The sequence below is a fragment of the Nocardia sp. NPDC004168 genome (assembly GCF_040610355.1).
Classification (GTDB): Bacteria; Actinomycetota; Actinomycetes; order Mycobacteriales; family Mycobacteriaceae; genus Nocardia; species Nocardia sichangensis.
The window spans coordinates 547,602-662,944 of sequence record NZ_JBEXME010000001.1 but is presented as its reverse complement, the minus strand read 5'-3'; the positions used below and the strand labels follow the sequence as shown (position 1 = coordinate 662,944).

Here is a 115,343-nt window from a genome sequence, read left to right as displayed (position 1 = left end):
CACCTACTGTTATTTCTCGGTGGTCGGCAGCGTCTCGTAGGCATGACGGAGCACAACAGCACCAGCTTCAAGGTCGTGGTCATCGGCGGCGGCTATGCCGGCGCCGTGGCAGCCAATCGACTGCGACAGCGCGACGACGTCGAGATCACCGTGGTCAACTCTCGTCCGAAGTTCGTCCAACGACTGCGGCTGCATCAATTCGTGGCCGGTACCGGAGAGGCCGAGGCGGACTACGGCCCGCTGCTCGGCGACGGTGTGCGCCTGGTCGTCGATGACGCCACCCGCATCGATACCGCCTCGCGGACCGTAGAGCTGGCATCGGGCCGCGCACTGGACTACGACTATGTCGTCTACGCGGTCGGCAGCACCGCGGCCCCGCCCACCACAGTGCCGGGAGCGGTCGAATTCGCCTACCCCATAGCGGAACTGGAGCACGCTCACCGCCTGCGGGCCGCCATCGAAGAGCTGCCGACGCAGGCCCCGATCACCGTGGTCGGTGGCGGGCTCACCGGGATCGAAACAGCGGCCGAGCTGGCCGAACAGGGGCGCGCCGTCACACTGATATGCGGCGATCGATTGGCTCCGAGTTTCTCGGAGCGGGCGCGACGGGTGGTGGCCCGGTGGATGGCCCGCAACAGCGTCGATGTGCTCGAGAATGTGCGGGTGGCCGAGGTCCTGCGGGAGTCGATCGTCTTGTCCGACGGCTGCGTGGTGCCGAGCGCGGTCACCATCTGGACCGCCGGGTTCGGTGTGCCGGAGCTGGCCACACGCAGCGGCCTGCGCACCGACGCTCTCGGGCGGCTCCTCACCGACGAGACCCTGACCAGCGTCGACGACAACCGTATCGTCGCGGCCGGGGACGCCGCCGCCCCGTCGAACCAGCCGCTGCGCATGAGCTGCCAAGCCGCCGGGCCGCTCGGCGCTCACGCCGCCGACACGGTGCTGGCCCGCATCGCAGGCACTGCGCCCGCGGCACTGGACATGGCGTTCCTCGGATCCAACGTCAGCCTCGGCCGCCGCGCGGGCATCGTGCAGCTCGCGCACAAGGACGACACACCCATGAACGCCCATATCTCCGGCCGCGTCGGCGCGCCGATCAAGGAGACGGCTACCAAGTGGACGCTGTGGGGAATTCGATGGGAAGCCCGCAAGCCCGGCTCGCTGTTCTGGCTCAAGGGCGGCAGGCGGCTCCCGCTGTCCGATTCGGAGATGGCGGCCAACTCGTGAGCACTACCGATGAGCATGCCGAGCGGTTCACCCTGTTGCGGCCGTTGCTGTTCACGATCGCCTACGAAATCCTCGGCTCGGCGACCGAATCCGACGACGTGCTGCAGGACAGCTACCTGCGGTGGGCCCAGGTGGACCTTGCGACGGTGCGGGACACCAAATCGTATCTCGCGCAGGTGGTGACCCGGCAGGCGCTCAGCGCGCTGCGGCTCAGCGCTCGCCGCCGCGAGGAATACATCGGACCATGGTTGCCCGAGCCGCTGCTGCTCACCGAGCACGATGCCGCGAGTGATCTGGTTCTCGCCGAGTCGGTTTCGATGGGGATGCTCGTGCTGCTGGAATCCCTCACCCCGGATGAACGCGCGGTGTTCGTGCTGCGCGAAGTATTCGCCTTCGGTTACGACGATATCGCCGCATCGGTCGGCAAATCCGCGGCGGCGGTGCGTCAAATGGCCTACCGCGCCCGCGAATACGTCCGGTCGCGACGCAACCGGTTCGGGCCGTACGACAGCGCCCGCATCGCCGAACTCACCGAGAAATTCATGACGGCGGCGACCACTGGTGACCTGGCGGGCCTGCTGTCGATGCTCGCGCCGAATGTCACTTGGACCACCGACAGCGGCGGCAAGATCACCGCGGTACGCCAGTTGGTGATGACCGGCGCCGAGCAAGTTGCCACGATTCTGCTGAACCTGCTGCAAGCAGTGCACCGCAGGCCCGGCATGCGGATCGAGCCGGTGAACTGCAACAGCGAGCCCGCGGTCGCCATCTACACCGGCGACCATCTGGAGGCCGTTCTCGTGCTGGACATCGTCGACGACGTGATCGTCAACGGCTACGGCATCCGTAACCCCGACAAACTCGCCGCCCTCGCCATCGCGCGCACCATCACCCGCGATCCCGGCCGGGCGTGAGACCCGCGTTACCGCACCACGCTTCGAGCGGCCGGCTCGCCCGACCCATCCGACCTCGCCAGGAGTGACCGACCATGTCAACCACCATCGAACTCGCCGACTTGACCGGCGACTTCGTCATCGATACCGCCCGCACACGAATCGGCTTCATCGCCCGGCACACCATGGCCACCCGGGTGCGCGGGAGTTTCGGGGAATTCGACGGCAGCGCGCATCTGCACTTCGGCGACCCCTCGAAGTCCAGCGGCGGGCTGCGGATCCAGGCCGCGAGCATCGACACACGCAACCGGCGGCGCGACGACCTGCTGGGCAGAAAGTTCCTCGGCGCCGATGACCATCCGACCATCACCTTCGCCCTGACCGGGGTTGCGCGGGTCGACGAGACCACAGTCCAGGTCACCGGCGACCTGACCATCCGCGGTGTCACCAAGCCGGTGACCGTCGACTTCGAACCGGCCGGCGTGCGGAACGACCCGAACGGCGCCCTCCGAGTCGGCTTCACCGGCGCAACCACGATCAACCGCAAGGACTGGGGGGTGCACTGGAAGGCGGCCGCGGGCATGGTCGCTCCGAAGGTGACGCTGGAGTTCGACCTCGCGGTGATCCGGCAGTCCTGATATCGGCAATATTCTGAAAGCCGAGCCCGTCGCTCTTGGGTGATTCGACGCCCGAGGGCAACGGGCTCGAGCCACCTGCGAGAACGGCAAGGACATCATGACCGATTACACGCTGCGCCCGATCGGGCATGTCGAATCCGTACTGACCGACCCCGCCACCGCTCCCCGCCAACCCGATGAAGGAGCCCCGCCGGCCTGGCTGGTCATCGATGACCGATATGCCCCCGCCCTCGACGGACTCGCCGCCGGCATGGACATCTTGGTATTGACCTGGCTCGATCGTGCCGACCGCGAAACACTCACCATCCACCCGCGTGGTGACGCGACTCGCGCGACCACCGGCGTCTTCGTCACCCGCGCCCCACATCGGCCCAATCCGATCGGTCTGCACAGCGTCCATGTCCTGGCCGTCACCGGAACCCGCATCCACGTCCGCAACCTCGAAGCTGTGCACGGCACACCGATCCTCGATCTCAAACCTGTTCTCACCGAGGACCGTTGACCGCTGTGGACGAGCCGTGCCGGGCCGCCACCGGCCCGGCACGGGTGTGAGCTAGCGCGGTGCGAGGAATCCGGTCAGTTCGAGCGCGACCGCGGCGGGATCGTCCTCATGGACATTGTGTCCGGCGCCCGGAATGATCCGCAGTGTCGAGTGGGGGATCAGCTGAGCGAGCGGCCGAGCCTGTGACGGGTCGACGACATGGTCGTTCTCGCCCCACAGGATCAGCGTGTCGGCTTCGATCGCGCTCGATTCTCGCTGTACTACGGCCAGATCGAGAGTGCGCGGCTGCTTCCACATCGCGGTCCGGTTCTCCGTGCGGCTGAGCGGAGTCCAATACGTGTCCGCCAGCTCATCGGTGAGAATCTCCGGGTGCGCGTAGGCCCCGCGCAGGCCCGCCACGTAGATCTCCTCGGTCATGACGGAGGCGGCGAGCTCGCCCGCACCGGGTTGGCGCATCAGCCGCATGTTCATGTTGAGGTCGGTGTCCAACACGAGCGGCGCGATGAGGACCAGACGATCGACCTGTTCGGGATGCCGTGCGGCCGAATCCACTGCGACCGAACCGTTCAGTGAGTGCGCGACGATGGACGCGCGGGTAATCCCGACCGCGGACATGAACTGCCGTAACGCGTCCGACATGGCCCCCACGTCGTACCCGAAGTCGGCATCGTGCGGCACGGTGTACCCGCTGCCGGGCAGGTCGACGGCATACACGGTGTGCGCGGTGGCGAGAGCCGGAATGATGTCGCGATAGGTATAGGACCACAGCGAGCCGCCTGGCAGGAGAATGAGCGGCGGTCCTTCGCCCGCTTTCCGGTAGTGGAAACGTGCCGTCGCGGTCTCGACGTACTGCCCCTCTACGAGAAACGTCGAATCAAGCGTTCGGGCTCCGCTCGGTTCGGCCCCGGCCGGCGCCGCCATGTTCACCACCAGCAGAGCCGGCACTATTACGAGCACCTGCCACCATCGAAACCGCTGACGCGGAGACCTGACGACCGACATTCGCACTCCTTCGCTTCGATGCTCACGCCGCTTCGCGAGCCGTACCGGAATGGGGTCGAGTGGACCCCGCTGTTCCACCCACTAGACGCGGGTGCCCGCCGTTTTGTGACGCCGCGGGTGCACCTCCCCCACCCGGAACACGTGTCCAGGTGGGGTTCTGCAGGCCGGTCGCGTCGCACCGAGTCAGGCTGCGGGCGTGTGGCCTTGAGCCGCCGCCGAAAGCTCCTTCCACTCGGCCCAGGTCTCGAGCCGGTCGGCGTAGACCTGCGGAAGGATTTGATTTCCCCGGAACCGAAGAACACCCGCAAAGGCGGGTTGGCGGAGTCCGCGATCTCGAGCAACGCCCGGCCCGCGGCGGACGGGTCGCCGGAATCGAGGCTCTGCGCGTAGGCGGCGAACGCCGCGCGGAGTCCCTCGTAGCGCGGGTCGGCCTGGGCGTGGACCGCTCCGGCGGCGCCGTCGGTCGCGTAGGAGCCGGGTTCGACCAAGGTCACCTTGACACCGAAGCCGGCGACCTCCTGGGCGAGGGAGTCACTCAGGCCTTCCAGCGCCCATTTGGAAGCGTGGTACGCACCACCGAGCGGCCAGGCGGCGAGACCACCCACCGACGAGATCTGGATGATGTGCCCTCTCCCTTGCTCCCGCAGATATCGCAGCGCGGCCTGGACGACCCATACCGTGCCGAAGAAGTTGGTTTCCAACTGATCTCGCAGTTGCTGCTCGGTCAGTTCCTCGACCGCGCCGAGTAGCCCGTAACCCGCGTTGTTCACGATGACGTCCAAGCGGCCGAAATGCGCGTGGGCATGCTTCACGCTCTCGAAGACTCCTGCCCTGTCGGTCACATCCAGCTCGAGCGGGAGCACCGCGTCGCCGTAGGCGGTGACCAATTCCGCGAGATGTTCGGTACTGCGAGCGGTCGCGGCCACCTTGTCGCCGCGAGACAACGCGGCCGCGACGAAGTTTCGGCCCAGACCGCGAGAGGAGCCGGTGACGAACCAGACCTTGCTCATGATGTCCTTCCGTTCTTTCTGCAGTGGCGAGCGCAGCGAGGAGGACCCCTCACTGCCGATGTCCCGTGCTGCCGCACCGGACGAACACAAGATGTCGCCGACCCGCTCTTCGTAACGAAACCGCGGGGTGACGTGCGTCACCGCCGCCATGTCCGGAGCCGGGCCGACCTGCCGAACACCAGCGGCGGGGCGTGCATCATCCGGCCGGGTCCGATCACGATTCCGACCTACCCTGGCCCGGCAGCGCCCGCTTGCCGAACACCAGATCACCTGGTCGCTCGGCGGTAGTGTGGTCGACCGTGTCCACGCCCGAGCAGCAATCCGATGCGCCGCAGCCTTTTCCCGATATAGAGCCGTATGCCCGCGGGCTTCTGGACGTCGGGGACGGACAGCGCGTCTACTGGGAGACCAGCGGTAACCCGCACGGTAAACCGGCGTTGGTCGTGCACGGCGGACCGGGCGGCGGCGGGCGGCGCGGCTCGCGGAAGAGTTTCGACCCGGCCGCCTACCGAATCGTCCTGTTCGATCAACGTGGCTGCGGCGAGAGTCTGCCGCATGCCTCCGACCCGTCGGTCGACCTCACGCACAACACCACGCATCACTTGATCGCGGACATGGAACGTCTGCGCGAACACCTCGGAATCGACCGGTGGTTGCTCTTCGGCGGTTCCTGGGGATCGACGCTGATCCTCGCCTACGCCCAGCGCTACCCCGAGCGGGTCAGCGAGATCGTGCTGGTGGGGGTGACCATGACCCGGCAAGAGGAGATCGACTGGCTCTACCGCGATGTCGCGAAACTCCTGCCCGCACAGTGGGAGACCTTCCGCACCGGCGTTCCCCTCGCCGACCGCCACGGCGACCTCGTCGACGCTTATCACCGACTGATCGAGAGCCCCGACGCGCCGACCCGCGAATCGGCGGCGCGTGGGAGGACGCGGTGATCGCGCACGAGAACCTCGGCAGCCCAGGGCAATACAGCGCGAAGCCGGACGCGGCGCGAATGGCCTTCGTGCGAATCTGCACGCATTACTTCGCCAACGCGGCCTGGCTGGAGGACGGGCAGTTGCTACGTGACGTGCACCGGCTCACGGGCATTCCCGGCGTGCTGATCCACGGCCGACTCGACCTGAGCGCCCCGCTGTATACCGCCTGGCAGCTGGCCCAGGCGTGGCCCGACGCGGAACTACAGGTCATCGACGATTCCGGGCACACGGGCAGCACGGCCATGAGCGCCGCCGTCCTGCGGGCGATCGCCCGATTCGCTCGGTAGCTCGCTCCGGCCTCGGCCGGGAATTCCGCCCTGTGAGGGTCTTAAGTCCCGACCATCAGGGGCCACCGCCCCCGGTGCGGACCGGGTCCCCGCTGCGAATGTGGAAGACGATCCTGTCGCAGCCGCAAACGGAGACGAAATGAGCACACCAGCCGACCGTCAGTCGATCGTCGTCGGAATCGACGGCAGCCCGACCGCTGTGGGTGCAGCGCGCTGGGCCGGAGCCGTCGCGAATCGGCAGCGCGCCACGCTGGTGCTGCTGGGCGTGGTTCCCGCCCTCGATCACCCCATGACCTCCTCCGCTCTGGCCGAGGTCAATCTGCTACCCGAACTCCGAGCGGCGGCGAAGCAGAAGGTCGAGGAGGCATTCGACGCCGTGCGCGCCGATCAGCCGGACATCGAGATCCACCGGACCGTCGAGGACGGCTCGCCCGCGCGCGAGTTGATCAAGCACAGCGCGGAAGCGCGCATGGTCGTCGTCGCGGCGAAACACCAGGACCGGCTCTCCACGCTGTTGCTGGGATCGACCGCGCTCACGGTCGCGAACAAGGCGGCCTGTCCGGTGACCGTGTGGCGAGGCAGGCTCGACCGGCCACAGCCGGACGAGCGGCCCGTGCTCGTCGGCGTCGACGGGAGCCCGGGTAGTTCCGCGGCGCTCGGCGAGGCGTTCGAGCTGGCGTCCACACTCGGCGTCGAAGTGACCGCCTTGCACGCGTGGAACGACCCGGACCTGCTGCAGTGGACCCCGGTGCCCGACGCGTGGGATGTGCTGGCTCAGCAGGAGGAGGCACTACTGTCCGAATGCTTGGCCGGATGGTGCGAGAAATACCCGGACGTCACGGTCACCAAAGTGGTCGAGAAGAACACGCCCGCGCAGGCGCTGCTCGCCCACGCCGAGAAAGCCCAACTGCTGGTGACCGGCAGTCGTGGGCACAACCGCCTCACCGGACTCGTCCTCGGATCGACGAGCCAGAACTTGCTGCATCACGCAGCGAGCCCGGTGGTGATCTGCCGTGAGCGGTAGGACAGCGGTCGTGGGCGTGCGCGCGGATCAGTCCACGTCCGCCGCTGACGCCTGGACCACCCGCTGGAGCGCGCGCAAGTCCGCGTCCAGCGTGCGGAACAGCCAGTACACGGCGACGAACGCGAGCCCGCCGACCGCGCACAACCCGAGGACCGAATCGCGCACCAACGGAAGTTCCTCGGGTTCGAGCAGGCTGAATCCGGCCAGCACCCCGACCAGTGGCACGGACGCCGTGACCGCGAGATAGATCGTGGTTCTGCGGCGCAGCGTGCGGATGACGCCGAAGTCGTGCGCCGTCGTGCGGCTGTAACGCAAATAGATCGGATAGACACAGCGGACGATGTAGAACGTCGACAGGAAGAACGTGTAGGCGACGGAGATGACAGCCGCCATGAAAACGGTCATCGCCGCGTGGATCACCAGTCGCGCCGGAAGATCGGTGAGCCATAGGCAGAGGAACACCCCCGTCACCGTTGCCGTAATCCCGGTCTGAAAGGTGTTCAGCGCACACATGTCCCCCCAGAACAATGTTCGCGACCGCACTCGCGCGAGCAGTGCCTCGTCGTAGCGTCTGCCCTCGCGCAAGCCGCGCGGAATCGCGAGCAGATCACGCGACATATACGCGTAGATCACGATGGACAGCGGGCAGGCGATGAGGACGAAGACGTACACACCCATGTTGAGCTGCGAGTTTGTCGTATCGGGCAGGCGCTCTCTGATCAGGTCCTGGACGTGCACGGCCATGTAGATCGTCGCCAGGCCGACACCGACCAGCGAGGACAACCACAGAACCGGAGTGGGCCTGCTCGCGAGCCGTGCGCGCCAGCTGTCCGGGGGCGGATAGACGAGATCGCGGGCCCGCTGCTCCAGGCACAGGTCGAGTTGTTGCGCCAATTCCGAGCCGGACGAGTAGCGGTCCGCACGGTCGGGCGACAAACACTTCAGCAGCACGCGCCGCAGCGCCATCGGGCAGTCCGGGGGCAGCTCCGACAGGAACGCCGGACCGATGGGCCTGCGCCGCAGTGCGATCATGCGGGCCAGCGACGTCTGCGAATCGCCCGCCGACGTCTCGTCCGCGAAGGGGCGGCGCCCGGTGAGCAACTCCCACAGCATGACGCCGAGCGCGAAGATGTCGCTTCGCGTATCCAGTTCCACGGCGGTCGCGGGCAGGTCGGGGTGGCAGGCCTCGAGTTGCTCCGGCGACATGTATGCCAGCGACCCGCCGAAGTACGCCAACGGGCTGGTGCCCCGGACACGTTTGCTGAAGCTGACATTGAAGTCGGCCAGCTTCGGAATCCCCTCGGCGCTCAGCAGCACGTTCGCTGGTTTGATGTCGCGATGCAGCACCCCACGTTCGGACGCGTGCTCCAGCGCGTCCGCGAGCCGGCGCCCCAGCCACACCACGGTCTCCGGCCAGGTCAGTCCGGCGATCCTGGTCCGGACAGCCGACTCGGTCGGCCGCACCTCGCCCTTGTCGGCGAGCACCTTGTCGATGGCGTCCAGCAGCAGTTGCCCACTGCGACGTTCGGGCGGCGTCGTACGCGACAAGCGCAGCACGTCGAGCAGCGTTCCGCCGGGCAGATACTGCATGTAGAGCAGTTTCAGCTCGCCGTCGGCGATGAGTCGCTGGTCGAAGATGCGCACGATGTACTCGTGGTCGAGCTGGGCGAGCGTCTGCGGCTCGTTGCCGTGGTTGTGCGAGATCTTGACCGCGACCAGCCGCTGCATCGACTGCTGCCGCGCGAGGTACACCTGGGCGAAGGCGCCGACCCCGATGCGCATCAGGAGGTCGAAATCGTCGACTCGATCGCCGACGTCGATGGCGTCGAGCGCGACCTGGGCGCTGGGACGAGCGATCATCGTGCTGCGGTAGTCGCTGGTGATCCGGTCGAGCTCCGGATCGGCCGCCGTCGCGGTGGCGGTGCCGTCCGAATCGGCGGCGTCGCGGCGGCCACTGCGGCGCATGGCGTGGAATTCCTCGTAGACCAGATCGGCCGGGAACGGAGCGCTGCGCAGCTCGGGGAATTCCGCGCGGTAGTCGATCAGCCGTTTGGGGAAGTAGTAGCGAAGCCAGCGGAACTCGAGGTCCACCTTGATCAATTCGATCAGCATCGTGTGCCGATCGGCCGGTTCGCGGGGCAGGTAGGAGGACAGATCGGGCGGGAATCCCGACGCCCAAGCCTCGGAGAATCGCGCCACGGCGGCGGCGAGCGCCGCACGGGTCCGTTCCGCCGAATCGGCGAGATCGATCGGTTCGCGCATCGGTAGCTCGGAGTCAGCCGTTGCGGGTCAGACGGCGGCTACACACGATGCGCCCTTGCCTCGCAGGTGTTCCACATCAGCTCCTTGACGTCGAATTACCCCGCTCAAGGGTATCGCTCCGCGCGCGGGTGTCGCGGCATCCGCGCAAACGCCGCCGAGTGATTGCTCAGCGGGCACTCGCGCCCCGCTCGACTCGGGTTCGGTCGCCGTCCGATCGTCCGAACTGCCGGGAATGGCATCGCCGGGATGGTGCTCGAGACCACTGGTATCTGCTCATCCGGCGGGAACGGGCGGCGAAAACCTCCCACGAGTAGAACGCGCGCCGCGACACCTAGGACACCGCCCCGCACATCTGCACGGCGGCCGATATGCCCGGCAAACCTCGACTTCCTAGGTGCGGCGGGGCCAGCGCTCGACCTGGACACCACGATCCGTCTCCGAGTACACCGGGGCGGTCGACGGAAGACCGGCCGATAGATCGGACGCCGGGCAGCGCCGAGAACACCGGAAGCGCGGTGAGCATGTCCGCCGCGCGCCCGTCGGCCCGGTGAACGTAGCGCTGAGGAAAAGCGCAACCGGGACCGCCCATAAGCGGACAGGGTGACGCGACGAGTTGGGCCAGGACGGGAACCGGACGCGGACCGCCGGACCTGCGTCAGCGCCTTCACATCCTGACCCAGCCGAGTGGGCACGATGATGCGGCCGGGTCCCGATTGCACGGGCAGCGCGTCACCCCGCCGAGTCCGGCTCGGCGCTCGGACGCCGCCGCGTGCGCTGCCAGGCCGAGCGCTGCTCACGGGTCGAGGAACAACCGCTCGTTCGGCAGACGGGGCAGGCCCGTCGGATCGCCCGGGAGCACCGTGGCCGCGTCCGCGTAGTGGCGGGCGCGCCACTCCTGGACGAACAGCGCGGCAGCGCTCGCACAGGCCACGAAGTTCAGACGCACGTCGTGGAATTGGACCGACACATGGACATCGGGCTCTTCCGGGCGCGGCGACCGCTGCTGCGGCCCGGTCACCACCGGCGTCCCGCGCGTACCCGGATCGCCGCGACGACGACCGAACCCGACGGCCGGAACGTATCGCGCGGCGGTTCGACCCAGACCCGGAAGCACGGCGACCGGTCCGCGGGCGACGGCAGGGCGATCTGCGCACCGCGGCGTGCGACCGACACGTCCAGCCGGAACAGCTCGGCGAACAAGCCGACTTCGTCGGGCAGGTCCGGCCGCACCAGATAGGTCCAGCGCTTCGAGCGTGGATGCGAGATGATCGGCCCGAGCGCGGACCGCCGGACCTGCAACAGCGCCTTCACCTCCTGGCCGAGCCGAGCGGGCATGGTGATCGCGCCGACTCCGCCCGCGGGCACGACGATGCGGCCGAGTTCCGGTTGCACGGCCGCCGGAAGCCCGCACTGCCGGTAGAAACGGCACCGGCTGGCCGGGGTGTCGGCCGCCGGATCGTACAGGTCGCTCACCGCGTGCCCTCCCGCCCCGCCGCGCCGGGATCACCGACGCGGTGCGAAGCCGTCGCGCGCCGATCGTGTCCGCGCAGCGGTCGCGACGGCATCACGTCGAGGCGCGGTCGGTTGCTATCGGTGCGTCGCGGGCGGCGACGGTGGAGTCGATGTGCGTGGCACTGGACGGCTCGCGCCCGGAAACCGTTGCGACCCAGGTGATCCGCTAGGGATAGCGTGGAGCCGGGCGCGGACGACGACACCGCGCGAATCGCACCGAATTCGTTTCGATCACCGGTCGCCACCGTCGCGATCGCGTCACCATGCCGCTTCACGAACGTGTCGTTCCACGCGAAATCGACTGCCACTCCCCGCATCACGTTTGCCTTCCCCTGCTCATCGCGTTGTGAGCACCCGCGCCCTGGAGCGCAACCCGTTGTCGCGCGCACCGACGTGCCCGTCCCGGGGGCGAGTGCTCGCGACAGCTTGGCGGGCTGCCGGATCGGCGTTGTCCCGGTGCGGGACACCTGGCGGCGCGTCTAGCATGAGGTTTCGATCAGCATCCGGCGAGGGAGAGCCGATGAGCGAGGGTCAGGGGAACGACGAGGGCCGGTACATCGGCCGACAGGTGCGTGCCATTCGCGCGCGCCGTGGGATCTCGCAGCAAGTGCTGGCCGATCGGGTCGGCGTCAGCCGGGGCGCGATCGCCAAATACGAGAACGGCGAGCGCCCCATCGACTCGCGGCGGACCCTGCACGCCCTCGCCCAAGCACTCGGCGTCGCGGTCGGTGATCTGACCGGCGATCAGAACGATCGGTTCGACCCGTCGTCGGCCGGGTTCCACGCCGCGGTGCCCGCCATCGAAACCGCGCTCTGGACGCACGGGAACACCACGGTGGACGGCCCACCACGAAGCCTGGACGAACTCACGGCCGCGACGAAGTACGCGGCCGAACTGCGGCGCGCATGCGACTACGCGAAGCTCGGGCCAATGCTCGCGCCTCTACTGACGGACTGCTACCGCCATGCTCGGGACGCGACCGGCATCGACCGGGACCGCGCCTGGGACGCCCTCGCGGCGGCCGCCTATCTCACGGCACAATCGGCGTCGCGGCGCGGGTATCCAGCACTGGCGTGGACAGCCGCGCAGGAAATCGAGCGCGCTACCGAGAAGATCGGTGGCACATCTGGGCCGGCGACAGCCGCCTACACCCGGAGCCAGACGCTCCTGGGGCGCCCCAGCACCCTGCCCACCGCACTTCAGGACGCCGAGACCACCGCCGAGCGGCTCGCGCCGGAGGTGCGCTCGGTCGAGGAAATCGAGACCTACGGCATGCTGCATCTCCAAGCCGCGCTCGTCACCGCTGCGCTGGGCGGCGACCCGGCCGACCACTTGAACGAGGCGGACGAGCAGGTCGCTCGACTCGAGCACGCCGACGCGAACAACACCCTCCTGCGCAACCCCACCTTCGACGCGACGAACGTGATCCTCTGGCGCATGTCAGCGGCAATGGAGAAACGCGAACCAGGCCAAGTCCTCGAACTCGCCCCCACCCTCGACCCGCAAGCCATCCCCGCCGAAGGCCGCAGAGTCCAATACTTCGTCGAGATCGGCCGAGCCCACGCCCTGCGCCGCGACTACCACAACTCCCTGCACGCCCTCCTGCGCGCCGAACACATCGCCCCCCAGCAAGTGCGCGGCATGACCCACGTCCGCGAACTCGTCGGCCACATGATGCGCACCGCCCACCGCAACCTCACCACCGGCGACCTCGGCCGCCTCGCCAAACGCATCGGCGCGGTCCCCCCCTGACCCATACCCCGGGCAACATATGCAGCGGCCACAACAGGTTTCAGGTACCACGCGTCCGGCCTCGGCGGACCGGAGATGGGCGACATCCGAACGCAGGTCCGGCGGCATCCGATGCCGCACCCGTTGGCTGGCGGACGTCTAGGTCTCGAGTCCTGCCAGGATTATGCGCATCCCGGCCCGGAATTCGGCTGTCGGGTCGCTCGAGGCGGCGGCGTACGCGATCTCGATGAGCTTGGGGAACTGCTCGGGCGGCAATGCCGCGATCCGGTCGGTGATCGTCGTGAGGTCCTCGTCGCGCGCCACGGATAGCGGGCCGACGAGTTCGGCTTGCGCGTATCCGGTGATGAAGCCGGACACTGCGCGGAACGCCACCAGCAACGCGGTTCCTGATCTGCCGCTACGCGCGAGCGCCTGCAACAGGGCTTCGGTTGGCCGCAGGGTCGCCAGGTCGAGGCTGCGCCGAGTGAGAATCAGTGGGATCGCATGGGGATGTGCGCGCACGGCGCGCCACATTCCCTCGGCGACGGCAAGTACCTCGTCATCCCAGTCCATGGACGGCGTGGCGTCCCAGTGCGCTTCGGCCATGACGGCCTCGGTGACGAGCTGCTCCAAACCTTCCCGTCCATCGACGTAGTTGTAGATCGTCATCGCACCGGTGCCCAGCGCCGACGCGAGACTGCGCATGGTCAACCCGGCCAGGCCATGGTCGTCGACCAAGGCCAGTGCCGCGGCTTGCAGCTGCTCGCGCGCGAATTTCCTGGGGGCGGGCATACTTCTCCTTGTTTAAGTACAACGTACGTGTTTAACTGAGCATGTTCACGTACAACGTACCTATATCGAGGTGTCATGACCATTCGCACCACCTTCCCTTCCGGCCGCGACGAATGCGCGGTGTGGCTGACGCTTCCGGACGGCCCAGGTCCGCATCCGGCCGTGGTGCTCGTCCACGGCGGTGGCGCAACGCACGACATGATGCTGGCCCAGTACGAGAAGTGGTTCTCCGACGCGGGTCTTGCCGTGGTGGCCTTCGACTTCCGCCACCTCGGAGAATCAGGCGGCATGCCGCGCCAGCTGGTGAGTCAGCGCCGTTACGCCGAGGATGTCGACGCCGCCGTGGCTTTCGCCCGCTCCCGCCCCGAACTGGACGCTCACCGGATCGCGTTGTGGGGCACGTCGTTCGGCGCCAGCCACGTGCTGGCCGCAGCCGCACGCCACGACGACCTTCGTGCGGCGGTGGTTCAGTGTCCGGTCTTCAGTGGGCGAGCCGTGGTGTCACGGGCGGGGGTGCGGCATCTGTTGCGGTTCACGGTTCCGATCGCGTCCGACCTGGTGCGTGCCGCACTCGGTCGGTCGCGCCGTTACGTCCCCTTGGTCGGAAAGCCAGGGGACCTGGCGTTCGTGAACCAGCCCGGCGCTCTCGAGGGGTGGCAGTCGGTGACGCCACCAGGTTACGGCTTCGACAACCGGATCACGGCGGCCTCGGGACTGGGCATGTTGTTCTACAACGCCGCGTCCGCCGCGCCGCGCGTGCGCTGCCCGCTGCTGGTGTGCGCCTGCGATCGAGAAAATCTCATCGACCCCGCCATCGCGGGGCGGGTGGCCGCCACCGCACCACGGGCAACCCTGAAGCATTACGACGCCGACCACTTCACCGTCTACCATCCGCCGGCTGTCGATCGGATCGTTGCCGATCAGATCGAGTTTCTCACCACGCATCTCGCGTCGAACGCGTAACGAGAGGAGTACACCGGTGCAGCGTATTCACGACGTCCTCCATGGGGCGGCCACTACTGCAGCAGATGCTGTCGGCTGGATCGCGGACGACCGGAAGATCCGGTTCGCTGAGATGGACGCATGGTCGGACCGGGTCGCCAGCGGATTGCTGCGGCTGGGCATCCGGCGGGGTGATCGCGTCGCCGTCAACGGGCCCAACACACCCGAGTGGCTAGCGGTGTACTTCGCAGCGGCCAAAATCGGTGCGGTGGTGGTCGGGCTCAGCGTCCGATACCGAGAGACCGAGTTCGCGCGCATCCTCGGCGATTCCGGGTCCCGAGCGGTGGTCACCGTGCCGTCCAGTGAGGGAATCGACTTTCTGCAGATGCTGGCCGGCCTGCGAAATCGTCTTCCGCAGCTGGAAGCCGTAGTGACCTTCGGCGCCGACGGCGACCACCCGCTCGATGAGCTCTGGTCGACATCGGCGGACACCGTGGCGCTCGCTGAAGCCAAGGACGCGGTCCGCGAGGACGATCCGGTCATGATCATCTATACGTCCGGGACAACCGGCCGGCCCAAAGGTGCGGTGCAGACGCATCGCGGCCAACTCGCAGCCGCTACCGCACAAGCGGAGCACATGCGGCTCGGACCCGGCGACACGCTACCGGTCGCCGTGCCGCTCAACCATGTCAGCGGCATCACCTGTTGCGTACTCGCCGCGCTGGTCACCTGCGCCCGCACCGTGCTGCTGCCGACGTTCCAGCCCGCGGCCGTCGCCGACCTGTTCCACTCAGCGGACCTCACGATCTGGGTCGGAGTACCGACCATGCACATTCTGCTACTCGACCGGTCTCGGTTCACCACGGTGGACACAGCCGCGGTTCGGCTCGTGGTCACCGGCGGCGCCAACGCCGAACCAGCCTTGCTGGAACGTTTGACCAGATTCTTTCCGAACGCCACCGTGATGAACCTCTACGGGCTCAGTGAGTCCTCGGGTGCAGTTGTGATGACCCCGTGGGGCAGTGACATGGAGTCGACCGTGCGCGCGATCGGCCGACCGCTTCCGAACGTGCAGATCAAGATCGCCGATGCCGACGGGACCGAAGTCGCCATCGGCGAAGCCGGCGAACTCCTGCTCCGAACCCCTTCGGTCATGGCGGGCTACCACAACATGCCCGCGGAAACGGCCGACGCCATCGGTAGCGACGGCTGGCTGCGCACGGGCGACATAGCCTGGACCGACAACGACGGCTTGATCACCCTGCACGGCCGGGCCAAGGACATGTTCGTCCAAGGCGGATACAACATCTACCCGATCGAAGTCGAGAACATACTGGCGGAGCACCCGCAGGTCCTCATGGCGGCCGGTATCGGTGTACCCGATCCGGTGCTCGGCGAGATCGGCCGCTACTACGTTGTCCTCACGCCGGACGCTCGGCTCGCCGAAGGCGACCTCGAACGATTCTGCGCGGACAGAATCGCGGATTACAAGGTCCCCAAGGAAATCATCATCATGCCCAACCTTCCCTTGACTCCATCCGGCAAGGTGCACAAGGCCATACTTCGCAACGAATCAGCGCAACCGGGCGCCGCGAGCTGACCGGTCCACTGGCGGTGGAGTGATGCTTCCCGTGCCATCCAACCGCTCCCGTCGGCATGGCACCATGAAAGTCGTGGACGCCAACGGAAATCCCGTGCTGTACGCCCTCGTGACCGGTTCGCCCCCCGCCCGCGATGTCGGCAAGTTGATCGCCCTGGCCCAGGCCGGCGGCTGGGAGGTGTGCGTCATCGCCTCGCCGTCGGGCACCGGGTTCATCGACGTCGACGCGCTGCGCGCACAGACCGGTTATCCCGTGCGCAGCCAGTACAAGGAACCGGGCACGCCGGATGTGCTGCCACCCGCCGACGGCATCATCGCCGCACCGCTCACCGGCAATTCGATCGCGAAATGGGCTGCGGGGATCTCGGATACGCTCCTGCTCGGTCTGCTGGTCGAAGGGCTCGGCAAGGGCCTACCCATCGTCGGCGTGCCGTACTCGAACCGAGCGCAGATCAGCTTTCCCGCGATCCAGGAGGGGATGCGCAAACTGTCCGAGTGGGGCGTCACCATCGTGATCGGCGAGGGCGAGCCGCACGAGCGGGGCACCGGAGAGGCGCGCCTGCCCCTCTTCCCCTGGCAGGCGGCCTGGAAAGCGCTCCTCGAGCATCCACGCCGGGACGGGGCCGCACCGAACCGACCGTAGACAGCGACCCTACTCAGCCCACCGGGGCATTCGGTCCGATCCACTGGTCGAACAAGCGATCCACCGCGCCCGTCGCGAGCTGGGTGGTCAAGTACGCGTCCAGTAACGCCGCCAGAACGGGATCGTCCTTGCGAACCAACAGCACTTTCCCGAACGAGTCGAACGGCGCTTCGGGATGCAGCACTTGCAGATCCGGATGCTGACGAACGCGGTAGCGGCCCTCGACCGAATCGGTGACGAACACGTCGGCGCGGCCCTGCTCGATCTCACCGAAGATCGTCAGATTGTCCGGCCACAAGGCGAGTTGCGCGGCGGGGAAGTTCTTGCGCGCGAAATCCTCGTTCGTCCCGCCCCGATTGGCGATCACGCGAACACCGGGACGGTTGATCTCCGCGACGGTCGAATACGCCGCGCCGTTCGCGCGGTGGGTGATCGGGGCCTTGCCGTCGGTGCCGTAGGTGATCGAGAAGTCCGCGAACGCGCGCCGCGACGGCAGGTCGGAGATACCTCCGACCGCGAGGTCGCAGTTCCTTTCGGCGAAGTCGGTTTTCAGCGTCGCCCAGGTGACGGGCACGAACTCGATCGGACGGCCGAGCAGCGCGGCGAAACCCCGCGCGAGATCGACGTCCACCCCGCGGTGCTCGCCCGCGTCGTCCCTGATCGAGTACGGCGGATAGTCGCCGGGCGTACAGGCGCGCAACGCGTTCGGGGCCTGCGCGGCCGCCGGAGCCGCCACGGCGGCGAGCACCGTCCACCCGGCGATCAGCACCGCGCCGATCCGGCCGAGCAGCGTCAGACTACGCAACGATCACTTCTCGTTGCGCGCCTTGGGGAAACGGGCCTGCTTGGCGACCCAGCCCGCCATCTTGGCCCAGTGCCCCTTGCGCGGGGTGACGATCGAGGTGAGCTCACGATCCCATTCGTCGGCCTCGGTGAGACCGTCGATCGTGGCGACCAGTTCCTTGGCCGTCTCCAGGTCCGGGACCACGCGGTCACCGAGCACACCGTCGGAACCGACCAGGGTGACCCGCACACCAGCGCGACCGATCGGCTGGAGCACGGCCGTGGCGGAACGTCCGTGATCGGCGACGAACCCCTTGACGGACTCGACGAGGGCGCCCGACAGCTTCTGCGGCGCCGTGGCGGTTTCAGAACTCATGGCACGCAGTTTACCGACCGGTAGGCAGCGTGCCCGCCGCTCGGGTGTAGAACTGGATCTCATGCACGCCATTCAGGTTTCCGAACACGGTGGTCCCGAGGTCCTGAAGTACGTGGAGGTGCCCGATCCGCGGATCGGACCGGACCAGCTCCTGGTCGACACACAGGCGATCGGCGTCAACTTCATCGATACCTACATCCGTACCGGGCGCTATCCGCAGGACGTCCCCTACGTTCCCGGCGCGGAGGGCACCGGCGTCGTCGCCGAGGTCGGCTCGGATGTCACGGAGTTCGCGGTCGGCGACCGGGTGGCCTGGGCCGCCGCCCCGGGCAGCTACGCCCCGAAGGTCGCGGTGCCCGCCGCCGTCGCCATCCGGGTACCGGACGGCGTCGATCCGCCCGTGGCCGCGTCGGCGCTGTTGCAGGGCATGACGGCGCACTATCTCATCGAGTCCATCTACCGGCCCGAGCCAGGGGAGGCGGTGCTCGTGCACGCGGGCGCGGGCGGGGTCGGGCTGATCCTGACCCAGCTCCTCAACGCGCGCGGCGTCCGGGTGATCACGACGGTGTCCTCCGACGAGAAGGAGACACTGTCGCGCGCGGCGGGAGCCGACGAGGTGCTGCGTTACGGCCACGGACTGGCCGGTCGCGTGCGCGAGCTCACCGACGGCGTCGGCGTGGCGGCGGTCTACGACGGCGTCGGCGCGGCGACCTTCGAGTCGAGCCTGGCCGCGCTGCGCGTGCGGGGCACGCTCGCCCTCTTCGGGGGCGCGAGCGGCCCGGTGCCGCCGTTCGACCTGCAACGGCTGGGCGGGGCCGGTTCGCTGTTCGTCACTCGTCCCACGTTGATGCACTACATCCGGGACCGCGCCGAACTCACCTGGCGCGCTGGCGACGTCTTCGACGCCATCGCGCGAGGCACGCTGAACATCCGGATCGGCGCGACCTACCCCCTCGCCGACGCCGAGCGGGCACACCGCGACCTGGAAGGCCGCAAGACCACCGGTTCCATCGTCCTGCTGCCGTGAGCCACGGGCGGGGGACGGTCCGATGGGCCGTCCCCCGCCCGCTCAGTAGTCGCGGCCGGTGAGACCGCGATAGACGAACCGGGTCAGGCCCTCCACGGCCTGTTCGTCGGTCAGCTCGACGCTCCCCTCTTCCACCGCGGCCAGCAGGCTCTGGGTGAGCATGAACATCATCGCGAGGCTGGCGTCGGGCGTGCTCGGCAGCCGCAGGCCCCGGTCGGCGAATCCTTCGACATGGTCGGCGATGTCCGCCCGCTGTTGTCTGCCGAACCGCGCGACCATGTGCGCGAAGTCCTCGTTGACCAGGGCCGCCTGATTCACCGCGCGCAGCACGGGCCCGTGCTCCCGCGCGAAGGTCCAATACCCGGCGACGTGGTAACGCACCGCCTCCGGGTCGCTGAAATCCGGGTTGTGATCGGGTCCTTCCGCGCGCTCGTCACCCGCCGCGGCCAGATCGCTCAGCAGCGCTTGGAGCAGTTCTTCCTTGCTCGCGAAGTGGTTGTAGAACGACCCGGCCGCCCGTCCCGCGGCCGTCGTGATGTCGGTGATCTTGGTGTTCAGGTAGCCGCGCTCGGCGAACAACCGCAGCGCGGCGGCCTTCAACACCTGCTCGGTTTCGGCCGACTTCTCCTTGCGACTCCGCGACACCCACCTCACCTCCTTGACAACGCAACGTACCAAGCATGACACTGAATATGCATTCAGTGAATATTGATTCATCAGGAGTACGCCATGGCACAGCTCGTTCTCGTCGCGGGCGCCGGACCCACCGGCCTCACCCTCGCCCTCGATCTCGCTCGCCGGGACATCCCGGTCCGGATCGTCGACAAGGCGGCCACGTTCTTCGCGGGCTCACGCGGCGACGGCATCCAGCCGCGCACCCTGGAAGTGTTCGACGACCTGGGAGTATTGGACGCGGTGCTGACGGCCGGAATGCCGACACCGGTAATGCGCGTACATCTGGGCGGCGAGTTCGTCACCGAACGCCGAATGAGCGAACCGGTCGAGCCGACGCCCGCCGTCCCCTACCCGAATCTGTGGGTGCTCGGCCAGTCCCGCACCGAGGCCATCCTGCGCGAGCGGCTCGCCGAGTTCGGGGTGCACGTGGAACTGGGCACCGCGCTGACCGGCTTCACACAGGACGACGACGGCGTCACCGTGACGCTGGAACACGACGGCACGCCGGAGACCGTGCGCGCCGCCTACCTGATCGGCGCGGACGGCGGCAAGAGCACCGTGCGCAAGACACTCGGCATCCCGTTCGAGGGCAGCACCGACGAATCGCTGCGCATGCTGCTCGGCGACGTGCGCGCCGACGCGCTCGACCACGAGGTCGGCTACTGGTTCGCCGCCGCCGACGAGCCGATGCGGGGCATCGCGTTGTCCCCGCTGCCCGGTGGCCGTCAATTTCAATTCGCCGCCCCGTTGACCGGCGACGCGGAGCCGAGCCTCGAGCTGCTCCAGGAATACGTGGACCGCTATTGCGGACGCGACGACGTCACCCTCACCGACCTGACCTGGGTGACCGTGTGGCGCCCGAATATCCGCCTCGCGCAGCGCTTCCGCGACGGCAGGGTGTTCCTGGCCGGCGACGCCGCGCACGCGCATCCGCCCACCGGCGGCCAAGGCATGAACACCGGCATCCAGGACGCCTACAACCTCGGCTGGAAGCTGGCCGCCGCGCTCGCCGGGGACGACACGCTCCTGGACAGCTACGAGGCCGAGCGCAGGACGGTGGCCGCCAAGGTGCTCGGGCTCAGCTCCGAACTGCTGGACAAATTGGTCGACGGCGGCGAGGACGCGATGGAGCGCGGAGCGGAGACCCAGCAACTGGACATCAGCTATCGAGACCCGGCCGAGCGCGGCTGGTTCGCCGTCGGCGACCGGGCGCCGGACGCGCCGGTGAAAGACGAGCACGGACGGCCCGTCCGGTTGTTCGACCTGTTCCGCGGGCCCCACGCGACGGTGCTGTCATTCGGCGCCCAGGCGGAAGCCGGGCCGCACGCGTACGCGGTGGTGCGTCCCGGTGAGCAGGTGGAAGGGCCGCACGTGGTGGATGTCGACGGGTATGCCCACGCGGCCTACGCCGCGGCCGAGGGCACCAGGGTGTTCGTCCGCCCGGACGGCTACGTCGGCGCGCTCAGCTGAAGAAGCTGCCGACGGTGTCCCAGCCGAGCACCGAGTCCACCGCGAGGCCGCAGAACACCACGGCCAGGTAGTTGTTCGACTGGAGGAACAGCCGAAGCGGCTTCACCGACTCGCCGCGCCGCACGCCCGCGTACAGCTGGTGCGCCATGAGCAGGAACCATGCTCCGGCCACCAGCGCCACGGCCGCGTAGATCACGCCGGTGGCGGGCACCAGGGCGAGCGTGGTGAGCACGGTCAGCCAGGTGTAGACGACGATCTGCTTGGTGACGGTCTTCTCCGTGGCAACCACCGGCAGCATCGGCACGCCCGCCGCGCGGTAGTCCTCCTTGTAGCGCATGGCCAGCGCCCAAGTGTGCGGCGGTGTCCAGAAGAAGATGACGCCGAACAGCGCGATGGCGGGCCAGCCGATGCCGCCGGTCACCGCCGACCAGCCCACCAGCGCGGGCATGCAGCCCGCCGCGCCGCCCCACACCACGTTCTGCGAGGTGCGGCGCTTGAGGCCCAGCGTGTAGACGAAGACGTAGAACAGGATCGTGGCGACGACGAGGACGCCGCTGAGCAGGTTGGCCTGCCACCACAGCCAGGCGAACGAGCCCAACCCGAGCACGACGCCGAACACGAACGCGTTGCGGGTCGGCACCGCGTCCCTGGCCAGCGGCCGCTTGGCGGTGCGCTTCATGACCTTGTCGATGTCGGCGTCCGCGACGCAGTTGAGCGTGTTCGCGCTCGCCGCGCCCATCCAGCCGCCGAACAGCGTCGCGAGGATCAGGCGGATGTCGACGGTGCCGCGGTCGGCCAGCAGCATGGTCGGAATCGTGGCGACGAGCAACAGCTCGATGACCCTGGGCTTGGTCAGCGCGACGTAGGCCAGTACCCGTCGAATCAGCCGGGACGGTAGGCCGGGACCCGTGAACCGGTCGGCCAGCGCCGTCGCGGAGGAGCCGTGCGCACCATCGCCACCCGGCTGTTGCCCAATCCGCACTGTCTCTCCTCGCACGCTGTGCATCGCATCCGGCATCGACCAGCAGTGCACTCGTCCCGGTGGGACGGGTGCGCCCGCGCCGGACTTCCGTCCGCCCCGGCGCCCCTTCCGACCGGTGCGGCGCTACTACTACTACAAAGGATGGTAGACCCCCGCCGCGCGCGCCCCTCCCGTCGCCCCCGCGCTAGAGGACCGGAATGTGACGGGGGCGACGGCCCGTTCGGCTCGTCCGCGCCACCCGGTTCGGAGCCCTTGCCCTCCCCCTGTCCACGTCCTCGACTCGCGCGGAGCCGTGCGCACGCGCGACGCGGATTCCGCGCCGCGAAAAAAATTCGTCGACTCCACCGAACCCGGCGAACCCACCGCATGCCCCGCACCGCGTGGTGCGGCAACTTTCGCCACCGCACCGGCGCGTGCCACAAAGCAGTCGCTTGCTCAATACTTTCCCATCACCCCGAACACCCGCCCTACGAGGGCGTTCACGACCCGTCACGCATCACGCATGCGCGTGACGCGAGCACCGAAGACACCCGGCCCACCCGTTCCGGCGCCCCTGATGCAAGGCCGTCAACCCGCCGCCGTCGCAGTCGCGGCCTGTGCGAAACCACCTGCGAACGCGCAGCGCAACGAGCGCCGCGAAACCAACACAGGGTTAATGGTGTGCCGGTCACCGGGCACATCTAGGGTAAGTGGGTATACCCGGTTAGCACGCCGTAGCTGCCGCGCGATCATCGCCGTCAGAACCCCACCCGCCGTCGACGAACCAATGTCAGGAGAACCTCGGTCGTGTCGATCACAGACGACATCCGCGCCCTCACTCAGCCGAACCACCCGGACGACTGGACGGATCTGGACACCAAGGCTGTCGACACCATCCGGGTCCTGGCCGCCGAGGCGGTGCAGAACGCCGGAAACGGCCACCCCGGTACCGCGATGAGCCTGGCGCCGCTTGCCTACACGCTGTACCAGCGGACCATGCGCATCGACCCGAGCGATCCGAGCTGGGTCGGCCGGGACCGGTTCGTGCTGTCCTGCGGGCACTCCAGCCTCACCCAGTACATCCAGCTCTACCTGGCGGGTTACGGTCTCGAGCTGGACGACCTGAAGAACCTGCGCAAGTGGGGCTCGCTCACCCCGGGCCACCCCGAGTTCCGGCACACCGACGGCGTCGAGATCACCACCGGCCCGCTCGGCCAGGGCCTGGCGTCGGCGGTCGGCATGGCGATGGCAGCGCGTCGCGAGCGCGGACTGTTCGATCCCGCCGCCGCGCCGGGCACCAGCCCGTTCGACCACTTCATCTACGCCATCGCCTCCGACGGCGACCTCGAGGAGGGCGTCACCTCCGAGGCGTCGTCGCTCGCGGGCACCCAGCACCTGGGCAATCTCGTCGTCATCTACGACGACAACAAGATCTCCATCGAGGACGACACGACCATCGCGTTCACCGAGGACGTCGCCGAGCGGTACGAGGCATACGGCTGGCACGTGCAGGTGGTCGAGGGCGGCGAAGACGTCGTCGCCATCGAGGCGGCGCTGGAAGCCGCCAAGGCCGAGACCGGCAAGCCCTCGATCATCGTGCTGCGCACCATCATCGGCTACCCCGCCCCCAGCAAGATGAACACCGGCACCGCCCACGGCGCGGCGCTGGGCGCCGACGAGGTGGCCGCCACCAAGAAGGTCCTCGGCTTCGACCCGGACAAGAGCTTCGACGTGGACCCGGCCGTCATCGAGCACACCCGCAAGGCCATCGAGCGCGGCCGGAAGGCGCACGAGCAGTGGCAGCAGTCGTTCGACGCGTGGGCCGCGGCCAACCCGGAGAACAAGGCGCTGTTCGACCGCCTCTTCGCGCGGCGCCTGCCGGAGAACTGGACCGCGAATCTGCCCAGCTACGAACCGGATCCGAAGGGCATGGCCACCCGCAAGGCGTCCGGCAAGGTGCTCGCCGCGCTGGCGCCGGTGCTGCCGGAGCTGTGGGGCGGTTCGGCCGACCTGGCCGAGTCCAACAACACCACCATGCCCGACCAGCGCAGCTTCGGGCCTGAGTCGATCTCCACCGGCATGTGGAAGGCCGATCCGTACGGCCGCACCCTGCACTTCGGTGTGCGCGAGCACGCGATGGGCGCGATCCTCAACGGCATCGCCCTGCACGGCCCGACCCGTCCGTACGGCGGCACCTTCCTGGTGTTCAGCGACTACATGCGCCCGTCGGTCCGCCTGGCCGCGCTGATGCGCGTGCCCGCGATCTACGTCTGGACCCACGACTCCATCGGTCTCGGTGAGGACGGCCCCACGCACCAGCCGATCGAGCACCTCGCCGCGCTGCGCGCCATCCCGGGCCTGAACGTGGTCCGTCCCGGTGACGCCAACGAGACCACCTACGCCTGGCGCACCATCCTGGAGCGCGACAGCAGCGAGCACAGCTCGCACTTCTCGGTGTCCGAGCCGCCGCACCAGGACGGCCCGTCCGGGCTGGCGCTGACCCGCCAGGACCTGCCGATTCTCGAGGGCACCAGCTACGAAGGCGTCAAGAAGGGCGGCTACATCCTGGCCGAGGCGTCCACGGGCACACCGCAAGTGATCCTGATCGCCACCGGTTCGGAGCTGCAGCTCGCGGTCGCCGCCCGCATTACGCTGGAGGAGCAGGGCATCGCCACCCGCGTGGTGTCGATGCCGTGCGTGGAGTGGTTCGACGCGCAGGACAAGGCTTACCGGGACGAAGTGCTTCCGCCCGCGATCGCCGCGCGCGTCGTCGTCGAAGCCGGTATCGCGATGCCGTGGCACCGGTTCGCCGGTGACGCGGGCGAGATCGTGTCGATCGAGCACTTCGGCGCCTCCGCCGACTACAAGACCCTGTTCCGCGAATTCGGCTTCACTCCGGAAGCCGTCGTTGCCGCCGCGCAGCGCACGCTCGAGAACGTGAAGGGATAAGCGCTCATGGCTCAGAACGAGAATCTCGCCGCCCTCTCGGCGGCGGGAGTGTCCGTATGGCTCGACGATCTGTCCAGGGACCGGATCCAGTCCGGCAACCTGCTCGAGCTGATCGAGACCCGGTCCGTCGTCGGGGTCACCACCAACCCGACGATCTTCCAGGGTGCGCTCAGCCAGGGCCACGCCTACGACGGCCAGCTGAAAGAGCTTGCCGCGCAAGGTGCCGACGCCGACGCCGCGATCCGCACCATCACCACCGATGACGTCCGCGCGGCCTGCGACGTGTTCGCTCCGGTCTTCGAGGCGACCGGCGGCGTGGACGGCCGGGTCTCCATCGAGGTCGACCCCCGCCTGGCGTTCGACACCGACCGGACCGTCGCGCAGGCGGTCGAACTGTGGAAGATCGTCGACCGGCCCAACCTGTTCATCAAGATCCCGGCCACCGAGGAGGGCCTGCCCGCCATCGCGGCCGTGATCGGCGAGGGCATCAGCGTGAACGTCACGCTGATCTTCTCGGTGCAGCGCTATCGCGCGGTGATGGGCGCCTACCTGGAGGGCGTGAAGAAGGCCAAGATCGCCGGTCACGACCCGGCCAGGATCCACTCCGTCGCCTCGTTCTTCGTCTCCCGCGTGGATACCGAGATCGACAAGCGACTGGAGGCGCTCGGCACCGACGAGGCGCTCGCGCTGCGCGGCAAGGCGGGTATCGCCAATGCCCGCCTCGCCTACGCCGAGTACCAGGATGTGTTCGACGGAGGCAAGCACACCTCCACGTTCCTGAACCTGGCCTCCTCGGGCGCGAATCGGCAGCGACCGCTGTGGGCGTCGACCGGCGTGAAGAACCCGGAGTACGCCGACACGATGTACGTCACCGAACTGGTCGCCCCCAACACGGTGAACACGCTGCCGGAGAAGACGCTCCAGGCGGTCGCCGACCACGGCGTGGTCTCCGGCGACACGGTCAGCGGCAAGGCGGCGGAGGCCAAGGACGTCTTCGATCGGCTCACCGCCGTCGGCGTCGACCTCGACGACGTGTTCGCGGTGCTCGAGCGCGAGGGCGTGGACAAGTTCGAGAAGTCCTGGGAGGAGCTGCTTTCCGCCACCGCCGACGAGCTGAAGTCGGCGTCGACCGGGAACGGCTGATCGATGGCCGGGGCAGCACCCGCGGATCGACCGGACGCAGTCGAATGGCAGAACCCGCTGCGGGACAAACGGGACAAACGGCTTCCGCGCATCGCCGGACCGTGCAGCATGGTCATCTTCGGCGTCACCGGTGACCTGTCTCGCAAGAAGCTGATGCCGGCCATCTACGACCTGGCCAACCGGGGGCTGCTGCCCCCGGCCTTCGGCCTGGTCGGTTTCGCGCGCCGCGACTACGCGGACGAGGACTTCGCGCAGGTGGTGCTGGAAGCGGTCAAGGCGCACGCGCGTACCCCCTTCCGTCAAGAGGTCTGGGACCAGCTCCTGGAGGGCATCCGGTTCGTCCAGGGCACCTTCGACGACGACGCGGCCTTCGACCGGCTCGCCGACACCTTGACCACGCTGGACAAGGAGCGCGGCACCGGCGGCAATCACGCGTTCTATCTGTCCATCCCGCCGAACATGTTCCCGCTCGTGCTCGACCAGCTCTGCGCGCACGGCCTGGCCCAGACCACCGGGCCCGACGCGGCGCGCAAGCCCTGGCGGCGAGTGGTGATCGAGAAGCCGTTCGGGCACGACCTGAAGAGCGCGCAAGAACTCAACGCACTGGTCAACGGCGTGTTCCCCGAGGAGCGGGTCTTCCGCATCGACCATTACCTCGGCAAGGAGACGGTGCAGAACATCCTGGCGCTGCGCTTCGCCAACCAGCAGTACGAGCCGATCTGGAACGCCAACTTCGTCGACCACGTGCAGATCACCATGGCCGAGGACATCGGCCTCGGCGGACGCGCGGGCTACTACGACGGCATCGGCGCCGCGCGCGACGTGATCCAGAACCACCTGCTGCAACTGCTGGCCCTCACCGCCATGGAGGAGCCGATCAGCTTCGAGCCCAAGCAATTGCAGACCGAGAAGATCAAGGTGCTCTCGGCGACCAGGCTCATCGAACCGCTGGACGACACCACCGCGCGCGGCCAGTACACCGAAGGCTGGCAGGGCAGCGAGCACGTGGTCGGGCTGTTGGAAGAAGAAGGCTTCGACCCGAACTCGAAGACCGAGACCTATGCCGCGATACGGCTGGAGATCGATACCCGCCGCTGGGCGGGTGTTCCGTTCTTCCTGCGCACCGGAAAGCGGCTCGGCCGCAGGGTCACCGAGATCGCGGTGATCTTCAAGCGGGCGCCGCACCTTCCGTTCGACCAGACCATGACCGAGGAACTCGGGCAGAACGCGCTGGTCATCCGGGTGCAGCCGGACGAGGGCATCACCACGCGGTTCGGCTCGAAGGTGCCGGGCTCCAGCATGGAGGTGCGCGACGTCAACATGGACTTCAGCTACGGCGAGGCGTTCACCGAATCATCGCCGGAGGCCTACGAACGCCTGATCCTCGACGTGCTGCTCGGGGAACCGTCGCTGTTCCCGGTGAACGCGGAGGTCGAATTGTCCTGGCGCATCCTCGATCCGGTGCTCGACCACTGGGCGGGCGACGGCAGGCCGGAGCCGTACGAGGCGGGCACCTGGGGCCCGTCGTCCGCGGACGAGATGATCGCCCGCACCGGGCGGGAATGGCGGCGCCCGTGATCGTCGACATGCCCGACACCAAGACCAGCGAGGTCACCAAGCGCATCGTGCAGTTGCGCGAGAGCAACGGCGTGATCACCATGGGCCGCGTGCTCACGCTGGTGGTGTGCACGCTGGACAGCTCCGAGGCCGAGCACGCGATCGAAGCGGCGAACGAGGCCAGCCGCGAGCACCCCTGTCGCGTGGTGGTGCTCGCGCGCGGCGACCGGGAGGCCGCCACCCGGCTGGACGCGCAGATCCGGGTGGGCGGCGACGCGGGGGCGGCCGAGGTCATCGTGCTGCGGCTGCAAGGCGAACTGGTCAACCACGAGAGCAGCGTCGTCACCCCGTTCCTGCTGCCGGATACTCCGGTGGTGGCTTGGTGGCCGCGCGGAGCGCCGGAGTTCCCGTCGAAGGATTCGGTGGGCCGCCTGGCGGGCCGCCGCATCACCGACGCCACGTTCGCGTCCGATCCCCAGGCGGCGATCAAGAGGCGGCTGCGGTCCTATGCCAGCGGCGACACCGATCTGGCCTGGAGCCGGATCACGTACTGGCGGGCCCTGCTGGCAGCGGCCATGGACGAGCCGCCGTTCGAGTCGGTGGATTCGGTGACGGTGTCCGGGCTGCGCGACGAGCCCGCCTTGGACATGCTGGCCGGCTGGCTGGCCGCCCGGCTGGGCTGCCCGGTACACCGGCGCATCGGCCCGCTGCGGGTGGAACTGCATCGTCCCACCGTCTCCATCGCGATCGAACGTCCGCAGACCGGCCGCACCGCGACGCTGACCCGCACCGGCGAACCGGTGCAGCGAATCGCCCTGGCGCGCCGGGAGACTCGTGACTGCCTCGCCGAGGACCTACGCAGGCTGGACGCCGACGAGACCTACGCCGAGGCGCTGGCCGGAATCGAGAAGGTGATCTATGAGTGAGCACACCGATTCGCCGTTCCCCAGCGACACCGTCGAGGTGCATCTCGACACCGAGTCGCTGGTGGCCGCCGCCGCGGCCCGCTTCGTCTCCGTCGTCGTCGCCGCCCAGGCCGAGCGCGGCTCCGCGTCGGTGGTGGTGACCGGCGGCGGGACCGGCATCGCCCTGCTCGAACAGGTGCGCAAGTCGCCCGGCGATATCGACTGGTCCCGAGTCGAGGTGTTCTGGGGCGACGAGCGTTTCGTGCCCGCGAACGACCCCGAGCGCAACGACCTGCAAGCCAGGCAGGCGCTGTTCGACCATGTGCCGGTGGATCCGGCGCGGGTGCATCCGGTGGCCGTCTCCGACGGCGAGTACCCCGACCCGGTGGAGGCCGCCGCCGAGTACTCCGCGACGGTGCACGCCCACCTCGCCGAACACGGCGCGTTCGATCTGCACCTGCTCGGCATGGGCGGCGAGGGACACGTGAATTCGCTGTTCCCGCATACCGACGCGGTGCGCGAATCCCACGAACTCGTCGTCGCCGTGACGAATTCGCCCAAGCCCCCGCCGGTTCGGGTGACATTGACCCTGCCCGCGATCCGCCGCAGCAGGCACGTCGTGCTGGTGGTCGGCGGCGCTTCGAAGGCCGAAGCGGTCGCCGCCGCCATCGGCGGCGCGGACCCGGTGGACGTGCCCGCGGCGGGAGCGACCGGTACGGACTCCACCACCTGGCTGCTCGATCAGGAGGCCGCGTCCGCGCTGCGCTGAGCGCTCGCTGCCAACTCCTTCATCTCGTAAATTTGCACATCGCGGCCCTAATTTTCCGGAAGAACACCGCCGGATAACGCCGCCGAGCGGCGGAGTTTACGAGATGATCGGTCGATGACCGAGCAGGCAGTGGATCTCGACGAGCGGTTCCGCACCGCCGTCGCCGCACTCGTCGCCCGCCCCGGCCGTCCGGCGGACCAGCCGATCGCACCCGGCGGCGCGATCACCGGCGCGGCGTGCCTCGAGCTGTTCGAAGCGCAGGCGACGAGCAGGCATCTCGATCTCGCGGCACGCCGCCTCGGCAGCGCCCGGCGCGGTTATTACAGCATCGGATCGTCCGGTCACGAGGGCAATGCCGCTGTGGCGGCGGCCCTGCGGGTCACCGATCCCGCCCTGCTGCACTACCGATCGGGGGCGTTCTTCGTGCATCGGGCCCGGCGCGTGCCCGGGCTCGACCCGATCCGGGACGTTCTGCTCGGGGTGGCGGCCGCGGCGGCGGACCCGATTTCCGGTGGCAGGCACAAGGTGTTCGGCAGCGCCGCGGCCAACGTCATCCCGCAGACCTCGACCATCGCCTCGCACCTTCCGCGCGCGGTTGGGCTGGCGTTCGCGATCGATCGCGCGGCCCGGCTCGGTGTCGCCGGTCCCTGGCCCGCCGACTCGGTGGTGGTGTGCAGCTTCGGTGACGCGTCGGCCAACCATTCCACCGCGGCCGGGGCGATCAATGCCGCGATCCACACCGCCGGTCAGGGAATCGCCATGCCCATCCTGTTCGTCTGCGAGGACAACGGCATCGGAATCAGTGTTCCCACGCCACCGGATTGGATCGAGCAGGCCTACGGCAGCCGCCCGGGCCTGGCCTACTTCGCCGCGGACGGCTGCGCCGCCCTCGACGCGCTGAGCACCGCGAATACGGCGGCGCGGTGGGTGCGGGACCGCCGCGCGCCCGCGTTCCTGCGGCTGCGGACCGTGCGTCTGCTCGGTCACGCGGGATCCGATGTCGAAACCGCCTATCGCCGCCCCGCCGAGATCGCCGCCGATCTCGCCCGCGATCCGGTCGTGGCCACCGCACGGCTGCTGATCGAGTCCGGAGTGGCCACACCCGCCTGCGTGCTCGACCGCTATGCCGACATCGGCCGCCGGGTCGCCACGGCCGCCGAACTCGCCTCGACGGAACCGAAACTCGCCTCGGCGGCGGCCGTGATCGCGCCGATCGCTCCCGCCCGCCCTGCGCTCGTGCGCGCCGACGCGCTGCGGACCGAACCCCTCCCACCCAACGAGCGCGAACACGCGGAGACCGAGGACACTATCGCGGGCCGCGGTGCGCCGCAGCGCCGCAATGGCGCCGCGCATACCGAGCCGATGACCTTGGCGCAGGCGATCAACGAAACCCTCGCAAGCCTCCTGGCGCGCGATCGCGACCTGCTCGTCTTCGGCGAGGACGTCGGCCGCAAGGGTGGCGTGTACGGCGTGACGAAGGGTTTGCAGAAGACCTTCGGCGCGCGCCGGGTGTTCGACACCCTGCTGGACGAGCAGAGCGTCCTCGGCACCGCGCTGGGCTCGGCGCTGGCCGGGTTCGTGCCGATTCCGGAGATCCAGTACCTCGCCTACCTGCACAACGCCGCCGATCAGATCCGCGGCGAAGCGGCCACGCTGTCGTTCTTCTCCGACGGCCGTTACCGGAATCCGATGGTGGTGCGGATCGCCGGATACGCCTATCAAAAGGGTTTCGGCGGCCATTTCCACAACGACAACTCGGTGGCCGCGCTACGCGACATCCCCGGCGTCGTGCTCGCCTCCCCGGCCCGGGCCGACGACGCCGCGGCGATGCTGCGCACGTGCGTATCGGCGGCCCGCGTGGACGGCAGAGTGTGCCTGTATCTCGAGCCCATCGCGCTGTATCACACCCGCGACCTGCACCGGCCCGGCGACGACGGCTGGCTGGCCCACCCGTCTCCGGTCGAGCACGCCGAAATCGGCCGCGCGCGCGTCTACGGCGACGGCCCCGACCTGACCCTGGTGAGTTTCGCCAACGGCGTGCCGATGAGCCTGCGCGCGGCGCGGCGCTTGGCCCGGCACGGAATCGACGCGCGCGTGCTCGACCTGCGCTGGCTCGCTCCCCTGCCGGTGGACGATCTGCTACACCACGCGCGCGCGACCGGGCGGGTCCTCGTCGCGGACGAGACCCGCCGCGGTGGTGGCGTGTCGGAGGCCGTGTGCGCCGCGCTGGTCGACGCCGGTTTCACCGGCCACCTCGGGCGCGTGACCAGCGAAGACAGTTTCGTGCCGCTGGGTCCGGCCGCCGCGACGGTGCTACTCGACGAGGACCGGATCGAAGCCGCGGCCCTCCGCCTGCTGAGCGACGCGACCAGCACGCGGCCTCGGCGCGCCGAGGCCCGGCATTCCCCGGAATTCGATTCGGCCGGGGAATAGTGGAAATACAGTGAGGACGACGGTGACCAGCAGCGGAAAGGACTCGCGATGACCACGATGTCCATGCTCGGCGAGGTACGACCGGAGCACGAGCACACGGCCGACGGCGACCTGGTGCTCTTGCACTACTTGCGGTCGTTCCACAAGCCCGTGCTGGACGTGTGGTCGGCGGCCACCGAACGGGGCCAGCTCGGCCGCTGGCTCGGCGCCGTCTCCGGCGGCAACGGCAACCTGACCATCGAGCTGTTCGACGGTCCCGTCCCCGGCCCGGTCGCGGTGCGCGTCGACCACTGTCAGGCGCCGCACGAACTGGTCGTGCACATCGACGGTTGCCTGCTCGAAGTCCGGATGACCCAGGTCGGCGTGGTCACTACCGTGGAACTGACCCGCCGCCACGTGAGTCCCGCCGACGCGGGCGCGATCGGTCCCCGCTGGCAGTATCTGCTCGACCGGCTCACCGCCTACCTCGACTACCAGCCACTGCCGCGGTGGTCGGACTATCCGAAACTGGCCGGGGAGTACCGCTAGGCCCACGGCTCAGTAGAAGAACCCGGCGACGCCCCAGCCGGGACGGGCCTGCGCCTCCCGGATCCACTCGACGCAGGACTCGATGGCGGCGAGTACCTCGTGGTCGACCTCCTCGCGCTGCGGGGGCGTGGTCGACTCCCACTGCACGAGCGCTTCCGCGCACTGCTCCGGCGTCCATTCGCCGTAGCCGGGCAACTCGTCGGGCTGCGGTAGCGACGGCGGCAGCGAGTGGTACATGAACGCGCGGACGCTGACCGCTTTGATGCCGAGCGTGGCCAAGCCGTCGTCGATGTGGTCCAGCCAGCGACCACGGAACGCCGAGAAGTAGCGGTTGTCCACGAACCGGCCGTAGAACTGGCAGATCGTCTGGTAGGCGTAGCCGTACTGGAAACCGTAGGCCGGGTCGAACGGGCCGCCGTCGATGACGGCGCGCACCGCCTCGTAGCGAGTGGGCGCACCGGCCGCGATCTCCTCGGCGAACCAGTCGTCGTCATGGGTGAGCTGGGCTTTGAACCGGCCGCCGATCATCCGCCGGAGCTTGTCGTCCCCGCACCCGATGGCGCCCTTGATCCGGTCCAGCTCGACGACGTAGATGCTCAGGCTATAACTCATTCACCGAACATTAGCGGTGCCCACCGACACCGAACGCCGCTGAGCCCGAACGCGTTTCGGCTCAGGCCGGAAGCCCGGCCGGATGCGCGGCCAGATGGGCGAGATGAGTGGTGAGCAACGCGTTCACCTGCTCGGTCCGCTCCAACTGGACGAGGTGGCCCGCGCCGCCTATCTCGGTCACCGCGCGCAGGTCGGCGACGTGCCCGCGCATGGTCGCCAGCGGATCGCGGCCGCTGAAACCTTCCATGTCGGGATCCCGGTCGCCGTACAGGAAATAAGCGGGCGCGGTGACTTTCGCGTCCGCGTAGTCGGCGGTGAGCTCCCAGTTGCGATCCAAGTTGCGGTACCAGTTCAGTCCGCCGGTGAATCCGGTGCGTTCGAAATCCCGTGTCAGCACGTCCAGCTCGTCCGCGCCGAGCCAGCGCCACGGCAGCGCGGGCGCCTCCGGCAGCACGTCGAGATAACCGGTGCCCTCCGCCGGGAAACGCCAGGTGTCCAGGTAGTGATAGTCGGCGCTCAGCGCGTAGTACACGCGGGCGAGGAACTCCCGGGGACGTGCGCCGAGTTCCTCGTCCGCCGGGCCGGGGGTCTGGAAGTAGTGCAGGTGCAGGAAGTGCCGGGCCGCCGCCTTGGCCCACAGCTGCGACGGAGCACGCGGCGGGCGTGGCGCGAACGGATTGTTCAGGACGATGATGCCGCGCACCCGCTCCGGCGCGCGTAATGCCAGTTCCCACACCAGCGCCGCGCCGAAGTCCAAGCCGACGAACACCGCCTGCTCGGCGCCGATGTCATCGAGCAGAGCGAGCAGATCACCGCAGACCGCGCGATTGGTGTACTCCTCCGGATCGGCCGGGACATCGGTCTGTCCGTAACCGCGCAGATCCGGCGCGATGGCGCGATACCCGGCCGCCGCGATCGCGGGCAGCTGGCGGTGCCAGATGTACCAGGTGTGCGGGAAGCCGTGGCAGAAGACCACCGGCTGTCCTGTTCCCTGCTCGGCGACGTGCATACGGACCCCGCCGGTCGTCACGAACCGATGCGTCAGCTCCACTCGGGCCTCCAAAGCCTAGAACACGTTATCGTTTCACGGTAATGTTCCGGTTTCGTGAGCGGAATACCCGAAAGGCTCGAAGGCAAGGTCGCGGTGGTCACCGGCGCCAGCCGCGGCATAGGCAAGGGCATCGCACTGGAGCTGGGCGCCGCGGGCGCCACGGTGTTCGTCACCGGCCGCTCGGCGGCGCAGGGACGGCTACCCGGCACCGTACACGCCACGGCCGCGGAAATCGATGCCGCGGGCGGGAGCGGCATCCCGTTCGTGTGCGACCACCGCGACGACGACGCGGTGGAGCGGCTGTTCGAGTTGATCCGCACCGAGCACGGCAGGCTGGACGTGCTGGTGAACAACGTCTACAACTCCCCCGCCGCGGCCCGCTGGCTGGGCAAGCCGTTCTGGGAGGTCCCGCCTGCGGCATGGGACGAGTCGTTCGACGTGGGCGTCCGATCCCATTACGTGGCAAGCTTTTTCGCCGCGCCGCTGTTGATCGAGTCGGGCGGGCTGATCGTCAATATCTCGTCGCCAGGCGCGCGCCGGTACATGCACAACGCGGTCTACGGCGTCGCGAAATCCGCCGTGGACCGGCTCACCGCCGACATGGCGCACAACCTCGCCGGTACCGAGGTCACCGTGGTCTCGCTCTGGCCCGGCATCGTGGACACCGAACTGCTGCAACTGGTTCCGGCAGGCACCGACGGCAGGCGGCTGGTCACGCTGCCCGGCGAGGGCACCTTCGATCTCGGCGACGCGCAGACACCGCGCTTCACCGGCCGCGCCGTCGTCGCGCTCGCCACCGACGCGGGGCGTCGCTCCCGCACCGGGTTGCCCTGGCCGGTAGCGGATCTCGCCGAGTACTACGGGTTCACCGACATCGACGGGCGCATTCATCGCGTCGACCGACCGTGATCAGAACGCCCCGAGAAAGCGCTGCACCGAGCGTGGCGGGACCGGCCTGGCGCGCCACGCCACGTACACGTGTGAGGGCGGCGCGTCGGGGATGTCCAGATAGACCACGCCAGGGTGCGGCGCCCTGGTGCGCGCCAGATCCGGCACCACGCCGATACCGCGATCGGCCGCCACCAACTCGATCCATTCGTCGAAGTTCGTACAGGTGATGACGACGCGATCCGGGTCGACCGGCTGCCAGGACGCCGCGTCGGTGGTGCCCGAGACGGTGTTGACCACCAGCGGCCGATCGGCCAGTTCCGACCAGGACAGGCGCGGCGCACTCGCCAGCGGCGAGTGGGTGGCCACCGCGAGCACCCGCCGTTCGGTCGCGATGATCCGCGACGCCAGGTGACGCGGTAGCCGGGCCTCCTTGCGATAGATGGCGATATCGACCGTCCGCTCATCGAGCGCGGCGAGCGGATCGTCCACGCGCCGTAGGGTGATCCGGCCGCCCTGTTCCTCGTAACGACGACGGGTCGCGGCGAACCAAGCGTCCGGCAGCAACCAGGAGAATCCGACGTCCAGCGTGGCGCGCGAACGCAGTTCCGCGGCGACCCCGTCGACGTCGGCCAGGATGCGGCGGGTGTGGGCCAGCAATTCGGCGCCCTCGGCGGTGAGCGCGAACCGCCGGGACGTGCGCTCCACCAACCGGCAGTCGACCGAGCGCTCCAGTTGCTGGATCGTCCTGGTCAAGGCGGGCTGGCTCAGGTGCAGCCGGGTCGCGGCGCGGGTGTAGTTCGCCTCCTCGCACAATGCGAGGTAGGCCCGCAGATGCCGCAACTCGATATCCATGCGTCGAGCGTATACATCGTGCGTGGAAAGCATTTCCGGAGCGCCGCCCTGCGCTCTTACGGTCGAACCGTGACCACTGTTGCCCTCGCCGCACCCCAGCGCCGCGGCCTCGCTCCCGCGGTGGCCGCGGCATCCGGCCTGGCCGCCGCGATGGGGGTGGGGCGCTTCGTCTACACCCCCTTGCTACCGCTCATGGTCGACGCGCACCGCATCACCGCGCACGACGGCGCCTTGATCGCGACCGCGAACTACGCCGGTTATCTGCTCGGCGCGCTGCTGCTCACCTGGCGTCCGGCGCTGCACGACCGCAGGGTCTTCCTGGCGTCGGCAGCGCTGCTGATCGCGAGCGAGGCGCTGATGGCGGCGCCGGGGCCGATCCTGTTCCCCGCCGTGCTGCGCCTGGTCGCGGGCGTCGCCAGCGCGGTGATCTTCGTCGCTTGCGCCGGTTTCGCGAGCCGTCCCGGCAGCGGCAGGCAGTCGGCGGGAATAGTGTTCGGCGGCATCGGATTCGGCATCGCGTGGACCGGCCTGCTGGTGCTGGCGTTGCGGCCGGTGGTGTCCTGGCAGATGTTGTGGCTGGTCTCCGCGGCGCTCACCGCGGTCCTGCTGATGCCCGTGTGGCGCTTGGATCTTCGTCCCGGACAGCGCGTCCCACGCGGTGCGGCACGCGGCTCGCGCGTCTGGCGCGCCCTGCTCGTCGCCTACTTCCTCGAAGGCCTCGGGTACATCGTGATCGGAACCTTCGCGGTGGCGGCGGTCAGCGCGGAACGCGGGCCGATGGCCGGCTCGGCGATGTGGATCGTCGTCGGCGCGGCAGCCTCGGTCTCGACCGTGCTGTGGAGCGTGGCCGCCCGGCGCTGGTCTTCGGCGCTGCTGTTACCCGTCGCGTTGGCGGCGCAATGCGTATCGGCCGTGCTCCCGGCCGTGTCCGGCGCGCTCTGGGCCGCGGTGACGGCGGCGGCCGTGTTCGGCGGGACGTTCGTCGGCATCGTCATGCTCGCGATGCGGGTCGGCGCCGAGTTGACCGATGGCGCCGCGGCGCCGCTGACGGCCGGTTACGGCGCGGGCCAGATCCTCGGCCCCGTGATGGTGGCCCCTGTGCTCGGGACGAGCTATTCCGCCGCGTTCGTCATCGCCGCGGTGGTGCTCGGCGCGGCGGCGCTGACGGCAGGAGCGGTGACCGCCGGGATCAGGCGAACTTGATCTCCAGGCCGATGCCGAGGATGGCGATCAGCCAGATGAGGCCGGTGAAGATGGTGACGCGGTCGAGGTTCTTCTCCACGACGGTGGACCCGGACAGGCTGGACTGCACGCCGCCGCCGAACAGGCTGGACAGACCTCCACCCTTGGCGCGGTGCAGCAGCACCAGCAGCACCAGCAGCACGCTGGTGATGATCAGGAGGATATCCAGGAACATCCGCATGCCGGACAGTGTATGCGGTCGATGCGACGGCACCGAATCAGGCACTCGGCGGGCGCTAGCGCCGGTCGACCGCGACCAGATGGGTGACCTGCTCCGCTTCGTCGGCGCGGAACTTCGCGACGGCCTCTTCCCGCAGCTGGTCCTGAGCGGTGAGCCGGACCTGGTGCTGGTGCATGTGCTCGGCCCAGGACCGCACGACGAACGCCTCGACATACCGGTCGATCACCCCGACGTCGCGATACAGGCGCCATTCCATCGCTCCGGTGCGTTGCCGGGACCGCCCGACGAAGGCCATGGCGGTGAGGAATTCCTCGACACACCCCTCCGGGACGTCGTAACCGCGCAGGATCAGCACCGGGCCGTCGTCGGGATCGGGTTCGACCACCAGCTCGGGTTCCGGCCAGAACGCCGAAGGGGTGAGATCGAGCAACTCGGGATCGTTGCGGATGGGCAGCCACACCGTGCTCACCGCGCAGAACGCCAGCAGCCCGGCGGCCCACAGCAGCGCGGGCACCGAGCCGATCGCGCCTGCGACCACGCCCCAGACCAGCGAGCCGATCGCCTGCCCACCCATGAAGACCAGCAGATACACCGAGAGCCCTCGGGCACGCACCCAGGACGGCAGCAGCAGCTGCATGGTCGAGTTCATGGTGGACATCGCCAGCAGCCAGGCCAGTCCCGCGAACACCAGCAGCAGCAGTACCACCGGCACGACGTGCAGCAGCGCGGTGCCCGCCGTGGCCAGTCCGAACAGGATCGCGGCGGTGGTCAACCGCTGTGTGGGGGTCAACCACGCGCGCAACCGTGACAGCGCCGCGGCGCCGAGCACCGCGCCGATGCCGAGGGCGCCGAGCATGAGGCCGTACCCGGACGACGACAGCCCGAGTTGATCCCGCGCGATCACCGGCAGCAGCGCCCACACCGCGCTGGCGGGTGCGATGAACAGGATCGAGCGCAACAGCACCCGGCGAATGGCGGGCGCCGCGCGGATGAACCGGGTGCCCGCCTGCAAGGCCGCCAGCGGACGCTCGGTGGGCAGGCGCCGATCGGTCGCGGGGCGGCGCCACACCGTCAGCACCGCGACGATGCCGACGAACGACACCGCGTTCAACCCGAACACCAGCGTCGGCCCGGACAGCGACACCAGCACACCGGCCAGCGCCGGACCCACCGCCCTTCCGATATTGATGTTCATGCTGCCCAGCGCCGACGCCGCCGGGATCTGCTCGCGCGGGACCAGTTCCGGCTGGATCGCCTGCCAGGCCGGTGCGGTCAGCGCCTGACCGCAACCGAGCAGGAACAGCAAGGTGAGTAGCACCGCCGGCGTGGTGTGCCCGGTCGCGGTCGAGACCGCGAGGACCATGGCCAGCACCGCCATCGCGGATTGCGCGCCGAGCAGCAGCCTGCGCCGATCCAGCAGGTCGGCGATCACGCCGGACGGAATGGCCAGCAGCATCACCGGAAGCGTGATCGCGGTCTGCACGAACGACACCAGCGCCGCCGCATTGGGCTGGTCGACCATGATCCACTGCGCGCCGACGGTCTGCATCCAGGTGCCCAGGTTCGACACCAATTGCGCCACCCACAGCGCCCGGTAGATCGGAGAACGCAGCGGCGCCCACGTGGAAATCGGGAGCGTCGCGGCGGTCGTCACTCGCCGAAGCTTAGTCGTGGGACAGACACCGCCCCGACGCCGCATCCGGCGCCTGTGCCGCCGGTCGTGCCTGGGTCGCCGCGAGCAGCACCGCGGCGATCAGCAAGGCGGCGCCCGCCAGTCCCGACGCGGTGAGGCGTTCGCCCAGGACCACCGCCGCCAGCACCGCCCCCGTCAGCGGCTCGAGCAGGGCGAGCACCGCGGCGATCCCTGGACCGGCCGCCGCCAGCCCGCGGAAGTACAGGGTGTAGGCCACCGCGGTCGGCGCCAGCCCGAGCAAGAGCACCAGCGCGACGCTGCGAGGCGTCGGGTCGAACGCCACACCGCTGGTAGCCGCGAGCGGAGCCAGCAACAGCGCGCCTCCGGTGAACCCGAGGCCCGTGGTGGTCATCGCGTCGAGCCCCGGTACCGGCGCCGCGTTGATCACGGTGACCGTCGCGAACGCCGCCGCGGCCGTCGAGGCGAGCGCCGCACCCGCCAGCAACCCGCCCGCGCCCGCGTGGCCGGTCGGCACGCCGACCAGCAGAGCCAGTCCGCAGAGGGCGATGCCGATGGTCGCCGCCCTGCGCCGGTCCACCGCACGCCTTCCGGTGCAGTGCTCGAGCACGGCGACGACCACCGGCGACATGCCGATCGTGAGCAATGTGGCGAGGCTCACCGACGACGCCGTCACGGCGCCGAAATAGGCGCCCTGGAAAACCGCAGCGAGTCCGGCCACCGCACCGATCCGCCGCCACGCCAGGGGATCTCGCGGCCACGGCCGCCGCGTTCCCGCGAGCAGGACCACCAGCAGCAGCCCGCCGACGCCGAGGCGGCAGGTGGCGACCGCGACGGGCGACAGGCCGGTGGCCCGGTGCAACAGCGTGCCGAGTAAACCGCCGGTGCCCCAAAGGATTCCGGCGCCGACGAGGTGGACCAGCCCGGAACGGCCGGCCGAGGATACAGATGAGGACATGAAGGATCGCGCTCCTGCGACAAAAGGGATGGGGTCGCGGAAGCGAGGTGCACAGCGATGCCGAGAAGCGCGCGCTCACCGATCGGTGGCGCGCTGGATACCTACACCTCGCTCAGGAGGCGGGCGGCGGGGTGATGGGGAAGCATCGGTGCACGGCACAGATGCTAGTACGAGTACGAGGCGTGGGGGCGAGTCATCGACGCCGCGACCGTCGAAATCCGGGTGCGACGGCGCATCATCGGTAGCATCGCCGCATGGTGGCACACTTGGCGCGGCTGGGACCCGTCGTCCTGCTCGCCCTCTTGGCGATCACCGGGTGCTCGAGTGGCGAACCGAAGCGGGGCGCCGACGAACCGACCCCGGCGGGCCGCACCTTCCTCTCGACCGATGTCCAGGGCACTCCGATTCCCGGGGGCGGTCCGCTGACGCTCGGTTTCACCGACAGCCGCATCGCCGCGGACGCGGGCTGCAACAAGTTCACCGGCGCGGTCTCCTTCGACGACCACGTCCTCCACGTGTCCGGCCTGGCCACCACCCTCATGGCCTGCGAGGACAATCGGCACGGCGCCGACGAGTGGCTCAGCGGGCTGCTGAATTCCGAGCCCAGCTGGCGGCTCGAGGACACCCGGCTCACGCTGCACAGCCCCGATCGCACCGTGACTCTGCTCGACAAGAAGATCGCCCGGCCGGACAAACCGGTCAAGGGCACGCAGTGGCTGGTCACCGCGCTCATCACCGACAACAGCCAGGTCCGCTCACGCGCTCTCGACGAGGCGCAGCCGACGCTCGTCATCGCCGAGGACAACGGCGTCTCCGGCAACGCCGGATGCAACCGCATGACCGGCAGCGCCGAGGTGTCCGGCACCCGGATCACCTTCAGGATCGCCACCACGAAGATGATGTGCTCGCCGGAGGTGATGGAGGTCGAGCAGGCCGTTCTGAAAGCTTTGGACGGCAAGACCACCGCCACGGTGGACGCCGACACGCTGACCGTGCGCAACGACAACGGCGCGGGACTGGTCCTGCACGCGCAGTGAACGTGCCCGCTACTTCTTCCGCGTGAGTACCACGCGATCGGCGACCCGCTCCGCTTCGCCGGGCGGCGCGAAGTAGATCTCCATCACCACCCGATCGGCCGACTCCGGCCGGATCACCGTGCGCATAGGGATGGTCTTGCCGACGAACTGCGGCCCGAGCACACCGGGGTCGGTGAATTCCCCGGCCATGACGATATCGGTGTCGCCGCCACTGTTCTTCGCGCCCTTGTAACTCATCGTCATCGGCGTGACGCTGTCGACGGTCGTCCACTCGTAGCGGTTATCCGTCGGTGCGAATCCGAGCAAACCGAGCCGATAGTACGGCTTGTCGCCGAAGACTCCCGTCGCTTCCTCCCGCAGGAAATTACCGCCGGTCTCGGCGATCCACACCCACCGCGAGACTATCTCGCTTCGGATCGGGTTCTCCGCCGTGCCGCCCGCGATGTAGGTCGACTTCTCGCCCTTCCACTCCCCCACCAGCTGGTTCAGCCTGCGGTGCCCGGCGTCCTGCTGCTGCACCGCTGCCGGGGTGGCCTGCGCCGCGTCTTGGTGGACGTGATCGTCATGCGAGGCGTCCCCGGAACAGCCGGCGAGGGTGGCCAGCGCGACGAGCGCGACCGGGAGTGCGGCGTACAGCTTGCGTGCTATCACGGAAATCCTTGTCCGACTGGCGAATCGAGCTGCGTAATCATCGCATGGCCGGATGGGGCCCGCGGTTCACCGTTGGGAAACGCCGAACAGCCCGGCATCGCGGGAGCGGCGGTACCGGGCTGTCGCGTGTAGCGCCGTATCAGGGCAGGGGGCCGCCCGCGGCGATGGCGGAGAGAGTGGCGAATTCGTCACCCTTGAGCGAAGCGCCGCCGACCAGTGCGCCGTCGATGTCGCTCTGCGCGACCAGTTCTCCGACGTTCTTGGCGTTCACCGACCCGCCGTAGAGCACGCGGACGCCCGCCGCGACCTCCGGCGAGGCGAGCTTCTCGAGTTCCCCGCGGATCGCGCCGCAGACCTCTTGCGCGTCGGCGGGGGTGGCGACCTTGCCGGTGCCGATCGCCCACACCGGCTCGTAGGCGATGACGACCTTCGAGATCTCTTCCGCCGTCAGGCCTTTCAGCGAACCGCGCAGTTGCTCGAGGTTGTACTCGACGTGCGTGCCCGCCTCGCGGACGTTCAAGCCCTCGCCGATGCACACGATAGGGGTGATCCCGTGCTTCAGCGCCTGCTTGGCCTTGGCCAGCACCGTGGCGTCGTCCTCGTTGTGGTACTGCCGCCGTTCGGAGTGCCCGACCACGACGAAGGCGCACCCCAGCTTGGCGAGCATGCTCGCGCTGATCTCGCCCGTGTAGGCGCCCGACTCGTGCACCGAGACGTCCTGGCCACCGTAGGTGAGCAGGAGCTTGTCCCCTTCCACCAGCGTCTGCACGCTGCGGAGGTCGGTGAACGGCGGGATCACCGCCACGTCCACCTTGTCGAAATACTTCTCCGGCAGGGCGAATGCGATCTTCTGCACCAGGGCGATGGCCTCGAGGTGATTGAGGTTCATCTTCCAGTTGCCCGCGATGAGCGGTTTGCGTGCCATGCTCAGCCCTCCAACACCGCGATACCGGGCAGTTCTTTGCCCTCCAGGTACTCCAGCGACGCGCCGCCACCGGTGGAGATGTGCGAGAAGCCGTCCTCGGGCAGGCCGAGCGCCCGCACGGCCGCGGCCGAGTCGCCGCCGCCGACCACGGTGAACGCGCCCTTGCCGGTAGCCGTCACGATCGCCTCGGCCACCCCGCGGGTGCCCGCGGCGAACTTCTCGAACTCGAACACGCCCATCGGCCCGTTCCAGAACACGGTCCGCGCCTCGGTCAGCAGCGCCGAGAAGCGGTCAACCGAATCCGGGCCGATGTCCAGGCCCAGCCAGCCGTCCGGGATCTCGTGCGCGGGCACGATTTTCGTCTCCGCGTCCGCGGCGAACTTGTCGGCCACCACGATGTCGCGCGGCAGGTGGATGACGTCGGCGTACTGCTCGAGCAGTCGCTTGCAGGTGTCGACCATCTCTTGCTGCAACAGCGAGGCGCCTACCGAAAGGCCCTGTGCGGCAAGGAAGGTAAAGCACATGCCGCCGCCGATCACCAGCGTGTCGACCTTCGGCGCGAGCGCTTCGATGACCGCCAGTTTGTCGGAGACCTTGGACCCGCCGAGCACGACCGCGTACGGCCGGTCCGGCGTCTCGGTCAGCTTGGCCAGTACCTCGACCTCGGCCGCGACCAGCTTGCCCGCGTAGTGCGGCAGCGACTGCGCGACGTCGTACACCGACGCCTGCTTGCGGTGCACCACACCGAACCCGTCGGAGACGAACGCGCCGTCGTCGCCGACCAGCTCGACCAGCGCCGCGGCCAGCTTGGCCCGGTCGGCGTCGTCCTTGCTGGTCTCGCGCGGGTCGAAGCGGATGTTCTCCAGCAGCAGCACGTCGCCGTCGGTGAGGCCCTCGGACCGCGCGAGCGCGTCCTGGCCCACCACGTCACCGGCGAGCTGCACGTTGCGGCCCAGCTCCTCGGCGAGCCTGGCGGCCACCGGCGCCAGCGAAAGCTTCGGGTCCGGTCCGCCCTTCGGCCTACCGAGGTGCGCGGTCACGACGACTTTGGCGCCCGCTTCAGCGAGCGCCTTGATGGTCGGCGCCGAGGCGATGATGCGGCCCGGGTCGGTGATCTGTCCCTGGTCGTCGAGGGGCACGTTCAGATCGGAGCGCACCAGTACGCCCCGGCCCTCGACACCCTCGTCGAGCAGATCCGCGAGTGTCTTGACAGCCATGCGCGTCAGAGCGACTTGCCGACGAGGCCGATGAGATCGGCGAGACGGTTGGAGTAGCCCCACTCGTTGTCGTACCAGGACACGACCTTGACCTGGTTGTCGATCACCTTGGTGAGCGGCGCGTCGTAGATCGAGGAGGCCGGGTCTGTGACGATGTCGCTGGAGACGATCGGGTCGGTGTTGTACTTCAGGATGCCCTTCAGCGGGCCCTCGGCGGCGGCCTTGTAGGCGGCGTTGATCTCCTCGATCGAGGCCGACTTGCGCAGGGTGGCGGTCAGGTCGGTGACCGAGCCCGTCGGCACCGGGACGCGCAGCGCGTAGCCGTCCAGCTTGCCCTGCAGCTCGGGCAGCACCAGGCCGATGGCCTTGGCGGCGCCGGTGCCGGTGGGCACGATGTTCAGCGCGGCGGCGCGGGCGCGGCGCAGGTCGCTGTGCGGGCCGTCCTGCAGGTTCTGGTCCTGGGTGTAGGCGTGGATGGTGGTCATCAGGCCGTGCTCGATGCCGAACTCGTCGTTGAGCACCTTGGCCAGCGGGCCGAGGCAGTTGGTGGTGCACGAGGCGTTGGAGATGATGTTCTGGCTGCCGTCGTACTTGTCGTCGTTGACACCCATGACGATGGTGATGTCCTCGCCCTTGGCCGGCGCGGAGATGATCACCTTCTTGGCGCCCGCGGCCAGGTGGCCCTTGGCCTTGGTGGCATCGGTGAAGATGCCGGTGGACTCGACGACCACGTCGACGCCCAGGTCACCCCAGGGCAGCGCGGCGGGGCCCTCCTTGATGGCCAGCGCCTTGATCCGCTGGTCGCCCACCACGATGGTGTCGTCGCCGTCGAGCGAGACGTCCTGGGGCAGACGGCCCAGGATCGAGTCGTACTTGAGCAGGGTCGCGAGGGTCGCGTTGTCGGTGAGGTCGTTGACCGCGACGATCTCGATGTCGGTGGTGCCGAGCGCCTTCTGCGCCTCCACCGCCCGGAAGAAGTTACGTCCGATACGACCGAAGCCGTTGATGCCTACACGGACAGTCACGTTATCGCTCCTCAACTTTCCAGCGGATCATTCCGATGTCCACTCACACTAACGTCCTGCCGTGACCTCTCCGACACGCACCTGGCTTTCGTGAGCGCGGGGATGCCTGGTCAGACGCCCGACCAGGACGAGTTCCGGCCGCCGGAAACGCCGCGATCCCCGCGCCGGGGGCGGCGTGGGGATCGCGGGAAACGTGAGCTCAGGCTTCGTCGAGCAGTTCGGCCGTGACGGCCGATTCGGTGTCCGGTACGCCCAGTTCCTTGGCCCGCCGGTCGGCCATCGACAGCAGCCGCCGGATGCGGCCCGCGACAGCGTCTTTCGTCATCGGCGGATCGGCGAGCTGGCCGAGTTCCTCCAGCGAGGCCTGCCGGTGCTGCACTCGCAACCGGCCTGCGGCGGCGAGATGATCGGGCACGTCGTCGCTGAGGATCTCCAGCGCGCGTTCCACCCGCGCCGCCGCGGCGACCGCGGCACGCGCCGAGCGGCGCAGATTGGCGTCGTCGAAGTTGGCCAGCCGATTCGCGGTCGCGCGCACCTCGCGGCGCAGCCTGCGCTCCTCCCACACCATCCTGGTGCCGTGCGCGCCCATCCTGGTCAGCAGCGCGCCGATCGCCTCACCGTCGCGCACCACCACGCGATCGGTGCCGCGTACCTCCCGCGCCTTGGCCGTGATGCCGAGCCGACGGGCCGCGCCGACCAGCGCCAGCGCCGCCTCGGGGCCGGGGCAGCTGACCTCGAGGGCCGAGGAACGTCCGGGCTCGGTGAGCGAGCCGTGGGCGAGAAACGCACCGCGCCAAGCGGCTTCGGCGTCGGCGATGCTGCCGCCGACCACCTGCGCGGGCAGGCCGCGCACCGGACGGCCGCGGACATCGAGCAGACCGGTCTGCCGGGCCAGCGCCTCGCCCTCCTTCGACACCCGCACCACGTACCGGGAGGTCTTGCGCAGTCCACCCGCGCCGAGCACGTGCACGTCGGAGCCATAGCCGTAGAGCTCGAAGATCTCCCGGCGCAGCCTGCGCGCGATGGACCCCATGTCCACCTCGGCCTCGACGATCACCCGGCCGCCGACGATGTGCAGGCCACCCGCGAAACGCAGCAGAGCGGACAGTTCCGCCTTGCGGGAACTCACCTGCGACACCGTGAGCCTGCTCAGCTCGTCTTTCACATCGGCTGTCATCGCCACGGGACGCGCTCCTTTCCACCCAACCCGGAACGCACATCCTGACCCATGTGCCGTCCCTCGACTCGAAGCCCTGCCATTTGCGGCCGAGGTTGCCGGATCAGTTGATCCAGTGCGGCGGCAAGCTTTCCGGGGTGATGCCGGTCCGTTCCCGCTTCGGCGACATCGGAGAAGGTTACTCGTGCCCGCAACTGTTCGGCAGCCCTGGCCACATGTTCCCGCTCGCGGCCCTCCGGCACGCAGCCGGAATCGACCAGCACCTCATCGACGACGAATTCCGGTGCGTGCTGGGACAATACATGCAAATGCCGCTCCGCGGAGAACCCCGCGGTCTCCCCCGGCTCCGCGGCGAGATTGAGCACCAGCACTTTCCGCGCCCTGGTGTACACCAGGGCCTCCCGTAGCTCGGGGACGAGGACGTGCGGAATCACGCTGGTGAACCACGATCCCGGGCCCAGCACCACGACATCGGCGTGTTCGATCGCCGAGGTCGCCTCCGGACCGGCCGGTGGATCGGACGGAATCAGCCGCACCCGCCGCACCTTACCCGGCGTGGTGGCGATGGCAACTTGGCCGCGAATGCACCGGCTCACCCGCGGATCGGCCTCCAGCCCGGATACATCCGCCTCGATGTCCAGCGCGATCGGCGACATGGGCAGCACCCGGCCGGTGATGCGCAACATGCGGGCGACTTCGTCCAGGGCGGCCACCGGATCGCCGAGCACCTCGGTGAGCCCGGCCAGGATCAGGTTGCCCACGGAGTGCCCGGCCAGCGCGCCGGTTCCGCCGAACCGATGCTGCACGGTCCGCGTCCAGACGCCGTCGGCGTCCGCGGCCAAAGCGGCCAGCGCCATCCGGAGATCGCCCGGCGGCAGCACACCCAACTCGGCGCGTAGTCGCCCCGAGGAGCCGCCGTCGTCGGCGACGGTGACCACCGCGCAGATCTTCCTGGTCAGCCGCCGCACCGCGGTCAGTGTCGCGTACAGGCCGTGTCCGCCACCCAGCGCGACGATGCTGGGATTGGATTCCCAACCGGTCATTCTCGCCCCAGATCTCGATGCACGACCCGGACCACGTCGGCGGACTCCTCCGCGCCGCCGGTGACCTCGCTCATCAACTCGCCCAGTGCCTCGGCAATCGCGACGCTCCGGTGCTTGCCTCCGGTGCAGCCCACTGCGACCGTCATGTATCGCTTCCCCTCTTGGCGGTAACCGTTCGTGGTCAGCTCGACCAGGTGGTGGCAGGTACGCAGGTAATCCTCCGCACCGGGACGCGACAGCACGTACTCGCTGACCACCGTCTCCTGACCGGTATGTTCCCGCAACTCCGGTATCCAATGCGGATTGGGTAGAAAACGGACATCTAACACCATGTCGGCGTCCAGCGGAACTCCGTACTTGAAGCCGAACGACTGCACGGTGAGCTGCAACGCGGAGGGCGCGCCGCCGCCGTAGGCCTCCTCCATCTTGCGGTGCAGCTGATGGATGGACAGCTCGGTGGTGTCGATCACCAGGTCGGCGGCGGCCTTCACGGCGGACAGCCGCACCCGCTCGGCGGCGATGCCTGCCGACAGCGTGCCGTCCTTGCTCTCGCTCTGCAGCGGATGCCTCCGCCGCGCGAAACCGAAACGGCGGATCAGCACGTCATCGGATGCCTCGAGGAAGAGGACCCTGGTGCGCACGCCGAGCGTCCGCAACTGCTCGGTGACCACCGACAGATCACCGGTGAAGAACCGGCTGCGCACGTCCATGACCAGCGCGAGACGGCGGATCGGCGGCTTGGCGGAAGCACCCAGCTCCACCATCCGCCCGAACAGCTCTGGGGGCAGGTTGTCGGCCACGTACCAGCCGAGGTCCTCGAGCACACGGGCGGCGGTGCCTCGGCCCGCGCCAGAGAGCCCGGTCACGATCACGACCTCGACCTGCGGGTTCGCCCCGCCGACGGCGCTGGACGAGGCCACTCGTCCCGCGCTCGTCGGCGGGTTGCCCGCACTGCTGTTCGATTCGACGCGTGTCATGTCCTACCGGATCCGTCTCTGGGGTGCCTTCCGATCATCGCGCACCGGTTTCGGTATCGGCCGCAGACACAACGTACGCGAAACCGAAACTTCCGGTGCACTGTCGACTGACTATTCGGACTCGAGCGCCGCAAGGACCGCTTTCGCGGTCGCCAACCCGATGCCGGGCACCTCGGTGATCTCCTCGACCGTGGCCTGCTTCAGCTTGGCCACCGATCCGAAATGGGTGACCAGCGCGGTCCGGCGCGCCGTTCCGAGCCCCGGCACCGAGTCCAGGGCCGAAGCGGTCATCCGGCGGGAGCGTTTGCTGCGATGGAACGTGATGGCGAAGCGGTGCGCCTCGTCGCGGACCCGTTGCAGCAGATACAGCGCCTCGCTCGTGCGCGGCAGGATCACCGGGTCGCTCTCGCCGGGCACCCACACCTCCTCGAGCCGTTTGGCCAGGCCGACCACCGCGACATCGGTGATGCCCAGCTCGTCGAGCACCTCGGCCGCCGCGGCGACCTGGGGCGCGCCGCCGTCGACGACGAACAGGTTGGGCGGATAGGAGAACTTGCGCGGGCGTCCGGTGCTGGGATCGATGCCGGGACGGGAGGTGAGGTCCAGCGCGTCGTCGTCGCTTCCGGTCGCGGCGAGGTCCTCGTGCTCCATCATGTCGCGCTCGCGACGCAACTTGAGGAACCGGCGACGGGTCACCTCGGCGATGCTGCCGACGTCGTCGGAGCGGCCTTCGCCCGCCGCCTCCCGGATCGTGTAGTGGCGGTACTCCGACTTGCGGGCCAGACCGTCCTCGAAGACCACGAGCGAGGCGACCACATCGGTCCCCTGCACGTGGCTGACGTCGACGCACTCGATGCGCAGCGGCGCGGTGTCCAGCTCGAGGGCGTCCTGGATCTCTTGCAGCGCTTGCGATCTCGACGTCAGATCGCCCGCTCGCTTCAGCTTGTGCTGGGCCAGCGCCTCCATCGCGTTGCGCTGCACGGTCTCGGCCAGCGCCTTCTTGTCCCCGCGCTGGGGCACGCGCAGCTTCACCGCCGAACCGCGCAGGTCCGACAACCACTGCTGGATCTGCTCGACGTCGGCGGGCAACTCGGGCACGAGTACTTCCCGGGGCACCACGGCGGCGGGCTGCTCGTCGGCCGCCTGCTCGGCCACCGCGACCTGCTCGCCGTAGAACTGGGTGAGGAACTGCTCGACCAGCGCGGCGAGTTCCCCGCCCGCCTCCGGGACGTCGACCGCGTCGCCCGACTTGTCGACCACCCAGCCGCGCTGGCCGCGCACTCGGCCGTCGCGCACATGGAAGACCTGCACCGCCACTTCCAGTTCGTCGGTGGCGAAGGCGATGACGTCGGCGTCGGTGCCCGTGCCGAGCACCACCGCCTGCTTCTCCAGCGCGCGGCGCAGCGCCTGGACGTCATCGCGCAGCCGGGCGGCGGTCTCGAAGTCCAGGTCTTCGGCGGCCGCGTGCATGCGGCGCTCCAGCTCCCGGACCAAGCGATCGGTGCGGCCTGCGAGGAAGTCGCAGAAGTCGTCGACGATCGCGCGGTGTTCTTCGGCGCTCACCCGCCCGACGCACGGGGCCGAGCATTTGTCGATGTAGCCGAGCAGGCAGGGACGCCCGATCTGACTATGCCGCCGGAAGACTCCGTTGGAGCAGGTGCGCGCGGGAAACACTCGCAGCAGCAGATCGAGCGTCTCGCGGATGGCCCAAGCGTGGGCGAAGGGGCCGAAATAGCGGACGCCTTTGCGGCGCGCGCCGCGGTAGACGAACAACCGCGGATATTCCTCGTTCAAGGTGACGGCGAGTACCGGGTAGGACTTGTCGTCGCGGTAGCGGACGTTGAAGCGCGGATCGAACTCCTTGATCCAGTTGTATTCCAGCTGCAGCGCCTCCACCTCGGTGGAGACGACCGTCCACTCGACGCTCGCGGCCGTGGTGACCATCTGCCTTGTGCGTGGATGCAGCCCGGCGACGTCGGCGAAATACGAGTTCAGCCTGCTGCGCAGGCTCTTGGCCTTGCCGACGTAGATGACCTGCCGATGGGCGTCCCGGAATTTGTAGACACCGGGTTCGACGGGGATCGTGCCCGGCGCGGGCCGGTACGTCGCTGGATCTGCCACCCATCCAGCGTATAGACCGGGACCGACAGCCCGGCCGACGGCGGCTCCCGGCTGCGGTCATGGCACGGGGACGCCGAACCAGCCCTTGGCTTCCGGACGGCACAGCAGGTGCACGACGGCCACCGAGGTAGCCACCGAGTACCCCGCGGCGACGACGCCGACGACGGGCGGGACGCTCGCGAGGTCCCTGATCGCCCAGCACCCGACGACCGCCTGCAGGAGCGCCAGCGCGATCGTCAGCTTGCGGACGGCCGGCGCGCCCTCGGCGAATCCGAGCACGAGCAGCCCCAGCGCCCACGCGACGCAGAACTGGGTGGATGCCGTGGCGGCCGCGTCGCCGCCGCGCGTCAGATTCATCAGCACGGGATAGGCGAGTCCGAATCCCGCCATCCCGGCGACGGCTTCCCGCACGTCCCGAACCGCCGCCGGCATGGCCGTTTCCACGCCGACGGAGGGCTCCTCACCGGAGAACGCCAAGCTCACAGCCGTACCCCCGTTGGTACCGAACCTTCCGGCGCACCTTCGAACACGCCGGAATCGCACCGTAACACGGTGACATCCCGCACATCTCGACTTCGGCAAATGAACCGGGCGGGATCCGGGCGGGTTACTCCACGAGACCGTGCCGCCGCAGCGCGGCCAGCAGCGCGTCCGGGCGCTCGGTGGTGGGCAGGGCCTCGACCAGAGCGAAGCGGCTGCCCAGCGCCTCGGCGCCGCCGTCGGCCTCGGCGCTGTCGCCGATCATCAGCGCGGACTCGGCGGCCACACCCAGTTCGCCCAAGGCGGAACGGAAGATCTCCGGATCGGGCTTCATGACACCGACCTCGTAGGAGAGGGTGAACGCGCCGACCAGCCGATCCCAGCCGCGGGCCGCGAACGACGGACGGATGTCGAACGGGATATTGCTCACCACCGCGACCGGAACGCCCTGCGCCGCAAGCAGATCGAGGACGGCTTCGCTGTCGGGGTACGGCGTCCACTCCAGCGGGTCCAGCAGCCGGGCGTACAGTCGTTCGGCGTCCTCGTCGGTGGGCACTCCCGATGTGCGCAGCACCTTCATCATCACCTTGCGATGCAGCGCGGGGTCCAGGTCGCGGTGGTCCCAGGCGTACTGCGTCTCGTCGTCGAATTCGATGACGTGGTGGACCGGCGCCGTCATCCGCCGCATGATCTCGGCCTTCTCGTCCACGTCGAACGCCTGCCCGTCCGGCCGCGTCAGGTCCGCGTACCAGGATTCGTCGGCCTCCAGGCGGAACAAGGTCCCGGAGAAGTCGAACAGCACCGCCTCGATCGCCACTCGGCCCAGCCTACCGGCCGAGCATGGCGCACCGCCGGTGCACGCGGCGACCACCCATACCGTCTCGACCTCGACACACGCTGCGGCCAGGGGGATTTCGCCGGTGGGAAGGAAACCGGCGCGGCTGTCGGTACCGAGCGTTAGAGTCCCGGCATGGGGCGCAAGCGAGGAACTTGGGTCGCCGCGGCGGCGGCGTTCGCACTAACCGTCGGCATGGCCACCGCCTGCACGTCCGGCGAGAGCCAGGCGGGCGGCGTCTGCGAGACGGTGCCGAACGGCACGCCGGTGTCGGCCACCGCGGCGGGGCCAGCGGGCAGCGGCACCAAGGATCTCAGCACCAACCCGGAGATAGCGACCGGCTATCGCGCGAACATGACGCCGGTGCGTACACATACCTTCGCGGTGTCCACGGCGAACCCGCTGTCGACGAAAGCCGCGTGTGAGGTGCTGCGCGACGGTGGCACCGCGGCCGACGCGCTGATCGCGGCGCAGACGGTGCTCGGCCTGGTCGAGCCGCAGGCGTCCGGCATCGGCGGCGGTGCGTTCCTGGTCTACTACGACGCGAACACCAAGTCCGTGGACGCCTACGACGGCCGCGAGGTGGCGCCCGCCGCGGCCACCGAGAACTATCTGCGCTGGATCAGCGACATCGATCGCACCGAACCCAAGCCGAACACGCGGGCCAGCGGCCGCTCCATCGGCGTGCCCGGCGTACTTCGGATGCTCGAACTGGCGCACCACGACCACGGCAAGACCGCGTGGCGCGAACTGTTCGACCCCGCCATCGGACTGGCAGATCAGGGCTTCCCGATCAGTCCCCGCCTCGCGGGACAGATCGCGGAGTCGGCCAAGGACCTGGCCGCGGACGAAGACGCCAAGGCGTATTTCCTCAACCCGGACGGTAGCCCGAAGGCCGCCGACACCGTCCTGACCAACCCCGCCATGGCCAAGACGCTCGGCGCCGTCGCCACCGAGGGCGCGCAGGCCTTCTACACCGGCGCCATCGCCCAGGACATCGTCGCGGCCGCGGGCCGGGCCTCCGGCGGGCGCACTCCCGGCCTGATCGCCACCCAGGACTTGGCCGGTTACCAGGCGAAGAAGCGCACCGCGCTGTGCACGAACTACCGCGAGCACGAACTCTGCGGCATGCCGAGTCCCTCGTCGGGCGGCATCACCGTCGCCGCGACCTTGGGCATCCTGGAGAACTTCGACCTGGCCGCCCTGCGTCCGGACAACATCGACCGCAACGGCGGCAAGCCCAACGCCCAGGCCGTGCACTTGATCACGGAGGCCGAACGCCTCGCCTACGCCGATCGCAACAAGTACGTGGCCGACACGGATTTCGTGCCACTGCCGGGCAATTCGGCGCAGACCCTGCTGAATCGCGACTATCTGCGCCAGCGTGCCGGGCTGATCGATCCCAACCGCAGCATGGGCACCGCGCAGCCGGGTGACTTCGGCCCCGTGCCGCTCGGCGTCGGCCCGCAACCGCCCGAGCACGGCACCAGCCACATCTCGGTGGTCGACAAGTACGGCAACGCCGCGGCGATGACCACCACCGTGGAGTCGGCGTTCGGTTCGTTCCACCTGGTCGACGGCTTCGTGCTGAACAATCAGCTCACCGACTTCAACGCCGACCCGCTCGGCGCCGACGGCGTGCCGATGGCCAACCGGGTCCAGCCGGGCAAGCGCCCGCGCAGCTCCATGAGCCCGACGCTGATCTTCGGCAAGGCGCCCGACGGCTCGCGCGGCGAACTCACGCATGTCGCGGGCTCGCCCGGCGGTTCGGTGATCATCCAGTTCGTGGTGAAAACGCTGGTCAACATGTTCGACTGGGGCCTGGATCCGCAGCAGGCGGTCTCCGCGGTCGCGTTCGGCGCTGGCAACAGTCCGTCCACCGGTATCGGCGGTGAGCATCCGGCGATCAACGCCACCGACAACGGCGACCACGACCCGCTGGTGCTGCGGTTGCGCCAACTGGGCCATCAGGTCTCGGTGGCGCCCCAGTCCAGCGGCCTCAGCGCCCTGAAACGCAACGGCTCCGACGGCTGGATCGGCGGCGCGGATCCGCGACGAGAAGGCGCGGTCCTCGGCGATACGCATTGATCGAACCAGCGGGCTCGGTCGCGACCGCCCGTCCGCGTCCCGGCTGTGGCACATCGAGTGATCGGCGTGCCCGCCGGGGCGCACTGCGGCTATTTACTCCGGACCATGGGATACACGATCGGACCTCGGCCGATCGGCAGCTCACCTTGCCGCACGAAACCGAATCGCTCGTAGAAGGGCACCGTGCCGCTGGTGTTCGAGATGAGGAAACAGTCCTCCTCGGCCGCCGCCAACCGACGCTCGAGCAGCGCGCTCGCCAGTCCCCGGCCCTGTGCGCGGGGCAACGTCCCGATGGCGGCCAGATACAGATGCGGTGCCGCCGGTCGCGCATGCTCCATGTGCCGCCCGGCGGCCAGCGCCCGAGCGGCGCTCGACCCCAAGGCGCGCAGTAAGGTCAACGGCTTCGCCGTCGGTGACACCACGTGCGCCGGTTCCCACAGCGCCACACAGGCGAGGTTGCCCTCCGCGTCGTGCGCGAGGTCGACCAGACCGTTCTCCCGGCGCGACGCGATGCGCGAATCCCAGAACGGCGGCAACGCTTTCCGCCGCCGTGACGCTCCCGGCCAGAAGTAGGTCATCAGTGGATCGTCGGCGAAAGCCGCCGCGAGGACGAACGCACCTGGCTCCATGGCGGCGAGGTTAGATCAGCACGCGGGGCCGCGCGAGCCGGATGGCCGCACACCGCACCCGATCACTTCCTCCCGGAATATTTCGCGCCCAGTTCCCGCAACCGGGCCATCGCCCGCGCCGCGTGCTCCTTGTCGTTCGAGCGGATCGCCAGCAGCGGGACGTAGTCGTCGTCGACCAACTCCAGGCGCGCCCAGGACTTCCGATCCGGGAACGACACGCCTCGGATATAGTCCCAGGGAAAATCTTTGTCGCCCAGAATATTTCGCACCGACACGCCCCGCGCGCCGACCCGCACCCGTGGCCTGGTCAGTAACAGCACGGCCGCGGCGCCGAGCACACCGATCCCGATCATCGCGAGCTGATCGGCCACCCGGAAGTTGACGCCGGTAGACCCGGTGCGCAGCCAGACACCACCCACGGTGAACGCGGCCGCCACCAGCACCGCCGCGATCCAGGCCGTCCGCACCGCGCGCCGGGGCCGCACCTCGAAATCCCACTCCGACGTGTCGTCGGCCGGGCCCACGTTCCTGCGAAAGATGCGAACGACCGGCATCGCTACGCGGACTGTCGCAGAGCGCGCAGTGTCAGCGCGGCGTCCAGCGCCGCGGCGGCCGCCTGCTCGCCCTTGTTCTCTTGGGACTCCGGCAGCCCGGCCCGATCCAGGGCCTGCCGCTCGTTGTTGGTGGTGAGCACTCCGTTCGCGACCGGCGTGCCCTCGTCCAGCGAAACCCGAGTGAGCCCCGCGGTCACCGCGTCGCAGACGTACTCGAAATGCGGAGTGTCACCGCGGATCACCACACCGAGCGCCACCACCGCGTCATGCGACTTGGCCAGCTCCTGGGCCACCACGGGCAGCTCCATCGCACCCGCGCAGCGCACCACCGTGATCTGCTGGACGCCCGCGTCCTTGGCCACCCGCTCTGCGTTCGCCAGCAAGGTGTCGCAGATCTGGGTGTGCCAGCGCGAGGCGACGATGCCCAAGGAGAGGTCCTTGGCGTCCGCCAGCGCGAAAGTCGGTACCCCGGTACCGCTCATCGATGTCCGCCTTTCGGAGTCTGTTCGCAGTTCAGTGGGCGGTCTCGCCGAGATCCAGCTCGTCGAGGCCGATCAGGTCGTGACCCATTCGGTCCCGCTTGGTGCGCAGGTAGCGCAGGTTCTCCGCGTTCGCGCGCAACGGCATCGGCACCCGCTCGGTGATCCGCAGGCCGTAGCCGTCCAAGCCGACCCGCTTGGCCGGATTGTTGGTGAGCAATCGCATCGACCGGATGCCCAGATCCACCAGGATCTGCGCGCCGGTGCCGTAATCGCGGGCATCCGCGGGCAGGCCGAGTTCGAGATTCGCGTCGACCGTGTCGTGGCCGGAGTCCTGCAGCTGGTAGGCCTGCAACTTGTGCATCAGGCCGATGCCGCGGCCTTCGTGACCGCGCATGTACAGCACGACACCGCGCCCCTCGGCCGCCACCATCTCCAACGCGGCATCCAGCTGCGGACCGCAGTCGCAGCGCAGCGATCCGAACACGTCACCGGTCAGGCACTCCGAGTGCACGCGGACCAGGATGTCGTCGCCGTCGGTGATGTCGCCACGCACCAGCGCGACGTGCTCGACCTCGTCGTAGATGCTCTGATAGCCGACGGCCATGAACTCGCCGTGCGCGGTGGGGATGCGCGCCTCGGCCACGCGCACCACATGCTTCTCGTGCCTGCGCCGCCACGCGATCATGTCCGCGATCGAGATCAGCGCGAGCTCGTGCTCGTCGGCGAAGACGCGCAACTCCTCGGTCCGGGCCATGTGGCCCTCGTCCTTCTGGCTGACGATCTCGCAGATCACGCCCGCCGGACGCAAGCCGGCCATGCGTGCCAGATCCACCGCGGCTTCGGTGTGACCCGGCCTGCGCAGCACACCACCATCCTTGGCGCGCAACGGCACCACATGGCCGGGCCTGGTGAAATCGTCGGCCTTCGCGTCGGCGTCGGCCAGCAACCGCATCGTGGTGGCGCGGTCGGCGCCGGAGATACCGGTCGTGACACCCTCGCGCGCGTCCACCGAGACGGTGTAGGCGGTGCCGTGCTTGTCCTGGTTCATCGCGTACATCGGCGGCAGGCCGAGCCGATCGCAGTCGTCGCCGGTGAGCGGCACGCAGATGTAACCGGACGTGTAGCGGATCATGAAGGCGACCAGTTCCGGGGTGGCCTTCTCCGCCGCGAAGATGAGGTCGCCCTCGTTCTCGCGGTCCTCGTCGTCGACGACGACGACCGCCTTACCGGCGGCGATATCGGCGACTGCGCGCTCGATGCTGTCGAACCTGGTCACGTCTGCTGTGCTCCATCTCGAAATAGGTGCCTCACCACAGTACTGTGCTGAATTTGCCGCGACTGCGTCGCGGCGTGTTCGCGGCCCCCTTGTGGCTCGCGTCCGAGCGACCGCCGCTGGCGACTGCGTCGCGGACGCGGCGGCCACTCGGACGCGAGCCGGGCCGCGAACGGCGCATGCTCGGTCTCGCTTCGCTCGAAAAACGGGGTCGAGGTGCGCTGAGCGCTCAGTGCTGCGATCAACCGACCCGTATGTTCGCCGCGGCCCGCCACCCGGCACGAAAACCGTCGACTGCCACGGTGTCGAGGCCCGGGTTCGTAGCGTCCATCCGCACCTGTCGGTTGATAAATGGGAAGTGTCTCCGCCCCGGGCTCGGAGACAGGTCGTGCCCGGTCGGTCTCGCCTCGCTCGGAGATCGGAGTGACGGCGATTCGCTCGGAGATCGGAGTGATGACGATCCGACCTGTCGAGACGATGTTCATCGAACCCGCACGGTCGGCGATCACCGTGACTCCGTGTGAGGGTGACGGCTCGGATGACGGCGTCGCGGCAGCTCTATTACGCATGCGATTCCCGCCGCGCAGCCTCGTGGGCGGGCGGGGACGAGCGGTGCGGGCACTGTCAGCCGCGCTGCTGGAGGCGTTCGACGTACTTGGCGATCACGTCGACTTCCAGGTTGACGGTGGTGCCGACGGTGGCGAAGCCGAGGTTGGTCAGGGAGAGCGTGGTGGGGATGAGGGAGACCTCGAACCAGTCGCTGCTGCCGGTCTCGGCGGGCTCGTCGGAGACGCCGAGGCCGGAGACGGTGAGCGAGATGCCGTCCACGGTGATCGACCCCTTCTCCACGACGTAGCGGGCGATGTTCTCGGGCAGCGAGATCCGCACCACGTCCCAGTTGTCCGACGGAGTGCGCGAGAGCACGGTGCCGGTGCCATCGACATGGCCTTGGACCAAGTGGCCGCCGAGCCTGCTGTTCAGAGCGGCGGCGCGCTCGAGATTCACCTTGGCGCCGACGTCCAGCTTGCCGATGCTGGAGCGATTGAGCGTCTCCGCCATAACGTCGACGGTGAACGAGTCGCCGCCGACCACCTCCACGACGGTCAGGCACACTCCGTTCACGGCGATCGAATCACCGTGCCCGGCATCGGAGGTCACCAGCTTGCCCTTGATCGTCAGCCGCGCGGCGTCGGTCAGCTGCTCGCTGGCGACGATCTCGCCGAGTTCCTCGACGATGCCTGTGAACATGTGCTGTGACTCCTGTCGCGTCGTTGTCTTCCGGTTGCGGAACAGCGCGGGACCCGGCCGCTATTCCCGCACCTCCTCAGCCTAGTGACGCGGGGTCGCCGTAGACAGCCGCGTTCCGTGCCCGCCGAGGGCGGACCGGGACCCGCGCCGGAACCGACCGCAGGGCGGGCCGAGGCGGGCGGAACCGGCCGGTCCCATCGAAAATGGAACGAAATATGTCCACACCCGCCGTGATCACCCGGACGGACGACATATCCATGATTATTCTGCGGCATTTGGCGTACCGCACGAATTAATTTACCCCGCAGAGAGTTTGCGGATTCATTCTCGATACTCGAACGAAACACGGTTATAACGCAGATTCCGCGCTCGGACGGCGCGGGAGGCGATATCGTTACGCGGCTGACTTCTCGCGTTCAACTTTCCCGACCATGCAGTCCAATGACACGCTCTACCAGGGAACATGCCCGACAAGCGGGAAGCCTGCCACACGATGTTCACTCCTCGAGAAAGCCGGAGAACACAGTGGGACAAATTGGGTCGAACGCAGCTGGGGGCGCAGTGTGACCACATTTCTCGATTCGACGCCGGAAGTTCGCTGCTCACGGTATCGGCGCGAATTCCAGCTGCCCGCATCGATGGATCCCGGTTCGCACCGCATTCTCCTGCACATCGGTGTCGACTACGGCGCCGTCACCATGCCCGCCGAACTCGGCGAGCAGGTGCTACGGCGACTCGCCCAAGACGGAATCGCCGGGCCGGTGGTCGACCATCCGCGAGCCAAGCATTGGACGTTCCTCACCGGCCCCGCCGGGCCGGACGCCGTCAGCCCGGCGGTCTCGGCCGAATTGTTCCGCCTCTACGCCGCGGTGGCCTGCGCGGGCAGCCAAGTGGTGCTGCCCTCACCGGACGACGAGCGCACCGGGTATCGCGTGTGGATCCGGTCACCGGAGGCCGGCGCCCGCCGCCCGCCGATCAGCGCGGTGATCGAGACGATCCGCGCGGTCGCCGCGCGTGGAACGCGGACCGGCTAGCACCGTTCAGCGGGCCCACGCCGAGGCCGCCTGGCCGCGCAGCTTCTCCACGGTGGCGGCGGGGTCGGCGGTGCTGTAGACCGCGGAACCGGCGACGAAGCAGTCCACACCCGCCTCCGCGGCCGCCTCGATGGTGTCGGCGTTGATCCCGCCGTCGATCTCGACCAGCAGCCGCAGCTCACCGGCATCGACCAGGTTCCGCACGACGCGCGCCTTCTGCAGCACCTCCGGAATGAACGACTGCCCGCCGAAGCCGGGTTCCACGCTCATCACCAGCAGCGTGTCGAATTCGCGCAGGATCTCCAGGTACGGCTCGATCGGCGTGCCCGGCTTCACCGAGAGCCCCGCCTTGGCGCCCGCGGCGCGGATGTCGCGGGCCACCGCGATCGGATCGTCGGTCGCCTCCGCGTGGAAGGTCACGTTGTGCGCGCCCGCCTCGGCGTACGGCGGCGCCCAGCGGCCCGGATTCTCGATCATCAGGTGGCAGTCGAGGGGGATCTCGGTCGCCTTCAGCAGGCTCTCCACCACCGGGAGGCCGAGCGTGAGATTCGGCACGAAGTGCGCGTCCATCACGTCCACGTGCAGCCAGTCGGCGCCTGCGACGGCCGCCGCTTCGTCCGCGAGGTGCGCGAAGTCTGCGGACAGGATGGAGGGGGCGATCATCGGAGCGGCCGGACGCGGGTGAATCGGGTTGGACACAACGCCGGAGTCTAACGGTACCCAGGGTTGTCCAGCGCGGGAGTGGGTAGCCTGCATAGGGTGATCAATATTTCGGCGGAACAGGGGCTCTACAGCACCCCGGTGGAGATTCGGGTGGCGGCGTCGGTGACACAACTGCCCATCGTGCGTGGGCTCGCCGAAACACTCGTCCTACTCAGCGATTTCACACTGGACGAGGTGGCCGATATCCGGCTGGCCGTCGACGAGGTCTGCTCGACCCTGATCGCGGTCGCCGCCCCGGAATCGAGCCTGAACTGCCGTTTCACCGTCGGCGACACCGTGTTGCTCGTCCGGGTCGACGGCCTGGCGGAGAAGCCGGGGCTGCCCGATCAGCGCAGCTTCGGCTGGCACGTGCTGCGCACCCTCACCGACTCGGTGGAGGCGACCCAGGATTCGTTCGACGCGACGGTCTCCGGATATCCGACGACGGTCGAGTTCCGTCGGGTCCGGGGGAAGGCGTAGTGGCGGACGAAGACACCGTGTACGACTCCCAGCGCGACGACGACGCCGACACGCTGACCACCGAGGACGAGACCGATGCCGAGGAGACCCTGGAGGCGGCGGGCGCGGTTCCCGGTTACGACGATGTCGGATTGCTCTTCGAGCAGCTCGCCTCCAGTGAGGCGGGGACCGCGCGGCACAGCGCGCTGCGCGCGGAACTGATCAGCCGCTGCATTCCGCTCGCCGACCACATCGCCAGGAAGTTCAGCGGGCGCGGTGAGCCGTTCGACGACCTGACCCAGGTCGCGCGGGTGGGGTTGGTACACGCGGTGGACCGTTTCGACGTCGAGCGCGGCTCCAACTTCCTGTCTTTCGCGGTGCCGACCATCATGGGTGAGGTCCGCCGGTATTTCCGCGACAACACCTGGGCGATGCGAGTGCCCCGGCGTGTCAAGGAGACTCACCTACGCATCGGCGCGGCGATCGACAGTCTCTCCCAGACTCTCGGCCGCTCGCCGACGGCGAAGGAGATCGCCGCCGAGCTGGACGTCGACCCGGACGAGGTGACCCAGGCGGTCATCGCGGGCAACGCCTACCAGCCGAGTTCGATCGACGCGGCCACGCTCGGCCGCGACACCGACGCCTCGCTCCTGGACACCCTCGGTGAGGAGGAGTCCCAGTTCGATCGGGTCGAGGAGTACGTCGCGATCCGTCCGCTGCTGGCCGGGTTGCCGGAGCGGGAACGACGCATCCTCACCATGCGGTTCTTCGAATCGATGACCCAGACGCAGATCGCGCAGCAGATGGGCATCTCCCAGATGCACGTCTCGCGCATCCTCGCCAAGACCCTCGCCCGCTTGCGGGAGCAATCCAGCCGGGAATGACCCCGCTCAGCGCGGCTTGCGCAGCGCCGCCACGAACATGGCGTCGGTACCGTGCCGGTGCGGCCACAACTGTGCCCCCGGCCCGTCGCCGACATCGGTGACGCCGGGCAGCAGTTCGCGGGTGTCGAGCTGCTCGGCGCCGAGGCGGCGCACGGCATCGGCGACGATGGACACCGTCTCCGGCAGATGCGGCGAGCAGGTCGAGTACACCACGACCCCGCCGGGGCGCAGCAGATCCCATGCGGCGGTGAGCAATTCGCGCTGCAACACCACCAGTTCCCGGACGTCCGCCGGGGTGCGCCGCCAGCGCGCCTCAGGTCTGCGGCGCAGCGCTCCGAGGCCGGTGCAGGGGGCGTCGACCAGGATGCGGTCGTAGCCCGGGGTCAGTCCGCTGGCGCGGCCGTCGGCGACGTGCACGTCCACCGGCAGGTCGTGCACGGCTTTGCGGACCAGCTCGGCGCGGTGCGCGGCGGGCTCGACCGCGTCCACCCGGAAACCGTCGATCGCGGCGATCGCCCCCAGCAGCGCGGCCTTGCCGCCCGGCCCCGCGCACAGGTCGAGCCAGCGACCGGTGTCCGGGCCGTCGAGCGCGGCCCTGGTCAACGCCAGCGCCACCAGCTGGCTGCCTTCGTCCTGCACCGCCGCCATGCCCTCGCGAACCGGCTCCAGCTTGCCGGGATCGCCGCCGTCCAGATAGACCGCGTACGGCGACCAGCGGCCCTCCTCGCCGCCGGTGACCAGCGCGAGTTCCTCCGCGGTGATGTCGCCGGGGCGGGCCACCAGGTGCACCAGCGGGCGGGCGTCGTCGGCGGCGAGCACGTCGCGCAGTTCCGCCGCTCGCGCGCCCAGCGCGTCGGCGAACGCCTGCGCGATCCAGACCGGATGGGCGTACTCGAACGCCAACCGGCCGAGGGGGTCGGCGGGCGCGAGTGCGTCGACCCATTGCTCGGGGGTCTTCTCCCCCGCGCGCCGGAGCACCGCATTGACGAAACCGGCTTTGCCCGCACCGAATTCGGCGCGCGTCAACGCGACGGAGGTGTCCACGGCGGCGTGCGCGCCGATCCGGGTGCGCAGCAACTGGTAGACGCCGAGCCGGAGCACGTCCAGCAAGGGTCCGTCGATCTCCTCGATCGGCCTGCCCGCGCCTTCGGCGATCACCGCGTCCAGTAGCCCCAGCGACCGGCACGCGCCGTAGGCGAGTTCGGTGGCCAGCGCGGCGTCCCGACCCGACAATCCCCGTTCGCGCAGCAGCGCGGGCAGCACGAGATTGGCGTAGGCATCGCGCTCACGGACCGCCCGCAGCACATCCCTAGCGACCGACCGCGGCGGGTCGGCGGATTCCCTTCGATGCGGTCGTCCGGCGGCTTTGGCCCCTTGGCGCGGCGCGGTTTGCGAAGCCGGGCGCCCGCCGGTGGAACGGTCCGATCGGCCCGCCGCCGAGCGTCGTCCGGTGGAGCCGCGCCGTTCGTCGCGATCACGGCCGGCCGGCTCGGCGCGCCCACCGCCGGAACGCCGACCGGTCGCCCGTGACCTGTCCGCCGCGTCGCGATCCTGCTGCTTCCCGCCGCCCTGCGCGCGTGCCCGGCCTGCCTCGCCGGAACGATTCGGCGCGGCCTCTCGTTCGTCGCGCCGCCGGTCGCGTGCGTTGCCGTCGCCGGGCCGATTGCCGCGCGTCATTCGACCACCGCGCCCGGCTGCAGGCGGGCGCCGCGCGCCCAGTCGAGCGCGGCCATCATGCGCTTGCCCTGCGGCTGCACCTGGTCGAGCCGCACCGCGGTGGTCGCGGTGCCGACGAACACACCGGACTTGCGGACCTCGATCACCCGCTCCGGCAATTCCTCCTCGACCAACTCGACCGGCCCCAGCTTCAACCGGGTGCCGCCGACCTCGGTCCACGCCCCCGGCGCGGGAGTGACCGCGCGGATCCGCCTGCTGATGGCCAGCGCGGGCAGATCCCAGCGCACGTGCCCGACCTCGACGCCGACCTTCGGCGCGTACGAGACACCGTCGGTGGACTGCGGGACCGCTTGCAAGCTCCCGTCCTCCACTCCGTCGAGCGTCGCTTCCAGCAGGCGCGAGCCGCTGTCGGCCAGCCGCTCCAGGAGAGTGCCCGCGGTGTCGGTGACGGTGATCTTCTCGGTCACCATGCCGAAGACCGGGCCGGTGTCCAGTCCGGCCTCGATCTGGAAGGTGGAGGCGCCGGTGATCTCGTCGCCCGCATCGATCGCGGCCTGCACCGGCGCCGCGCCGCGCCACGCGGGCAGCAGCGAGAAATGCAGGTTGATCCAGCCGAAGCGCGGGATGTCGAGCACCTGCTGGGGTAGCAGCGCGCCGTAGGCGACGACGGGACAGCAGTCCGGCGCCAATTCGGTGAGTCGCGCGACGAATTCCGGCTCCGACGGCCGCCGCGGGGTGAACACCGGGATGCCGTGTTCGTCGGCCAGCAGGCCGACCGGCGACCTGGTCACCTTCCGGCCGCGCCCCGCGACCGCGTCCGGCCGCGTCACCACGGCGACGACCTCGTGGCGCGCCGATTCCAGCAGACGCCGCAGCGACGGAACCGCCGGTTCCGGGGTGCCCGCGAAGACGACGCGCATCAGCGGCCCGCTCCGAACGGGTTGGGCCGACCCGCACCGCTCATCGAACGGGCCGGGCGCACCGTCGAGCCCGCCGCGAACCAATCGGATTCGCGGATCACCCGCATCGCCTCCTTGCGCTGGGCCGGGTCGAGACGGTCGATGAACAGCACGCCGTCGAGATGATCGGTCTCGTGCTGCACGCACCGCGCCAGCAACCCTTCGGCTTCGAACGTGACCGGTGCGCCGTCGACGTCCACACCGGTTGCCCGCACGCGCAGGGCCCTGCGCGTGTCGTAGCGCACGCCGGGAATCGACAGGCAGCCTTCCGGCCCCACCTGCTCCTCGTCGCCGACGACCTCCCACCGCGGGTTGACCAGATGCCCCGCGGCGTCGCCCGTGTCGTAGACGAACACGCGCAGCCCGACCCCGATCTGCGGCGCGGCCATCCCGACACCGCCGTCGTCGTGCATCGTCTCGGTCAGGTCGGTCACCAGCTGACGCAGATCACGATCGAACGCGGTGACCTCCGCGGCGCGGGCACGCAAGATGGGATCGCCGAACAGGCGAACGGGCTGGATGGTCACGGCTGGCTCCCGGAAGCGACGAATACGGTCGCCCCATTCTAGTGAGACGACCGGAAATCCCCGATTCGCCAGCCGGAAGCTGGTACAACTCCTATGCGGTCCGGGCGGGGTGTCGATCCCTCCGCCCGGCCGCCCGGAAAAGCCCTGGTCAGCCGTCCGCCGGTGACCGCGGACCAGTGGTGGCCCGCAGCTCGCCGAGCAAGGCGTTCGGCAGCGGGCGGGCAGGCTCCGGCCGGAAACCGTAGTATCGGCGCACCATTCGCTCGTATACCCGGCTCGGGAGCAGCCTGCGGGTCCAGAAGGACAAGCGGACGTCACGGCCGCACAGGTAGGTCTGCCGTGGCCGGGCCGAGGCCAGGATCATCGCGACCTTGTCGGCCACCGCGGCGGCGGGCTGTCCCGCGGCCAAGTAGCCGCGTACGAGGTCCAGAACGGCGGCGCGGTCGTGGTCGTAGGCGGAGATCGGGCTCGACACGTGTCGCGCCGTGTCGATGATCGGGGTGACGGTCCATCCCGGGATGAGTACCGACACCTGGATGCCCGACCCGGCGGCCTCGATGCGCGCGGCTTCGCCGATCCGCTCGACGGCGGCCTTCGTAGCCGAGTACCAACCGCCGTATGGCTCGGCGACGGCGCCCGCTCCCGAACTGACGACGATCACGCGGCCTGCGCCTCGGGCGCGCAGCAACGGCAGCACCGCGCGCAGTACTCGGTGCGTGCCGAGGACGTTGGTGTCATAGAGCGCCGCGGCCTCCGCGGGCGTGGTCTCCTCGACCGCGCCGACGACGCCGTACGCCGCGAAGGTGACGACCGCATGGATGCTGCCGTGCCTGGCGTGCACGTCGCGAACCCAGCGGTTCACCGCCTCTTCGTCGCGCACGTCGACCCGGGCGATTCCGGACGCGACGACCCGGTCGCATCCCTCGACCGTGTACCCCAGCGCCGCAAGGCGTTCCATGGTGGCCGCGCCCATGCCGTTGGCCGCTCCGGTGACGAGCACCACCGTCACGCGGCACACACCTTCAGTACCCGCGGCAGAACCTCCAGCCGCGCCGACTCCACCATCGTGACCTCGCCGTCCAACTCCAGCGGCGCCGGACGATCCGGCCGCAGCTCCACGACCGAATCGCGATGGCATACCGCCAGCGGCGACCGCCGGAATCGGCCCGCGTACAGTCCCGCGACCAAGCCGAGCGTCCTGAGCTTCCCCGCCTCGGCCCAGATGTTCACATCGAACCGGCCGTCGGCGCGGGTGACCGCCGTGTCGTAGCGCATGCCGCCGGCGAAGTGCACGCTCTTGAGCACGCCGATGTTGGTGATCGGGGCCGCGTGGCTCCAGTCGCCGCCACGAACGGCGACGGGCAGCGGCCGATGGGTGGCAAGGGTGGCGAGTGCGGTGGCGATGATGGCGGCCTCCACGCTGCGTGACTTGAGCCAGCCGACCACCCCGGTGGCGTGGTTGAAGGAATGATTGCCCGCGGCGACCAGCCCCATGCTGGCGTTGAGCAGGAAGTAGCGCACCGCACGCGTGCCGTCGGCCAGCAGCACGCACGCCTTGCCCACGTCGACGAATTCGGCGCGCGCGGCGTCGACCCGCACCGGAACGGTGCCGATACGTCCGGTGCCGGGCACCGGTTTGTGGAAGTCGTTCGAACTGCCCAGCCCCACCGCGCCCAGTGCGCAGCCGGGAGCGCGCGGGTGGTCGGTTGCCGGGTCCATGAGCGCGTTCAGCACCAGGTTGACCATGCCGTCGCCGCCCGCGGCGACCAGCACCGGCGGCGGATCGGGCCGGGTGACGGCCGCGCGCACGAGGTCGGTGGCGTGCCCGGCGTCGGCGGGCAGTTCGACCGACAGGTGCGGGTGACGGGCGCGCAGGGCCGATTCCACCGGCTCCCAGCGCCGCAGCGCGGTACCCGCGTTCGCTCGCGGGTTCAGGACGACGAGCACGAATCCTCCTCGATGCCGAGCCATCGGCGTAGTGCGTGGTGATCCCCCACGGTGACCAGTCCGGTCCGGGCCACGGCCGGCGGTATGCCGGTGGTGGGCGGGCCGACCAGGAAGACCGGGATGCCCAGTTGCGCGGCGGGACCGTCGTGAGCCGGGTCGTTGCCGACCATGACGCAGTCACCCGCGGCCGCGCCCAACTGGTCGAGCAATTCGCGATAGAACTCGAGCCGCGGCTTGGCGCGGTGCATGGTGTCACCGCTGGTGACGACGGCGAACGAAGCGAGATCGATTCCGCCCCAACGGATCCTGGCCTCGACGGTGCTGCGCGGCCACAACGGGTTGGTCGCGACCACTTGCCGCGCACCCACCTCCGCCAGCCCGCGCACCGTCGCCACCGCCGCCGGGCGCGGCGGGAAACACGCTCGCAGCCGCGCGAATTCGACCTCGGCCAACCGGGTGAGGCGGTCCGCGACCACGTCACGGCCGGTGCCGAGACGCTGGGCGAGCAGCAGCACCATCAGCTCCGTATTGGTGTGGTCGCTGTCGTTGGCGCGCACGTCACCCAGCGTGCGGCGCAGCAGGGGCAGGAAGCGGTGCGGTGGGACGAGATCGCGGAACACCCAAGCCGCGCCCGCGGGCATCAGCGTCGCGAAGGTGCGCCGCCGCTGCCCGATCAACGTGCCGTCCAGATCCCACAGCACGGTCGGCCGTGGGCTCATTCCTGGCTGTCCAGTACCGCTCGCAGGTCCGCTCTGGTCAGCCCGAGGCGGGCGGCGTAGTCGTCGATGCCGGGCGGCCGCGCACTGCCGAGCCCGGTGCGGGACCGGAGTTCCCCAGCGTATGCCGCGCCGAGGTCGTAGACCGTCTTGGCCAGCGCGGCGGGGAACAGCCACCGGCCGAGGTCACGCTGGAACACCCTGGTCAGACGGTAGGGCGCGACCAAGCGGGCCCCGACGGCGGCCACCGCGCCCGGATCGCGCAGCGAACTCATCCTCGCCGCCTCGGCGCCCGGGACCAGGAGCAGCCCGGACCACAGCCGCGCGAAGCCGTCCAGCTTCTCCCGCGCGTCAGCGGTCATATTGAATTCGGTGTAGGCCTTCTCGATCCGGGAGGTGTGGGTGGAACGGCTGCGCAGCAACGTGTGCACGTCGGCGACCTTGCGCGCGGTGTCGGCGCGGGTGAATCGGTCCACGCGGGGCGCGATCCGGTCCAGCAGCACCGCGAAGTCGGGGTTCGGCACCAGCCGGTGCGCGAGGGCGAGGGCGTGGTACATCAGGCCCTCGCTGCCCGCCGCCGCGATCTGACCGGAAAGCAGGTCGTAGTCGAGGTCCGTGCCCGCGTATCGGGCCAGGTTCCAGATGTCGCCGAGTTCGCGTACGCCGGTTTTGTAGTAGGGCAGGTGGATGCCCAGATGGTGCAGGTTGTCCTCGTGCGCCATCGCCCACGCGGGTACGCCGTGGAAGTCGATGGGACGCACACGCTTCCATATCGCGGCGTAGTCGACCGTGTAGGGCGCCAGCGGCGTGATCAGGCCCCAGTGCGTGCCCACCACGAGCGCGCCGTCGCGCGAGACGAACGACGGCAGGTGGTGGGATCGCTCGGCCCGCGCCTTGGGCGGCTTGCCGAGCAGCTCCGAGGTCGCGAACAGGCCGAGTTCACGGTAGACCTCGACGGCCGTGTCGACCTGGTCCGGTTCCAGCAGGATGTCCAGGTCGTTCATGCGCTTGTAGCGCGGGTCGCGGTAGATCTCGGTGGCGAAGAGCATGCCCTTGAGCACCACGCAGCGCACACCGCGTTCGTCGAGCCGCCGCACCAGCTCCACCGCCCCGGCCAGGCGGCGGTCGTTGGCGGTCGCGATCCGCTCGGTGACGGCGTCGAACCGCACCCGGACCAGGGGCGGCACCAGCTCGTACACCTCGGCGGCGATCAGCGAGCGCCGCGCCAGCGGGACGGTCGCGTTGAGCTGTGCCAACTCGAAGAAGGCCGCCCAATCGGTGACCCGGTGGGCCAGCTCGACCAGTTCCGCGCGTTCTTCGCCGCTGGGTGCGGCCAGCGCGGCGTGTACCAGCAGCCGTTCGGCGTCGGTCCCGTCCGCGGCGATCACGGTGTCGGTCATGTCAAGCGATCCCTTCCTGTTCGGGATGGAAGCCGAAGCGGCGGGCGACGGTGTCGATGCGGTCCAGTGCGCGGTCGAGGTGGTCGCGGGTGAGGGTGGCCATCATGCTGATCCGCAGGCGCTGCTGGTCGCGGGGCACGGCCGGGAATTCGACGCCGTTGACGAACACACCCTCCCGATGCAGAGCGGTGACCACGTCGGCGACGGCGAGACGCTGTGGTACGAGCAGCGGGATGATCGCGGTCTGCGGGTCGACGGCGAAACCCATCGCGCGCAGCCCGCGCACGAAGTAGCCGACGTTGTCGTGCAGTCGCGCCACGCGTTCGGGATGCGCGGCCAGGAAGTCGATTCCGGCGAGCACCGCCGCGACCACCGAGGGGGCGAGCGCGGCGGAGAACATGTAGGAGCGGGCGAAGAAGCGCAGCGTGTCCACCAGGTCTCGCGACCCGGTGACGAAGCCGCCGGTGCCCGCGAAGACCTTCGAGAACGTGCCCATGGTCAGCTCCACCGATCCCGGACCGAGCCCGAAATGCTCGGCGGTGCCGTGCCCGCGCGCGCCGAGTACTCCGGTGCCGTGCGCGTCGTCCACCGCCAGCCACGCGCCGAAGGCGTCGCACAGCGCGCGGATCTCCGGCAGCGGTGCGATGTCGCCGTCCATCGAGTACACGCCCTCGACGGCCACCACCACGTTCGCCCCTGGATTGCGCCAGCGGATCTGCATCAGCCGGTGGCGCAGCTGGCGTACATCGTTGTGCGCGAAGGCCATCGAGCGCACCCGGCCGAGCTGGATGCCGTCGTACAGGCTGGCATGGTTCTGTTCGTCGTAGAGCAGCACGTCGCCTCTGCGCAGCAGACCGGTCACCCAGCCGACATTGGCCGCGTAGCCCGAGGAGAAGACCATGGCCGACTCGCAGCCCTTCAGTTCGGCCAGCCGTTCCTCGAGCCGCCGGTGCAAAGTGGTGGTGCCGTTGAGCAAGGGCGGGCCGCCGTGTCCCACACCGTATTCGCGAATGGCGGCGATGGAGGCCTCGACGATGCTCGGCTCGTTGCCCAGGCCGAGGTAGTTGTTGGACCCGAGCATGATCAGCTCGTCGGTCGCGCCGGTCGCCGGATCGCGCACCGGGACGACCGCGCCGGACGGCCCGGCCACTTCTCGCAACACGAACCCGCTGCCGCGAGCGTGCTGCGCGTAGGGCCGGAATTCCGCGAAGCGCTGGTCGAACGTGTGCGCGGCTGGGTCGAGATAGTGCTCCAGGCTGAAATTCTCGCCGTGGGCCAGATCCGGTGCGGTCATGGTCGTCGCTCCTGCCCGAGGGTCACGGTTCCCGCGCGGCCGTCCAGCACCAGGACGTCACCGTTTCCGATCAGGCGGGTGACTCCGGGCACGCCGACGACCGTGGGGATGCCGAGTTCGCGTCCGATGATGGCGGTGTGGGAGAGCAGGCTGCCTCGTTCGCTGACCAGGCCGCCCGCGGCGACCATGAGGAACACCCAGCCCGGGTCGGTGGTCGCGGCGACGAGGATCTGCCCATCGATCGCGACGTCCGGATCCGGGGTGTCCAGGACCAGCGCGGGAGCCTCGACGCGACCTGGGGCGCAACCGATTCCGTGCAGTACGCGCGCTCCCTCGGCAGCGTCCGGGCCCGGTTGCTCCAGTGCCGGATCGCTGATCCCCGACGCGGCGATCCCGGTCGTGACGATGCGGGAGGGCAGGCGCTGAGCCTGCCAGCGGTCGTAATCCGCCTTGCGGAGGGCGACGGTACGCGTGATGTCGGTGTCCACCGCCGTTCCGCGGGTGAGGGCCGCGATCTCCTCGTAGGTGAGCCAGAAGACGTCGCGCGGATCACCCACCAGGCCGTCGGCGTGCAGTCGCCTGCCGTACTCCCGGAACACCCCCTTGAGCAGACCGAAGGCGCGGCTGCGGCCCAGCCGCATGTTCTCGCGCTGCTTCACGTGTTCGCGGGCGAGCCGAAGCGCGAGCCGGAAAACCCACCGCCGCACGCCTTCACCTGCGAACAGCTCGGCCGCCGTCCGCTCGGCCGCACGCCGGATCGCCTGCTCACGCGCGATCATGTCATCGGCGTTCTGCCCGCCACGCAGGTAATTCCGCAGCATGGGCACCAGTCGTTCGGGGTGCTCGCCGAGCGGATCGGTCTCCAGCTTGAGTTCGTCCACCGTGCGGTCGCCGAACTCGGCGATGTGGCGCAGGCACGCTGCGCGGAAGGTCGCGAACCGGTCTTCCGACAGGGACGCCCATACTTGCTGCGCGGTGGAAGGACCGTCGAACAGCGCACGCAGCGCCGAGTCTGCGCGCACCCGCGCGGCCAGTGCCAGTGCCGACCGCACCGGATCGACGCTGTCGACACCGTCCTCGCCGCAGAACAATTCGTTGCGCAGGGTGAGCGCCGCTTCCTCGGCGAGGCCGGCTCGGCGCAACTGCAGTCCGACCACATGGAACATCTGCTGGGCGAGGAAATCGTTGAAGATCTGCACCGAGTAGGCGGGCACGAGTTCGTCGAAGAAGCGTTCGGTCCACGCCAGCAACGCGTGTGCGTCGCGGTCGCGCTCCGGCCGATCCTCGTCCAGCCTGCGTTCGAGGTCTGTGGTTGCCGCCGCCAGCGCCGTGAAGAACGCGCGCAGCCGCCGTGGCAGTCGCAGCCAGCCGAGCAGGATGATCGCGAACACACGCAGGCGCAGCGCGATCGCGCGCAGCCGGGCGATACCACGGGCAGGCGCAGGCGGTCGCTGGTATCGGTTCTCGATATTGAGCGCGGCCTCCCAGCCTTCGATGGCGAATTCCATGCCGGGGATCTCGAGGAACAAGCGGTACCAGTTGCTGATGTTGTAGTAGATCCGGCCGCGCGCGGTGCCGACCAGGTACGGATACAGATCGGCGGCGTTGCGCTCGACGATCCGCGCGGTGGCGCCGAAATCGCGGTGACACGTGCGGAAGACCCGCTCATAGGCGGTACGCAGCACCGAGAACGTCAGCGGGCTCGACAGTCCCGGATACGACTCCGCGACATTGACGTTGTCGAAGACCGTCTCACGTGCGCCGGTCGCCGTGACCGGTCTCGCCTGCAACAGGTGCAACCGCCCGTCCGGCGTGTAGGCGAACTCGACATCCTGCGGTGCGCCGAAGCGGTCCGCGAGTGCGCCCGCCACCTCGGCCAACTCCTGGATCTCCGTGTCCGACAGCGCAGCCGCGGTCAGCGGGTCGGCGAGTTCTTCGACCGTGGTCCCCGCGCCGTGCGGCGAGGGTGCGACCCGGCTGCGCTTGTCGGCGACCACCCGTGAGGTGATGGCGCCGGTGCCGCGGTCGACGAAGTAGGTATCGCAGTCCACCGTGCCCGCCACCACGCCTTCGCCCAGCCCGAGCGCGGCCGCGACCACGGCTTCGGAGGGATCACCGCTGCGCGGATTGCAGCTGAACACCACCCCTGAGACGGCGCTGTCGAGCAGTACTTGCACCACCACGGCGCAGGCGACCGGCGCATTGTCGAGACCGCGGCGCGCCCGGTAGAACAGCGTGCGCTCCGACCACGCGGAGGCGAGTACCGTCCCGATCGCGGCGGGCAGATCAGCGGCCCCGACGTTCAGCACGGTGTCGAGCTGTCCGGCGAAGGAGTCGGTCGCCGAATCCTCCCCGCGCACCGACGATCGCACGGCGAAGCGCACCTCGCCCGCGGCGGCCGGACCGGCGGCGGCCAGTTCGGCGACCACGGCGTCGAGTTCGGCGGCGATATCGCCGGGCAGGGGGCATCCCTCGACGAGAGCGCGGATCCGGGACGACACCGACCGCAAGGCGGCCGGGTCGTCCGGATCGAGTTCGGCGAGCAGTCCCGCGATGGCGTCGGCGGACGGAGCCAGCAGCCGCGCGCACGTATCGGTGCCCAGCACGGCGAACGGCGGCACGCGATATCCGGCGGCCTGCAGTCTGGCGAGGTTGGCGGCCTTGGCTCCGGCGTGCGCCGCGGCCGCCGGGTCCGCCGCGAGGGTTTCGGCGCGCAGTATCGCGCCGGTGGTGGCACTGGTCATCGCGCGGCCTCCTGTCTGGTCCGGGTCGCCGGGACGGCGCGCTCGCGCCGGGTCAACCGCACCAGGACCGGGTCGGGGGTGTTGGAGATCTCGGGGTGCTCGCGCACCCGCATCCCGTTCACCAATTCGATGTCGTAGCGCGACAGCACCATCGTCAGACCCACCCGGATCTCGATCAGCGCCATCTGCTGGCCGACGCACAGATGCGCGCCCCAGCCGAAGGGGAAGTACCGGAACGGCGGGCGCGCCCGGTTCCGCTCCTTGGTGAACCGGTCGGGATCGAAGGTCAGCGGCGCGTCCCAGAACCGAGGCAGGCGATGGTTGACGAACGGGCTGATCACGACGATCGCACCGGGTCGCAGGTCGAACCGGTCGAAATGGTCCGGCTCGAGCGCGGTACGGCTGAACGCCCAAGCCGGCGGATGCAGGCGCATCGCCTCATCGATCACGCGGCCGGTGTACTCCAGCCGGGGCAGCGCGGCCCGCACGGCGTCCGGGTCGTCCGGCGCGTCCGGCAGCGCGTCGATCTCGGCGCGCACCCGGTCGAGCACGGCGGGGTTGCGGCCCAGTTCGTAGATCGTCCAGGCCAGCGCCGCTCCGGTGGTTTCGTGACCGGCGAGCAAGAAGGTCAGCACCTCGTGCCGCAGCTGCGCGTCGTCCATCGCGTGTCCCGCGTCGTCGCGGGCGGTGAGCAGCCGGGCGAGCAGTGACCCGGCGTCGTCGTCGGTTCGCCGGTGCCTGCCGATCACCTCGTCGACCACGTGGTGCAACCGGCGTCGCACTTCCCACAGCCGCCGGTTACCCGGAGTCGGGAGCCGCGGCGGCAGCTGGATCGGCGCGGCCATATGCCGCATGACCCACGAAACGCCCTGGCGCACGTCGTCTTCGATCTGCGGAAGCACGCCGTCGAGGTCCGCGCCGAGTACCGCGCGGCACACCACGTCGGCGGCGAATCCCATCAGCTCGGGCACCAGGTCGAAGGCCGCGCCGTCGGCGGCGCGGGCGTCCAAGCGGGTGCGCATCCGCTGTCCGCACTCGACCATCAGCGGGATCTCGGACTCCACATGACGGCGCGTGAAAGCCGGTTTGATCAGGGCGCGCTGACGTTTCCACAGCTCGCCGCCGCTGGTCAGCAAGCCGGGACCGAGCAAATGGTTCAGGCTTCGGTAGCTGATCCCCTTCTCGTAGCGCCCCGCACGGGTGACCAACACCTGCTCGATGTGCTCGGGTTCGACCAGCAGGTGCACGTGCTGGTGCGCCAGGCGCAGCCGGACACTGCCGTAGTGGAGCGCGGACTCGTAGAACAGACCGAGCGGGTCGGTCCGGTACCGGGCGTAGACGCCCAAGGGATGCCTGGTGGACGGGCCGTCGAGGCGACGCTCGCCGGTCCCGGTCGTCGGTGTCACCGCGCCACGTCTCCCCCGCGCACGGCGCCGACCAGTTCGTCCGCGTCGCCGTCCAGCAGGCGCCGCGCCGCGGCACGCTGGACTTTGCCGCTGGTGGTCTTCGGGATGCTGCGCGGCGCGACGATCCGCACACCGGCCGCCAGCACGCCGGTGCGTTTGCTCACCGCGGCGCGTACCGCACGGGCCAGCGCGTCGTGCTCCGTCCGCGCCACGGCGGATTCGACGATCAGGTGCAACTCTTCCGATCCGGCGTCGGCATCGGTTCGTCCCAGCGCGACCGCGCCGCCCGGCCGCACTCCCGGCACCTGCTCGGCGGCGATCTCGAAGTCGGTGGGCAGGTAGTTCGCGCCGCGAATGATGATCAGGTCTTTGCGTCGCCCGGTGATCCGCAACCGCCCGTCGCGCAGGTAGCCGATGTCCCCGGTGTCCCACCAGCCCTGCGTCCGGGTGGCGGCGGTGACTTCGGGCAGCCGGAAATAGCCCGGCGTGGTGGACGGCCCACGGAATTGCACCCGGCCGAGCAGATTCGCGCCGCACGGCGTTCCGTTCTCGTCCACCACGCGGACTTCGGTGCCCGCCACGGGCGCTCCGCAGTCGACGATGTCGAGCGCGTCGCCGTCACCGGCCGGGACATCCACCGCGACGCCGTCTTCGGCCAGTCCGCGCCGGGAGACCGAGTCGAACGCGATCGGCGCCCGCGGATCGGACACCGTCACCGCCAGCGACGCCTCGGCCAAGCCGTAGCACGGTACGAGCGCGTCGGAAGGCAGCCCCCAGCCGCCGAACCGGTCGACGAACCGCCGCACCGTGGGCGGATGGATCGGTTCGGCGCCGCAGAACAGGAACCGCCATGCGGACAGATCCACTCCGTCGAGTTCACCGTCGGCGATGCGCGCGGCGGCGTAGCCGTAGGCGAAATTCGGTGCGGCGGTGTGAGTTCCGTGATGCCTGTGCACCGCACGCAGCCAATCGGCCGGGTGGCGCAGAAACCGGTTGGGCGGGATCAGCACCGCGTCGATGCCACAGAACAGCGGTGTGAGAAACCCGCCGATCAGGCCCATGTCGTGGTGCAGCGGCAGCCAGCCCACCCAGGTGTCGCCGGGTCCGATCGCGGCGGCGCGGGCGATCTGCTCGCAGTTGGCGGCCAGATTCGCGTGGGTGACCTGAACCCCCTTGGGCGTGCCGGTCGAGCCGGAGGTGGCTTGGATGAACGCGAGATCCTCCGGTGCGGGCAAGTGGGGCGCGAGCGCGGGAGCGCCCGGTGTGCCTGCCAGCGCATGCAGTGCCGAGGCGTCGATCGTCGCCACCGACGCGGGCACGGGCAACGTGGTGAGCACCGCCGGAGTGCTCACCACGGCCGCCGGTTCCAGATAGGCAAGCAGCCGGGTGAACCGGTCCAGGAAGATTTCGGCGGCCCCGAAGCCACCCGGCGTGGCGATGGCGGTGGGCACCGCGCCGAGCGACAGTGCGCCGAAGAAGGCGGTGACGAACTCCGCCGAGGTGGGCAGGCACAGCAACACGCGGTCGCCCCGGCGCACGCCGTCGGCGGCCAGGCCCGCCGCGGCGCGGCCCGCAGCGCTCACCAGATCATCGTGGCGCCAGCGGATTTCGTCGTCGTGCCGGGCAGCGGCGCGCTCGGCCAGGATCACCGTCGACGCCGCCGCCGTACCTCGGTCGCCGCCGGACAGCAGCGCGTGCACGATGCTCGGGTGTTGCGGGCGCAGTGTCCCTGATGACGCGGTCATGGCTGGTCCTCGACATAGCGCACGATCGTCGCGACCGTGGTCAGCCGGACGGCGACGTCTTCCGGAATGCTCACGGAGAACTCCTGTTCGAGCTGAATGGTCAGTTCGATGGCGGTCGGCGAATCGAGTCCGTAGTCGATCAGCGGTGCCGCCGGATCCAGATCGGTAGCGGGCACCCACAGCACCTCGCCGACGATCGCGCGGACCCGCGCCTCCAGGTCCGCCGAGCCGATGTCGTCACGTGCACTCATCCGAGCAACTTCCCTTCCGTCACGCAGGCGCGCACCGATTCCTCGAGGTCGACGTCGTCGGCGGTGTCGATGCGGTGAAACGCCACTTCCGGGAACGCGGTCGCGAGGGTCTCGCGCACCCGCTCGTATCCCGAGCGCAGGGTGGTCAGCCGCTCGGCGGTCTCATGGGCCTCGACGGGCCCGTGTGCCGACCGCCGCGCACAGCGGGCCGCGGCCTGCCCGGGCGGTGCGTCGAGCCACAGCACCGCGTCCGGCAGCGTGGTGCGAAACCGTTCGCCGAAGCCGGATACCGCGCCGGCGATGTCGCGACCGACCAATTCCGCGATCTCCGACAGCAGCAGCCACGGGTCCGGCGAGCTGCCCAGCCGTTCGGCCTGGGCGTGCTGCCATGCGAGGATGTCGGCGAACGTGCCCGGTCGATGCCGTTCGAGCACCGCCGCGATCTCGTCCTGTCGCGCGCGGCAGCGCCCGTCCGTGCCCGCCAGCGCCACGTACAGTGGACCGTAGACGAGCAGTTCGATCAGCGGATGCCGTTCGCACACCAGCACATCCGGTTCCCAGGTACGCAGGAAGTGCTGTTCCACCGGCCCGAACAGGGTCATCTGCAGGTACATCGCGGTGGCCTTCATCGCGACGTCGCCGATCTCGTCACAGCCGACGCTGAAGGCCCGCAGCTGCCGGGACAGATCGGCGAGCGGAACGTCGCGGGTGTCGTGGAAATCGGGGCAGGTCATCGACGCGAACCCACCGGCGTCGGTCCGCACCGCCAGCGCGCGGAGCGCGGCCAGCACCGAGGACTTGCCCGCGCCGTCGATGCCGACCAGGGCCACCCGGCGGGTGTACGAGCCGCTCATCGGTCGTCCTCGCGCAATTGGGTCAGCACCGCGCTGGTGATCTCGGCCTGCGCCGCCGTGCCGTCGAGCCGGATCCAGCCCAACTCGTCCGACAGCGCGTCGAGCGCCTCGTGGCTGCGCTGCTGGAAGGCCAGGAACGACTCCTCGTCGCCGTAGCCGCTCTCGTAGTCGCTGCGCAACCGTTTGCGGCTCAGCGCGTCCTGCGGCCGCACCGCGAGGTAGAAGGTGCGATCGGGTTCCGGGAACCCCGCCGCCAGGCTGCGCAGGACGGCCGGGTCACCGCCGTGGGCGACTTCGGTGGCGTAGTACTTGTACCAATACGCGTTCGCGAGCACGATGTCCGCGCCACGCTCGGCGGCCAGGTCCAGTGCCAGCTGCATGGCGTGGAACAGGAAGTGCGCGCGGCTGAGCGGGGTGAGCATCTGGAGGTAGCCGTAGATCTCCGCGGGACTCCCCCAAGGGAGTTTCGAGGAGACCTTAGGGTCGAGGAAGGCGTCCCAGATCGTCACCGCCGCGACACTGTGGCCCTGCGCCTCGAATTCCGCGGCGATCCTCGCCACCTGGGTGGTCTTGCCCGAGCCGTCGCCGCCCGCGAGACAGATCAGGCGTTTACGTGCGGTCAGTGTCGTGTCCTTTCCGGAGCCGCGCGTCACGCGAGGTGATGCGACAGGATCTGCCACCTGCGTGGCGGTTTCGGGGAGAGCGGGGGGCGGCGGCGAGTCTTCCTCCGGTCGCGCGCGAGCGGCGACGTCCGCTCGCCGGTGATCCGCGGACGGTGCGCCGCCCACGGGGGCCGTGACGGAGTCCGCGTCCAGGATCCGCACCACTCCCGCGCTGCCGTCGATTCGGATCCGCTGACCCGATCGCACGACACTCGTCGCGCCCGCCACGTTCAGTACGGCGGGGATGCCGTACTCGCGTCCGATCACGGCGGCGTGCGACAGCATGCCCCCCACCTCGGTCACCACACCCGCCACCAAGCCCAGCGCGGGAGTCCAACCCGGGTCGGTGAATCTCGTGACGAGGATGTCGCCGTCGCGCAATTGGTCGAGGTCGGTGAGCGCGGTGATCACCCGCGCCGTGCCCTCGGCGACACCGGGACTGCATCCGAGGCCCGAGAGGTCGCCGTCGGCGACGGCGCGCACCGCGGCCACGGTCACCCCGCCACCGAGTTCGTGCGGCGGTGTGAGATCGCGATAGGCCGCGTACATCGCACGGCGGTAGGCGATCACGGGCGCGAGGTCCGCCGCGACCGCGCGGCCCGCGACCAAGTCGGTGAGCTCGTGGATGGTCAGCTGGAACGCGTCGTCGGCGTGCTCGAGCGCGCCGGCGGCGGTCAAGCGCGTGCCCGCCTCCACCACGTAGGCGCGCACGACGGCGTAGCACTGCGACGAGAATTCCCGCATCCGTTCCCTGGCCACGAGGTAGCGGCGCATCCGCTCGATCTGCTTGTCCAGCGCCTTGGCGTAGCGCACCCGTGTCGTCGGACGAGCCCGAACCCGGGCTCGGACCGCCGCCGATTCGGACTCGTAGCGCTTGCGCTGCTCCACCAGCGTGGCCGCCGGGTCGGCAGGCGCGGTGCCGTGTTCGAGCATCACCGCGATCATTGATCGCACCCGCTGCGGGTCCTCCGACCAGCGCGGGCAGGTGAGGTCGAGTTCGGCGTCGGCGTGGAAGCCCTGCTCGGCGAGGAAGGCCGCGAGCGCCACCTCCCACTCCGGGCTGTCCATGCCGAATTCTTGTGCGACACGGTGTAATTCGACGATTCCGCGTTGCATCGCCATGTGGCTGATCTCGGCGAGACCACCCATCAGGTCGATGGCGGAGCTGGTCGCGCCGGTGGCCGCGTCGACCTTGTCCAGCAGTTGTTTGAAGTCGGTCTGCACGCTCGAGTTGTGATAGATCGTCGTGAAGTAGGTGCGCTCGGTCGTCGCGTGCAGGGTGAGCAGGCAGTCGGCGAGGTCGGCGGCGAAGGTCGCCTGGTCGGTCCGGGGCAGCGCGCGCACCCGCTCGCGCCACGCCGCGTACTTGGCGGGCCAGCCCGCGGCGAACGCGTCGACGGCGGCGAGCTGTTCGCGATAGCTGCGCTGCACCGCCAGCGCGACGGGCAGCGCGCGGGCGATGGTCAGCGGCGTGTTCGGCGTGCGGATCGGCCCCTCGGGGCCGTACTCGTTGAGGACGCCCAGGTCGTCGTCGAAGTGCTGTTCGTCGAAGCCGGGTATGCGCTGGAAGCACTGCTTCACCGCGCTCACGTTCCAGTAGGCCCGGCCGTAGTACATCGCCATCCAGTCCGGCTCTTCGCCCGCCGCGGCCAGGCCCAGCCCCTCGAAGAACCGCTGCATCGAGTACTGGAAGGCGTTGTCGTACAGCGAGAACATCATGGGTGTGCACACCCGGGCCGAGACGCCGCCGTCGCGCAGGTCCGCATCGGAGAACTGGTCGATGTCGGTGCGCCAGCTGATCGCGGTGACCGCTCGCGACTGCAGCAGCCACAGTGCGCCGTCGCCATCGATCGCCCATTCGATGTCCTGCGGCCGATGCCTGCGGGCCTGCACCGCCAGCAATAGCGCCGCCAGTGCTTCGGTGTCGGCGCCGTCGAGCCGGACGTCCTCCTCGCCCGCCTCGCGCGCGACCACGCCGCCGTCGGACAGCCGCAGTGTGTAGCGAGTGGGGGTGACCTGCCCGGAGACCAATCGCTCGCCCACGCCGTGACAGGCCTCCAGCACCGCGTGCTCCTCGATGCCGGTGAGCACATCGATGCTGAAACCGACTCCGGCGCAACGTGCCTCGACCATGCGCTGCACCAGGACGGCCACCGTCGCCTCGGCGCCGGCCATGCCGCGGCGGGACAGATACGCCCGCACCCGCTCGTTGCGTACCGAGGCGCGGCACCGTTCGATGTGCGTCCGCAGCGCGTCCGCGTCCGCGACGTCCAGATAGGACTCGTACTGGCCCGCGAAGCTGGCGTCGTCGAGATCCTCGAGGACGCCACTGGAGCGCACGGCCACCGGGAACCCGCCGATGGCCCGCACCCAGCCGGACAGATCGTCGTCGCCGACGCCGTCGAGGTCCAGATCAGCGGGCACGACGAAACCGGCTGGGACGGCGAATCCGTCGGTCAGCAACTCGTGCAGAGTGGCGGCCTTGCCGCCCGCCCGAGCGGGGGCGAAGTCGGCCGCGCCCAGGAACATCGGGGCGGACGCGGTAGTCGGAGTGATCACGGTGGTGGCTCCTGTCGGCAGCAGAACCGGGCGCAGGTCGTGGCGCGCGGCCAGACTTCGTGCCGCGCGGACACCGGCCACGGTGAGCGCGCCGTAGGACGGGCTCGCGGTGCGCGGCTCGAAGCCGAGCAGCAGCGTCTCGGCCATGCACGCGTAGACGATTCCGGCGGGCAACCCGGTTTCGGGTAGGGACGGGGTCTGGCCGAGCGGCAGCGCCATGCGGCCGCCGTCGACCAGGGTGAGATGCGGATGCTCGGCGACCGCCGGGTCCACGTCGCCAGGTACGGCCAGATCGCAGACGAGCACCGGGTGGTGCGCGGCGAGATGTCGCGCGGTGATCAGCGGCTGCGCCGAGTTGGTGGCGGTCACGACCACCCGGCAGTCACGCAGTGCGGCCAGGTCCTCGCTCACGACCACCTCGCCGGGCAGTCCGGCGGCCACCCGGCGCAAGCGCGTCCCCGCGCCCGGCCTGCCCACCAGGACCAGCGAATCGGCCAGCGGAGCGAGCAGTTCGGCCATGACCGAGCCGATGTTGCCGAGTGCGCCGAGGATGCCGACCCGCCGCTGCCCCGACGGCAGCGCGGCCAGTTCGGCGCTGAGCACCTCGTAGGCGCAGGCCGCGGTGAGCGAATTGCCGGAGGTGACCGTAACGGTGTCCTCCGTCACCTCGCGTGCGGCATCGGTGACGATCGAGGTGTAGCCGCCGAGCCCGATCACCGTGGCTCCGGCCGCGATCGCCTGCTCTACCGCGTGCCACACCAGTTCGCGCACGTAGGTCCGCTCGCCGGCACGCTGATGCGCCACGATCTGTTCGGCGGTCAGCGGCAGCGCGAACACCATCATCTCGGCCTCGGCGCCGGTGGGCGAGGAGATCGTCAGCCTGGTCAGTTCGAAGGGATCGGCGACGGGGCGCAGACGTTCGAGCAAGGCGGCGAATTCCGAGTCGCTCCAGCATTCCAGCTCGGGGGCGAGCCTGCGCAGGTCGGCCGTCTCGGGCAGGTTCGCCAGGAACGCCACCTTGGTCGGCGCGTGCGGGTCGCGCGCCGGCGGCATATCGGCGCGCCGTGGCAACGGAGCCCGCTCCGTCACCGTGGGCTTCGTGGTGACGGGAGCGGCCAAGTGCGCCAGCAGCACGTCGTATCGCCCACGGTGCAGCAGTGCCGCGACGTCGTCCAGCGCCGCCGCCAGCCGCGCCATGTCGCCTTGGGTGACGAACGCCGAGGGCTGGACGCGCAGGGTGGTCGGTGCCGAGAGGGTGGGCAGCACGCGGATCGCGTGCCGGTGCAGGAGGTATCCGGCGACCACGTAGCCGAACATGTCGGGCGCGCAGACCTCGCGCAGCAGCGCCGATTCCGGCGCCGGCGCCCGCAGCTGCACGCCCTGCAGGAGCCCGCGCCCACGCACCGCCACGATCTCTCGCGGCCAGCGGCGGGCCACTTCGTCCAGCTGCGACCGCAATCGCGCTCCCGCATCGCTGATCCGGAGTTGGTTGTCGCGCAACAGGTCCAGTGCCGCGTCGGCGACCGTCGCCGACAGCTCGTCGTCGGCGAAGGTGGAGGTGTGGTAGCGACCGAAGTCGGACACGGCATGCGCGCGGTCCACCAGCAGCGCGGCGATCTTCACCAGTCCGCCGCCGAGCGATTTCGACATCAGGTAGTAGTCCGCGCGCACACCCGAGGGAGCCGACGCCAGGAACGTGCCGGTCCGGCCCATGCCGCACTGGATCTCGTCGAAGACCAGCGCCGCGGCGTGCCGATCCGCGAGTTCCCGCAAGGCGCGCAGGGTCTCGGCGGGAACCTCCCGCACACCGCCTTCGCCTTGGACGGGCTCGGCGAACACCGCCGCGACGGGCGACAACCGCCGCCACGTCCGCACGGGCGCTCCGTCGGCGCCGAAGCCGATGACACCCACGGTGCACAGCTCGTCGGCGAACGCGTCCGCCACCTCGTCCGGCGCCCAGGTGTCGAGCCGCCACCGCGGCGGGCCGGGCACCACCAGGTCGGCCGGGGTATCGGCCTGTTCGGTCAGCGCGAAGGCGCCGGCGCTCTTTCCGTGGAACGCGCCCGCGAGCGAGACGAACACCGGTCCGCGCTCACGCAGCCGCGCGATCCGGCCCAGCGATTCGGTGAGCACGACCGCGGCGGTCCGCGGCTCGGTGTCCCCGGCGGGCGCGGATGGGCGCACATCGTGCAGGCGGTCGCGGCGCAGCCGGCGCAGCGTCCGCCGTAGCTCGGCGTCCAGTTCGCTCAGGGCGCGCGCGTGCGCGACCGCGGCGTGCCGGATCGCCGCCTCGACCGCGTCGGCTCCGGTGGAACCCAATGTCACCACGTACTCCCGGCCGGTAGACGCACCGACCGACTCGGACAGCCGCCGCGCCAACCGCGCGGCGCCGGGCCGGACACTGCCCTGCGCCACGAATGGCACCTGCTGGTTCAATGTCGCGGTCGCGGCACGTACCAGCGCCGGATGGTTGTGACCGAACAGTGCCGCGCCGAAACCGCCGACGAGATCCAGCACCCGGGTCCCGTCCGCGCGGACAAGATGGTCGCCCTCCGCGGCGGTGTACATCACGTCCAGGTGGCAGGCTCGCAGCAATCCGGCCAGGCCGGGTCGGTTGTAGTCGGCGAAATCGCCGAACGAGTCGGATCCGGTGCGCGGCAATTGTTCCTGCCACCCCGCGCCCGTGGTCACGCGCGCGCCTCGGCCCGGGTGTGCCGCGTACGAGTCGTCTTCGCCGCAACGCACGCGATCACATCGCGCGCGGTATGCAGCATGGCCGCCTCCTCGTCGGAGATCGCGATGCCGAACTCCCGCTCCAGCTCGATCACCAACTCCACCGACCGAACCGAGTCCAAGCCATAATCCAGCAACGGCGTGTCCGGTGCTATTTCGACCACGTGCAGACCACGCGAGAACATCGTGAGAACTCGTTCGGTCAGGGCATCGAATTCATTCATTCAGCGCCTCCTTCATCGCGCGCCAGACCTTTCCACCGGCGCGGAACATCTGTGCCGATCGACGGCCCTCGGGCCGTTCGAAACCGGATATACACAGTTCATCGCGGGTTTTCGCACCCGCAGATTCCGCGCCCACTTGCCCTCCGATATCCGCGAACGGGACTGCCGATTCTCGCCGCTCGTCTTACCCGTGCGGCGTGCCACGACACCGTCCCGCGTTCTCACAATCTGTACACCCGCACTATGCGGGCTGCAATCCGGAACCCGTTGCAGAAAAGCATGTTTCGCCGGAAGGCAATTTTTCAGACAACTTCCCCGACTATGTTTCCGGAAACAAAGCCACGCACCACGGGAACCAGGCCGGGAAACACACTGTCCCAGACGATTTGACAGCAGGCGAGCGCGGTGGATTTACGTCACCTGTCACCGCTCGACACAATAAAGTGCCCGCTTTTGGAAACTGTGCAGTTCATGTGGCATTCATCCACTGGACAAACGGGAATAAATACCAACCTATCGGTTTTTAACACGCGAACTCCCCTTACCGCATCGCGGCCGGAACACGCAGTCACGTAACGACGTTTTTACGCTGCCCGCCAACGTGTTTCACCCATCTGGAGACCAGCTAACTCCTGGACCGCCACCGGCGTGTGACGCCTCTCATTACCAGCCGGTAGTATGCGTAAATGCTGTGACCGACCACAAACGGCTCACGCGCCCTCTGGGGCGGTTCATACCGAGGGCAGTCCCGGTGGGCTGCCGTCGTGTCGGATGTCGCGATTAATCTGCCGGGCATGGTCAACCCCGATACGGCACTGCGCCGCCTTCTGCGCGAAACAGGAAAACTGCTACAGCCGTACGGGTTCCATGGCGTCGAGCCCACCTGGACACGAGTCGAGGCGCGCGGCGTCGCGTCCGTCGGCCGTACCCGCGTGACCCGCACATGGACCGACGGACAACAGGTCCTCGGCTTCGGGCTGACCTTGAAGGCCACCCCCACCCCGTGGTGGCAGTACTGCAACTGGCGCAACACACGACTGGGCCTGCCCCATGTACCGCTGGAATCGGCCACCGGCCCCGACCTGATCGACACTCGCTCGCTGTCCGATGAACTGACCACGCCGTGGATCCTGCGGCTCGACCCAGCGCAGACGGGCCAGCAGGCGTTGCAATCCGACATCGACGCCATCCGCGGCCAACTTCCCCGCCGCGTGCACGCCTACGCCCGCAGAGCGCTACGGCTGCTGGAAGCCGATCACTACCTCGACGAGTTGTCGTCCCAACCCGATCCGGGCATCCGGACCTGGGAAGCGATCGTCGTCCTCCTCGCCGACCGCGGACCAGGACCGCGCCTCGATGAGGCCATACGCCGCTTCCAACAGTGCACCACGGGACCGGACGCCTCGGCCTACGCGGACGATGTCGTCACTTACGCACGCACCCGAACAGCGGTCGGCGAAATCATCTGCGAGCGCTGAGTATGCGGATCGCGCCGGTGATCCGGCGATAATCGCGCCGATCAGGCTGGGGCCTATCTATCTTCGGCCCCGGCGGCGCATGCGCACGACCGCGACGATGGGCGGACATCGACGGACCGGCCGGACGAGATCGTGACACCGGCAGTGGGCCCCGAACGGTCAGGAGGACCGAGCACGCCGGGACAAGTGGGCTCGACCCGCGGGCCGGCTGGAGGTCGGGACGGCATCGGCGGCGCCGGGCGAGGTCGCCCCGGCCGGCGCGGCCACTTCGGAGCGGCGCAGTCCGGGGACACGACGTTCGGCCCGGCGGGAGACCGGCCCGATCGGGGGTCGACCGGGCATTCCCACTTCGACAACGGCATCTGGTCGCCGAGGTGTGAGCCGAGCCGTCAGCGGTATCCCGGCGCCGAGCCGATCGACAACGGACATCGTTTGTGAAGGAGGACCGAATCATGCGCGGAGTCGTCATGCACGCCCCCGGTGACGTGCGCGTCGAGCAGCGGGAGGACCCGAGGATCGTGGAGCCCACCGACGCGGTCATCCGCATCGCCGCGACCTGTATCTGCGGGTCGGACCTGTGGCCCTACCGCGGCATCGAGAAGCTGAGGGGACCCACCCCGATGGGCCACGAATACATCGGCGTGGTCACCGAGATCGGGCCGGAAGTGAGCACACTGAAAGTCGGCGACTTCGTCGTCGGTTCCTTCTTCGCCTCCGACAACACCTGCGAGATCTGCCGCGCCGGCTATCAGAGCCGCTGCGTGCACAACGTACCGATCGGCATGATCGGCACCCAGGCCGAGCAAGCCCGGATCCCGCTGGCCGACGGCACCCTCGTCGTGGTCCCCGCCACCCCCACGCCCGAGCAGATCCCGCACCTGCTCACGGCGTCCGACGTGCTCGGCACCGGGTGGTTCGCCGCCGTGGCCGCCGAGGCGGGTCCCGGCAAGACCGTCGCGGTCGTCGGGGACGGCGCGGTCGGGTTGCTGGCCGTGCTGGCCGCCGGGCAGCTGGGCGCGGACCGCGTCATCGTCATGAGCCGCCACGCCGACCGCCAGGCTTTGGCCCGCAAGTTCGGCGCCACCGATATCGTCGCCGAACGCGGTGACGCCGGTGTGGCCCGGATCAAGGAACTCACCGGCGGCCTGGGCGCGCACTCGGTCGTCGAAGCCGTCGGGACCCAGGAATCGATGGAACAGGCCATCCGGTCGACGCGCCCCGGCGGACACGTCGGTTATGTCGGGGTGAGCCACGATGTCGCGCTCGACGGCATGGAACTGTTCTTCTCCGGTGTGCACCTGCACGGCGGACCCGCGCCTGTGCGCCGCTTCCTGCCCGAATTGATCGACCTCATCCTCCGCGGCGACATCCATCCCGGCGAGGTCTTCGACCGCACCCTGCCCCTCGACGAAGCCGCCGAAGGCTACCGCGCGATGGACCAGCGCCGCGCCACGAAGGTCCTACTCACCCTCTGACACCTCGGGCCGCGCGCGATGCTACTCGGGATCGACGGCACCGCGCTGGTGGCGTGCGGAGAGGATGCGCTTCCTCGGCGCCGGCCGTACGGCGACCCGAAACTCTCGGGCGGATTCCGATACCGCACCGCGCGTGAAGACGACATCGGTGGGTAGGCCACGGACGTGACCGAACCCGGAAACAAGAAGGCACCCGAACTGGGCGACCAGACCGATACCTCCCACCCCGACGACCTGGACCTCGAAACCTACGAAACCCCGCGGGACGAAGACCGCAACGAGGAGGCGGGCGCGGTGGAGCCGCCCGACTGAGCACCGTTTCGCCCATGGCGGCAGGGGAATTCATGCTCCATGGGTATTACCGTCGCCGTCACCGGACCGACCGGCGAGATCGGCATCTCCGCTGTCACCACACTCGAACGCGACCCGGCGGTGGGCCGGATCCTCGGCATGGCCCGCCGCCCCTTCGACCCCGCCGCGCACGGCTGGACGAAGACCGAGTACCGGCGCGGCGACATCCTCGACCGGGCCGCCGTGGACGCCTTGGTCGCCGACGCCGAGGTGGTGATCCACCTGGCATTCGTGATCATGGGCTCGCGGCAGGACAGCGCACGCGTCAATCTCGAGGGCACCCGCAACGTCTTCGAGGCGACGGTGGCCGCCGAACGAGCCCGCCGCCTCGTCTACACCTCCTCGGTCGCCGCCTACGGCTACCACCTGGACAATCCTTCGCCCCTCACCGAGGACGTGCCGCCCGAGGGCTCGACCGAGCACTACTACTCCCAGCAGAAGGCCGCCTGCGAAGCCGCGCTCACCGAGATCACGGCGGGCTCCGACCTCGAAGTGTTCGTGCTGCGGCCGTGCATCGTGGCGGGTCCGAAGGCACCGGCCCTGCACGACCTGCCGTGGGCGAAACTTCCCGGCCCGCTGCGCGCTCTGGCCCGCGCGAATCCGCTGTTCAAGCCGATCGTTCCCGACCCTGGACACCCCCTGCAACTCGTCCACCACGACGACGTGGCCACCGCCATCGCACTGGCCGCCACCGCGGACGCTCCGCCCGGCGCGTACAACATCGCGGGCGACGGCACCCTCAGCCTGTCCGACGTGGTGACCGCGCTGGGCGGCAGACCGGTGCGCGTCCCCGCCTTCGCCGCCACGGCGACCTCGACGGCCCTCACCTATCTCCCCTTCGTGCCCGCCACCCTCGAGTGGCTGCACATCGTGCGCACCCCCGTCGTCATGGACACCAACCGCGCGAAGCAGCATCTCGGCTGGAAACCGGCGTACACATCGGCCGAAACCCTCGCGGCGCTCGCGGCCGCCCGCTGACCCGGATGCAATCCGCCTGCCGCGGATCGACACTCAGTAGCAGGACCGACTACCGCAGTGGATTAGTTCCACACGGCAGGCCCGGATGGCGACGTTGCGCGACCGCCTGACGCTGCATGACTTTCGAGGACCGATGCTGCTGGACGACGGGTTGCGGCGGACGGGCTGCGGCGGACGAGTCGAGCGGAGCAATGCGGCGCTGTGGCGGGCGCCTCCGTCGCCATGCGTCCGGCCCGCATAAGTGGTCCGAATATGCCTCGGCGACTCAGGATTCGGTCAGATGCAGATCCCGCCGCCGCAGTTGGCGACTCGTATGGGTACGCACCGCGTCGAGGTATTCGGCGATGGCCTCCCGGTTGCGGGTGAGGCAGTCGATGCGCCGGGACATGCGGGTCAGTTCGTCCTCGAGCAAGGTGAGCATTTCCGGCGTCGCCTCGTCGAACATGATGGAGCAAGGCTGGTCGAGGCAGGGCAGGATCTGTTTGATGATGCGGGTGGGCAGGCCGGCGTCGAGCAGTCCCCGGATCTGGCGAACGCGGTCCACCAAACGCTCGTCGTAGGTGCGATAACCGTTGCCACAGCGCTGCGCCGCGATCAAGCCCTGCTCTTCGTAGTAGCGCAGCAATCGCCGAGACGTGCCGGTTCGCTCGGACAATTCTCCGATACGCATATGTGTTCCACCTCATACCGACCCGGGTTGACCATCACATAGATGTGAAGGTTCGAGCATAGGGCTCATGAAGATAGGCATCACCACCTTCGTCACCGACGAAGGCATCAGCGGTCCGAAACTCGGTGTGGCACTGGAGGAGCGGGGGTTCGAGTCGATGTTCTTGGCCGAGCACTCCCATATCCCCGCGAGCCGCAGGTCCCCTGCCCCGGGCGGCGGCGAGCTGCCGCGGCCGTACTACCGCGCGGTGGATCCGTTCGTCGCGCTCGCCGCCGTCGCGGCCGTCACCGAGCGGCTGATCCTCGGAACCGGCGTGACCCTGCTGATCCAGCGCGACGTCATCCACACCGCCAAGGAGGTCGCGACGCTCGACCTGATCTCCGGCGGACGCTTCGTCTTCGGCGTCGGCACGGGCTGGAATCGCGAGGAGATGGCCGATCACGGCACCGATCCACGCACCCGCGGCGCACTGCTGGACGAGCAACTCGCCGCCATCCGGGCGATCTGGACCGACGAACTCGCCGAATTCCACGGCCGGTTCCTGGATTTCGAGCCGATGTACGCCTGGCCGAAACCCGTGCAGCAGCCGCATCCGCCGATCTTCCTCGGCGGCGCGGAGGCAGCGGCCGAACGCGCGATCCGCCACGGTGTCGGCTGGATCCCTGCCGCTGTGACCGATCCCGCCGAAATCCCCGCTCAGCTGTCCCGGCTCGACGGGCACGACCTGCCGGTCACGGTCGCATTCGTCGCGACGGATCCTGCCCTGATCGAGGGCTATGCCGAGGCCGGAGTGCAGCGGTTGCTCTTCGGCCTGCCGACCCTTCCGGAATCGGAAACACTGCACGCCCTCGACGAGATCGCGAAGGTGGCCGACCGGTACCTGGTTTGATCCCGCCATGCTCGACTTGCGTTGACATCGACGGCAAGGTTTACCGTGACGACGCCGGTGTGGTGCGGAGATCGCGAGTACGGCGATGCGGGCTCACACCGGCTCCGCTCTCCATCCGAGATGCTCCGCCGCTGGATTCGCGCCGACGCGCATACGAAGGGATGTCTGTGAAATTCGCGATCAGCTACAGCACGCCGTTCAACGGGACCGACCCCGATCGGCTCATCAGGTTTGCCCAGCATGCCGAGGAATGTGGTTTCGAGGCCCTGTACGTGCAGGATCACATCGCGTTGTACCCCGGCGCGTCCTACGGCGCTGGAGAACTGCCCGCGACACTGCCCTACTTCGATCCACTCGACTGTCTGGGTTTCGTCGCCGCGGCCACGCGACGACTGCTGCTGGGCACCGGTGTCCTGTTGCTGCCGTATCGCCACCCCGTGGTGCTCGCCAAGCGCCTGGCCACCATCGATGTCTTGTCCAAGGGCCGCATGCGGCTGCTCACCGTCGGAATCGGGGCCCTGCCCGGCGAGGCGCGGGCGGTGGGGGTGGACTTCCACACCCGCGGCCGCCGCGCCGACGAGGCGATCGACGTGCTGCGCCTGCTGTGGTCGGGCGGTCCCGACGGCGTCGGCTATCACGGCGAGTTCTTCGACTTCGACGCTCTCTGCAGTTACCCGAAGCCGCTCGAGGTGGCCGGACTTCCGATCCACGTGGGCGGATCGAGCCGGGCTGCCGCCCGCCGCGCCGGACTGCGCGGCAACGGCTACTTCGCGGGCGGAATGCTGGAGGAGGCCGAGCGCGATCTGCAGATCGAGGTGGCGCGCAAGGCGGCCGCGGAAGCGGGCCGGGACCCGGCCGCCTTGGAGTACACGCGCTGGGGCTCGGCCGATCTGTCGGCCGAGCAGGTCGGGCAACTCGAAGAACACGGCGTGACCCGGATCGTGGTCAACCTGACCACGGCGAGCGCCGAAGAACAGCACGACAAGATGTCGGAATTCGCCGAACGGTTCGGTCTCGCATCGAAGTAGCAGGCGGCAGCCGATCCGCGAACGCTCACACCTTCCGGAAAATCCACTTCTCCCGGTCGCTTTCCCGGTTGATCAACAGCTGCGGTCGATTGTTCACGATCACCCCGATGACGAATTCGTCGTCGCTGGTCGCGATCGGAGAAATCTCCGGGAAATCCGGCAGGTCCCAGCCGTAATGCTCCTCGCTGCACACCAGGTGCCCATTCGCACGGATCGCCGCGAGATGGCCGCCCGTTTTCTTGTTGACGATGTCGAAATCGCCCTCTTCGGGATTGGCCGGACAGGTCCACAGCTGCGCGTCGTCGTCGGCGGCACGCTGGCACATGGTCACGCTGTCCGCGGTGCCGTCGACCGCGAGTGCTTGGCCCGTCTCGTAGTTGATGATCTGGTAAGTCGTGGCAGTCTTTTCGGCCATGGTCTCGTCCTCACTGTGTGAGCGCACCGCTACCGGGCTCGACACCGCCCGTGACGCTGCGCTGATCTCGTAGTCGTCGTCCAAGGCGAATCGCAGACAGCAAGTACAGCAGAAACGGCTCCACATCGGAGCGGATTCCCGCAGCTGTATCCAGATCGCCGTCTCCGCTCCTCGATGCCGGAGTAATTCATCCGAAAGAGGTGAGGGAACGCACGGCCGCGAATTCATATGCTGCACCGGGCGAACGAGGTTCGCGCCATCGATTGCTGTCGAGCGCACGACCTGAAGGGAGACGACCGATGACCGATACCGGCATGGGAGCCAAGCGGAAGATCGTGTCTTTGTCCGCACCTACCGAGCAGCCGCCCGCCCAGAAGAGTTCGCCCGGCTGGTACAAGCTGTACAACGACACGGACGTGTACGTTTCGGTCTACCGGCAGGAATGGGACCAGCCCAAATCGCTGTTCATTCTCGCCCCCGGACAGACCAGCTCCGAGTACGAGGCGGGGCACGAGATCTACATCCTGTGGATCACCGATGTCGGCACCGAGTCGACCCCGATTACCTGGGACAGTTCCGGCGGTTTCAGCTGCGAGTACGTGCTGAGCGGGTACACGCAGGCGAACCAGGTGAACAACGTGAGCTCCTTCCAATAGGCGGGGCGATTGGGCGGGGCGATGAAGGCGCTGCGATATTTGGCCGAAAGTATGGATTTTCTGACCTCAGGTGTTTGGCATCGGTCTTTGTCCAGGTCATAGCGTTGTCGTCATGAGCACACCTTCGATCGTCATCATCGGCACCGGTTTCGGGGGGCTCGGCATGGCGATGGAACTCCAGCGTGCGGGCCTGCACGATTTCCAGATCCTGGAGCGGGCCGAGGACGTCGGCGGCGTCTGGCGGGAGAACACCTACCCCGGCGCGGGCTGCGACATCCCCTCGCCGCTGTATTCCTACTCCTACGCGCCGCGCACCGACTGGCCGAAGCGGTTCTCCCGGCAGCCGGACATCCTCGCCTACCTGCGCGGAATCGCTCGCGAGCACGATCTGCTGCCCAAGATCCGCTTCCGCGCCGAGGTCACCGAGGCCGAGTTCGACGACGCGACCGGACGGTGGACCGTGCGCACCGCCGACGGGGTCGAGCTGACCTGCGATGTGCTGATCTCCGCGGTCGGGCAACTCTCGCGGCCCGCGCTGCCGAACATCCCCGGCGTGGAGACCTTCCGCGGCACGGCCTTCCACTCCGCCGAGTGGGATCACGAAGCCGACCTGACCGGCAAGCGGGTGGCGGTCATCGGCACCGGCGCGAGCGCGGTCCAGTTCGTGCCCGCGATCGCGCCCTCGGTGGCGCAGTTGACGCTGTTCCAGCGTTCGGCCGCGTGGATCATGCCGAAACCGGACGTCGAGTACAAAGCCTGGCATCATCGCGCCTTCCGGCTGCTGCCGATCACCCGCCTGACCGAGCGGTTCGCGTTCTGGCTGTTCTGCGAGTTCCTCGCGCTGGGCATCGTCGACGTGCCGGTCATCCGCAAGCTGGTGACGCGGATCGGCCTGCGGCAGCTGAAGCGCCAGGTGGCGGACCCGGACCTGCGGGCCGCGCTGACCCCCGACTATCCGGCCGGCTGCAAGCGAGCGCTGTTCTCCAACGACTACCTGCCCGCGCTCACCCGCTCCAACGTGACGGTGGAGACCACCGCGATCGCCGAGATCACCCCGGAGGGCGTGCGCACCGCCGACGGCGCGCTGCACGAGGTGGACGCGGTGGTCTACGGCACGGGCTTCAAGGGCACCGAATTCCTTTGGCCGATGCGGATCTCCGGCCGGGGCGGCCGCAAGCTGGCCGACGAGTGGTCGCAGGGGGCCCGGGCCTACCGAGGCATCACGGTTCCCGGTTACCCGAACCTGTTCCTCGTCTACGGCCCCAACACCAACCTCGGCGTCGGTTCGATCGTCTACATGATCGAATCCCAGGCCCGCTATATCCGCCAGGCCGTCCAGCGTCTCGCCGAGCGGCCCGGCCACGTGCTCGAAGTGCGCCCCGATGTCGAGGCCCGGTTCGATCGCAGGCTGCAGCAGCGGCTCGACCGCACACCGTGGAACTTCTGCTCGAGCTGGTATCGCAACGCGGCCGGGCGAATCACCAACAACTGGCCGGGCACCGTCACCAGCTATCGGTGGCATACGCGCAAGGTCGACTTCGCCGACTACGACCCGAGGCGCGTCTCTTGACGCGACCCTCTCTGCGGCAACAACTTTCGACAAGTGGTGGAGATCAGATGACGTTCGACTACGACGTGGTGGTCGTCGGTTCCGGGTTCGGCGGCAGTGTGACCGCGCTGCGGCTCACCGAGAAGGGCTACCGGGTCGGCGTGCTCGAGGCGGGACGGCGTTTCGCCGACGACGAGTTCGCCACGACCTCCTGGGACGCGAAGAAGTACCTGTGGGCCCCGGCCCTTGGTTGCTTCGGCATCCAGCGGCTGACGCTGCTGAAGGACACCTTCATCATGGCGGGCGCGGGCGTCGGCGGCGGCTCGCTGGTGTACGCGAACACCCTCTACGAACCGCCGGACAAGTTCTACCGCGACCGCCAGTGGGGCCACATCACCGACTGGAAGGACGAACTCGCTCCGCACTACGACCAGGCCAAGCGGATGCTGGGCGTGACGACCAACCCCGCGACCACGCCGTCGGACCGCGTGCTGGCCGAGATCGCCGAGGAGATGGGCGTCGGCTCGACCTACCGCAGCACCCCCGTCGGCGTCCTGTTCGGCGGCAACGGCGCGCGGCCCGGTCAGGATGTGCCCGACCCGTTCTTCGGCGGCGCGGGCCCCGCCCGCAACACCTGCACGCACTGCGGCGAGTGCATGACCGGCTGCCGCCACAACGCCAAGAACACCCTGGTCAAGAACTATCTCTACCTCGCGGAGCTGGCCGGTGCGACGGTCCATCCGCTCACCACGGTGACCGATGTGCGTCCGCTGCCCGGCGGCGGCTACGAGATCTCCACCGTCCGCACCGGACGCTGGGTCCGCAGGGCGCGCCGCAGGTTCACCGCCGAGCAGGTCGTCTTCGCCGCGGCCGCGCTGGGCACCCAGAGACTGCTGCACCGGCTCCGCGACCGCGGTTCTCTGCCGGACATCTCCCCGCGTCTGGGCGAACTCTCCCGCACGAACTCCGAGGAGCTGCTCTCGATACGCAGCCGCCGCAAGGACTCCGACTTCACCAAGGGGGTGGCGATCACCTCCTCGATCCACCCGGACGAAGACACCCACATCGAGCCGGTGCGCTACGGCAAGGGCAGCAACGCCATCGGCCTCATCGGCACCGCCATGATCGACCCCGATGGGCGGACATCGAAGCTACGCCTGTGGGCGCGAACCATGCGCCAGCTCGGACGCGACGCCTTCCACATCCAGAATCCGCGCGGCTGGTCGGAACAGATGATCGGGCTGCTGGTGATGCAGTCGGTCGACAACTCCATCACCACCTACACCGAACGCGGTCTGTTCGGTCGCAAGATGACCACCAGACAAGGTGTGGGCGAACCGAATCCGACCTGGCTTCCGGCGGGGCACGAGGTGGCCCACCGGGTCGCCGACAAGATCGACGGCATCCCGGGCGCCGGTTGGAGCGCTCTGTTCGACATCCCGATGACCGGGCATTTCATCGGCGGCTGCGTCATCGGCGACTCCTCGGACGCCGGGGTGGTCGATCCCTACCACCGGATGCACGGGTACCGGGGACTGCATGTCATCGACGGTTCCACCATCTCGGCCAATCTCGGGGTGAACCCTTCGCTCACGATCACCGCGCAGGCCGAGCGCGCCACCGCCCTCTGGCCGAACAAGGGCGAGCCGGATCCGCGTCCCGAGCCGGGCGCGCCCTACCGGCGCATCGCCCCCGTGCCGCCGCGCAACCCCGTGGTCCCGGCCGACGCTCCGGCCGCGCTCCGGTTACCGATCATCGAGATCAAGGGGCCGGCCGACCGGTCCGAGCCGACGGCGGACACACGCGGCTGACCGACGGCCGGTATCGGCGGGCTCTGCGAACCGCATCCCGCATTCGGGCCGTCGGACGCCGACGAGCGCGACAACAGGCGGTCGGCCCGGCCGTGATCGGACTCAGACCGGAACGCCGCCATAGGTGCGCCGGTATCGCGCTTGGAGGAACGACAGTATCCCGAACGCCATCAGCCCGAGGGCCACAGCGATGAGCAGCCAAGGGCCCAAGGCGCTGTCGGCGAAATCATGCAGAACGGCGTCGACCCCTTTGGCGTTCGCCGGTTCGTAGTTCGCGGCCGCCACCACTGCGGCGAGTCCGATGCCGATGACGATGACGCCCCGCGCCAGATAGCCGATCCGGCCCAGCCATATCACGGCCTCCCGCGAAGCTCGGGTCATCCAGCCCATTCGCAGATCGTCGAGGAAGCCCAGCCGAATCCCGCGCAAGGTTATCAGGACGCCCCCGGCCAGGATGGCCAAGCCGAGGAGCAAGACGACCACTTGGCCGCCGCTCCAGCCGAGTATCCGGGCGGTCACATCGCGTGCGAATGCATCACTCGGCTGCGGTGTCCGTCCGTCCACGACGAACCTGAGAACGACGAAGAACGCTATGGCATAAAGGATTCCGAGGCCCAAGGCGCGCAGCCGGGGCCCGTTCGAACTCGTCGCGGGCGCGGCGGCGGCCTGCGCCAGCCGCCAGGCGGCCAGAGCCGCGAATCCGAAAACCAGAATCCACAGCAGCAGATAGCCCAGCGGCTTACCGGCGAGCGCCGCCAGCGCACCGCCCGCGGTCGGCTCGTGCTGCGCGGTGCCGACGGCCAGCATGAAGGCGAGAATGCCGATGACGATGTAGGCGATCCCGCGTGCGATGAAGCCGAAGCGCGCGGCCCCACGCAATCCGCCGGATCTCGCATACCTGCCCGTCCCCCGACGCTCGCGCCGCCGCCACCGGTCGCCATACCGGTTGCGCCATCCGCTTCCGTACCCGGTCCGCCACCGGCTGCGCCGCACTCCGCCGGTGCGGCGCCATCGGTATCTGTCAGCATTTCGGAACAAACTCATGGTTCTCACCTCTCCATGGACCGTATTGCCCACTTCGGGTGGAATAACCTTGCTCAAGAGCACTGGCTGTCGCGGACGCAGGCGAGCAGGAGCTGAGTGATGTCGGCCCGCGGGGGGGTCGTGGAGCGCGGCTGAGTGGCCAACGGGATCTGCGCGAAGTCGGCGGCGTGCGCTGCGCCGAGCTGGGTGGCGGAGCGGAAACCGTAACGCTGCCAGGCGATCGACTGGATCTTCGGATCCTGGAGCGCCGTGATCAACCGATGCGCCGGAGCGGTGAGGGCGAGGATCGGATTGCTGTTGAAGATCGTCGGGTCCGGATACAGCAGCCTGGCGTTCGCCAGCAGCGCCTCGGTGGCGGGGCCGTTGTCGCGGTAGCCGACCAGCTGTTGCAGGATCTGGTTCTCGTATCCGGCGTACAACGAGGCCGCTCCTTGGATGAGCCATTCCCGGAAACCGCCGTCGGAACTGTCGGACTGCAGACCCTGCGCGTCGTAGAGGCCGCGCACGGCGGGCAGTCCCGACCTGGCCTCGCTGACCGTCGGCGGCTGGAACACATCGCCCGAGGCGATGACCGTCAGTTCCAGTTGCAGCAGCGTGAATCCGGAATTCGAGGACTTCGGATCCGTGCTGGCGATCCGGATGGGACCGGCGAGGTCGGGCGCGCCGAGCGCGGTCCACTTCTGCTTGGGCAAGACGAAGTCGAGCAGCAAGCGCTTGAAATCGACGATGTAGTAGGTGTTGTCGCGCCGCGCCACGATGCCCGCGCGAACCAGCGCGTCGGTCGCGGCCGCGCCCGCGTAGATCACTTCCGGCGTCTCGAGCACCGATTCGGCGCGGTAGTCCGGGAAAGCGGCGGTGTCGTGCGATGTTTCGAAGACGCTGCGCGCACTCGCCGAAGACGGCCACAGGCAGTCGATCTTCTGATTGCGCAGCTGCTCGGTGGGTATCTGCGCCAGGTCATAGGAACCGCGTTTGTCGAAGCGCACCTCGAGTCCGTACCGGTCGCGCAGGACGGCACGGACTTCGCCGTCGGCCATGAGCGACGATTTCTCCGATCCGCCCGAGCAGGTGAGCTGCTGGACTGCGGCCGGAGTGTCGTTCGAGTCGCGGATCACCACGACGCCAACGGCGATGGCGGTCACGGCGACCACGATCGCGATGAGGACGGGGAGGCGGGATCTGTTCATCGCTCCTCACTCGGGGGAAGCTGCAAAGGATTCATGAGTTCCAGGTGGGCCAGGTCCCGGAAGAAGGACGCCAGATCGGCCTCGCCGATTTGTTCGGCGCTGTGCGCGGCGAAAGCCTCGAAACCGGCGAGTGTGCGTCGGCTGCGGATCAGCAGCGCCTCGGCATCACGATAGGCCGACCTGTGGTCCTGGATCTCGACGTACCGCCGCAGCGCCGATTCCACACTGACCAGGTAGTCCAGCAGCTTGCGCGAGGTCATGGAAAGGTCTGCCGGATCGACGGTCTCGGTGCGATCGAGCAGGCGTGGGATGGTGCCACAGGCTCGAAGCAGGGCAACGCGTGTGTCGGCATCCGTGACGCGCGCGGCCAGTGTCGCCACCCGGCGGTTGGTCTCCGATACGCGCCGCGTCAGCCGACCGCGCCGAGTGACGACAGCGACCGATTGCCCGGCGAGGCCGGTGAGCACGGCCACGCCGACCGCGACCAGCGCCGCGCCGACCGGCGATCCGAGCACGGCGTACAGACCGAGGAAAGTGGGAACGAGCACGACCAGCGCCGCGATCACGGCGGCATTACTCGGCACCGGCCCCTCCTACCGGTAACCGGTGGCCTGGCGCAACGCCGCGACCATGTCATCGGTGGTGATATACGACCCGCCGGTGCGCTCGGCGATCGTCCGGAGCGTGTCCTGTTGCACCGCGGAGCCGAATCCGATGACCACCACCGGGACTCCGGTGCGGGCGATGTCGTCGAGGCCTCGGCCGCCTTCGGTGTCGGCGCCGTCGGTCATGAGGATGACCATACGTTTTCGTTCCGGGTCGGCCGCACCGGTGAACTGGTCGGCGGCGGCGTCGAGGCAGCGGTAGATGCCGGTGTTGCCGCCCGGCTTGCGGGCGCGAACGGCGTCGCGCAGGCTCCGCAGGTCCGGCGCCGCATTGCCGCTGGTCCATCGCGCGGGGGCCGTGGTCTGGTTGAACAGCAGCACCGCCGTGCGGTCGTGCGGACCGATCTGGAGCAGGTACTTCTTCGATTGCACCGGATCGAACAGCAGGTCCACGGCCCGCTGCACCCCGTCCCAGCCGCCGTTGTCGGCCATGCTGCCGGAGGCATCGATGCAGTAGACCAGGTCGGTGGGAGTGCGGTAGACGGTCTGGTAGTTCTCCAGCGCGGCGTCGATGACCGGAGCGGCCGGATACGTGATCGGCTGTTCGGTGATCGTCGCGCGGATGCCCCGGGCTGGATCGAAGACCGCACGCGGTGCGCCCGGCAGCGACAGCCCGATGCTGGTGATCGGCCGCCGCCCCAACTGCACCAGCCGCTGCTGGGTATCCGCCGAAAGCAAGAAGTCTTGTAGTTCGCGGAAATTCGCGAGCTTCTCCGGATTGTCGCCGTGCGGCAGGAATCCCAGCGGAGCGTCCGAGATCGCGAGTGCGCCCTTAGGGTAGATGGCGTACAGGGGTTCCTTACCCGCCCGCACCAATTGCTGGTTGCGCTCGATCACCAGATCCTCGTACGTGAACATCGTTTTGCACTGTTGCGGTGCGGCCAGGCATTCGTCCATGAGCAGCCCGGTGGACGGCGGCGTCTTCCCGAAAGCCCGTGTCAGACGCGTTATCCCGGCACGAACCTGCTCCGAATCGAGTTGCGGCCGGGTCAGCGGCACACCGGGATCGTTGCCTGCGAAGTAGTTGAGGAAGCCCAGCAGCACGGTCGCGCCGGAATTGGACTGGGTCGGATTCGTCATCCACGTCGTGGTCTTCTTCGCCTCGACCGCCGCCAGGATCTCCTCGACGCCCACCTCCCGCCCGGTGAATCCCAGCGCGTCCAACTCGCTACGCGGACCTGCGAATACCAGTGGCGTGCTGAACATGGGTTGCACTTGCTGCAGGCGGTGTGCGGTATCACCCAATTGCTGGAAGACGCTGCTGGCGAACCAGAATCCGTCGTATGGCGCGTCGCCGGACTCCAGCAGCCGAGCTTGATCCACCGATCCCAGGCGGGTCATGGTGCAGGTGAGCTTCTGGTCCCGGCACCACGGCTGCACGACCTGCTCGAATACCGCGTCGTGCTCGGAGCCCGCCACGATGTTCAGCACCCTCGCATCGGCGTTGTACGCACGGACAGGTCCGGACTTGCGATCCTCCCCGCAACCCGACAGCAGACCACAGAGCGTGAAAATTATTACGGCAAGCACTGATGTGCGGCGATACGGCAATTCGCCACCTTCCCCTCGATGACGCGATCGTAAACGCAGCCGACGGCGGAAACGGTGAACTACCAGTAACGTCCAGGGGAATCCTCGTCCATGCCGCGATCGCGGATCCCGAGAACCGCACCCTTCAGGGTGCATCGGCACGTCGTCTGCTCGATCCCGGCGCGGGTTCCTCGGGTGGAGCCGAGTTCGCCCGCGCAGCCGCGCCGGCGTGCGGCTCGAGCGAGGCACGCGGGTGAGCGTGGCACATGTCCTGATCGACGGGCAGGCGGCTGCCCCGGTGTCCCTCCCGCGAGCGAGCGTGTCCGGCCGGGCGGCAGCCCATCGCACCCGCGGCGACCGGCGCTGAGCGCGCCCGGGCGAATTCCGATGAATAGACCAGAACCACCGTTTACTTTCAGCTATCGTCGGTGGCAGAGCAACCGCTCTGCGGGACGCCAGGGATGCCGGCACGGCCGTGAATCCGGACGTCCCGCGCAGGCCCGGGCGGTCGGACACCGACCGCTCCGTTCCACCGAGGAGCCGCATGTACCCCGGCGCACACGTCGACCGATTCCCAGAAAAACCGGCTGTTGTCGTCGCCGAGACCGGTGAAGCGCTGACTTATCGGGAGCTCGAGGAGAACTCGGTTCGACTGGCCCGGCACCTGTACGACGCGGGGCTGCGCAAGGGCGATCACGTCGCGCTGCTGTCCGGCAACGACCCGAAGATCTACGAGGTGTATTGGGCGGCATTGCGAACCGGGCTTTACATCACCGCGGTCAACCGGCATCTGTCGCCCAGCGAGATCAGCTACATCGTCAACGACTGCGGAGCCAGGGCGCTGATCGTATCGGCCGGTCTCGCCGACGCCGCCGAGCGGATCGTCCCGGAGACTCCCGCGGTCGAGCTCCGCCTCGCCTTCGGTGGCCCGGTGCCGGGATACAAGTCCTACGAGGAGGCGAAGGCCGCGGCGACGCCCGAGCCACTCCCGGACCAGCCGCGCGGCGCGGACATGCTGTATTCCTCGGGCACCACCGGACGACCCAAGGGCATCAAACAACCCTTGCCCGAACGGCAGGTCGGTGACGCGCCCGGTGACACCTACACCGCGATCTTCGGCCCCCTCTACGGATTCGACACCGAGACCGTCTATCTCTCCCCGGCCCCGCTCTATCACGCGGCGCCGCTGCGTTTCGGCGGCGTGGTCCATGCGCTCGGCGGAACGCTGGTGATCATGGAGAAGTTCGACGCCGAACAGGCATTGGCGGCCATCGAGCGCTACCGCGTGACCCACAGCCAATGGGTGCCGACCATGTTCGTCCGGATGCTGAAGCTCGACGAGGCCGTCCGCGCCCGCTACGACGTGTCCAGCCTGCGGGTCGCCGTGCACGCGGCCGCTCCGTGTCCCGTCGACGTGAAGCGGGCGATGATCGACTGGTGGGGCCCGATCCTGCACGAGTACTACGCCTCGACGGAGGCAAACGGCGCTACCTTCATCGACAGCGAGCAGTGGTTGCGCAAGCCCGGCTCGGTCGGCACGGCCGGTCTCGGCACCATCCGGGTGTGCGGCGACGACGGCGCGGAGCTGCCCACCGGCGCGATCGGCACCGTCTACTTCGAACGCGATGAGGCCCCCTTCGCCTATCACAACGACCCAGCTAAGACCGCCGAAGCGGTCCACCCGGACCACCCGACCTGGACCACCACCGGCGACATCGGCTACGTCGATGAGGAGGGCTACCTGTTCCTCACCGACCGCAAGGCTTTCATGATCATCTCCGGCGGCGTGAACATCTACCCGCAGGAGGTCGAGGACGCCCTCGCCCTGCACCCGAAGGTGTTCGACGTGGCGGTGATCGGCGTGCCCGACCAGGAGATGGGCGAATCGGTCAAGGCCGTAGTCCAACCGGCCCCCGGCGCCGAGCCCGGCCCCGCCTTGGCCACGCAGCTGCGCGAGTATCTGCGCGACCGCATCGCCCACTACAAGGTGCCGCGCAGTTTCGACTTCGCCGACGATCTGCCCAGGACCCCCACCGGGAAGCTGGTCAAGGGCAAACTCCGCCAGCGATACCTGTGAGGTTTCCGGCCGCTACGCGACGTAGGTGAGGTCGGCGGCCTCGCCCGCGCGCGTCATCAGGCGCGCGACGGCCTCCGCTACCAGCCCGGGCTGCTCCAGGATCACCGAGTGTCCGGCGCTCTCGACGATCACGAAGTCCGAGTACTCGACCGCGGCGGCCATCGCGACGGAATGCGACGGGGGCGTCATCAAGTCGGCGCCACCGCACAGCACCAGCGTCGGAATCCGGGACAGAAGCCCGAGAGCCTCGGTCCGGTCGTAGACCATGAGGTCGCTCAAGAAGCTCGCCATCGTGACGATCGGCGTCTCGTTGCGCATCGCGTTGGCGAGGGCGAGCACCCGCGGGCTCACCTTGCGATCACCGAATTCCGCGGTACGGACGAGCGGGGCGAACAGCTGACAGGCCAGCAGCTTCGCGTGGTGCATCGCCCCCGGCGCGAGTCGGACGGCCGCCTGGAACGCGGAGACGACCGGGCTGCGCAGCAGACGGCCGAACCCAGCGTCGGTGAGACCGCCCGAGGCGGTCGCGAGAAGGGCGACTCCGACGACGCGGGTGCCGATCTCGTGCGGATTCTGACCGGCGTAGGTCAGCGCGGTCATACCACCCATCGAGTGGCCGACGAGGACGACCGGCCCGGTCGGGGCGACGACATCGAGAACTTCGCGCAGGTCCCGGCCGAGCTGGTCGATGTTGTAGGTCCGCCGGGGCGCGGCGGCGGACTCGCCGTGGCCGCGGTGGTCATAGCAGACGATCCGAGCGCCTGCGTAGCGGCGCAGCAGCTCGTCGCGGACGTAGGTCCAGGACTCGCTGCGCAGGCAATGTCCGTGCAGCAGGACGACGGTGAGGTCCGCGTCTCTCGGGCCGTATTCGCGAACCGCGAGCGCCGCGCCGTCCTCGGTCCACACCGTGGCACGCCGTTCCTCCGTGGCGGCGATTGTGCTGAGAGTCGACATGGGCTGCTCCGGTTCACTGGCGGTACTCGTCCTACTTTCCGCCGTATGCGCCGCCGCCATCAGGCCCCCGAGTGCTGGGCTCCGATCCCCAAGGGGTATGCCGATCACCACCAAGGTGGGACTGTTCGCCGGGGTGTTGTTCGGCCACCGGCGAAGGGCGGGGCGAAGCCGCGAATATGCGGCTAACGCACCGGATCGACCCCGAGCAGACCCAGGGCGAAATCCCCGTATTGCGCGGCCACTTCCTCCGGCGTCGCCGAGCCCGACTCGCGAAACCACTGGGGGATGGCCGTACACATGGTGGCTATGGCACGACCTGCCGCCCGAACCTGGGAATTGGCGATGCGGCCCTCGGCATGAGCCTCGGCGATCGCGTCGTCCAGGAGGGCTTGGATATCACGGCGGGAGCGGGCGATGCGCGCGCGTTCCCCCGGAGAAAGGCTGCGCATCTCGCTGGCGCCGATGAAACCGAGGTCGCGGCGGTGGGTGTGGAACAAGGCCAGCGCTTCGACGATCAGGCGCACGCGGTGGATGCTGTCGCGGCCTTCGGCGCGGGCGGCGCGCACTCGCCAGTGCAGTTCGTCCATGGTCAGATCGAGGATGCGGACCAGCAGGTCGTGCTTGTCGCGATAATGGTGGTAGAGGCCGGGAACGCTGGTACCAGCCCGCCGGGCGATGGCGCGCACGGTCGTGCCGTGGTAGCCGATCTCTACGAACGACGCGAGGGCGGCGGCCAGCACCGGGTCGACGTCCAGCGGGGCGAACTCGCGCCAGTCACCCTGCTCATCCCGCTCGGAATCGGCCCGATCGGAGCTCGGGCGCGCCGCGGGAGAGGTGCCGCCGAGCAAATGAGCGACCGGCACGCCCAGCACATCGGACAAGCGAGTGAGCCGGGCGATCGAGATTCCGGTCTTTCCCGTCTCCACGGCGCTGAGCGTCGCCGGACTCACCTCGAGACGGCGGGCCACTTCGCGTAGCGACAGACCCGCGGCGCGGCGCGCGTGCCGGATCGCCTCGTGCGGCGCCACAGGCTCGTTTCGCATGTTGTTCAGAATAGCTGAACAACAGATATCCACTATTCGTGCGGGACAACCTCCATGAATCAACTTCTTTGACACCGCACCTGCCCAGTGGAACAGTGTTCAGACAGAGCGATCGTTCGGTCCGCGGACGAGGCGCTGCATGTCGAGGAGGAATACGCGATGCCGATCGAACTGACCTATTCCGACGAAGTTCGGGCGCTGATCGACCGCACCCGGGCGTTCGTGCGGGAGACGGTGCTGCCGATCGAAGACGAGCACCTCGGCGACATCACCGCCGCGGGCGGCGACGGACTGCGCGTCACGCTGAACAAGCTCGCGCGCGAGGCCGGGGTCTTCGCGCCGCACGCGCCCGTCGAGTACGGCGGCCACGGCCTGTCGATGTCGGATCGCGCGCCGGTGTTCGAGGAGGCGGGCTACTCGCTGTTCGGCCCGACGGCGCTCAACATCGCGGCGCCGGACGAGGGCAACGTCCACATGCTCGCCCACATCGCCGACCCGGAGCAGAAGTCGCGCTACCTGGAACCGCTCGCCCGCGGCGAGGTGCGCTCGGCCTTCGCGATGACCGAGCCTGCGCCCGGAGCCGGTTCCGACCCGGCGGCGCTGGCCACCAGGGCCGTCCCCGTCGACGGCGGCTGGCGGATCAACGGCCACAAGCACTTCATCACCGGCGCCGACGGGGCCGGCTTCTTCATCGTGATGGCCCGCACGTCCGGCGAACCGGGACAGCGGGGCGGGGCCACGATGTTCCTGGCGCCCGCCGACACCCCGGGCCTGCGCGTGGGCAGGCATATCACCACGCTGGACCGCGCCATGATCGGCGGACACTGCGAAGTCTTCTTCGAGGACATGTTCGTCCCCGACGAAGCGGTGCTCGGCGCTGTCGACCGCGGCTTCGAATACGCCCAGGTGCGATTGGGTCCGGCTCGCATGACGCACGTGATGCGCTGGCTGGGAGCGGCGCGCAGAGGCCACGACATCGCCGTCGAGCGGGTCGCCCAGCGTGAAGGCTTCGGTTCCCGGATCGGCGATCTGGGCATGGCGCAGAAGATGATCGCCGACAACGAGATCGACATCGCCGCGACCCGCGCACTGCTGGTACGCGCCTGCTGGGAACTCGACAACGGAGAGCACGCGGGCAACGCCACCTCGATCGCGAAGACCTTCGCCGCCGAGGCGATCTTCCGCATCGTCGACCGCAGCATTCAGTTGTGCGGCGGGCTCGGTGTTTCCGACGACCTCCCGCTGGCGCGCCTCTCCCGCGAAGTACGGCCCTTCCGCATCTACGACGGGCCTTCGGAAGTGCACCGCTGGGCCATTGCCAAGCGTGCGGTCAGCGCGGCCCGCCGGGCGGTGGCCGACGGGTCTTCGCGCTGATCTACTGCGCGGATCTACGCCGGACAGGCCGTTCGTCCCCGACGAGCGGCACTTCCGGCTCGCCGGACGGAATCGGTTCCGAGCGCTGCCGGGTCGATCGGCCGCGCGTGCGATCCAGCGAGCGAGTATCCGCGTAACATGCGGACTTCGTGACTCCGCCTAGGCATCCGAGGGCGGCAGTTCGCCAGTGAAAGGGTCCGCCGCCCTGATCCGATCGAGTCCCCGGGATGATCGAAGGAGAGCCGCATGCCAGCGCAAGACCGCCGATACCTCGTCCTCCTGACTCCGGGTGACCTCGGCGACGACACCGTTCTCACGGCAATCCGTTCGGAGTTCTTCGACTGGCTGCGGAGATCCGGCGCGGAAGTCGTCGAGGACGGCGGCGCCAACCGATTGGTCATCACATCGTCGCTGGAGACAGCCGAGCGACTCACGAGGCTCGAGTACGTGCTCACCGTCGAGCCGTACGCCTAGGCGCCGGCTCGCCGGGCTGCCGCGCACCCCGATTATCGATACGAGCCCGCCCGCGATGCCCACAGGTTTGCCGTCGACCCCGCACCGGCCGCGACCGCGCTACCGACGGTCTCATCGGCTGCCGCATTCGGGCGCGGCACCGTATTCTCGGATGAATCGATCTGCACGACAACCGTATTCGAGGCAGACATGTCGCGATCCGAGGCATCGGCGGTGGCGGCCGGAGCCTACGCGTGGTTCCGGACGGCGGTCCGGCGAATCGATCCCGAATTGTGGGAGTCGTGGTGGCAGTGGCTGGATCGGAAATTCGGCGACGACACGACGATTCTGTGGACCGAGCCGTGGCCTCACGACTACTGGGTCGCCCACGGGGTGCGGCACGCCATCGAGGGGGTACCGCTCCCGCTCGCCTACCAGACCTGGTCCCACCGCGGCGCGCTCGACGACTGGCCGCTTTTCGGGGCGACGGAATGGGACCTGTTTCCACCCGGTGTGAGCCGTTCGACCAGCTCGGCCGCGCTCGATGACGTCCTCGCGCAGGCGGGCCCACTCGAATACGATCGCGAATACAGTCTTGCCCAGCTGATTTCGTTGTCGGATGAGCTACAGCGAACGAGTACGGAGGAAGCGTCACAAGCCCGCCTGCAATCGCAGTTCATCCGCGCGTGGCTCAGCTCTATCGTCGGAAACACCTTTTCGAGCATGTTCCGCGCGCCCTCCACGGATGCGGATCTGCTGTATCACGTGACGATCCGCCGGGTCGACCAAGCGATGGGTGCTTTCGAGCAGACACACCACTTGCGAATGGATCTCGCCGAAGCGATCGAGACCTTCTACTGCGCGACGTGGCCCGACGGGCTGCCGATCAAGGTACCCACGCAACAAGGACAATCACTCGAGTGGCGAGACCACTGGTTCTGGTTGACGCGGGAGCTGGAACCGGAGCGGCTGCGGGAAGCCGTCGGCATCCTCGCGAGGTTGCTGGTCTGTCCGCCGATCATGGACGCCATCGGCTATCTGATCAGCAGGGATCGCCCGGTCAGCGCGCTGGGATTGTGCGTCCTGCGCCGCTGTGCCCTGGGACTGCGGACTCTGGCCTGGCTAGAAGCCGCCGCCACTCATCCGTGGCGGGATGTCCGGCTCGCCGACGTGGCGACCTTCGCGTTCGCCGCCATCGCCCCGTGGTGGCCACGGCCTTCCCTGGCGCTCAGCCATCGGTCCGGCGACACGAAGCCGGAACTGATGAAACTCGGTCTGTGGCGCGCCCCCGACGTGGCCATCGACGCGATGACCGTCCCCACCGGCGAGTCCAACACGGGCATGGTGTGGCGTCTGTTCGCCGCCACACCGGCGATCGCCAGGGTGCGGTCCGAGACCTACACCGCCAGCCTGTGGTGTCGACGCGAGGTCGAGTTGACCCAGTATCTGCTGGACCACTCCGATTTCCTTCGCGGACGTATCGTGGCGGACGTCTCTGGGCAGCAGACAATCTCGGTCGACCGAGCAATGTCGTCGCGCAATCTGCAACCGGATCGTTCCGAACCGAACCAGCCGTTGTTTCCCCCGTCCACTCTCGTCTTGGACGTACCGAGCTACCCGCCGTTGATCATCGATGTACTCGCCGCGGTGTGCACATTGCGGCTGCTGCGCACCCACTACGGCGACGCCGCAGTGGCCAATCGGATCGCCGACGAACTGGTCGCGGGCCGCCCCGTCGACCTACCGCCGCCGACCAACCATCCGCAGGGCTGGGATATCCACTACGCCGCCTTCGCAGGACTCGGCCGACACAGCCGACGACACAAATCGCCGGTGCGGCTGGCACGGCGCTACCCGAAGCCCGAGGCCGCGTTGGATATGACGGAAATCGCCGAACAGGTTCCCGATCTGACGCAGGCACAGGCGGGAGGTGTCGACATACTGGCCGCTCTCGAATGGAATCGCGAGATCCGCCGGTGGTTCTCCGAGCACTGGGGTTCCCGCCGCACCGTGATCGATTGCAGGCGGTTCGATGTCAGCGGATGGAGCGATGACCCCCGCCATGCCGTCAAACGGGGCATGCTGCAATTACGTTCCGAGGCATTGACTTTCGTCATGCAAGTGGCCGGTCAGTCAGTGGACTCCTGGCCCGGGCTCGGGTACAACGATCCGCCGATTCTCACCGTCTACCTGCCCGACCAGCACAGTTGGATCGATGCTTCGTTCGCGCTGCCGACCTGGGTGGACGTCTACGCCTCGCTGCGCACGCTTCGTTTGGACCGCGCTCTGGTCGACGCGATGCGCACCGCACTCGATGACCAGTTCACTCTCTTGGCCAAGCTACCGAGGTCCAGGAAGCCCGCTGACGTGTTCGCCGTGCGGGGCGGCGCGGGCACCCCGCATCCCGATCGGTCCGTGACGGTCATCGTTCACCGCGACTGAGCGAAGCAGGCCCACGACGCCGGTCCGCCGCCGCCAGCTCTGCTGACGGCGGCGGATACCTCCGATGGGACGAACCCGCGCGTGATTACCGCCCGTGCTGATGGGCGGACTGACGGGCCTCGTCGACGTCGGCTTCGGCTCGCGCCTTCTCGGCCGCGGCTTCCTTCCCGGCCGCCTCGCGCTGCGATTCCGCCTTGTCCTGCTGCGCGCGACCTTCGTCCTTCAGGTCCTGATGACCGGTGACGGTACCGGCCGCTTCCTTCACCTTGCCCTTGGCGTCTTCGACGACGCCCTCGACGCCCTCGCGAGCACCGCTTCCATGTTCAGCCACAACAACCTCCTGGAATATCGGAACAAGCTGACATCTGGCGCATACCCGGGAGACGGGCCTCGAATCCGGAGCGACGAAGTTCGGTTCGCGCGTCACGCTCTCCCGCAGGCAGGACGGGTCAGCGCAGCGGGGTGCTCGCGCTCGGTCCTTGCCGATACCGCGTCATCGCGAGCCGCTGCTCCCGGTCGTTGCACTCCGGAATCGGCAACGGGATCGCCATCAGCAGGCCCGTGCTCGGCTACGACGCGGGCGTGGTGGCCTGGCTCAACGCGATGATGCCCGACCTCGCGCGCGACACCTGGACCACGCTGCGCGATCGTTTCATCGACTTCGACGGGCGGGATGCGCGCCTGCGCGGCAGCTCACGCGCCCGCATCGACCTCGGCAACTACAACGTGATCAACGGTGACGGGATGACGAAAATCTTTGTCGCCACCGCCGCCGCCGAGATGGGCGAATCCGACCTCGCCGACGCCCTGGTCCATGCCCGACCCGGTACCGAGTCGACGAGCGCAACGGCGCCCGGCGCTCGCGGGAGTCTCGACAGTGACCAACGCCCACCACACGCTCACCCGATTCAACCGGCCCGACGGCCTGCGCGATCTCATTCGCGCAACGGTGCCGCCCGAGTGGCGGACCGGACCGATTCTCGGCATCGCGCCTCATACGGATGTCCTGGTCGCCAAGGCGGTGACCGACGGCAGTGCCCTCGAACTGGCGCTACGGCCCGGACACGGGCCCAGACGGGTGCGGCTGGGGCTGCGACGGCTGATCCCCCGCCGCACCTACCGCGCCACCGGCGCGATCGCGCCGACCGTGGTCGCCGACGAGTCCGGCGAGGGCATCATCGAAGTCGACCTCGAGATCGCGCTCAACGCGGATCGCCGATAGAAAGATCCGATCGCACGCTCGATCCAGCGGTTCCCGGCTGGCACGGGTGCCCCCGCGCGTGCCAACGTGGGCGCGCGGCCCGACCTGATGCCCACGCGAATCTCCTCCGCCGCAAGCGCTTTCGGCAACAACCGCACTGTACCGAGCCCCGACGGTCACGACACCAGAGGACGATGAACCAGCACACGAAGAGCCCGACCGCCGCGGCCCGCGACTACGTGTCCGCCTGCGCGACGCTGACCAGCCTGATCGACCTCGCCGCGCACCCCGCGACGTCGCCGCGCTTGCGGGTGGCGCTCGCCGAGTACTGCCGCCGTCACGGCACCGCGGATCCCGGATTGGCGGCGAGTTTGTCCTTCTGGAAACAGCGCCGTGCCTCCTTGACGCCCGCCGATTATGAGGCGATCCGCGCCGTCCTCTCCCGCGACGGCGCGATCCTCTACGCGTTCCACGACTGATCGCCGCAAGGAAGTGGGGTTCCTCCCCACTGCCCACGCGCAATTCGCGTTTCGGTCACGTACACGCTTCTTCAGCCCCTTCTGGCACGGCGATGCCATCCGGTCAAACGGCCCGCGTTCGACTGCCCCTCGCAGACACGGTGCCGGTCGATCAGCGGCCGCCTATTGCTGCGTGCCGGCGCCGCCGATGCCCGACAGTGTCAGCTCTACGGGTTCGCGCGGCTGACCAGGACGGAATACGCAGCGAGTACAGGTGTAGATCGTGGGCATGCACTCGTTGCAGTGCACGCACGCCGACCGCGTCGACGCATCCGATTGGATGCGTCGCAACAGATTCGGTTCCCGCAGCAGCGCACGGCCCATGGCGACGAACTCGAAGCCTTCTGCCCGCGCGAGCCGCATCGTGTCCAGATTCGTGATGCCACCCAGCAGGATCAGCGGCATCGACAATTCCCTGCGGAAGTGCCGTGCGCGCTCGAGCAGATACGCCTCCCGGTACGGATACTCCTTCAGGAATGCCTTGCCGACCATACGGAATCCCCATCGCGCGGGCACCGGAAGAACGTCGCCGAAAGATTTCCGCGGGGCGTCACCGTGAAACAGCAGCATCGGGTTGAGCAGCGAGCTGCCCGCCGTCAGTTCCAGCGCGTCCAGGCTGCCGTCGGCTTCCAGCCACGCGGCGACCTGGATCGACTCGGGCACGGTGAGCCCGCCCCGCACTCCGTCTTCCATGTTCAGCTTCGCGGTCACCGCGAGCCTGCCGCCCACGGCTTCCCTTACCGCGGCGGCGATCTCACGCGCCAGCCGCGCCCGGTTCGCCAAGCTGCCGCCGTACCGGTCCGCGCGGCGGTTCAGTTTGGGGCTCAGGAACGAGCTGACCAGATAGTTGTGCCCGAAATGGATCTCCACCGCATCGAAACCCGCCTCCTCGGCCAGCTTCGCCGCGCCGGCATGAGCGGCCACGAGCTCGCGGATCCCGTTCTCGTCCGGGCTTCGCATCATCCGCATCGACAGCGGGCTGAACATCCGGCTCGGCGCCAGCGCCGGAACTCGGTTGGAGGCCGCGTTCGCCACCGGTCCGGCATGGCCGATCTGCGCGCTCACCGCGGCACCCGCACCGTGCACGGCTTCGGTGAGCCTCCGCAGCCCCGGCACCGCTTCCGGGCGTAGCCAAATCTGATGCCGGTCGGTCCGGCCGCCGGGAGCGACCGCGCAATAGGCCACGGTGGTCATCCCGACGCCACCGGCGGCGACCTCGCGATGGAACTCGATCAAGTCGTCGGTCACCAGCGCGTCCGGCGTGCGGCCCTCGAAGGTCGCGGCCTTGATCACCCGATTGCGCAGGGTGATCGGCCCGAGCTGGGCGGGTGCGAATACGTCGTTCATTGTTTCTCTCCTGTCGGAGCGGTCAATCCGGCCACCACGAATTCCCGGAGGGTGGCCACCGCCTCCTGCGACATCTCTCGGTGCTCCGCACTGCCGAATCGCATGATGAGGAGGTCGAACGCCAACATCCACCGGCGCCTGCTCTCGCGCTCGCTCAGGCCCGGCAACAGGCTCACCCACGCATCGATCCGGAACCACGGCTGCCGCCACTCGGTCACCTGCCTGCCGAGGACGAATTGCGCCAGCAGCCTCAGGTGCAACCGGCCCACCGGATCGGCGGCCAACTCGACGAACGGCTCGATCACCGCATCGACCACCTCGGCGATCGACCCGTGCCCACCGGTGACAGCGGCCAACCGGTCCGCCCACACCGGACCCAAACGCTCCTCGAGCAACGCGGCGACAAGGGCGTCCTTCGACCCGAAGTGGTAGTGCACCGCCGCCGGGTTCGCTCCTGCCTGCGCGCAGATACCCCGCACGGACACCTCGTCGTATCGGCCTTCCAGCAGCAGTCGCTCGGCGGCCGTCAGCAGACGATCGCGGGTGGTCGCGGCTTCGGAGACCGGTTTCGGCATGCGCCAAGTCAAGCACGTTTCCATCGTTGATTCAATCATTGATTGAAACTTGTTCACGCAAGAGCCGATACCGCGCCGAGCTGCGCCCTGGATACCAGAAGTGGTGGACGAAAGCCGATAGAACGCAGGGTTTCACTGCACGTCACCAGGTCGTCACACCCGGCCGCGAGCACCGCGCGAAGGTGTTACGCACAGCGGGCCGAGTCGATGAGCTTCGCGTCGACCTCGCACGCGGGCAGACGTGCGTCGGCACGGCGTCGGTCGAGCCAGGTCGCGGCAAGCGGTCCGGCGCTTTTGTCCGCACTTAATTCAAGCCGCTGGGCGGCCCTCGGATCAGCCGTGGCACATGATCGCCTCCGAATACGCCGATACCCGGGAGCAGTGCGAGCAGCACCGCCGCCCGTGTAGCGCAGCGTCTGGTATTCACACCGGCCGCGTCGCGGTCAGCGGACCGGATTCAGCCGCTTCGGCGTCAGCTGGTACGCGTGCCGAATGCACCCGGGCGAACACAGGGCGGACTCGGCGACACGGCCCGGCCACTCGGCGGTGGGCACGGCGTACGCCTCCGGTAGGCGGTCCGCTGCCTCGGCGTGCCTGTATCGAGGTACCGGATCCGAGTCCGATCACCGCGCTCTGGCGCCCCACAGCCGCGAACCAGGCGCCGCGGGCGGTTGCGGTCAGGAATGACCCGCGATGATGACCTCCGGGATACCGGTGCCGAGTGGGACCGGCCTGCACACCGGCGCCGGGCTGCCCGGATCCAGCAGGGTGAGCAGCAACTCCTGCACGAACGGGTCGTACACCATGTGGAAGTGCCCCGTGAGATCGGCGGGACACAGGTCTTGCAGGGCGATGTTCCGCGCGCCGGGCCCGCGCAGCGCGATGTTCTCGAACGGCTGGATCATCTCGTCGACGTGGCTGCCGACGGTCACGTACCGCACCCCGGGCACCGTGTCGCCACCCGCGTTGAGATCGAGCATGAGCGGCGACCCCTCGACCTGCTGGACGGCGGCGAGCGAAGTCACCTGAGCGAACGCCTGCAGAGCGCCCGGGATCGCCTCGGCGACCGGCACCAGCCCGTACATCACACCGCCGTAGCTGGGCGATGCGAGGCCGACCCATTGCTCGACCTTCGGCGCACCGCCCAGTTTGTTGACGTAGTAACGAGTCACGTTCGCGCCCTGCGAGAACCCGACCAGATCGATCTTGTCCGTGTGGGTCGCCGCGAGCACTCGATCGACGAACGCACCGACCTGGTAGGCACTGAGCACCAGATCCTCGGTGCCGTAGCTGTGCGCTCCGGGCTTGCCGCCGTAGTTCAGCGCGAACACGCAGAATCCGGCCGCGGTCAGCTGCGGCGCGATCCCCGACCAGTCGGAATAGGCTGTGGAGTCGGTCCCGTGCGCGAGCACCACCGGACGGGGATGCCGGGCGCTGGGCACGCAGCCGAAATCGTTGGTACCGCTGGGGACCGCGTTCGGATGACTCTTCTGATACCACGCGGCGGCCAGGTGGTCCGATTGCGGTGGAGCGGCGTACGTCGGCACGTCGGGCGGGCGGAAGCCGAGCGGCTCGGCCGACGCCACGCCCGGGCCGAGCGCGGCCACACCGGCCACCACGAAGGCCAGCACGGCATCACGCAAGTGTGAAACGCCCCAAGTTCCCGCTCGGATCGACTGTCGCATCTCACAATGATCCCTCTGATCGGCTCGAAATGCGCGCGGTATAGGGGTGTTTCGCGTCCCCTACTTCTCGGGGGTCTCGTCCTCGGCGAGGATGCGGTAAAGGGACTTGCGGGTCTCGGTGAGCAGCTCCGCCGCCCGCGCCGCCTGCTGCGGGGTGCCTGCCGCCGCGACCTGGGCCACCGCCCCCATCAGCTGTCCGACGAGTGCGCGCAGGTCCATCGCCTGTGCGCCGACGTCCTGTTGCACGTCCGCCCACGGATCGCCCAGCTCGTCCCGGTGCGCGGCGACGTACTCGGTGCCGGACTCGGTGAGCTTCGCGGTCTTGCGCCCGGCGACCTTCTCGATGAGGACCAGGCCCTCGTCCTCCAGTTGCGCCAGCGCGGGGTAGATCGATCCGGGGCTCGGCCGCCAGATGTCGTTGCTGCGCCCACGGATCTGCTGGATCAGTTCGTAACCGTGCATGGGCTGCTCGGCGAGCAGCAACAACACGGCGGCGCGTACGTCACCACGCCTACCCCGGCCGCCGCGTCCGCGTCCGCGTCCGAAATGCGGGCCGAAGCCTGGCCCGAAGCCGGGACCGAAGCCAGGCCCGAACTCCGGGCCGAAGCCGTGACGTCCGCCGCGGCGAAAGCGCCGCCCGTGCTCGAAGCCCTCGTGACCGGGCACCGGCCCGCGGCCACGCCGGCCGAATTCTCGATGTTCTCGGTGTTCCATGTCAGCCTCCCAAGGCTCTCGTGTTCTAATCATGCTATCGACGATATATCGGCAATGCATCGAATGCAAGGATCGGTTTCGGCATCCGCGCCCAGCTGGAGGTCAGCTCACCAGCGAATCGATCCAGCGCGACAGCCGCGCCCCTTCGGCGACCATCAGTCCGGGATCCCGAAAAGTATTGGTGAGCAGGGAAATTCCTTGATACGCCGCGACATAGGCGATCGCGAGCTCCTTCGCGTCCGCGCGTCCCATCGCGGCGAACTGCCGTTCAGCCCAATCCACCAGCACGCGCATCACCTCGGCGGCCGCGGTATCGAGCCCGTCCCCCCGCTTGTCCAATTCCGAGGACAAAGTGCCGAACGGGCAGCCGTAACGCACGGTCTGCTCACGATCTGCGACCCATCCCGCGATCAGGGCCTTCAGCCGCCCCGAAGGCGTCTCGTGCCGGTCGCTCGCGGCGATCACGGCATCGAGAATGCGCGCGTGCGAGCCGATCGCCGCCTCGATGAGCTGGTCTTTCGTCTTGAAGTAGTAGTAGACGTTGCCGACCGGAACGTCCGCGGCACGCGCGATGTCGGCGATCGTCGTCTTCTCCACGCCCTGCTGATAGAACACCCGCACCGCGGCTTCGACCAGCCGCTCCCGCTTGCCCGATCCGGCCTTCGCCTGTGAGTCAGTCACACAACTAACTGTAGACAGCGCGGCGATGACCGGCTACCGTCTTTTTAGTCAGCCAACTAACTAAGGAGTTACAATGATCGTGGTCACCGGAGCTACCGGGAATATCGGCGCGCCCCTCGTGCGGGCGCTGGCGGACGCCGGCGAGGAGGTGACAGCCGTCGCGCGGCATGCGGACCTTTCGCTGCCCGACGGAGTCCGCTCGGTTCGGGCCGATCTGGGCGAGCCGGAAAGCCTCTCCCCCGCCTTCGCGGGAGCCGACACCCTGTTTCTTCTGATCACCGGCGAGCAGTTGGTGGCGGGTCCGGAACCAGAGCAGGTGCTGAAAATCGCCGCCTCGGGAGGCGTGCGGCGCGTGGTCTTCGTGTCCTCGCAGGGCGTTGCCACTCGACCGGACGCGGCGGGATACGCCCGGCTCATCGCCTACGAACAGGCGATCAGGGACTCCGGGTTGGCCTGGACCTTCCTTCGGCCCACCGGATTCTTCTCCAACACCTACGCGTGGGCGGACGCGGTGCGCACGCAGCGCCTGGTCGCAGCACCGTTCGGCGACGTCGGTCTTCCCTCGATCGATCCGGCCGACATCGCCGCGGTCGCAGCGGCAGCATTGCGCGACGACCGGCACGACGGACAGGTCTACACCCTGACCGGGCCCGAGCTCGCTACCCCGCGCGCCCAAGCCGAAGCACTCGGCGCGGCAGTCGGCGAGCCGCTCCGATTCGTGGAATTGACTCGGGCACAGGCCCGTTCGGCGATGCTCGACTTCATGCCCGAGCCGGTGGCCGACCACACGCTGACCATCCTCGGCGAGCCGACACCCGCCGAGCAGCGGATCAGCCCCGACGTGCCGCGTGTGCTCGGGCGCCCGGCCACGAAATACGCCGACTGGGCGGCTCGCAATCGAGCGGCCTTCGCCTGAAGCTCGGCCGAGCGCTGCGCTGTCGCGAGATGATCGCAGGCTTCGGCGTTTCACTGGCCGGAAACGCCGAGGCGATCACGCTCACCCGGGTTGGGCAAGAACGAGGGCAGTCCACCCGGGTAGCGAAGCCTCCGGCAACGGGCGGCATAGACAGCCCCGGCGCGCGACGGGCTTGCCCAGTCGGCCATGAAGCGACGCGATCCGATCGCGGGTCCGTTGCGGCCGGTTCGCCGCGATATGCCGAGTGACGAGCGGACGACATCAGGTGCACCGAGCGGTCCCCCTCCTTCCCTCGGTCCGAGTACGCCGACCTCCTCACGACACAGCCCGGGTGCCCGGCGGCACTATCCCGGCCCCATGCCGACGAGGCAGCGGTGGACGCACTCCGGTAGCCGTCAGCCGATGTCGACCGGGTCGATTTGCACGCGCAGGGGGGCGTCCGAGCGGTGCGTGCTGCGAACCGCCTGAGCCGCGCGCAGGGCACGCGCGAGCGCCGCTCCGGAGCGCCGCTCGACCCGCAGCAGCAGGCGTTCGACTTCGGCGGGCGCATCGCCGGAGGAGAACGGTTTGCGGGCGCCGTCCGGCAGCGGCACTGGTCCAAGGCGGTCGACCGTATCCGGCAGGTCCGCCGCCGAGAGCAGTTCGGCGATCGTGTCGGCGGTGCCGTCGATCGCGGCGAGACGGACGGCAGGCGGGAAGCCGACCTCGGCCCGCGCCGCGACCTCCGCGCGCGCGGCGCCCACCGGATCCCATCGGACCAACGCCTGCACGGTGGGGATGGACGGCTCGGCCACGACGATGACCTGGCCGTGCGCGCGGACCAGCGCCGCGGCGGCCATCCAGCGGCGCAGCGCGTCCTCGGCGGCACGCAGGTCGGCTCGGCCGAGCAGCGCCCAGCCGTCGAGCAACAACGCGACGCCGTAGCCGCCGGGAACCACCGACTCGGCGCCGACCGTAGCGACGACCACTTGCGGGCCCGGCTCCACGGTGTCGAGCACGGTGCCGCCGCCGGAAGCACGGATCGGTACGCCGGGA

At 68.9% G+C, this 115,343-nt stretch carries 102 protein-coding genes and 3 pseudogenes (1 of these 105 only partly in view); 43 read left to right on the top strand and 62 right to left on the bottom strand.

Annotation, left to right across the window (positions count from 1 at the left end; all coding sequences use genetic code 11):
• Nucleotides 1-42 precede the first annotated feature (42 nt).
• The 4 genes from ABZW96_RS03260 (at nt 43) to tsaA (ending at nt 3,260) form a co-directional block, all read left to right on the top strand.
• Nucleotides 43-1,227: an FAD-dependent oxidoreductase gene (locus ABZW96_RS03260; RefSeq protein ID WP_355070817.1), complete on the top strand. Its 1,185-nt coding sequence runs from the start codon at nt 43-45 to the stop codon at nt 1,225-1,227.
• A complete protein-coding gene (gene sigJ / locus ABZW96_RS03255; RefSeq protein ID WP_355070816.1) occupies nt 1,224-2,141 on the top strand; it encodes an RNA polymerase sigma factor SigJ in 918 nt (305 codons plus the stop codon). The genes ABZW96_RS03260 and sigJ overlap by 4 nt, the downstream gene beginning before the upstream one ends.
• A gap of 74 nt (nt 2,142-2,215) precedes the next feature.
• Nucleotides 2,216-2,758 (top strand): YceI family protein, encoded by a 543-nt coding sequence (locus ABZW96_RS03250; protein ID WP_355070814.1) that lies wholly within the window; start codon nt 2,216-2,218, stop codon nt 2,756-2,758.
• 97 nt (nt 2,759-2,855) lie between these two features.
• Nucleotides 2,856-3,260, top strand: a complete 405-nt coding sequence (gene tsaA / locus ABZW96_RS03245) for a tRNA (N6-threonylcarbamoyladenosine(37)-N6)-methyltransferase TrmO (protein WP_355070812.1) — start codon at nt 2,856-2,858, stop codon at nt 3,258-3,260.
• 51 nt (nt 3,261-3,311) lie between these two features.
• Here tsaA and ABZW96_RS03240 read toward each other — a convergent pair whose 3' ends face one another.
• Complete coding sequence (locus ABZW96_RS03240) at nt 3,312-4,217, bottom strand: alpha/beta hydrolase (protein ID WP_355071053.1); 906 nt, start codon at nt 4,215-4,217, stop codon at nt 3,312-3,314.
• A 228-nt stretch (nt 4,218-4,445) separates the two neighbouring features.
• Nucleotides 4,446-5,275: pseudogene (locus ABZW96_RS03235) on the bottom strand (SDR family NAD(P)-dependent oxidoreductase).
• Between the two features lie 344 nt (nt 5,276-5,619).
• On the opposite strand from ABZW96_RS03235, the pseudogene pip reads away from it, so the two are divergent.
• Both pip and ABZW96_RS03225 read left to right on the top strand, forming a co-directional pair.
• Nucleotides 5,620-6,542 (top strand): annotated as a pseudogene (gene pip, locus ABZW96_RS03230) (prolyl aminopeptidase).
• A 139-nt stretch (nt 6,543-6,681) separates the two neighbouring features.
• The gene (locus tag ABZW96_RS03225; RefSeq protein WP_355070811.1) at nt 6,682-7,566 is read left to right on the top strand and encodes a universal stress protein; all 885 of its coding nucleotides are present in this window, start codon (nt 6,682-6,684) and stop codon (nt 7,564-7,566) included.
• Nucleotides 7,567-7,593: 27 nt separating this feature from the next.
• Here the strand turns inward: ABZW96_RS03225 and ABZW96_RS03220 are convergent, their stop codons facing one another.
• The 3 genes from ABZW96_RS03220 to ABZW96_RS03210 all read right to left on the bottom strand — a co-directional run bounded on the left by ABZW96_RS03220 (nt 7,594) and on the right by ABZW96_RS03210 (nt 11,301).
• Nucleotides 7,594-9,828 carry a serine/threonine-protein kinase gene (locus tag ABZW96_RS03220; RefSeq protein ID WP_355070808.1) on the bottom strand — a complete coding sequence of 745 codons (2,235 nt, stop codon included), beginning with the start codon at nt 9,826-9,828 and terminating at the stop codon, nt 7,594-7,596.
• A 793-nt stretch (nt 9,829-10,621) separates the two neighbouring features.
• Entirely contained in the window at nt 10,622-10,846 is a 225-nt protein-coding gene (locus ABZW96_RS03215) for a hypothetical protein (RefSeq protein ID WP_355070807.1), read from the bottom strand.
• Nucleotides 10,843-11,301, bottom strand: coding sequence for a DNA-directed RNA polymerase subunit beta (locus ABZW96_RS03210; protein ID WP_355070805.1), 459 nt, complete (start codon nt 11,299-11,301; stop codon nt 10,843-10,845). Before ABZW96_RS03210 ends, ABZW96_RS03215 begins: the two co-directional genes overlap by 4 nt.
• Nucleotides 11,302-11,860: 559 nt before the next feature.
• Here ABZW96_RS03210 and ABZW96_RS03205 point away from each other — a divergent pair.
• Nucleotides 11,861-13,093 carry a helix-turn-helix transcriptional regulator gene (locus ABZW96_RS03205; protein ID WP_355070803.1) on the top strand — a complete coding sequence of 411 codons (1,233 nt, stop codon included), beginning with the start codon at nt 11,861-11,863 and terminating at the stop codon, nt 13,091-13,093.
• A gap of 138 nt (nt 13,094-13,231) precedes the next feature.
• Here ABZW96_RS03205 and ABZW96_RS03200 read toward each other — a convergent pair whose 3' ends face one another.
• The gene (locus tag ABZW96_RS03200) at nt 13,232-13,864 is read right to left on the bottom strand and encodes a TetR/AcrR family transcriptional regulator C-terminal domain-containing protein (protein WP_355070801.1); all 633 of its coding nucleotides are present in this window, start codon (nt 13,862-13,864) and stop codon (nt 13,232-13,234) included.
• 75 nt (nt 13,865-13,939) lie between these two features.
• On the opposite strand from ABZW96_RS03200, the gene ABZW96_RS03195 reads away from it, so the two are divergent.
• The 3 genes from ABZW96_RS03195 (at nt 13,940) to ABZW96_RS03185 (ending at nt 17,049) form a co-directional block, all read left to right on the top strand.
• Nucleotides 13,940-14,827, top strand: coding sequence for an alpha/beta fold hydrolase (locus ABZW96_RS03195; RefSeq protein ID WP_355070800.1), 888 nt, complete (start codon nt 13,940-13,942; stop codon nt 14,825-14,827).
• 16 nt (nt 14,828-14,843) lie between these two features.
• Nucleotides 14,844-16,406, top strand: coding sequence for an AMP-binding protein (locus tag ABZW96_RS03190; protein WP_355070799.1), 1,563 nt, complete (start codon nt 14,844-14,846; stop codon nt 16,404-16,406).
• Nucleotides 16,407-16,479: 73 nt separating this feature from the next.
• Complete coding sequence (locus ABZW96_RS03185) at nt 16,480-17,049, top strand: flavoprotein (protein ID WP_355070797.1); 570 nt, start codon at nt 16,480-16,482, stop codon at nt 17,047-17,049.
• Nucleotides 17,050-17,062: 13 nt separating this feature from the next.
• Here ABZW96_RS03185 and ABZW96_RS03180 read toward each other — a convergent pair whose 3' ends face one another.
• A complete protein-coding gene (locus tag ABZW96_RS03180; RefSeq protein WP_355070795.1) occupies nt 17,063-17,854 on the bottom strand; it encodes a transporter substrate-binding domain-containing protein in 792 nt (263 codons plus the stop codon).
• A 3-nt stretch (nt 17,855-17,857) separates the two neighbouring features.
• The gene (locus tag ABZW96_RS03175; protein WP_355070793.1) at nt 17,858-18,208 is read right to left on the bottom strand and encodes a hypothetical protein; all 351 of its coding nucleotides are present in this window, start codon (nt 18,206-18,208) and stop codon (nt 17,858-17,860) included.
• A gap of 61 nt (nt 18,209-18,269) precedes the next feature.
• Between ABZW96_RS03175 and ABZW96_RS03170 the strand changes: the two genes are divergently transcribed.
• A complete protein-coding gene (locus tag ABZW96_RS03170) occupies nt 18,270-19,235 on the top strand; it encodes a quinone oxidoreductase (RefSeq protein WP_355071051.1) in 966 nt (321 codons plus the stop codon).
• Nucleotides 19,236-19,277: 42 nt separating this feature from the next.
• On the opposite strand, the gene ABZW96_RS03165 is transcribed toward ABZW96_RS03170, so the two are convergent.
• Nucleotides 19,278-19,880, bottom strand: a complete 603-nt coding sequence (locus ABZW96_RS03165; protein ID WP_355070791.1) for a TetR/AcrR family transcriptional regulator — start codon at nt 19,878-19,880, stop codon at nt 19,278-19,280.
• Between the two features lie 84 nt (nt 19,881-19,964).
• Here ABZW96_RS03165 and ABZW96_RS03160 point away from each other — a divergent pair, with 84 nt between their 5' ends.
• Nucleotides 19,965-21,380 carry an FAD-dependent monooxygenase gene (locus ABZW96_RS03160; protein ID WP_355070789.1) on the top strand — a complete coding sequence of 472 codons (1,416 nt, stop codon included), beginning with the start codon at nt 19,965-19,967 and terminating at the stop codon, nt 21,378-21,380.
• Here the strand turns inward: ABZW96_RS03160 and ABZW96_RS03155 are convergent.
• Complete coding sequence (locus tag ABZW96_RS03155) at nt 21,373-22,362, bottom strand: heme o synthase (protein WP_355070787.1); 990 nt, start codon at nt 22,360-22,362, stop codon at nt 21,373-21,375. The genes ABZW96_RS03160 and ABZW96_RS03155 overlap by 8 nt on opposite strands.
• Before the next feature lie 786 nt (nt 22,363-23,148).
• Here ABZW96_RS03155 and tkt point away from each other — a divergent pair.
• The 7 genes from tkt (at nt 23,149) to ABZW96_RS03120 (ending at nt 32,625) form a co-directional block, all read left to right on the top strand.
• Nucleotides 23,149-25,290 carry a transketolase gene (gene tkt, locus ABZW96_RS03150; RefSeq protein WP_355070785.1) on the top strand — a complete coding sequence of 714 codons (2,142 nt, stop codon included), beginning with the start codon at nt 23,149-23,151 and terminating at the stop codon, nt 25,288-25,290.
• A gap of 6 nt (nt 25,291-25,296) precedes the next feature.
• Nucleotides 25,297-26,433 carry a transaldolase gene (gene tal, locus ABZW96_RS03145; protein WP_355070783.1) on the top strand — a complete coding sequence of 379 codons (1,137 nt, stop codon included), beginning with the start codon at nt 25,297-25,299 and terminating at the stop codon, nt 26,431-26,433.
• 3 nt (nt 26,434-26,436) lie between these two features.
• Nucleotides 26,437-28,011 (top strand): glucose-6-phosphate dehydrogenase, encoded by a 1,575-nt coding sequence (gene zwf, locus ABZW96_RS03140; protein WP_355070781.1) that lies wholly within the window; start codon nt 26,437-26,439, stop codon nt 28,009-28,011.
• Entirely contained in the window at nt 28,008-28,916 is a 909-nt protein-coding gene (opcA, locus tag ABZW96_RS03135; RefSeq protein WP_355070779.1) for a glucose-6-phosphate dehydrogenase assembly protein OpcA, read from the top strand. Before zwf ends, opcA begins: the two co-directional genes overlap by 4 nt.
• Nucleotides 28,909-29,664 carry a 6-phosphogluconolactonase gene (pgl, locus tag ABZW96_RS03130; RefSeq protein WP_355070777.1) on the top strand — a complete coding sequence of 252 codons (756 nt, stop codon included), beginning with the start codon at nt 28,909-28,911 and terminating at the stop codon, nt 29,662-29,664. The genes opcA and pgl overlap by 8 nt, the downstream gene beginning before the upstream one ends.
• Before the next feature lie 114 nt (nt 29,665-29,778).
• Nucleotides 29,779-32,097 (top strand): transketolase C-terminal domain-containing protein, encoded by a 2,319-nt coding sequence (locus ABZW96_RS03125; RefSeq protein WP_355070775.1) that lies wholly within the window; start codon nt 29,779-29,781, stop codon nt 32,095-32,097.
• Nucleotides 32,098-32,145: 48 nt separating this feature from the next.
• Entirely contained in the window at nt 32,146-32,625 is a 480-nt protein-coding gene (locus ABZW96_RS03120) for a hypothetical protein (protein ID WP_355070773.1), read from the top strand.
• A 9-nt stretch (nt 32,626-32,634) separates the two neighbouring features.
• Here ABZW96_RS03120 and ABZW96_RS03115 read toward each other — a convergent pair whose 3' ends face one another.
• Complete coding sequence (locus ABZW96_RS03115; RefSeq protein ID WP_355070771.1) at nt 32,635-33,237, bottom strand: hypothetical protein; 603 nt, start codon at nt 33,235-33,237, stop codon at nt 32,635-32,637.
• Between the two features lie 61 nt (nt 33,238-33,298).
• Entirely contained in the window at nt 33,299-34,288 is a 990-nt protein-coding gene (locus ABZW96_RS03110; protein WP_355070770.1) for an alpha/beta hydrolase, read from the bottom strand.
• Between the two features lie 54 nt (nt 34,289-34,342).
• On the opposite strand from ABZW96_RS03110, the gene ABZW96_RS03105 reads away from it, so the two are divergent.
• Nucleotides 34,343-35,197 (top strand): SDR family NAD(P)-dependent oxidoreductase, encoded by an 855-nt coding sequence (locus ABZW96_RS03105; protein WP_355070768.1) that lies wholly within the window; start codon nt 34,343-34,345, stop codon nt 35,195-35,197.
• Here the strand turns inward: ABZW96_RS03105 and ABZW96_RS03100 are convergent, their stop codons facing one another.
• Nucleotides 35,198-36,031: a LysR family transcriptional regulator gene (locus ABZW96_RS03100; RefSeq protein WP_355070766.1), complete on the bottom strand. Its 834-nt coding sequence runs from the start codon at nt 36,029-36,031 to the stop codon at nt 35,198-35,200.
• Nucleotides 36,032-36,100: 69 nt separating this feature from the next.
• Between ABZW96_RS03100 and ABZW96_RS03095 the strand changes: the two genes are divergently transcribed.
• Nucleotides 36,101-37,234: a YbfB/YjiJ family MFS transporter gene (locus tag ABZW96_RS03095; protein WP_355070764.1), complete on the top strand. Its 1,134-nt coding sequence runs from the start codon at nt 36,101-36,103 to the stop codon at nt 37,232-37,234.
• Here ABZW96_RS03095 and secG read toward each other — a convergent pair.
• Genes secG through ABZW96_RS03080 form a run of 3 tightly spaced genes read right to left on the bottom strand, consistent with a single transcriptional unit; the run spans nt 37,221 to nt 40,063 of the window.
• Entirely contained in the window at nt 37,221-37,454 is a 234-nt protein-coding gene (gene secG, locus ABZW96_RS03090) for a preprotein translocase subunit SecG (protein WP_014351691.1), read from the bottom strand. The genes ABZW96_RS03095 and secG overlap by 14 nt on opposite strands.
• A 55-nt stretch (nt 37,455-37,509) precedes the next feature.
• Nucleotides 37,510-39,153, bottom strand: coding sequence for an MFS transporter (locus tag ABZW96_RS03085; protein ID WP_355070761.1), 1,644 nt, complete (start codon nt 39,151-39,153; stop codon nt 37,510-37,512).
• Entirely contained in the window at nt 39,119-40,063 is a 945-nt protein-coding gene (locus ABZW96_RS03080; protein ID WP_355070759.1) for an EamA family transporter, read from the bottom strand. The genes ABZW96_RS03085 and ABZW96_RS03080 overlap by 35 nt, the downstream gene beginning before the upstream one ends.
• A 254-nt stretch (nt 40,064-40,317) precedes the next feature.
• Here ABZW96_RS03080 and ABZW96_RS03075 point away from each other — a divergent pair, with 254 nt between their 5' ends.
• Entirely contained in the window at nt 40,318-41,100 is a 783-nt protein-coding gene (locus ABZW96_RS03075; RefSeq protein ID WP_355070757.1) for an META domain-containing protein, read from the top strand.
• A gap of 9 nt (nt 41,101-41,109) precedes the next feature.
• Here ABZW96_RS03075 and ABZW96_RS03070 read toward each other — a convergent pair whose 3' ends face one another.
• The 10 genes from ABZW96_RS03070 to ABZW96_RS03025 form a co-directional block, all read right to left on the bottom strand.
• Nucleotides 41,110-41,751, bottom strand: a complete 642-nt coding sequence (locus ABZW96_RS03070) for a DUF1579 family protein (protein ID WP_355070755.1) — start codon at nt 41,749-41,751, stop codon at nt 41,110-41,112.
• A 139-nt stretch (nt 41,752-41,890) separates the two neighbouring features.
• Nucleotides 41,891-42,676 (bottom strand): triose-phosphate isomerase, encoded by a 786-nt coding sequence (gene tpiA / locus ABZW96_RS03065; protein WP_355070754.1) that lies wholly within the window; start codon nt 42,674-42,676, stop codon nt 41,891-41,893.
• 2 nt (nt 42,677-42,678) lie between these two features.
• A complete protein-coding gene (locus ABZW96_RS03060; protein ID WP_355070753.1) occupies nt 42,679-43,893 on the bottom strand; it encodes a phosphoglycerate kinase in 1,215 nt (404 codons plus the stop codon).
• Between the two features lie 5 nt (nt 43,894-43,898).
• The gene (gene gap / locus ABZW96_RS03055) at nt 43,899-44,918 is read right to left on the bottom strand and encodes a type I glyceraldehyde-3-phosphate dehydrogenase (RefSeq protein ID WP_040867484.1); all 1,020 of its coding nucleotides are present in this window, start codon (nt 44,916-44,918) and stop codon (nt 43,899-43,901) included.
• 199 nt (nt 44,919-45,117) lie between these two features.
• Nucleotides 45,118-46,101 carry a DNA-binding protein WhiA gene (whiA, locus tag ABZW96_RS03050; RefSeq protein WP_043693711.1) on the bottom strand — a complete coding sequence of 328 codons (984 nt, stop codon included), beginning with the start codon at nt 46,099-46,101 and terminating at the stop codon, nt 45,118-45,120.
• Nucleotides 46,092-47,138 (bottom strand): uridine diphosphate-N-acetylglucosamine-binding protein YvcK, encoded by a 1,047-nt coding sequence (gene yvcK, locus ABZW96_RS03045; RefSeq protein WP_355070747.1) that lies wholly within the window; start codon nt 47,136-47,138, stop codon nt 46,092-46,094. Before yvcK ends, whiA begins: the two co-directional genes overlap by 10 nt.
• The gene (rapZ, locus tag ABZW96_RS03040) at nt 47,135-48,115 is read right to left on the bottom strand and encodes an RNase adapter RapZ (RefSeq protein ID WP_355070745.1); all 981 of its coding nucleotides are present in this window, start codon (nt 48,113-48,115) and stop codon (nt 47,135-47,137) included. The genes yvcK and rapZ overlap by 4 nt, the downstream gene beginning before the upstream one ends.
• Nucleotides 48,116-48,226: 111 nt before the next feature.
• Nucleotides 48,227-50,236, bottom strand: coding sequence for an excinuclease ABC subunit UvrC (uvrC, locus tag ABZW96_RS03035; protein ID WP_355070743.1), 2,010 nt, complete (start codon nt 50,234-50,236; stop codon nt 48,227-48,229).
• A gap of 57 nt (nt 50,237-50,293) precedes the next feature.
• Nucleotides 50,294-50,719, bottom strand: coding sequence for a hypothetical protein (locus ABZW96_RS03030; RefSeq protein ID WP_355070741.1), 426 nt, complete (start codon nt 50,717-50,719; stop codon nt 50,294-50,296).
• A gap of 124 nt (nt 50,720-50,843) precedes the next feature.
• Entirely contained in the window at nt 50,844-51,533 is a 690-nt protein-coding gene (locus ABZW96_RS03025; RefSeq protein WP_355070739.1) for an HAD-IA family hydrolase, read from the bottom strand.
• A 213-nt stretch (nt 51,534-51,746) separates the two neighbouring features.
• Between ABZW96_RS03025 and ABZW96_RS03020 the strand changes: the two genes are divergently transcribed.
• Nucleotides 51,747-53,639 (top strand): gamma-glutamyltransferase family protein, encoded by a 1,893-nt coding sequence (locus ABZW96_RS03020; RefSeq protein WP_355071049.1) that lies wholly within the window; start codon nt 51,747-51,749, stop codon nt 53,637-53,639.
• 89 nt (nt 53,640-53,728) lie between these two features.
• Here the strand turns inward: ABZW96_RS03020 and ABZW96_RS03015 are convergent, their stop codons facing one another.
• From ABZW96_RS03015 to ABZW96_RS02995, 5 genes are all read right to left on the bottom strand, one after another.
• Nucleotides 53,729-54,268 carry a GNAT family N-acetyltransferase gene (locus ABZW96_RS03015; protein WP_355070737.1) on the bottom strand — a complete coding sequence of 180 codons (540 nt, stop codon included), beginning with the start codon at nt 54,266-54,268 and terminating at the stop codon, nt 53,729-53,731.
• 62 nt (nt 54,269-54,330) lie between these two features.
• A complete protein-coding gene (locus ABZW96_RS03010; protein WP_355070735.1) occupies nt 54,331-54,822 on the bottom strand; it encodes a PH domain-containing protein in 492 nt (163 codons plus the stop codon).
• Nucleotides 54,823-54,824: 2 nt separating this feature from the next.
• Entirely contained in the window at nt 54,825-55,304 is a 480-nt protein-coding gene (ribH, locus tag ABZW96_RS03005; RefSeq protein WP_355070733.1) for a 6,7-dimethyl-8-ribityllumazine synthase, read from the bottom strand.
• Nucleotides 55,305-55,335: 31 nt separating this feature from the next.
• Entirely contained in the window at nt 55,336-56,580 is a 1,245-nt protein-coding gene (locus ABZW96_RS03000) for a bifunctional 3,4-dihydroxy-2-butanone-4-phosphate synthase/GTP cyclohydrolase II (RefSeq protein ID WP_355070731.1), read from the bottom strand.
• Between the two features lie 621 nt (nt 56,581-57,201).
• Nucleotides 57,202-57,825: a riboflavin synthase gene (locus tag ABZW96_RS02995; RefSeq protein WP_355070729.1), complete on the bottom strand. Its 624-nt coding sequence runs from the start codon at nt 57,823-57,825 to the stop codon at nt 57,202-57,204.
• A gap of 563 nt (nt 57,826-58,388) precedes the next feature.
• Here ABZW96_RS02995 and ABZW96_RS02990 point away from each other — a divergent pair.
• Nucleotides 58,389-58,859 (top strand): hypothetical protein, encoded by a 471-nt coding sequence (locus ABZW96_RS02990; RefSeq protein ID WP_355070727.1) that lies wholly within the window; start codon nt 58,389-58,391, stop codon nt 58,857-58,859.
• 6 nt (nt 58,860-58,865) lie between these two features.
• Here the strand turns inward: ABZW96_RS02990 and rpe are convergent, their stop codons facing one another.
• Nucleotides 58,866-59,522: a ribulose-phosphate 3-epimerase gene (rpe, locus tag ABZW96_RS02985; protein WP_355071047.1), complete on the bottom strand. Its 657-nt coding sequence runs from the start codon at nt 59,520-59,522 to the stop codon at nt 58,866-58,868.
• Nucleotides 59,523-59,618: 96 nt separating this feature from the next.
• Between rpe and ABZW96_RS02980 the strand changes: the two genes are divergently transcribed.
• A complete protein-coding gene (locus ABZW96_RS02980; protein ID WP_355070725.1) occupies nt 59,619-60,041 on the top strand; it encodes an anti-sigma factor in 423 nt (140 codons plus the stop codon).
• A complete protein-coding gene (locus ABZW96_RS02975) occupies nt 60,041-60,904 on the top strand; it encodes an RNA polymerase sigma factor SigF (RefSeq protein ID WP_355070723.1) in 864 nt (287 codons plus the stop codon). The genes ABZW96_RS02980 and ABZW96_RS02975 overlap by 1 nt, the downstream gene beginning before the upstream one ends.
• A 6-nt stretch (nt 60,905-60,910) precedes the next feature.
• Here ABZW96_RS02975 and ABZW96_RS02970 read toward each other — a convergent pair whose 3' ends face one another.
• The 15 genes from ABZW96_RS02970 to ABZW96_RS02900 all read right to left on the bottom strand — a co-directional run bounded on the left by ABZW96_RS02970 (nt 60,911) and on the right by ABZW96_RS02900 (nt 82,602).
• The gene (locus tag ABZW96_RS02970; protein ID WP_355070721.1) at nt 60,911-62,581 is read right to left on the bottom strand and encodes a transcription antitermination factor NusB; all 1,671 of its coding nucleotides are present in this window, start codon (nt 62,579-62,581) and stop codon (nt 60,911-60,913) included.
• Nucleotides 62,578-63,501, bottom strand: coding sequence for a methionyl-tRNA formyltransferase (gene fmt / locus ABZW96_RS02965; RefSeq protein ID WP_355070719.1), 924 nt, complete (start codon nt 63,499-63,501; stop codon nt 62,578-62,580). The genes ABZW96_RS02970 and fmt overlap by 4 nt, the downstream gene beginning before the upstream one ends.
• Nucleotides 63,501-64,067 (bottom strand): peptide deformylase, encoded by a 567-nt coding sequence (def, locus tag ABZW96_RS02960; protein ID WP_355070717.1) that lies wholly within the window; start codon nt 64,065-64,067, stop codon nt 63,501-63,503. The genes fmt and def overlap by 1 nt, the downstream gene beginning before the upstream one ends.
• A 148-nt stretch (nt 64,068-64,215) precedes the next feature.
• The gene (locus tag ABZW96_RS02955) at nt 64,216-65,076 is read right to left on the bottom strand and encodes an SDR family NAD(P)-dependent oxidoreductase (RefSeq protein WP_355070715.1); all 861 of its coding nucleotides are present in this window, start codon (nt 65,074-65,076) and stop codon (nt 64,216-64,218) included.
• Nucleotides 65,073-66,014: a diacylglycerol kinase family protein gene (locus ABZW96_RS02950; protein WP_355070713.1), complete on the bottom strand. Its 942-nt coding sequence runs from the start codon at nt 66,012-66,014 to the stop codon at nt 65,073-65,075. The genes ABZW96_RS02955 and ABZW96_RS02950 overlap by 4 nt, the downstream gene beginning before the upstream one ends.
• On the bottom strand, nt 65,999-66,733 hold the full coding sequence (locus ABZW96_RS02945; RefSeq protein ID WP_355070711.1) for an HAD family hydrolase: 735 nt from the start codon (nt 66,731-66,733) through the stop codon (nt 65,999-66,001). Before ABZW96_RS02945 ends, ABZW96_RS02950 begins: the two co-directional genes overlap by 16 nt.
• Nucleotides 66,730-68,130 (bottom strand): nucleotidyltransferase family protein, encoded by a 1,401-nt coding sequence (locus tag ABZW96_RS02940; RefSeq protein WP_355070709.1) that lies wholly within the window; start codon nt 68,128-68,130, stop codon nt 66,730-66,732. The genes ABZW96_RS02945 and ABZW96_RS02940 overlap by 4 nt, the downstream gene beginning before the upstream one ends.
• Nucleotide 68,131: 1 nt before the next feature.
• Nucleotides 68,132-69,424, bottom strand: a complete 1,293-nt coding sequence (locus ABZW96_RS02935; RefSeq protein ID WP_355070707.1) for a pyridoxal phosphate-dependent aminotransferase family protein — start codon at nt 69,422-69,424, stop codon at nt 68,132-68,134.
• A complete protein-coding gene (locus ABZW96_RS02930) occupies nt 69,421-72,168 on the bottom strand; it encodes a PEP/pyruvate-binding domain-containing protein (RefSeq protein WP_355070705.1) in 2,748 nt (915 codons plus the stop codon). The genes ABZW96_RS02935 and ABZW96_RS02930 overlap by 4 nt, the downstream gene beginning before the upstream one ends.
• Nucleotides 72,165-73,574 carry a cytochrome P450 gene (locus tag ABZW96_RS02925; protein WP_355070703.1) on the bottom strand — a complete coding sequence of 470 codons (1,410 nt, stop codon included), beginning with the start codon at nt 73,572-73,574 and terminating at the stop codon, nt 72,165-72,167. The genes ABZW96_RS02930 and ABZW96_RS02925 overlap by 4 nt, the downstream gene beginning before the upstream one ends.
• Entirely contained in the window at nt 73,571-75,319 is a 1,749-nt protein-coding gene (locus ABZW96_RS02920; RefSeq protein ID WP_355070702.1) for an AMP-binding protein, read from the bottom strand. Before ABZW96_RS02920 ends, ABZW96_RS02925 begins: the two co-directional genes overlap by 4 nt.
• Nucleotides 75,316-75,570 carry an acyl carrier protein gene (locus ABZW96_RS02915; protein ID WP_355070700.1) on the bottom strand — a complete coding sequence of 85 codons (255 nt, stop codon included), beginning with the start codon at nt 75,568-75,570 and terminating at the stop codon, nt 75,316-75,318. Before ABZW96_RS02915 ends, ABZW96_RS02920 begins: the two co-directional genes overlap by 4 nt.
• Nucleotides 75,567-76,424, bottom strand: a complete 858-nt coding sequence (locus ABZW96_RS02910; protein WP_355070698.1) for a hypothetical protein — start codon at nt 76,422-76,424, stop codon at nt 75,567-75,569. Before ABZW96_RS02910 ends, ABZW96_RS02915 begins: the two co-directional genes overlap by 4 nt.
• Complete coding sequence (locus ABZW96_RS02905) at nt 76,421-82,336, bottom strand: aminotransferase class III-fold pyridoxal phosphate-dependent enzyme (protein WP_355070696.1); 5,916 nt, start codon at nt 82,334-82,336, stop codon at nt 76,421-76,423. Before ABZW96_RS02905 ends, ABZW96_RS02910 begins: the two co-directional genes overlap by 4 nt.
• The gene (locus ABZW96_RS02900; RefSeq protein ID WP_355070694.1) at nt 82,333-82,602 is read right to left on the bottom strand and encodes an acyl carrier protein; all 270 of its coding nucleotides are present in this window, start codon (nt 82,600-82,602) and stop codon (nt 82,333-82,335) included. Before ABZW96_RS02900 ends, ABZW96_RS02905 begins: the two co-directional genes overlap by 4 nt.
• Nucleotides 82,603-83,366: 764 nt before the next feature.
• Here ABZW96_RS02900 and ABZW96_RS02895 point away from each other — a divergent pair.
• From ABZW96_RS02895 to ABZW96_RS02880, 4 genes are all read left to right on the top strand, one after another.
• Nucleotides 83,367-84,080, top strand: coding sequence for a hypothetical protein (locus tag ABZW96_RS02895; RefSeq protein ID WP_355070692.1), 714 nt, complete (start codon nt 83,367-83,369; stop codon nt 84,078-84,080).
• A gap of 452 nt (nt 84,081-84,532) precedes the next feature.
• Nucleotides 84,533-85,555, top strand: coding sequence for a zinc-dependent alcohol dehydrogenase family protein (locus tag ABZW96_RS02890; protein WP_355070691.1), 1,023 nt, complete (start codon nt 84,533-84,535; stop codon nt 85,553-85,555).
• Nucleotides 85,556-85,720: 165 nt separating this feature from the next.
• On the top strand, nt 85,721-85,867 hold the full coding sequence (locus ABZW96_RS02885) for a hypothetical protein (protein ID WP_355070689.1): 147 nt from the start codon (nt 85,721-85,723) through the stop codon (nt 85,865-85,867).
• A 39-nt stretch (nt 85,868-85,906) separates the two neighbouring features.
• The gene (locus tag ABZW96_RS02880; protein WP_355070687.1) at nt 85,907-86,884 is read left to right on the top strand and encodes an NAD-dependent epimerase/dehydratase family protein; all 978 of its coding nucleotides are present in this window, start codon (nt 85,907-85,909) and stop codon (nt 86,882-86,884) included.
• 265 nt (nt 86,885-87,149) lie between these two features.
• On the opposite strand, the gene ABZW96_RS02875 is transcribed toward ABZW96_RS02880, so the two are convergent.
• A complete protein-coding gene (locus tag ABZW96_RS02875) occupies nt 87,150-87,554 on the bottom strand; it encodes a MerR family transcriptional regulator (RefSeq protein ID WP_355070685.1) in 405 nt (134 codons plus the stop codon).
• A 67-nt stretch (nt 87,555-87,621) separates the two neighbouring features.
• On the opposite strand from ABZW96_RS02875, the gene ABZW96_RS02870 reads away from it, so the two are divergent.
• Together ABZW96_RS02870 and ABZW96_RS02865 are read left to right on the top strand one after the other, a co-directional pair.
• Nucleotides 87,622-88,443 carry a TIGR03619 family F420-dependent LLM class oxidoreductase gene (locus tag ABZW96_RS02870; protein WP_355070684.1) on the top strand — a complete coding sequence of 274 codons (822 nt, stop codon included), beginning with the start codon at nt 87,622-87,624 and terminating at the stop codon, nt 88,441-88,443.
• A 161-nt stretch (nt 88,444-88,604) separates the two neighbouring features.
• Nucleotides 88,605-89,471 (top strand): TIGR03619 family F420-dependent LLM class oxidoreductase, encoded by an 867-nt coding sequence (locus tag ABZW96_RS02865; protein ID WP_355070682.1) that lies wholly within the window; start codon nt 88,605-88,607, stop codon nt 89,469-89,471.
• A 25-nt stretch (nt 89,472-89,496) separates the two neighbouring features.
• Here ABZW96_RS02865 and ABZW96_RS02860 read toward each other — a convergent pair whose 3' ends face one another.
• Nucleotides 89,497-89,886 (bottom strand): RICIN domain-containing protein, encoded by a 390-nt coding sequence (locus ABZW96_RS02860; RefSeq protein ID WP_355070680.1) that lies wholly within the window; start codon nt 89,884-89,886, stop codon nt 89,497-89,499.
• Between the two features lie 299 nt (nt 89,887-90,185).
• Here ABZW96_RS02860 and ABZW96_RS02855 point away from each other — a divergent pair, with 299 nt between their 5' ends.
• The 3 genes from ABZW96_RS02855 (at nt 90,186) to ABZW96_RS02845 (ending at nt 93,902) form a co-directional block, all read left to right on the top strand.
• Nucleotides 90,186-90,542, top strand: a complete 357-nt coding sequence (locus tag ABZW96_RS02855; protein ID WP_355070678.1) for a hypothetical protein — start codon at nt 90,186-90,188, stop codon at nt 90,540-90,542.
• A 112-nt stretch (nt 90,543-90,654) separates the two neighbouring features.
• Complete coding sequence (locus tag ABZW96_RS02850; RefSeq protein ID WP_355070676.1) at nt 90,655-92,112, top strand: NAD(P)/FAD-dependent oxidoreductase; 1,458 nt, start codon at nt 90,655-90,657, stop codon at nt 92,110-92,112.
• Nucleotides 92,113-92,159: 47 nt separating this feature from the next.
• Nucleotides 92,160-93,902, top strand: a complete 1,743-nt coding sequence (locus ABZW96_RS02845; protein ID WP_355070674.1) for a GMC family oxidoreductase — start codon at nt 92,160-92,162, stop codon at nt 93,900-93,902.
• A gap of 102 nt (nt 93,903-94,004) precedes the next feature.
• On the opposite strand, the gene ABZW96_RS02840 is transcribed toward ABZW96_RS02845, so the two are convergent.
• From ABZW96_RS02840 to ABZW96_RS02825, 4 genes are all read right to left on the bottom strand, one after another.
• A complete protein-coding gene (locus ABZW96_RS02840; RefSeq protein ID WP_355070672.1) occupies nt 94,005-94,781 on the bottom strand; it encodes a DUF1206 domain-containing protein in 777 nt (258 codons plus the stop codon).
• A gap of 218 nt (nt 94,782-94,999) precedes the next feature.
• Entirely contained in the window at nt 95,000-96,133 is a 1,134-nt protein-coding gene (locus ABZW96_RS02835; protein WP_355070670.1) for a hypothetical protein, read from the bottom strand.
• The gene (locus ABZW96_RS02830; RefSeq protein ID WP_355070669.1) at nt 96,130-96,717 is read right to left on the bottom strand and encodes a hypothetical protein; all 588 of its coding nucleotides are present in this window, start codon (nt 96,715-96,717) and stop codon (nt 96,130-96,132) included. Before ABZW96_RS02830 ends, ABZW96_RS02835 begins: the two co-directional genes overlap by 4 nt.
• Nucleotides 96,718-96,726: 9 nt before the next feature.
• The gene (locus ABZW96_RS02825; RefSeq protein WP_355070667.1) at nt 96,727-98,349 is read right to left on the bottom strand and encodes a VWA domain-containing protein; all 1,623 of its coding nucleotides are present in this window, start codon (nt 98,347-98,349) and stop codon (nt 96,727-96,729) included.
• A gap of 523 nt (nt 98,350-98,872) precedes the next feature.
• On the opposite strand from ABZW96_RS02825, the gene ABZW96_RS02820 reads away from it, so the two are divergent.
• Nucleotides 98,873-100,405, top strand: a complete 1,533-nt coding sequence (locus ABZW96_RS02820) for an acyl-CoA synthetase (protein WP_355070665.1) — start codon at nt 98,873-98,875, stop codon at nt 100,403-100,405.
• 12 nt (nt 100,406-100,417) lie between these two features.
• On the opposite strand, the gene ABZW96_RS02815 is transcribed toward ABZW96_RS02820, so the two are convergent.
• Nucleotides 100,418-101,359: an alpha/beta hydrolase gene (locus ABZW96_RS02815; RefSeq protein WP_355070664.1), complete on the bottom strand. Its 942-nt coding sequence runs from the start codon at nt 101,357-101,359 to the stop codon at nt 100,418-100,420.
• 182 nt (nt 101,360-101,541) lie between these two features.
• Entirely contained in the window at nt 101,542-102,402 is an 861-nt protein-coding gene (locus tag ABZW96_RS02810) for a TetR family transcriptional regulator (RefSeq protein ID WP_355070662.1), read from the bottom strand.
• 159 nt (nt 102,403-102,561) lie between these two features.
• On the opposite strand from ABZW96_RS02810, the gene ABZW96_RS02805 reads away from it, so the two are divergent.
• The 3 genes from ABZW96_RS02805 to ABZW96_RS02795 all read left to right on the top strand — a co-directional run bounded on the left by ABZW96_RS02805 (nt 102,562) and on the right by ABZW96_RS02795 (nt 106,671).
• Nucleotides 102,562-103,776, top strand: coding sequence for an acyl-CoA dehydrogenase family protein (locus ABZW96_RS02805; protein WP_355070660.1), 1,215 nt, complete (start codon nt 102,562-102,564; stop codon nt 103,774-103,776).
• Between the two features lie 246 nt (nt 103,777-104,022).
• Nucleotides 104,023-104,250: a hypothetical protein gene (locus ABZW96_RS02800; RefSeq protein WP_355070658.1), complete on the top strand. Its 228-nt coding sequence runs from the start codon at nt 104,023-104,025 to the stop codon at nt 104,248-104,250.
• Between the two features lie 189 nt (nt 104,251-104,439).
• The gene (locus ABZW96_RS02795; protein ID WP_355070656.1) at nt 104,440-106,671 is read left to right on the top strand and encodes a hypothetical protein; all 2,232 of its coding nucleotides are present in this window, start codon (nt 104,440-104,442) and stop codon (nt 106,669-106,671) included.
• An 85-nt stretch (nt 106,672-106,756) separates the two neighbouring features.
• On the opposite strand, the gene ABZW96_RS02790 is transcribed toward ABZW96_RS02795, so the two are convergent.
• On the bottom strand, nt 106,757-107,002 hold the full coding sequence (locus ABZW96_RS02790) for a CsbD family protein (protein ID WP_355070654.1): 246 nt from the start codon (nt 107,000-107,002) through the stop codon (nt 106,757-106,759).
• A gap of 272 nt (nt 107,003-107,274) precedes the next feature.
• On the opposite strand from ABZW96_RS02790, the pseudogene ABZW96_RS02785 reads away from it, so the two are divergent.
• From ABZW96_RS02785 to ABZW96_RS02775, 3 genes and pseudogenes are all read left to right on the top strand, one after another.
• Nucleotides 107,275-107,427, top strand: a pseudogene (locus ABZW96_RS02785) (hypothetical protein); the annotation flags it as partial.
• A gap of 121 nt (nt 107,428-107,548) precedes the next feature.
• Nucleotides 107,549-107,893, top strand: a complete 345-nt coding sequence (locus ABZW96_RS02780) for a hypothetical protein (protein ID WP_355071069.1) — start codon at nt 107,549-107,551, stop codon at nt 107,891-107,893.
• A gap of 173 nt (nt 107,894-108,066) precedes the next feature.
• On the top strand, nt 108,067-108,351 hold the full coding sequence (locus ABZW96_RS02775; protein ID WP_355071068.1) for a hypothetical protein: 285 nt from the start codon (nt 108,067-108,069) through the stop codon (nt 108,349-108,351).
• 162 nt (nt 108,352-108,513) lie between these two features.
• Here the strand turns inward: ABZW96_RS02775 and ABZW96_RS02770 are convergent, their stop codons facing one another.
• From ABZW96_RS02770 to ABZW96_RS02750, 5 genes are all read right to left on the bottom strand, one after another.
• Nucleotides 108,514-109,737 carry an NADH:flavin oxidoreductase gene (locus tag ABZW96_RS02770; protein ID WP_355070652.1) on the bottom strand — a complete coding sequence of 408 codons (1,224 nt, stop codon included), beginning with the start codon at nt 109,735-109,737 and terminating at the stop codon, nt 108,514-108,516.
• Nucleotides 109,734-110,312 carry a TetR/AcrR family transcriptional regulator gene (locus tag ABZW96_RS02765; protein ID WP_355070650.1) on the bottom strand — a complete coding sequence of 193 codons (579 nt, stop codon included), beginning with the start codon at nt 110,310-110,312 and terminating at the stop codon, nt 109,734-109,736. Before ABZW96_RS02765 ends, ABZW96_RS02770 begins: the two co-directional genes overlap by 4 nt.
• 677 nt (nt 110,313-110,989) lie before the next feature.
• Entirely contained in the window at nt 110,990-111,997 is a 1,008-nt protein-coding gene (locus tag ABZW96_RS02760) for an alpha/beta fold hydrolase (protein WP_355070648.1), read from the bottom strand.
• A gap of 60 nt (nt 111,998-112,057) precedes the next feature.
• Nucleotides 112,058-112,711, bottom strand: coding sequence for a PadR family transcriptional regulator (locus ABZW96_RS02755; RefSeq protein ID WP_355070646.1), 654 nt, complete (start codon nt 112,709-112,711; stop codon nt 112,058-112,060).
• Between the two features lie 102 nt (nt 112,712-112,813).
• On the bottom strand, nt 112,814-113,392 hold the full coding sequence (locus ABZW96_RS02750; RefSeq protein ID WP_355070644.1) for a TetR/AcrR family transcriptional regulator: 579 nt from the start codon (nt 113,390-113,392) through the stop codon (nt 112,814-112,816).
• Nucleotides 113,393-113,465: 73 nt separating this feature from the next.
• On the opposite strand from ABZW96_RS02750, the gene ABZW96_RS02745 reads away from it, so the two are divergent.
• Nucleotides 113,466-114,308, top strand: coding sequence for an NAD(P)H-binding protein (locus ABZW96_RS02745; protein WP_355070642.1), 843 nt, complete (start codon nt 113,466-113,468; stop codon nt 114,306-114,308).
• Nucleotides 114,309-114,703: 395 nt separating this feature from the next.
• Here the strand turns inward: ABZW96_RS02745 and ABZW96_RS02740 are convergent, their stop codons facing one another.
• A protein-coding gene (locus ABZW96_RS02740) for a primosomal protein N' (RefSeq protein WP_355071045.1) crosses the window boundary here: on the bottom strand, nt 114,704-115,343 show its 3' end. 1,724 nt of this gene lie beyond the right edge of the window; 640 of the gene's 2,364 nt are visible here — the last part of the coding sequence; the start codon falls outside the window, past its right edge; its stop codon occupies nt 114,704-114,706.

What these genes read in the sequence shown, in the direction of transcription:
- ABZW96_RS03200 (WP_355070801.1), bottom strand. Translation starts at nt 13,864, where the DNA reads ATGCCCGCCCCCAGGAAATTCGCGCGCGAGCAGCTGCAAGCCGCGGCA.
- tsaA (WP_355070812.1), top strand. Translation starts at nt 2,856, where the DNA reads ATGACCGATTACACGCTGCGCCCGATCGGGCATGTCGAATCCGTACTG.
- ABZW96_RS03085 (WP_355070761.1), bottom strand. Translation starts at nt 39,153, where the DNA reads ATGCGGCGTCGGGGCGGTGTCTGTCCCACGACTAAGCTTCGGCGAGTG.
- ABZW96_RS02915 (WP_355070700.1), bottom strand. Translation starts at nt 75,570, where the DNA reads ATGAGTGCACGTGACGACATCGGCTCGGCGGACCTGGAGGCGCGGGTC.
- ABZW96_RS02860 (WP_355070680.1), bottom strand. Translation starts at nt 89,886, where the DNA reads ATGGCCGAAAAGACTGCCACGACTTACCAGATCATCAACTACGAGACG.
- ABZW96_RS02910 (WP_355070698.1), bottom strand. Translation starts at nt 76,424, where the DNA reads ATGAGCGGCTCGTACACCCGCCGGGTGGCCCTGGTCGGCATCGACGGC.
- ABZW96_RS03115 (WP_355070771.1), bottom strand. Translation starts at nt 33,237, where the DNA reads ATGAGTTATAGCCTGAGCATCTACGTCGTCGAGCTGGACCGGATCAAG.
- ABZW96_RS02940 (WP_355070709.1), bottom strand. Translation starts at nt 68,130, where the DNA reads ATGACCGACACCGTGATCGCCGCGGACGGGACCGACGCCGAACGGCTG.
- zwf (WP_355070781.1), top strand. Translation starts at nt 26,437, where the DNA reads ATGGCCGGGGCAGCACCCGCGGATCGACCGGACGCAGTCGAATGGCAG.
- ABZW96_RS02945 (WP_355070711.1), bottom strand. Translation starts at nt 66,733, where the DNA reads ATGAGCCCACGGCCGACCGTGCTGTGGGATCTGGACGGCACGTTGATC.
- ABZW96_RS02970 (WP_355070721.1), bottom strand. Translation starts at nt 62,581, where the DNA reads ATGACGCGCGGCAATCGGCCCGGCGACGGCAACGCACGCGACCGGCGG.
- ABZW96_RS03010 (WP_355070735.1), bottom strand. Translation starts at nt 54,822, where the DNA reads ATGCCGGTCGTTCGCATCTTTCGCAGGAACGTGGGCCCGGCCGACGAC.
- ABZW96_RS02815 (WP_355070664.1), bottom strand. Translation starts at nt 101,359, where the DNA reads ATGTCGACTCTCAGCACAATCGCCGCCACGGAGGAACGGCGTGCCACG.
- ABZW96_RS03015 (WP_355070737.1), bottom strand. Translation starts at nt 54,268, where the DNA reads ATGGAGCCAGGTGCGTTCGTCCTCGCGGCGGCTTTCGCCGACGATCCA.
- ABZW96_RS02845 (WP_355070674.1), top strand. Translation starts at nt 92,160, where the DNA reads ATGACGTTCGACTACGACGTGGTGGTCGTCGGTTCCGGGTTCGGCGGC.
- ABZW96_RS03125 (WP_355070775.1), top strand. Translation starts at nt 29,779, where the DNA reads ATGACCGAGCAGGCAGTGGATCTCGACGAGCGGTTCCGCACCGCCGTC.
- yvcK (WP_355070747.1), bottom strand. Translation starts at nt 47,138, where the DNA reads ATGACCGGTTGGGAATCCAATCCCAGCATCGTCGCGCTGGGTGGCGGA.
- ABZW96_RS03250 (WP_355070814.1), top strand. Translation starts at nt 2,216, where the DNA reads ATGTCAACCACCATCGAACTCGCCGACTTGACCGGCGACTTCGTCATC.
- ABZW96_RS03220 (WP_355070808.1), bottom strand. Translation starts at nt 9,828, where the DNA reads ATGCGCGAACCGATCGATCTCGCCGATTCGGCGGAACGGACCCGTGCG.
- fmt (WP_355070719.1), bottom strand. Translation starts at nt 63,501, where the DNA reads ATGCGCGTCGTCTTCGCGGGCACCCCGGAACCGGCGGTTCCGTCGCTG.
- ABZW96_RS03120 (WP_355070773.1), top strand. Translation starts at nt 32,146, where the DNA reads ATGACCACGATGTCCATGCTCGGCGAGGTACGACCGGAGCACGAGCAC.
- ABZW96_RS02935 (WP_355070707.1), bottom strand. Translation starts at nt 69,424, where the DNA reads ATGACCGCACCGGATCTGGCCCACGGCGAGAATTTCAGCCTGGAGCAC.
- ABZW96_RS03260 (WP_355070817.1), top strand. Translation starts at nt 43, where the DNA reads ATGACGGAGCACAACAGCACCAGCTTCAAGGTCGTGGTCATCGGCGGC.
- ABZW96_RS02800 (WP_355070658.1), top strand. Translation starts at nt 104,023, where the DNA reads ATGCCAGCGCAAGACCGCCGATACCTCGTCCTCCTGACTCCGGGTGAC.
- ABZW96_RS02835 (WP_355070670.1), bottom strand. Translation starts at nt 96,133, where the DNA reads ATGAACAGATCCCGCCTCCCCGTCCTCATCGCGATCGTGGTCGCCGTG.
- ABZW96_RS03160 (WP_355070789.1), top strand. Translation starts at nt 19,965, where the DNA reads ATGGCACAGCTCGTTCTCGTCGCGGGCGCCGGACCCACCGGCCTCACC.
- ABZW96_RS02850 (WP_355070676.1), top strand. Translation starts at nt 90,655, where the DNA reads ATGAGCACACCTTCGATCGTCATCATCGGCACCGGTTTCGGGGGGCTC.
- ABZW96_RS02865 (WP_355070682.1), top strand. Translation starts at nt 88,605, where the DNA reads ATGTCTGTGAAATTCGCGATCAGCTACAGCACGCCGTTCAACGGGACC.
- ABZW96_RS02795 (WP_355070656.1), top strand. Translation starts at nt 104,440, where the DNA reads ATGTCGCGATCCGAGGCATCGGCGGTGGCGGCCGGAGCCTACGCGTGG.
- secG (WP_014351691.1), bottom strand. Translation starts at nt 37,454, where the DNA reads ATGCGGATGTTCCTGGATATCCTCCTGATCATCACCAGCGTGCTGCTG.
- ABZW96_RS02870 (WP_355070684.1), top strand. Translation starts at nt 87,622, where the DNA reads ATGAAGATAGGCATCACCACCTTCGTCACCGACGAAGGCATCAGCGGT.
- ABZW96_RS03195 (WP_355070800.1), top strand. Translation starts at nt 13,940, where the DNA reads ATGACCATTCGCACCACCTTCCCTTCCGGCCGCGACGAATGCGCGGTG.
- ABZW96_RS03225 (WP_355070811.1), top strand. Translation starts at nt 6,682, where the DNA reads ATGAGCACACCAGCCGACCGTCAGTCGATCGTCGTCGGAATCGACGGC.
- pgl (WP_355070777.1), top strand. Translation starts at nt 28,909, where the DNA reads ATGAGTGAGCACACCGATTCGCCGTTCCCCAGCGACACCGTCGAGGTG.
- tal (WP_355070783.1), top strand. Translation starts at nt 25,297, where the DNA reads ATGGCTCAGAACGAGAATCTCGCCGCCCTCTCGGCGGCGGGAGTGTCC.
- ABZW96_RS02770 (WP_355070652.1), bottom strand. Translation starts at nt 109,737, where the DNA reads ATGAACGACGTATTCGCACCCGCCCAGCTCGGGCCGATCACCCTGCGC.
- ABZW96_RS02900 (WP_355070694.1), bottom strand. Translation starts at nt 82,602, where the DNA reads ATGAATGAATTCGATGCCCTGACCGAACGAGTTCTCACGATGTTCTCG.
- ABZW96_RS03170 (WP_355071051.1), top strand. Translation starts at nt 18,270, where the DNA reads ATGCACGCCATTCAGGTTTCCGAACACGGTGGTCCCGAGGTCCTGAAG.
- ABZW96_RS03175 (WP_355070793.1), bottom strand. Translation starts at nt 18,208, where the DNA reads ATGAGTTCTGAAACCGCCACGGCGCCGCAGAAGCTGTCGGGCGCCCTC.
- ABZW96_RS03205 (WP_355070803.1), top strand. Translation starts at nt 11,861, where the DNA reads ATGAGCGAGGGTCAGGGGAACGACGAGGGCCGGTACATCGGCCGACAG.
- tpiA (WP_355070754.1), bottom strand. Translation starts at nt 42,676, where the DNA reads ATGGCACGCAAACCGCTCATCGCGGGCAACTGGAAGATGAACCTCAAT.
- ABZW96_RS03075 (WP_355070757.1), top strand. Translation starts at nt 40,318, where the DNA reads ATGGTGGCACACTTGGCGCGGCTGGGACCCGTCGTCCTGCTCGCCCTC.
- ABZW96_RS02775 (WP_355071068.1), top strand. Translation starts at nt 108,067, where the DNA reads ATGAACCAGCACACGAAGAGCCCGACCGCCGCGGCCCGCGACTACGTG.
- ABZW96_RS02890 (WP_355070691.1), top strand. Translation starts at nt 84,533, where the DNA reads ATGCGCGGAGTCGTCATGCACGCCCCCGGTGACGTGCGCGTCGAGCAG.
- ABZW96_RS02745 (WP_355070642.1), top strand. Translation starts at nt 113,466, where the DNA reads ATGATCGTGGTCACCGGAGCTACCGGGAATATCGGCGCGCCCCTCGTG.
- ABZW96_RS02880 (WP_355070687.1), top strand. Translation starts at nt 85,907, where the DNA reads ATGGGTATTACCGTCGCCGTCACCGGACCGACCGGCGAGATCGGCATC.
- ABZW96_RS02805 (WP_355070660.1), top strand. Translation starts at nt 102,562, where the DNA reads ATGCCGATCGAACTGACCTATTCCGACGAAGTTCGGGCGCTGATCGAC.
- ABZW96_RS02875 (WP_355070685.1), bottom strand. Translation starts at nt 87,554, where the DNA reads ATGCGTATCGGAGAATTGTCCGAGCGAACCGGCACGTCTCGGCGATTG.
- ABZW96_RS02820 (WP_355070665.1), top strand. Translation starts at nt 98,873, where the DNA reads ATGTACCCCGGCGCACACGTCGACCGATTCCCAGAAAAACCGGCTGTT.
- ABZW96_RS03080 (WP_355070759.1), bottom strand. Translation starts at nt 40,063, where the DNA reads ATGTCCTCATCTGTATCCTCGGCCGGCCGTTCCGGGCTGGTCCACCTC.
- ABZW96_RS02930 (WP_355070705.1), bottom strand. Translation starts at nt 72,168, where the DNA reads ATGACCAGTGCCACCACCGGCGCGATACTGCGCGCCGAAACCCTCGCG.
- ABZW96_RS02920 (WP_355070702.1), bottom strand. Translation starts at nt 75,319, where the DNA reads ATGACCGCGTCATCAGGGACACTGCGCCCGCAACACCCGAGCATCGTG.
- ABZW96_RS02855 (WP_355070678.1), top strand. Translation starts at nt 90,186, where the DNA reads ATGACCGATACCGGCATGGGAGCCAAGCGGAAGATCGTGTCTTTGTCC.
- ABZW96_RS02755 (WP_355070646.1), bottom strand. Translation starts at nt 112,711, where the DNA reads ATGGAACACCGAGAACATCGAGAATTCGGCCGGCGTGGCCGCGGGCCG.
- rpe (WP_355071047.1), bottom strand. Translation starts at nt 59,522, where the DNA reads ATGATCGCCCCCTCCATCCTGTCCGCAGACTTCGCGCACCTCGCGGAC.
- ABZW96_RS02765 (WP_355070650.1), bottom strand. Translation starts at nt 110,312, where the DNA reads ATGCCGAAACCGGTCTCCGAAGCCGCGACCACCCGCGATCGTCTGCTG.
- rapZ (WP_355070745.1), bottom strand. Translation starts at nt 48,115, where the DNA reads ATGACACGCGTCGAATCGAACAGCAGTGCGGGCAACCCGCCGACGAGC.
- ABZW96_RS03100 (WP_355070766.1), bottom strand. Translation starts at nt 36,031, where the DNA reads ATGGATATCGAGTTGCGGCATCTGCGGGCCTACCTCGCATTGTGCGAG.
- ABZW96_RS02810 (WP_355070662.1), bottom strand. Translation starts at nt 102,402, where the DNA reads ATGCGAAACGAGCCTGTGGCGCCGCACGAGGCGATCCGGCACGCGCGC.
- ABZW96_RS03060 (WP_355070753.1), bottom strand. Translation starts at nt 43,893, where the DNA reads ATGGCTGTCAAGACACTCGCGGATCTGCTCGACGAGGGTGTCGAGGGC.
- ABZW96_RS02760 (WP_355070648.1), bottom strand. Translation starts at nt 111,997, where the DNA reads ATGCGACAGTCGATCCGAGCGGGAACTTGGGGCGTTTCACACTTGCGT.
- ABZW96_RS03020 (WP_355071049.1), top strand. Translation starts at nt 51,747, where the DNA reads ATGGCCACCGCCTGCACGTCCGGCGAGAGCCAGGCGGGCGGCGTCTGC.
- ribH (WP_355070733.1), bottom strand. Translation starts at nt 55,304, where the DNA reads ATGAGCGGTACCGGGGTACCGACTTTCGCGCTGGCGGACGCCAAGGAC.
- ABZW96_RS02995 (WP_355070729.1), bottom strand. Translation starts at nt 57,825, where the DNA reads ATGTTCACAGGCATCGTCGAGGAACTCGGCGAGATCGTCGCCAGCGAG.